At 56.6% G+C, this 115,343-nt stretch carries 102 protein-coding genes and 3 tRNA genes (1 of these 105 running past the window's edge); 70 read left to right on the top strand and 35 right to left on the bottom strand.

The window, feature by feature from the left end:
• Positions 1-165 precede the first annotated feature (165 nt).
• The 12 genes from rppH (at position 166) to recD (ending at position 18,624) form a co-directional block, all read left to right on the top strand.
• Positions 166-696 carry an RNA pyrophosphohydrolase gene (gene rppH, locus L3068_RS18445; protein WP_013098553.1) on the top strand — a complete coding sequence of 177 codons (531 nt, stop codon included), beginning with the start codon at positions 166-168 and terminating at the stop codon, positions 694-696.
• A gap of 12 nt (positions 697-708) precedes the next feature.
• Positions 709-2,955 carry a phosphoenolpyruvate--protein phosphotransferase gene (gene ptsP / locus L3068_RS18440; protein ID WP_014885083.1) on the top strand — a complete coding sequence of 749 codons (2,247 nt, stop codon included), beginning with the start codon at positions 709-711 and terminating at the stop codon, positions 2,953-2,955.
• Between the two features lie 194 nt (positions 2,956-3,149).
• Positions 3,150-4,025, top strand: coding sequence for a prolipoprotein diacylglyceryl transferase (gene lgt / locus L3068_RS18435; RefSeq protein WP_014885082.1), 876 nt, complete (start codon positions 3,150-3,152; stop codon positions 4,023-4,025).
• 6 nt (positions 4,026-4,031) lie between these two features.
• A complete protein-coding gene (gene thyA, locus L3068_RS18430; RefSeq protein WP_014885081.1) occupies positions 4,032-4,826 on the top strand; it encodes a thymidylate synthase in 795 nt (264 codons plus the stop codon).
• 184 nt (positions 4,827-5,010) lie between these two features.
• Positions 5,011-5,472: a prepilin peptidase-dependent protein gene (locus tag L3068_RS18425; protein ID WP_045134120.1), complete on the top strand. Its 462-nt coding sequence runs from the start codon at positions 5,011-5,013 to the stop codon at positions 5,470-5,472.
• The gene (locus L3068_RS18420) at positions 5,466-6,026 is read left to right on the top strand and encodes a prepilin peptidase-dependent protein (protein ID WP_117581025.1); all 561 of its coding nucleotides are present in this window, start codon (positions 5,466-5,468) and stop codon (positions 6,024-6,026) included. The genes L3068_RS18425 and L3068_RS18420 overlap by 7 nt, the downstream gene beginning before the upstream one ends.
• Positions 6,023-6,424, top strand: coding sequence for a DUF2509 family protein (locus L3068_RS18415; RefSeq protein ID WP_117581023.1), 402 nt, complete (start codon positions 6,023-6,025; stop codon positions 6,422-6,424). Before L3068_RS18420 ends, L3068_RS18415 begins: the two co-directional genes overlap by 4 nt.
• Entirely contained in the window at positions 6,409-6,732 is a 324-nt protein-coding gene (locus L3068_RS18410) for a prepilin-type N-terminal cleavage/methylation domain-containing protein (RefSeq protein WP_117581020.1), read from the top strand. Before L3068_RS18415 ends, L3068_RS18410 begins: the two co-directional genes overlap by 16 nt.
• 12 nt (positions 6,733-6,744) lie before the next feature.
• Complete coding sequence (recC, locus tag L3068_RS18405) at positions 6,745-10,119, top strand: exodeoxyribonuclease V subunit gamma (RefSeq protein WP_117581018.1); 3,375 nt, start codon at positions 6,745-6,747, stop codon at positions 10,117-10,119.
• A gap of 266 nt (positions 10,120-10,385) precedes the next feature.
• Positions 10,386-13,268, top strand: a complete 2,883-nt coding sequence (gene ptrA / locus L3068_RS18400; RefSeq protein ID WP_117581016.1) for a pitrilysin — start codon at positions 10,386-10,388, stop codon at positions 13,266-13,268.
• Complete coding sequence (recB, locus tag L3068_RS18395) at positions 13,265-16,807, top strand: exodeoxyribonuclease V subunit beta (RefSeq protein WP_117581014.1); 3,543 nt, start codon at positions 13,265-13,267, stop codon at positions 16,805-16,807. The genes ptrA and recB overlap by 4 nt, the downstream gene beginning before the upstream one ends.
• Positions 16,804-18,624, top strand: a complete 1,821-nt coding sequence (gene recD / locus L3068_RS18390) for an exodeoxyribonuclease V subunit alpha (RefSeq protein WP_047027303.1) — start codon at positions 16,804-16,806, stop codon at positions 18,622-18,624. The genes recB and recD overlap by 4 nt, the downstream gene beginning before the upstream one ends.
• A gap of 54 nt (positions 18,625-18,678) precedes the next feature.
• Here recD and argA read toward each other — a convergent pair whose 3' ends face one another.
• On the bottom strand, positions 18,679-20,010 hold the full coding sequence (gene argA / locus L3068_RS18385; protein ID WP_014885072.1) for an amino-acid N-acetyltransferase: 1,332 nt from the start codon (positions 20,008-20,010) through the stop codon (positions 18,679-18,681).
• A 226-nt stretch (positions 20,011-20,236) separates the two neighbouring features.
• Between argA and amiC the strand changes: the two genes are divergently transcribed.
• Positions 20,237-21,490, top strand: coding sequence for an N-acetylmuramoyl-L-alanine amidase AmiC (gene amiC / locus L3068_RS18380; protein WP_117581012.1), 1,254 nt, complete (start codon positions 20,237-20,239; stop codon positions 21,488-21,490).
• Positions 21,491-21,579: 89 nt separating this feature from the next.
• Here the strand turns inward: amiC and L3068_RS18375 are convergent.
• The 3 genes from L3068_RS18375 to L3068_RS18365 form a co-directional block, all read right to left on the bottom strand.
• Positions 21,580-21,656 (bottom strand) — tRNA-Met (locus tag L3068_RS18375).
• Between the two features lie 44 nt (positions 21,657-21,700).
• Positions 21,701-21,777, bottom strand: a tRNA-Met gene (locus tag L3068_RS18370).
• Between the two features lie 44 nt (positions 21,778-21,821).
• Positions 21,822-21,898 (bottom strand) — tRNA-Met (locus L3068_RS18365).
• Positions 21,899-22,106: 208 nt separating this feature from the next.
• On the opposite strand from L3068_RS18365, the gene mltA reads away from it, so the two are divergent.
• Both mltA and tcdA read left to right on the top strand, forming a co-directional pair.
• Entirely contained in the window at positions 22,107-23,204 is a 1,098-nt protein-coding gene (mltA, locus tag L3068_RS18360) for a murein transglycosylase A (RefSeq protein ID WP_045269137.1), read from the top strand.
• Between the two features lie 77 nt (positions 23,205-23,281).
• The gene (gene tcdA / locus L3068_RS18355) at positions 23,282-24,088 is read left to right on the top strand and encodes a tRNA cyclic N6-threonylcarbamoyladenosine(37) synthase TcdA (protein WP_006811804.1); all 807 of its coding nucleotides are present in this window, start codon (positions 23,282-23,284) and stop codon (positions 24,086-24,088) included.
• On the opposite strand, the gene csdE is transcribed toward tcdA, so the two are convergent.
• Positions 24,079-24,525 carry a cysteine desulfurase sulfur acceptor subunit CsdE gene (csdE, locus tag L3068_RS18350; RefSeq protein ID WP_014885068.1) on the bottom strand — a complete coding sequence of 149 codons (447 nt, stop codon included), beginning with the start codon at positions 24,523-24,525 and terminating at the stop codon, positions 24,079-24,081. The genes tcdA and csdE overlap by 10 nt on opposite strands.
• Positions 24,525-25,730 (bottom strand): cysteine desulfurase CsdA, encoded by a 1,206-nt coding sequence (csdA, locus tag L3068_RS18345; protein ID WP_045134125.1) that lies wholly within the window; start codon positions 25,728-25,730, stop codon positions 24,525-24,527. The genes csdE and csdA overlap by 1 nt, the downstream gene beginning before the upstream one ends.
• A 192-nt stretch (positions 25,731-25,922) precedes the next feature.
• Here csdA and L3068_RS18340 point away from each other — a divergent pair, with 192 nt between their 5' ends.
• The 4 genes from L3068_RS18340 (at position 25,923) to rlmM (ending at position 28,945) form a co-directional block, all read left to right on the top strand.
• Entirely contained in the window at positions 25,923-26,150 is a 228-nt protein-coding gene (locus tag L3068_RS18340) for a YgdI/YgdR family lipoprotein (RefSeq protein WP_008499648.1), read from the top strand.
• Positions 26,151-26,499: 349 nt separating this feature from the next.
• Positions 26,500-27,417, top strand: coding sequence for a glycine cleavage system transcriptional regulator GcvA (gene gcvA, locus L3068_RS18335; protein WP_014885066.1), 918 nt, complete (start codon positions 26,500-26,502; stop codon positions 27,415-27,417).
• Positions 27,418-27,456: 39 nt separating this feature from the next.
• Positions 27,457-27,852 carry a DUF423 domain-containing protein gene (locus L3068_RS18330; protein WP_014885065.1) on the top strand — a complete coding sequence of 132 codons (396 nt, stop codon included), beginning with the start codon at positions 27,457-27,459 and terminating at the stop codon, positions 27,850-27,852.
• Positions 27,845-28,945 carry a 23S rRNA (cytidine(2498)-2'-O)-methyltransferase RlmM gene (gene rlmM, locus L3068_RS18325; protein WP_214602815.1) on the top strand — a complete coding sequence of 367 codons (1,101 nt, stop codon included), beginning with the start codon at positions 27,845-27,847 and terminating at the stop codon, positions 28,943-28,945. Before L3068_RS18330 ends, rlmM begins: the two co-directional genes overlap by 8 nt.
• A 60-nt stretch (positions 28,946-29,005) precedes the next feature.
• Here rlmM and xni read toward each other — a convergent pair whose 3' ends face one another.
• From xni to queF, 5 genes are all read right to left on the bottom strand, one after another.
• Positions 29,006-29,761, bottom strand: a complete 756-nt coding sequence (xni, locus tag L3068_RS18320) for a flap endonuclease Xni (RefSeq protein ID WP_023337708.1) — start codon at positions 29,759-29,761, stop codon at positions 29,006-29,008.
• A gap of 112 nt (positions 29,762-29,873) precedes the next feature.
• Positions 29,874-31,241 (bottom strand): L-serine ammonia-lyase II, encoded by a 1,368-nt coding sequence (gene sdaB, locus L3068_RS18315; protein WP_014885062.1) that lies wholly within the window; start codon positions 31,239-31,241, stop codon positions 29,874-29,876.
• Positions 31,242-31,306: 65 nt separating this feature from the next.
• Positions 31,307-32,602 (bottom strand): HAAAP family serine/threonine permease, encoded by a 1,296-nt coding sequence (locus L3068_RS18310; protein ID WP_014885061.1) that lies wholly within the window; start codon positions 32,600-32,602, stop codon positions 31,307-31,309.
• A gap of 514 nt (positions 32,603-33,116) precedes the next feature.
• A complete protein-coding gene (gene ppnN / locus L3068_RS18305) occupies positions 33,117-34,481 on the bottom strand; it encodes a nucleotide 5'-monophosphate nucleosidase PpnN (protein WP_014885060.1) in 1,365 nt (454 codons plus the stop codon).
• Between the two features lie 115 nt (positions 34,482-34,596).
• On the bottom strand, positions 34,597-35,439 hold the full coding sequence (queF, locus tag L3068_RS18300; protein WP_117581008.1) for an NADPH-dependent 7-cyano-7-deazaguanine reductase QueF: 843 nt from the start codon (positions 35,437-35,439) through the stop codon (positions 34,597-34,599).
• Positions 35,440-35,508: 69 nt separating this feature from the next.
• Between queF and syd the strand changes: the two genes are divergently transcribed.
• The 8 genes from syd to L3068_RS18260 all read left to right on the top strand — a co-directional run bounded on the left by syd (position 35,509) and on the right by L3068_RS18260 (position 43,821).
• Complete coding sequence (gene syd, locus L3068_RS18295; protein WP_047343432.1) at positions 35,509-36,054, top strand: SecY-interacting protein; 546 nt, start codon at positions 35,509-35,511, stop codon at positions 36,052-36,054.
• Positions 36,055-36,685: 631 nt separating this feature from the next.
• Entirely contained in the window at positions 36,686-37,015 is a 330-nt protein-coding gene (locus tag L3068_RS18290) for a YqcC family protein (RefSeq protein WP_023331206.1), read from the top strand.
• A complete protein-coding gene (gene truC, locus L3068_RS18285) occupies positions 37,012-37,788 on the top strand; it encodes a tRNA pseudouridine(65) synthase TruC (RefSeq protein WP_014885056.1) in 777 nt (258 codons plus the stop codon). Before L3068_RS18290 ends, truC begins: the two co-directional genes overlap by 4 nt.
• A 23-nt stretch (positions 37,789-37,811) precedes the next feature.
• Positions 37,812-38,261 carry a flavodoxin gene (locus L3068_RS18280; protein ID WP_023337703.1) on the top strand — a complete coding sequence of 150 codons (450 nt, stop codon included), beginning with the start codon at positions 37,812-37,814 and terminating at the stop codon, positions 38,259-38,261.
• Positions 38,262-38,555: 294 nt separating this feature from the next.
• Positions 38,556-39,911, top strand: coding sequence for an MFS transporter (locus tag L3068_RS18275; RefSeq protein WP_014885054.1), 1,356 nt, complete (start codon positions 38,556-38,558; stop codon positions 39,909-39,911).
• The gene (locus tag L3068_RS18270) at positions 39,911-41,251 is read left to right on the top strand and encodes an enolase C-terminal domain-like protein (protein ID WP_047343431.1); all 1,341 of its coding nucleotides are present in this window, start codon (positions 39,911-39,913) and stop codon (positions 41,249-41,251) included. The genes L3068_RS18275 and L3068_RS18270 overlap by 1 nt, the downstream gene beginning before the upstream one ends.
• 15 nt (positions 41,252-41,266) lie before the next feature.
• Entirely contained in the window at positions 41,267-42,604 is a 1,338-nt protein-coding gene (gudD, locus tag L3068_RS18265) for a glucarate dehydratase (RefSeq protein WP_117581006.1), read from the top strand.
• Between the two features lie 77 nt (positions 42,605-42,681).
• Positions 42,682-43,821, top strand: a complete 1,140-nt coding sequence (locus L3068_RS18260; RefSeq protein ID WP_117581004.1) for a glycerate kinase — start codon at positions 42,682-42,684, stop codon at positions 43,819-43,821.
• 97 nt (positions 43,822-43,918) lie between these two features.
• Here the strand turns inward: L3068_RS18260 and barA are convergent, their stop codons facing one another.
• On the bottom strand, positions 43,919-46,678 hold the full coding sequence (gene barA / locus L3068_RS18255) for a two-component sensor histidine kinase BarA (protein ID WP_071922933.1): 2,760 nt from the start codon (positions 46,676-46,678) through the stop codon (positions 43,919-43,921).
• Positions 46,679-46,735: 57 nt separating this feature from the next.
• Between barA and rlmD the strand changes: the two genes are divergently transcribed.
• From rlmD to eno, 5 genes are all read left to right on the top strand, one after another.
• On the top strand, positions 46,736-48,034 hold the full coding sequence (gene rlmD, locus L3068_RS18250) for a 23S rRNA (uracil(1939)-C(5))-methyltransferase RlmD (protein WP_117581001.1): 1,299 nt from the start codon (positions 46,736-46,738) through the stop codon (positions 48,032-48,034).
• Between the two features lie 51 nt (positions 48,035-48,085).
• Complete coding sequence (gene relA, locus L3068_RS18245) at positions 48,086-50,317, top strand: GTP diphosphokinase (protein WP_014885048.1); 2,232 nt, start codon at positions 48,086-48,088, stop codon at positions 50,315-50,317.
• Between the two features lie 66 nt (positions 50,318-50,383).
• Entirely contained in the window at positions 50,384-51,175 is a 792-nt protein-coding gene (mazG, locus tag L3068_RS18240) for a nucleoside triphosphate pyrophosphohydrolase (RefSeq protein WP_014885047.1), read from the top strand.
• 223 nt (positions 51,176-51,398) lie between these two features.
• On the top strand, positions 51,399-53,036 hold the full coding sequence (gene pyrG, locus L3068_RS18235) for a glutamine hydrolyzing CTP synthase (RefSeq protein WP_014885046.1): 1,638 nt from the start codon (positions 51,399-51,401) through the stop codon (positions 53,034-53,036).
• Between the two features lie 82 nt (positions 53,037-53,118).
• Positions 53,119-54,417 carry a phosphopyruvate hydratase gene (gene eno / locus L3068_RS18230; RefSeq protein ID WP_014885045.1) on the top strand — a complete coding sequence of 433 codons (1,299 nt, stop codon included), beginning with the start codon at positions 53,119-53,121 and terminating at the stop codon, positions 54,415-54,417.
• 51 nt (positions 54,418-54,468) lie between these two features.
• Here eno and L3068_RS18225 read toward each other — a convergent pair whose 3' ends face one another.
• Positions 54,469-55,578: an SDR family oxidoreductase gene (locus tag L3068_RS18225; RefSeq protein ID WP_014885044.1), complete on the bottom strand. Its 1,110-nt coding sequence runs from the start codon at positions 55,576-55,578 to the stop codon at positions 54,469-54,471.
• A gap of 358 nt (positions 55,579-55,936) precedes the next feature.
• Positions 55,937-56,761: a MurR/RpiR family transcriptional regulator gene (locus tag L3068_RS18220; RefSeq protein WP_014885043.1), complete on the bottom strand. Its 825-nt coding sequence runs from the start codon at positions 56,759-56,761 to the stop codon at positions 55,937-55,939.
• A 165-nt stretch (positions 56,762-56,926) separates the two neighbouring features.
• Here L3068_RS18220 and L3068_RS18215 point away from each other — a divergent pair, with 165 nt between their 5' ends.
• The 3 genes from L3068_RS18215 to queE are packed head-to-tail and all read left to right on the top strand — an operon-like array spanning position 56,927 to position 59,919.
• On the top strand, positions 56,927-58,486 hold the full coding sequence (locus tag L3068_RS18215) for a maltose/glucose-specific PTS transporter subunit IIC (protein ID WP_117581000.1): 1,560 nt from the start codon (positions 56,927-56,929) through the stop codon (positions 58,484-58,486).
• A complete protein-coding gene (locus L3068_RS18210) occupies positions 58,486-59,193 on the top strand; it encodes an N-acetylmannosamine-6-phosphate 2-epimerase (RefSeq protein ID WP_023331196.1) in 708 nt (235 codons plus the stop codon). Before L3068_RS18215 ends, L3068_RS18210 begins: the two co-directional genes overlap by 1 nt.
• A gap of 54 nt (positions 59,194-59,247) precedes the next feature.
• Positions 59,248-59,919, top strand: coding sequence for a 7-carboxy-7-deazaguanine synthase QueE (gene queE, locus L3068_RS18205; protein ID WP_014885040.1), 672 nt, complete (start codon positions 59,248-59,250; stop codon positions 59,917-59,919).
• Between the two features lie 29 nt (positions 59,920-59,948).
• Here queE and queD read toward each other — a convergent pair whose 3' ends face one another.
• Positions 59,949-60,311 carry a 6-carboxytetrahydropterin synthase QueD gene (gene queD, locus L3068_RS18200; protein ID WP_117580998.1) on the bottom strand — a complete coding sequence of 121 codons (363 nt, stop codon included), beginning with the start codon at positions 60,309-60,311 and terminating at the stop codon, positions 59,949-59,951.
• Between the two features lie 306 nt (positions 60,312-60,617).
• Between queD and cysJ the strand changes: the two genes are divergently transcribed.
• From cysJ to cysH, 3 genes are read left to right on the top strand one after another with little or no spacing between them, the layout of a single operon-like run.
• Positions 60,618-62,423, top strand: a complete 1,806-nt coding sequence (gene cysJ / locus L3068_RS18195) for an NADPH-dependent assimilatory sulfite reductase flavoprotein subunit (RefSeq protein ID WP_047624233.1) — start codon at positions 60,618-60,620, stop codon at positions 62,421-62,423.
• Positions 62,423-64,135 (top strand): assimilatory sulfite reductase (NADPH) hemoprotein subunit, encoded by a 1,713-nt coding sequence (gene cysI / locus L3068_RS18190; RefSeq protein ID WP_014885037.1) that lies wholly within the window; start codon positions 62,423-62,425, stop codon positions 64,133-64,135. The genes cysJ and cysI overlap by 1 nt, the downstream gene beginning before the upstream one ends.
• Before the next feature lie 15 nt (positions 64,136-64,150).
• Entirely contained in the window at positions 64,151-64,885 is a 735-nt protein-coding gene (gene cysH, locus L3068_RS18185; RefSeq protein ID WP_014885036.1) for a phosphoadenosine phosphosulfate reductase, read from the top strand.
• A 71-nt stretch (positions 64,886-64,956) separates the two neighbouring features.
• Here cysH and L3068_RS18180 read toward each other — a convergent pair whose 3' ends face one another.
• The gene (locus L3068_RS18180) at positions 64,957-66,000 is read right to left on the bottom strand and encodes an aminopeptidase (protein ID WP_014885035.1); all 1,044 of its coding nucleotides are present in this window, start codon (positions 65,998-66,000) and stop codon (positions 64,957-64,959) included.
• Positions 66,001-66,237: 237 nt separating this feature from the next.
• Here L3068_RS18180 and cysG point away from each other — a divergent pair, with 237 nt between their 5' ends.
• The 13 genes from cysG to rpoS all read left to right on the top strand — a co-directional run bounded on the left by cysG (position 66,238) and on the right by rpoS (position 77,239).
• Positions 66,238-67,596 carry a siroheme synthase CysG gene (cysG, locus tag L3068_RS18175; protein WP_014885034.1) on the top strand — a complete coding sequence of 453 codons (1,359 nt, stop codon included), beginning with the start codon at positions 66,238-66,240 and terminating at the stop codon, positions 67,594-67,596.
• Between the two features lie 9 nt (positions 67,597-67,605).
• Positions 67,606-68,514, top strand: coding sequence for a sulfate adenylyltransferase subunit CysD (gene cysD, locus L3068_RS18170; protein WP_008499613.1), 909 nt, complete (start codon positions 67,606-67,608; stop codon positions 68,512-68,514).
• Positions 68,515-68,523: 9 nt separating this feature from the next.
• On the top strand, positions 68,524-69,948 hold the full coding sequence (cysN, locus tag L3068_RS18165; RefSeq protein ID WP_014885033.1) for a sulfate adenylyltransferase subunit CysN: 1,425 nt from the start codon (positions 68,524-68,526) through the stop codon (positions 69,946-69,948).
• Positions 69,948-70,553: an adenylyl-sulfate kinase gene (gene cysC, locus L3068_RS18160; RefSeq protein WP_117580996.1), complete on the top strand. Its 606-nt coding sequence runs from the start codon at positions 69,948-69,950 to the stop codon at positions 70,551-70,553. The genes cysN and cysC overlap by 1 nt, the downstream gene beginning before the upstream one ends.
• Positions 70,554-70,611: 58 nt before the next feature.
• Positions 70,612-70,938, top strand: coding sequence for a DUF3561 family protein (locus L3068_RS18155; protein ID WP_014885031.1), 327 nt, complete (start codon positions 70,612-70,614; stop codon positions 70,936-70,938).
• Positions 70,939-71,017: 79 nt separating this feature from the next.
• A complete protein-coding gene (gene ftsB, locus L3068_RS18150; RefSeq protein ID WP_008499609.1) occupies positions 71,018-71,329 on the top strand; it encodes a cell division protein FtsB in 312 nt (103 codons plus the stop codon).
• A gap of 19 nt (positions 71,330-71,348) precedes the next feature.
• Entirely contained in the window at positions 71,349-72,059 is a 711-nt protein-coding gene (ispD, locus tag L3068_RS18145) for a 2-C-methyl-D-erythritol 4-phosphate cytidylyltransferase (protein WP_117580994.1), read from the top strand.
• Complete coding sequence (ispF, locus tag L3068_RS18140) at positions 72,059-72,538, top strand: 2-C-methyl-D-erythritol 2,4-cyclodiphosphate synthase (protein WP_006811766.1); 480 nt, start codon at positions 72,059-72,061, stop codon at positions 72,536-72,538. The genes ispD and ispF overlap by 1 nt, the downstream gene beginning before the upstream one ends.
• Complete coding sequence (gene truD / locus L3068_RS18135; RefSeq protein ID WP_023338755.1) at positions 72,535-73,584, top strand: tRNA pseudouridine(13) synthase TruD; 1,050 nt, start codon at positions 72,535-72,537, stop codon at positions 73,582-73,584. Before ispF ends, truD begins: the two co-directional genes overlap by 4 nt.
• Entirely contained in the window at positions 73,565-74,326 is a 762-nt protein-coding gene (surE, locus tag L3068_RS18130; protein ID WP_014885028.1) for a 5'/3'-nucleotidase SurE, read from the top strand. The genes truD and surE overlap by 20 nt, the downstream gene beginning before the upstream one ends.
• A complete protein-coding gene (locus L3068_RS18125; protein WP_014885027.1) occupies positions 74,320-74,946 on the top strand; it encodes a protein-L-isoaspartate(D-aspartate) O-methyltransferase in 627 nt (208 codons plus the stop codon). Before surE ends, L3068_RS18125 begins: the two co-directional genes overlap by 7 nt.
• Positions 74,947-75,062: 116 nt before the next feature.
• Complete coding sequence (gene nlpD / locus L3068_RS18120; RefSeq protein ID WP_023338754.1) at positions 75,063-76,187, top strand: murein hydrolase activator NlpD; 1,125 nt, start codon at positions 75,063-75,065, stop codon at positions 76,185-76,187.
• 59 nt (positions 76,188-76,246) lie between these two features.
• Positions 76,247-77,239, top strand: coding sequence for an RNA polymerase sigma factor RpoS (gene rpoS / locus L3068_RS18115; protein WP_008499600.1), 993 nt, complete (start codon positions 76,247-76,249; stop codon positions 77,237-77,239).
• A 52-nt stretch (positions 77,240-77,291) separates the two neighbouring features.
• Here the strand turns inward: rpoS and L3068_RS18110 are convergent, their stop codons facing one another.
• Entirely contained in the window at positions 77,292-77,669 is a 378-nt protein-coding gene (locus tag L3068_RS18110) for a DUF4440 domain-containing protein (protein ID WP_117580992.1), read from the bottom strand.
• Positions 77,666-78,874: an MFS transporter gene (locus tag L3068_RS18105; RefSeq protein ID WP_117580990.1), complete on the bottom strand. Its 1,209-nt coding sequence runs from the start codon at positions 78,872-78,874 to the stop codon at positions 77,666-77,668. The genes L3068_RS18110 and L3068_RS18105 overlap by 4 nt, the downstream gene beginning before the upstream one ends.
• Positions 78,875-78,982: 108 nt before the next feature.
• Between L3068_RS18105 and L3068_RS18100 the strand changes: the two genes are divergently transcribed.
• The gene (locus tag L3068_RS18100; protein WP_117580988.1) at positions 78,983-79,870 is read left to right on the top strand and encodes a LysR family transcriptional regulator; all 888 of its coding nucleotides are present in this window, start codon (positions 78,983-78,985) and stop codon (positions 79,868-79,870) included.
• On the opposite strand, the gene L3068_RS18095 is transcribed toward L3068_RS18100, so the two are convergent.
• Positions 79,867-80,274, bottom strand: coding sequence for a MarR family winged helix-turn-helix transcriptional regulator (locus L3068_RS18095; RefSeq protein WP_023331181.1), 408 nt, complete (start codon positions 80,272-80,274; stop codon positions 79,867-79,869). The genes L3068_RS18100 and L3068_RS18095 overlap by 4 nt on opposite strands.
• A gap of 172 nt (positions 80,275-80,446) precedes the next feature.
• On the opposite strand from L3068_RS18095, the gene L3068_RS18090 reads away from it, so the two are divergent.
• The 3 genes from L3068_RS18090 to L3068_RS18080 are packed head-to-tail and all read left to right on the top strand — an operon-like array spanning position 80,447 to position 82,698.
• A complete protein-coding gene (locus L3068_RS18090; protein ID WP_014885021.1) occupies positions 80,447-81,049 on the top strand; it encodes a non-oxidative hydroxyarylic acid decarboxylases subunit B in 603 nt (200 codons plus the stop codon).
• Positions 81,039-82,466, top strand: a complete 1,428-nt coding sequence (locus L3068_RS18085) for a non-oxidative hydroxyarylic acid decarboxylases subunit C (protein WP_117580986.1) — start codon at positions 81,039-81,041, stop codon at positions 82,464-82,466. The genes L3068_RS18090 and L3068_RS18085 overlap by 11 nt, the downstream gene beginning before the upstream one ends.
• A 10-nt stretch (positions 82,467-82,476) precedes the next feature.
• Positions 82,477-82,698, top strand: coding sequence for a non-oxidative hydroxyarylic acid decarboxylases subunit D (locus L3068_RS18080; protein WP_003862116.1), 222 nt, complete (start codon positions 82,477-82,479; stop codon positions 82,696-82,698).
• Between the two features lie 92 nt (positions 82,699-82,790).
• Here L3068_RS18080 and mutS read toward each other — a convergent pair whose 3' ends face one another.
• Together mutS and L3068_RS18070 are read right to left on the bottom strand one after the other, a co-directional pair.
• Complete coding sequence (gene mutS / locus L3068_RS18075; RefSeq protein WP_023331179.1) at positions 82,791-85,352, bottom strand: DNA mismatch repair protein MutS; 2,562 nt, start codon at positions 85,350-85,352, stop codon at positions 82,791-82,793.
• A 113-nt stretch (positions 85,353-85,465) separates the two neighbouring features.
• Positions 85,466-85,696 (bottom strand): SymE family type I addiction module toxin, encoded by a 231-nt coding sequence (locus L3068_RS18070; protein ID WP_014885018.1) that lies wholly within the window; start codon positions 85,694-85,696, stop codon positions 85,466-85,468.
• 175 nt (positions 85,697-85,871) lie between these two features.
• On the opposite strand from L3068_RS18070, the gene L3068_RS18065 reads away from it, so the two are divergent.
• The gene (locus L3068_RS18065) at positions 85,872-86,216 is read left to right on the top strand and encodes a nitrous oxide-stimulated promoter family protein (RefSeq protein WP_050862110.1); all 345 of its coding nucleotides are present in this window, start codon (positions 85,872-85,874) and stop codon (positions 86,214-86,216) included.
• Between the two features lie 5 nt (positions 86,217-86,221).
• Here the strand turns inward: L3068_RS18065 and L3068_RS18060 are convergent, their stop codons facing one another.
• The 10 genes from L3068_RS18060 to hypA form a co-directional block, all read right to left on the bottom strand.
• Positions 86,222-87,442, bottom strand: a complete 1,221-nt coding sequence (locus L3068_RS18060) for an MDR family MFS transporter (protein ID WP_117580984.1) — start codon at positions 87,440-87,442, stop codon at positions 86,222-86,224.
• 16 nt (positions 87,443-87,458) lie between these two features.
• A complete protein-coding gene (eitC, locus tag L3068_RS18055) occupies positions 87,459-88,220 on the bottom strand; it encodes a siderophore ABC transporter ATP-binding protein EitC (protein ID WP_014885015.1) in 762 nt (253 codons plus the stop codon).
• Positions 88,220-89,257: a FecCD family ABC transporter permease gene (locus L3068_RS18050; protein ID WP_045282199.1), complete on the bottom strand. Its 1,038-nt coding sequence runs from the start codon at positions 89,255-89,257 to the stop codon at positions 88,220-88,222. The genes eitC and L3068_RS18050 overlap by 1 nt, the downstream gene beginning before the upstream one ends.
• Positions 89,257-90,255 (bottom strand): siderophore ABC transporter substrate-binding protein EitA, encoded by a 999-nt coding sequence (gene eitA, locus L3068_RS18045; RefSeq protein WP_023331175.1) that lies wholly within the window; start codon positions 90,253-90,255, stop codon positions 89,257-89,259. Before eitA ends, L3068_RS18050 begins: the two co-directional genes overlap by 1 nt.
• A 154-nt stretch (positions 90,256-90,409) precedes the next feature.
• Entirely contained in the window at positions 90,410-92,482 is a 2,073-nt protein-coding gene (flhA, locus tag L3068_RS18040; protein ID WP_023331174.1) for a formate hydrogenlyase transcriptional activator FlhA, read from the bottom strand.
• A 64-nt stretch (positions 92,483-92,546) separates the two neighbouring features.
• On the bottom strand, positions 92,547-93,557 hold the full coding sequence (hypE, locus tag L3068_RS18035; protein ID WP_023331173.1) for a hydrogenase expression/formation protein HypE: 1,011 nt from the start codon (positions 93,555-93,557) through the stop codon (positions 92,547-92,549).
• Positions 93,554-94,675: a hydrogenase formation protein HypD gene (gene hypD / locus L3068_RS18030; protein WP_023331172.1), complete on the bottom strand. Its 1,122-nt coding sequence runs from the start codon at positions 94,673-94,675 to the stop codon at positions 93,554-93,556. Before hypD ends, hypE begins: the two co-directional genes overlap by 4 nt.
• Positions 94,676-94,678: 3 nt before the next feature.
• On the bottom strand, positions 94,679-94,951 hold the full coding sequence (locus tag L3068_RS18025; RefSeq protein WP_014885010.1) for a HypC/HybG/HupF family hydrogenase formation chaperone: 273 nt from the start codon (positions 94,949-94,951) through the stop codon (positions 94,679-94,681).
• Complete coding sequence (gene hypB, locus L3068_RS18020) at positions 94,942-95,805, bottom strand: hydrogenase nickel incorporation protein HypB (protein ID WP_023331171.1); 864 nt, start codon at positions 95,803-95,805, stop codon at positions 94,942-94,944. The genes L3068_RS18025 and hypB overlap by 10 nt, the downstream gene beginning before the upstream one ends.
• Before the next feature lie 3 nt (positions 95,806-95,808).
• Positions 95,809-96,159, bottom strand: a complete 351-nt coding sequence (gene hypA, locus L3068_RS18015) for a hydrogenase maturation nickel metallochaperone HypA (protein ID WP_032635694.1) — start codon at positions 96,157-96,159, stop codon at positions 95,809-95,811.
• A 210-nt stretch (positions 96,160-96,369) separates the two neighbouring features.
• Between hypA and hycA the strand changes: the two genes are divergently transcribed.
• The 9 genes from hycA (at position 96,370) to hycI (ending at position 104,151) form a co-directional block, all read left to right on the top strand.
• The gene (gene hycA, locus L3068_RS18010) at positions 96,370-96,834 is read left to right on the top strand and encodes a formate hydrogenlyase regulator HycA (RefSeq protein WP_014885007.1); all 465 of its coding nucleotides are present in this window, start codon (positions 96,370-96,372) and stop codon (positions 96,832-96,834) included.
• 73 nt (positions 96,835-96,907) lie between these two features.
• Positions 96,908-97,516 (top strand): 4Fe-4S dicluster domain-containing protein, encoded by a 609-nt coding sequence (locus L3068_RS18005; protein WP_023331169.1) that lies wholly within the window; start codon positions 96,908-96,910, stop codon positions 97,514-97,516.
• Positions 97,513-99,327, top strand: a complete 1,815-nt coding sequence (hycC, locus tag L3068_RS18000) for a formate hydrogenlyase subunit 3 (RefSeq protein WP_045134146.1) — start codon at positions 97,513-97,515, stop codon at positions 99,325-99,327. The genes L3068_RS18005 and hycC overlap by 4 nt, the downstream gene beginning before the upstream one ends.
• Position 99,328: 1 nt before the next feature.
• Complete coding sequence (locus tag L3068_RS17995) at positions 99,329-100,252, top strand: respiratory chain complex I subunit 1 family protein (protein WP_023331167.1); 924 nt, start codon at positions 99,329-99,331, stop codon at positions 100,250-100,252.
• A gap of 15 nt (positions 100,253-100,267) precedes the next feature.
• On the top strand, positions 100,268-101,977 hold the full coding sequence (gene hycE / locus L3068_RS17990) for a formate hydrogenlyase subunit HycE (protein WP_014885003.1): 1,710 nt from the start codon (positions 100,268-100,270) through the stop codon (positions 101,975-101,977).
• A 9-nt stretch (positions 101,978-101,986) separates the two neighbouring features.
• The gene (locus L3068_RS17985; RefSeq protein ID WP_014885002.1) at positions 101,987-102,529 is read left to right on the top strand and encodes a formate hydrogenlyase complex iron-sulfur subunit; all 543 of its coding nucleotides are present in this window, start codon (positions 101,987-101,989) and stop codon (positions 102,527-102,529) included.
• A complete protein-coding gene (locus tag L3068_RS17980) occupies positions 102,529-103,296 on the top strand; it encodes an NADH-quinone oxidoreductase subunit B family protein (protein ID WP_014885001.1) in 768 nt (255 codons plus the stop codon). The genes L3068_RS17985 and L3068_RS17980 overlap by 1 nt, the downstream gene beginning before the upstream one ends.
• Positions 103,293-103,703, top strand: a complete 411-nt coding sequence (locus L3068_RS17975; protein WP_023338751.1) for a formate hydrogenlyase maturation HycH family protein — start codon at positions 103,293-103,295, stop codon at positions 103,701-103,703. The genes L3068_RS17980 and L3068_RS17975 overlap by 4 nt, the downstream gene beginning before the upstream one ends.
• Complete coding sequence (hycI, locus tag L3068_RS17970) at positions 103,696-104,151, top strand: hydrogenase maturation peptidase HycI (protein WP_117580982.1); 456 nt, start codon at positions 103,696-103,698, stop codon at positions 104,149-104,151. The genes L3068_RS17975 and hycI overlap by 8 nt, the downstream gene beginning before the upstream one ends.
• A gap of 87 nt (positions 104,152-104,238) precedes the next feature.
• Here the strand turns inward: hycI and L3068_RS17965 are convergent, their stop codons facing one another.
• Both L3068_RS17965 and ascF read right to left on the bottom strand, forming a co-directional pair.
• The gene (locus tag L3068_RS17965) at positions 104,239-105,663 is read right to left on the bottom strand and encodes a 6-phospho-beta-glucosidase (RefSeq protein WP_023331164.1); all 1,425 of its coding nucleotides are present in this window, start codon (positions 105,661-105,663) and stop codon (positions 104,239-104,241) included.
• Between the two features lie 18 nt (positions 105,664-105,681).
• The gene (gene ascF / locus L3068_RS17960) at positions 105,682-107,133 is read right to left on the bottom strand and encodes a PTS cellobiose/arbutin/salicin transporter subunit IIBC (protein WP_023331163.1); all 1,452 of its coding nucleotides are present in this window, start codon (positions 107,131-107,133) and stop codon (positions 105,682-105,684) included.
• A 214-nt stretch (positions 107,134-107,347) separates the two neighbouring features.
• On the opposite strand from ascF, the gene L3068_RS17955 reads away from it, so the two are divergent.
• The 4 genes from L3068_RS17955 to L3068_RS17940 all read left to right on the top strand — a co-directional run bounded on the left by L3068_RS17955 (position 107,348) and on the right by L3068_RS17940 (position 112,288).
• Positions 107,348-108,361, top strand: coding sequence for a LacI family DNA-binding transcriptional regulator (locus tag L3068_RS17955; RefSeq protein WP_023337691.1), 1,014 nt, complete (start codon positions 107,348-107,350; stop codon positions 108,359-108,361).
• A 134-nt stretch (positions 108,362-108,495) separates the two neighbouring features.
• A complete protein-coding gene (gene hydN / locus L3068_RS17950) occupies positions 108,496-109,041 on the top strand; it encodes an electron transport protein HydN (protein WP_008499565.1) in 546 nt (181 codons plus the stop codon).
• Positions 109,042-109,047: 6 nt separating this feature from the next.
• Positions 109,048-111,264, top strand: a complete 2,217-nt coding sequence (gene hypF, locus L3068_RS17945; RefSeq protein ID WP_047343690.1) for a carbamoyltransferase HypF — start codon at positions 109,048-109,050, stop codon at positions 111,262-111,264.
• Between the two features lies 1 nt (position 111,265).
• The gene (locus tag L3068_RS17940; RefSeq protein WP_023337689.1) at positions 111,266-112,288 is read left to right on the top strand and encodes a HoxN/HupN/NixA family nickel/cobalt transporter; all 1,023 of its coding nucleotides are present in this window, start codon (positions 111,266-111,268) and stop codon (positions 112,286-112,288) included.
• Positions 112,289-112,359: 71 nt separating this feature from the next.
• Here L3068_RS17940 and norW read toward each other — a convergent pair whose 3' ends face one another.
• Both norW and norV read right to left on the bottom strand, forming a co-directional pair.
• A complete protein-coding gene (gene norW / locus L3068_RS17935; RefSeq protein WP_117580980.1) occupies positions 112,360-113,493 on the bottom strand; it encodes an NADH:flavorubredoxin reductase NorW in 1,134 nt (377 codons plus the stop codon).
• Entirely contained in the window at positions 113,490-114,938 is a 1,449-nt protein-coding gene (gene norV, locus L3068_RS17930; RefSeq protein WP_047343688.1) for an anaerobic nitric oxide reductase flavorubredoxin, read from the bottom strand. Before norV ends, norW begins: the two co-directional genes overlap by 4 nt.
• A gap of 186 nt (positions 114,939-115,124) precedes the next feature.
• Between norV and norR the strand changes: the two genes are divergently transcribed.
• Positions 115,125-115,343, top strand: the beginning of a protein-coding gene (gene norR / locus L3068_RS17925) for a nitric oxide reductase transcriptional regulator NorR (RefSeq protein ID WP_117580978.1). The gene runs 1,296 nt beyond the window's last position; the window shows 219 of its 1,515 coding nt (coding positions 1-219); the start codon lies at positions 115,125-115,127; the stop codon falls past the right edge of the window.

Raw genomic sequence — 115,343 nt, 5'->3', positions numbered from 1 at the left:
AGGTGAATAAAATTCCCTTCGCAGCTGCACTTCTGTTTATAACTCTGCCCTTATTTGTGAGTTATTCAAATGTTATTAGGTTGCAGGCCTGTAAGAGAGTGGTTTACCGCCTCCCTGTAGTGTGAAACAATCATTCATATATAAGGTTTAGATTGGGGTAGTCCGGTGATTGATGACGATGGCTACCGCCCGAACGTAGGAATAGTAATTTGTAATCGTCAGGGCCAGGTCATGTGGGCAAGGCGATATGGTCAGCACTCCTGGCAGTTCCCGCAAGGTGGGATCAATCCGGGAGAGTCCCCAGAACAAGCGATGTACCGGGAGCTTTTTGAAGAGGTCGGTTTAAGCCGTAAAGATGTTCGCATCCTGGCCTCGACCCGCAACTGGTTGCGTTACAAGTTACCGAAACGTTTGGTGCGTTGGGACACAAAGCCGGTTTGTATCGGCCAGAAACAGAAGTGGTTTCTTCTGCAGTTGGTGGGCAACGATTCAGACATCAATATGCAAACCAGCAGTACGCCGGAGTTCGATGGCTGGCGCTGGGTAAGCTATTGGTATCCTGTTCGTCAGGTCGTGTCATTTAAACGCGATGTTTACCGTAGGGTGATGAAAGAGTTTGCAAGTGTGGTTATGCAGCTTCAGGAGATCCCGCCTAAGCCGCAAAGCGCACCTGCCTGGCGACGTAAAAGAGGTTAAGCTACGCAAATCATGCTCACCCGCTTGCGAGAAATAGTCGAGAAGGTGGCCAGTGCTCCGCGTCTGAACGAGGCGTTGAATATTCTGGTTACTGACATCTGTCTTGCGATGGAGACCGAGGTCTGTTCGGTGTATCTGGCCGACCACGATCGGCGCTGCTATTACCTGATGGCGACCCGTGGTTTGAAAAAACCACGGGGACGAACCGTAACGCTCGCATTTGATGAAGGGATTGTCGGTCTGGTTGGACGGCTGGCGGAACCCATCAACCTTGCCGATGCGCAAAAACACCCCAGTTTTAAATACATTCCTTCCGTAAAAGAAGAGCGCTTCCGCGCTTTCCTTGGTGTGCCAATTATCCAGCGTCGTCAGCTGCTCGGCGTTCTGGTCGTCCAGCAGCGTGAGCTGCGTCAGTACGATGAAAGCGAAGAGTCATTCCTCGTTACGCTGGCCACACAGATGGCGGCGATCCTCTCACAGTCTCAGCTTGCTGCGCTTTTTGGTCAGTATCGTCATACGCGTATCCGTGCTCTTCCGGCCTCGCCAGGCGTGGCGATTGCTGAAGGCTGGATGGACGCCACGCTGCCGTTAATGGAGCAGGTGTACGAAGCCTCCACGCTTGATGAAGCGCTGGAGCGCGAGCGTCTTACCGCAGCCCTGGAAGAGGCGGCGAATGAATTTCGTCGCTACAGCAAACGCTTTGCGGCGGGTGCGCAAAAAGAGACGGCGGCTATCTTTGACCTCTATTCACACCTGCTCTCAGACGCGCGTTTGCGTCGTGAGCTTTTTGCCGAGGTGGATAAAGGTTCGGTAGCAGAATGGGCCGTTAAAAAGGTTATCGAAAAGTTTGCTGAACAGTTTGCTGTATTAACTGACGGTTATCTGAAGGAGCGCGCCGGAGATTTACGCGCGCTGGGCCAACGTCTGCTGTTCCATCTGGATGACACCATTCAGGGGCCAAATGCCTGGCCAAAACGGTTTGTCCTGGTTGCCGATGAACTCTCGGCAACCACGCTGGCTGAACTGCCTCAGGACCGGCTGGCCGGCGTCGTGGTGCGCGATGGTGCCGCCAACTCACATGCCGCCATTATGGTACGTGCGCTGGGTATTCCTACCGTTATGGGGGCGGATATCCAGCCGTCGGTACTGCACCGACGCACGCTGGTGGTTGATGGTTACCGCGGTGAACTGCTGGTCGATCCTGAGCCGGTTCTGCTTCAGGAATATCAGCGTCTCATCAGCGAAGAGAATGAATTAAGCAAGCTGGCGGAAGATGACGTTAACCTGCCTGCGCAACTCAAAAGCGGAGAGCGGATCAAAGTCATGCTCAACGCGGGCTTAAGCCCGGAACACGAGGAGAAGCTTGGCAGCCGCATCGACGGCATCGGTTTATACCGCACTGAAATCCCGTTTATGTTGCAAAGTGGTTTCCCCTCCGAAGAGGAGCAGGTGGCGCAGTATCAGGGCATGTTGCAGATGTTTAACGACAAGCCCGTCACCCTGCGTACCCTGGATGTCGGGGCGGATAAACAGCTGCCGTATATGCCGATCAGCGAAGAGAACCCATGCCTGGGCTGGCGCGGGATCCGTATTACGCTCGATCAGCCGGAGATCTTTCTGATCCAGGTGCGCGCCATGCTGCGCGCCAACGCGGCGACGGGGAATCTCAGCATCTTACTGCCGATGGTGACCAGTATTGATGAGATCGACGAAGCGCGGCGCCTGATCGAACGTGCTGGCCGGGAAGTGGAAGAGATGATTGGCTATGCGATCCCTAAACCACGGATCGGTGTCATGCTCGAAGTGCCATCGATGGTCTTTATGTTGCCGCAGCTGGCTAACCGCGTTGATTTTATCTCTGTCGGTACGAACGACCTGACGCAATATATTCTGGCCGTCGATCGTAACAACACCCGCGTCGCCAGTATCTACGACAGTCTGCATCCGGCGATCATTCGCGCGTTAGCGATGATTGCCCGTGAGGCGGAGCAGTACGGCATTGATTTACGCCTGTGCGGCGAAATGGCCGGGGATTCAATGTGCGTCGCGATCCTGATTGGTCTGGGGTATCGCCACCTGTCGATGAACGGCCGTGCCGTCGCACGCGTGAAGTATTTGTTGCGACATATCGACATCAATGATGCTCGCGAGCTGGCTGAGCGCAGTCTTGAAGCGCAGCTGTCCGCGGAGGTACGGCACCAGGTGGCGGCGTTTATGGAACGACGCGGTATGGGTGGCCTGATTCGCGGCGGCCGCTAATCCTCTTACTCCCTCTCCCTGTGGTGAGAGGGCACCAGTTCGGATAAAACCCTATACACATCTTTTACATCTCTGGCGCATCCTCCACGCCCGCCTTATGCTATGATTCGCAACTTTGGAGCCTCTGCTTAAGGCAGAATCGCATTTCTACCGCTGTCCACTTTCAGCGGAATAACAACATCTTGTGGTGACAGATGAACAGTGGTTATCTGCATTTTCCGGAATTTGATCCGGTTATTTTCTCAGTAGGACCTGTTTCGCTTCACTGGTACGGTTTGATGTACCTGGTGGGCTTCATTTTTGCCATGTGGCTTGCTGGTCGTCGCGCCAGCCGTCCTGGCAGCGGCTGGACCAAAAACGAAGTGGAAAACCTGCTGTACGCGGGCTTCCTCGGCGTGTTCCTCGGTGGCCGTATTGGGTATGTGCTGTTCTATAACCTCCCGGTATTCCTGAACGATCCCCTCTACCTGTTCCGCGTCTGGGACGGCGGCATGTCCTTCCACGGCGGCCTGATTGGGGTGATCCTGGTGATGGTGATTTTTGCCAAACGCACCAAACGCAACTTCTTCCAGGTATCAGATTTTATCGCACCACTGATCCCATTTGGGCTGGGGGCTGGCCGTCTGGGCAACTTTATCAACGGTGAGCTGTGGGGGCGTGTTGACCCGAGCGTCTCTTTCACCATGCTGTTCCCCGGCTCGCGTGCAGAAGACATGGCGTTGCTGCCGTCGCATCCAGAGTGGCAATCCATTTTCGATACCTACGGCGTGCTGCCGCGTCATATGTCCCAGCTTTATGAGCTGGCGCTGGAAGGCGTCGTGCTGTTCATCATCCTGAACCTGTTTATTCGCAAACCGCGCCCGATGGGGTCTGTCTCCGGCCTGTTCCTGATTGGCTACGGCGCGTTCCGCATCATTGTTGAATTCTTCCGCCAGCCGGATGCACAGTTCACCGGTGAATGGGTACAGTACATCAGCATGGGGCAGATCCTCTCCATTCCGATGATTGTCGCGGGTGCCATTATGATGATTTGGGCGTATCGTCGTCGTCCACAGCAACAACTTTCCTGAGGAACCATGAAACAGTATCTTGAATTGATGAAAAAAGTGCTCGATGAGGGCACGCCGAAAAACGACCGTACCGGCACCGGTACGCTCTCCATTTTTGGCCACCAGATGCGCTTCAATTTACAGGAAGGCTTCCCTCTGGTGACGACCAAGCGCTGCCATCTGCGCTCGATCATTCATGAACTGCTCTGGTTCCTGCAAGGCGATACCAACGTTGCGTATCTGCACGAAAACAACGTCTCCATCTGGGACGAATGGGCAGATGAAAACGGCAACCTGGGCCCGGTTTACGGCAAGCAGTGGCGCGCATGGCCAACGCCTGATGGCCGCCATATTGACCAGATCACCACCGTGATGAACCAGCTGAAAAACGATCCGGACTCGCGCCGAATCATTGTTTCCGCCTGGAACGTGGGCGAGCTGGACAAAATGGCGCTGGCTCCGTGCCACGCGTTCTTCCAGTTCTACGTCGCTGACGGAAAGCTCTCCTGCCAGCTCTACCAGCGTTCCTGTGACGTGTTCCTCGGCCTGCCGTTTAACATTGCCAGCTATGCGCTGTTAGTCCATATGATGGCGCAGCAGTGTGACCTGGAAGTGGGGGATTTTGTCTGGACCGGTGGGGACACCCATCTCTACAGCAACCATATGGAGCAGACCCATCTCCAGCTGACCCGCGAACCGCGCGCGCTGCCGAAGCTCATCATCAAGCGCAAACCGGCGTCAATCTTTGACTACCGCTTCGATGATTTTGAGATTGAGGGCTACGACCCGCACCCTGGCATCAAAGCGCCCGTCGCTATCTGATGCGGTAAAGCGTGACACAACCGGTGCTATTTAGCGCCGGTTTTTTTTCGTCTTTATCCCGTTTCCCGAGGCGTTATCCAGAAAGCGTGCAACGCGCTGCAACTCGCTTAATCCCCTGGATAACGCCTCGTAAAACGTTAATTCGCTGCTCGCCACTTTATCGGCGCATCGCCACACTCCCCGTATGAAAAAAGAGAACGGTTTTACGCTTATTGAAACGCTGGTGGCTGTGTCGCTGGTCGTCATTCTCAGTGCCTCAGGCCTGTACGGCTGGAGCAGTTGGCAGGGGCAGCAGCGGCTGTGGCAAACCGCCAGCCAGGTGCGCGACTACCTGGTGTTTCTGCGCAACCATGCCAACCGGTACAACCGCGAGCACCGCATTACCTTGCAGCAGGTGGGGGAAAGGGCATGCCTGGTGAGTTCTGCCGTAAAAGGCTGTGAGCAGGGCAGCCCCTTTGCACTGATTCCACTCTGGCCAGAAGTCGCGGTCAGCGAGGTAACGCCGTCACTCGGGTTCTATGGATTGAGGGATACGGCATGGGCAGGGCGGATAAGAGTGCAAAGCCGTGCAGGAGCGTGGCTGATTATTGTCTCAGATGGAGGGCGCATCAGGATGTGTCAGGTCTCGCAGGGGGGACAATGTTGAAGCGTCAGCAGGGATTTTCCCTTACTGAAGTTCTGATTGCTACGGCCATCAGCAGCCTGTTATTGATCGGCGCATCGCGCTTTTTACCCGGTTTGCAGCGAGCGGTGTTACTGCAATCCGACCAGCGAGAACAGGAAGAGGAGGTCTGGCAGAGACTGTTTTCCCTCGGCAAACAGCTCCAGCGGGCAGGCTACTGTGCGGGTAACTGCCCGGGACAAGGGTTGTTAACGGGCAGGCAAGGTAGCTGTGTCATTGTGCGATGGGATGCCAACAGTAACGGCAGCTGGGATAACAGTGCATCAGAAAACGACAGCACCGGTTTTCGTCTGGAGTCGGGTGCACTGGAAACCCTGCGTGGTGCAACCTCGTGTGAAGGCAAAGGATGGGAAAAGCTCACGGATCCGGACAGGCTGGTGATCACGCACTTTATGGTGAGTAAAGTTGAACACGCCAGGTTTGCGCCTGAGTTTACTATCGAACTGGCCGCTATCCGCAAGGGCGAGCAGGGGAAGCCTTATCAGGCGGTGTATACGGTCACGGGGTACAACTTGTGAACCGTCAACGTGGAATGTCTTCCCTTGCGCTGGTTCTGCTTTTACTGGTGCTTGGTACTCTGATCCTCACCGGTCTCAACCAGCAACTCACTACGTTTAGTGCGCTCGTTGGCGGAGAAAACCGTTCATTTCAGCAGCAGGCCGCGGTGCAATCTGCGCTTGAGTGGGGACGCGTTCAGCGTTGGTCATCGGAGCCTCTGGCGCAGTGCAAACAGGCATCAGCGTGGCGAGTGTGTTTACGGCGGCTGAGTGAGACGAGTGTGCTGCTGATTGCCGGAGGCAATGACCTGCTGCTCTGGCGCTCAGGAGAGATAATCGACGGTAAAATTCACTTTTCACCCCACGGCTGGAGTGATTTTTGTCCCCTTAAGGAGCGCGCGTTATGCCAGCTACCGTAAACAAAGAGAAAGGATTTAGCATGGTTGAGGTTCTGCTGGCGATGATGCTGCTGGTGATGATCGTAACCGCACTGGCCGGTTATCACAGGGCACTGGCGGCGCGGTTTACCCTGTTTAACCAGTACCGCCAGCTCTGGCATTATGCCTGGAACCAGGCTCAGCTCTCAACGACTGCGCTGCCCGCAGGCTGGCAGGTGAGTCGGGTGCAGACAACGTACTCAGGATGTGTCAGCATCACGGTTACACTTTTTTCGCCTCTGGGGCGGCGCGGTGAGATAACGCGTCTGCATTGCCCTGTTAGCCAGTAGTCGGGAGCGTCTATGTTAAGGGTCTACCACTCAAATCGTCTGGATGTGCTGGAAGCGCTGATGGAATTTATCGTTGAGCGCGAGCGGCTGGACGACCCTTTTGAGCCTGAAATGGTGCTGGTGCAAAGCACCGGTATGGCGCAGTGGCTGCAAATGTCGCTTTCCCGTAAATTTGGCATTGCCGCGAACATTGATTTTCCGCTGCCGGCGAGCTTTATCTGGGAAATGTTTGTTCGCGTATTGCCAGACATTCCCGAGCAGAGCGCCTTCAACAAGCAGAGCATGAGCTGGAAGCTGATGGCGCTGCTGCCGGAAATGCTGCAGCACGATGAATTCGCCATGCTGCGCCACTATCTCAATGACGATACCGATAAGCGCAAGCTGTTCCAGCTGGCGTCCCGTACCGCCGATCTCTACGACCAATATCTGGTTTACCGTGCTGACTGGTTAATTCGCTGGGAAGCGGGTGAGCGGGTTGAAGGGCTACCGGAGGCGCAAATCTGGCAGGCGCCGCTGTGGAAAGCGCTGGTTGAGCATACGGAGAAACTGGGCCAGCCTAAGTGGCACCGTGCCAATTTGTACGATCGGTTTATCTCGATACTCGAAAATGCGTCGGAGCGCCCGGCCCGTCTGCCGTCACGCGTCTTTATCTGTGGGATATCCGCATTACCCCCTGTCTATCTGAAGGCGCTGAATGCGCTGGGTAAACATATTGATATTCATATTTTGTTTACCAACCCCTGCCGGCACTATTGGGGGGATATCCTCGATGAACGCTGGCTTTCACGACTGGTAACCCGCCAAAGAAAGCGCCTTTTTGAAGAGCGATCCGTCCCTTTGTTTAAAGACGGCTCCACCGCCGCGCAGCTTTTCGATGAAGACGGTATTCAGAACCTGCCCAATCCGCTGCTTGCCTCATGGGGGAAGCTGGGACGTGATTACATTCACATGCTCTCTGATATCACTTCATCGGGTGAAGGCGATGTGGATGCTTTTGTCGAGATCGCCCCGGATAACCTGCTGCATAACATTCAGCTCGATATTCTTGATCTGGAAAACCGTGCCGTTATGGGTGTGACGGCGAAAGAGTTTGAACGCAGCGACAGCAAGCGGAATCTGGATGCTGACGATCGTAGTATCACGATCCATGTGTGCCATAGCCCGCAGCGTGAGGTCGAAGTGCTTCACGACCAGTTGCTGGCGATGCTGCAGGACGATCCCGAACTCACGCCGCGTGACATCGTGGTGATGGTGGCAGACATCGATAGCTACAGCCCCTTTATTCAGGCTGTTTTCGGCAGTGCGACAGGGGAGCGATACTTGCCTTACGCTATCTCTGACCGTCGCGCTCGTCAGTCGCATCCCGCCTTGCAGGCCTTTGTTACCCTGCTTTCACTGCCGGATAGCCGCTTCATCTCGGAAGATGTCCTGGCGTTACTGGATGTTCCCGTGCTGGCCGCACGCTTCAACATCAATGAGGAAGGGCTGCGCTACCTTCGCCAGTGGGTGAATGAATCTGGCGTGCGCTGGGGGATTGATGACGACAACGTCCAGGAGTTCGAGCTTCCTCCGACCGGGCAACATACCTGGCGGTTTGGCCTGACGCGTATGCTGCTGGGCTACGCCATGGAAAGCAGCCAGGGCGAGTGGAATGAGGTGCTGCCATACGATGAGTCCAGCGGTTTGATTGCTGAACTGGTGGGGCATTTAGCGTCTCTGCTGATGCAGCTTAACCGCTGGCGTCGTGAGTTAATGCAGCCGCGTCCGCTTGAAGAGTGGCTTCCGGTTTGCAGGGCGTTGCTCAATGATTTCTTCCTGCCAGACAGTGACACCGAAGCGGCGATGGCGCTCATTGAAACGCAGTGGCAGGCTATCGTCGACGAGGGCGTGAATTCCCACTATCACGAGGCGATTCCATTGTCGCTGCTGAGGGATGAATTGACGCAGCGTCTTGACCAGGAGCGAATCAGTCAGCGTTTCCTGGCGGGCCCAATCAATATCTGCACGCTGATGCCAATGCGTTCAATCCCCTTTAAGGTGGTCTGTTTGCTCGGCATGAATGACGGCGTTTATCCTCGCGCCCTGGCGCCGCTGGGGTTCGATTTAATGAGCGCAAATCCAAAGCGGGGTGACCGTAGTCGTCGTGATGATGACCGCTATCTTTTCCTCGAAGCGCTCATCTCTGCCCAGAGTAAGCTCTATATCAGCTATATCGGCCGCTCCATTCAGGATAACAGCGAGCGCTTCCCCTCCGTTCTGGTGCAGGAGTTAGTGGATTATATCGGCCAGAGCCACTATCTGGCGGGTGATGAAGCCCTTAACTGTGATGAAAGCGAACAGCGGGTCAAGGCGCATATCACCTGTGTCCACAGCCGTATGCCGTTTGACCCGATGAACTACGTTGTTAGCGAACAGCAGAGCTATGCCCGCGAGTGGCTACCGGCGGCGAAAAAGGAGGGGAGAGCACATACGGATTTCATTCAGACACTTGACCCGCTGCCCATTAACACCCTGACTTTTGAACAGCTTCAACGCTTTTGGGCGCATCCTGTTCGCGCCTTCTTCCAGCAACGATTGCAGGTCAACTTCCGTTCTGAAGAGAGCGAAATTCCGGATGCAGAGCCTTTTACGCTGGAAGGGCTGGAGCGCTATCAGTTAAATCTGCAACTGCTGAATGCACTGGTTGACGAGGAAGATGCTGACAAGCTTTATCGCCGCTATCGTGCGGCAGGGCAACTGCCTTACGGCGCGTTTGGGGAGATCGTCTGGGAGGCGCAATGCCAGGAGATGAACGCTCTGGCGGAGCGCGTAAGGGAGCACCGTCAGCCCGGACAAAGTCTTGAAATCGATCTCAGCTGCAATGGCATCCAGCTCACCGGCTGGCTCACTCAGGTTCAGCCTGATGGGCTGCTGCGCTGGCGGCCTTCACTGCTCAGCGTTTCACAAGGATTGCAACTCTGGCTGGAACATCTTGTCTACAGTGCGTTGGGCCACAAAGGCGAAAGCCGGATCTTCGTGCGCAAAGAGGGCGAGTGGCGCTTTCCGCCAATGGAGGCAGATCAGGCGTTTCGCTACCTCTCTTTGTACATTGAAGGCTATCTCCAGGGAATGAACAAACCCCTGCTGTTATTGCCTGAAAGTGGTGGTGCGTGGATAAAAGCCTGTTACGACGCACAGAATGATGCGATGTTAACGGATGAGGCTTCTCTGCAGAAAGCGCGCAGTAAATTTATGCAGGCCTATGAAGGGAACATGATGGTGCGCGGCGAGGGGGAAGATGTCTGGTATCAGCGCCTATGGCGCACGCTCGAACCAGAGTACTTTGAGGCTATCACGGAAGAGGCAAAGCGCTACCTGTTACCGTTGTTTAAATTTAATCAGTCCTGAGCGCTGTATAAAAATTGCGCAGTATGGGGTGTTCATTTATGATGCACTTCTTATCACGGACTGATGTACCCCCAATAAAGAGATGTTGGCGTGTCCAGCACGCAGTGTGTTAATGATGTTTACCCTAAATAATTCGAGTTGCAGGAAGGCGGCAAGGGCGTGAATCCCCCCGGAGCTTACATTAGTAAGTAACTGGGGTGAACGCACGTAGCCAACGCACATGCAACTTGAAGTATGACGGGGATAGCCGTGATAAAGAGGTCGTAATGCCAGGCAGCACCGTGTTCAAAGCGTTTGTTTTGTTTATCGCCCTTTGGGCTCCCTTCACTCAGGCAGACTCCGGTTGGCAACCCGTTCAGGACACTATCCGTAAGAGCGAAAAAGACACCCGGCAGTATCAGGCGATCCGGCTTGATAACGGCATGACCGTGCTGCTGGTTTCCGATCCGCAGGCGGTGAAATCCCTCTCGGCATTGGTCGTGCCGATTGGATCGCTGGAAGATCCTGAGGCTCATCCGGGGCTGGCGCATTACCTCGAACACATGACGTTAATGGGGTCAAAGAAGTATCCGCAGCCGGATAGCCTGTCCGAATTTCTAAAAATGCATGGCGGCAGCCACAATGCCAGCACGGCACCTTACCGCACGGCCTTTTATCTCGAAGTCGAAAATGACGCGCTGGACGGGGCGGTTGATCGTCTTGCGGATGCTATCGCCGCGCCGCTGCTGGATAAAAAATACGCCGATCGTGAACGCAATGCGGTGAATGCCGAACTGACGATGGCCCGTACCCGAGACGGTATGCGTATGGCGCAGGTCAGCGCTGAGACGATCAACCCGGCGCACCCGGGTGCACGCTTCTCGGGCGGCAATCTGGAGACGCTCAGCGATAAACCCGGCAGCCCGGTCATTGATGCTCTGCATGCGTTTCGCGACAAATACTACTCAGCCAACCTGATGAAGGCGGTTATTTACAGCAATAAACCACTGCCTGAACTGGCTGGTTTGGCGGCAAAAACGTTTGGCCGGGTGCCAAATAAAAATATCGACCTGCCCAAGATTGACGTGCCGGTTGTCACGGACGCGCAAAAAGGGATTGTCATCCACTATGTTCCTGCCATGCCCCGCAAAGTGCTGCGCGTTGAGTTCCGCATTGATAACAACACCGCACAGTTTCGCAGCAAAACCGACGAGCTGGTGACCTACCTGATTGGTAACCGCAGTCCGGGAACATTATCCGACTGGCTGCAAAAACAGGGGCTGGTGGAAGGGATTCGCGCCGATTCGGATCCTGTTGTAAACGGCAACAGCGGCGTGCTGGCAATTTCCGCTACCCTGACCGATAAAGGGCAGGCGAACCGTGATGAAGTGGTTGCCGCTATCTTCAGCTACCTCTCTTTGCTGCGTGAGAAAGGCGTCGATAAGCGCTATTTTGATGAACTCGCTCATGTGCTGGATCTCGATTTCCGTTACCCGTCCATCACCCGCGACATGGATTATGTGGAGTGGCTGGCGGATACCATGATCCGCGTGCCGGTGGAACACACTCTCGATGCGGTCAATATTGCCGATCGCTATGATGCGGCGGCGTTAAAAGCGCGCCTGGCGATGATGACCCCGCAAAATGCCCGTATCTGGTACATCAGCCCGAACGAACCGCATAACAAAACGGCCTACTTTGTCGATGCACCTTATCAGGTAGACAAGATCGGCGACCAGACCTTCGCTGCCTGGCAAAAGAAGGCTGGAGAGATTGCGTTGACGTTGCCGGAACTGAACCCTTACATTCCGGATGATTTTACGCTTATCAAAACCACTAAGGATTATCCGCACCCCCAGCTCATTGTCGATGAGCCGACGCTGCGCGTGGTGTATACCCCAAGCCGTTATTTCGCGAGCGAGCCAAAGGTGGATGTCAGCGTGGTGCTGCGTAATCCGAAAGCGATGAATAGTGCCAAAAATCAGGTGATGTTCGCGCTTAATGACTATCTCGCGGGTATCGCGCTCGATCAGCTTAGCAACCAGGCAGCCGTTGGCGGGATCAGCTTCTCCACCAATGCCAACAATGGTTTGATGCTGAATGCAAATGGCTATACCCAGCGTTTGCCTCAGCTGTTCCAGGCACTGCTGGAGGGCTATTTTAGCTATACGCCGACGGAAGAGCAGCTTGAGCAGGCCAAGTCCTGGTATGCGCAGATGATGGATTCTGCGGAAAAGGGCAAAGCCTACGATCAGGCGCTGATGCCAGCGCAAATGCTGTCGCAAATCCCGTATTTCCAGCGTGAAGAACGCCGGGCATTGCTGCCATCTATCTCATTAAAAGAGGTGCTGGCTTACCGTGATGCGCTGAAAACTAACACGCGTCCTGAGTTCCTTATCGTCGGTAACATGAGCGAGGATCAGGCTAAAACGCTGGCAGAGAATGTCCGCACTCAGCTGGGTTCGAAAGGCGACGAGTGGTGCCGTAACCAGGACGTGCTGGTTGAGAAAAAACAGAATGTGATTTTTGAAAAAGCGGGGAGCAGTACCGATTCCGCGCTGGCTGCAGTGTTTGTGCCCACGGGCTATGACGAATTCTCCGGGGCCGCACAGAGCGCGGTGCTGGGGCAGATTATTCAGCCGTGGTTCTATAACCAACTGCGCACGGAAGAGCAGCTTGGCTACGCGGTATTTGCTTTCTCGATGAACGTAGGCCGTCAGTGGGGGCTGGGCTTCCTGCTGCAAAGCAGCGATAAACAACCGGCCTATCTCTGGCAGCGCTATCAGGCCTTCTTCCCGCAGGTGGAAGCAAAGCTGCGGGCCATGAAGCCGGAAGAATTTGCCCAGATCCAGCAGGCCGTCATTGCGCAGGTGATGCAGCCGCCGCAGACGCTGGGCGAAGAGGCATCGCAGCTGAGCAAAGATTTTGATCGCGGTAATATGAAATTTGATTCGCGTGATAAAGTAGTGGCCGAGATAAAACAGCTGACGCCGCAGAAGGTTGCGGACTTCTTCCATCAGGCCGTGATTAAGCCGCAGGGCATCACCATTCTGTCTCAGGTTTCCGGTAGCCAGAACGGGAAAACGGAGTACGTGAACCCGCACGGCTGGAAAGTCTGGAAGAGCGTCAGCGCGCTGCAGCAATCAATGCCCTGGAGTAAGAAAGAATGACCGATACCGCTGAGTCCCTTGATCCCTTACGTTTACCTCTACAGGGTGAACGATTGATTGAAGCCTCAGCGGGAACGGGAAAAACGTTTACCATTGCCGCGCTCTATCTGCGCCTGCTGTTAGGGCTTGGCGGTAACGCTGCTTTTCCGCGCCCTTTGAGCGTTGAAGAGCTGTTGGTCGTGACCTTTACCGAGGCCGCCACCGCTGAGTTGCGCGGCCGTATTCGTACCAATATTCACGAACTGCGCATCGCCTGCCTGCGCCAGAGTACGGATAACCCTCTCTACGCGAGCCTTCTGGAAGAAATTGCTGATAAGCAGCAGGCCGCCCAGTGGCTGCTCCTTGCGGAACGACAGATGGACGAAGCGTCCGTCTTCACCATTCACGGGTTTTGCCAGCGCATGCTGAGCCTGAATGCGTTCGAATCCGGCATGCTGTTTGAACAACAACTCATTGAAGATGAATCCGTGCTGCGCTATCAGGCCTGTGCGGATTTCTGGCGTCGCCACTGCTACCCGTTACCGCGCGATATCGCCGAAGCGGTACATGCCTTGTGGAAAGGGCCAGAGGCACTGCTGCGCGCCATCGATCGTTATCTTCAGGGGGAAGCGCCGGTCATCAAATCGCCGCCGCCAGCGGATGAAACCCTGGCCTCACGCCATGAAAAAATCATCGCGCGAATCGCAGACATCAAGCAAAAATGGAATGAATCAGTCGGCGAGATTGAGGCGATCATCGAGAGTTCCGGGATTGACAGACGCAAGTTCAACCGTGGCAACCAGGGAAAATGGATCGAGAAGATCAGCGCATGGGCGAAGGAAGAGACGCGCGGTTATCAGCTTCCGGACGCGCTGGAGAAATTCTCACAGCGTTTCCTGGTTGAGCGGACCAAAGCCGACGGCATTGTGCCTGAACATCCCCTGTTTGTGGCAATTGAAACTCTGCTGGCGGAGCCCCTGACGCTTAACGATCTGATGATCACCCGTGCGATGACGGAAATTCGCGATGCCGTGGCGCGCGAAAAGCGCCGCCGGGGCGAGCTGGGGTTTGATGACATGCTGAGTCGCCTTGATGCGGCGTTGTGCAGCGAAAATGGCGAAGCGCTTGCAGAGGCGATTCGTACTCGCTTCCCGGTCGCAATGATTGACGAGTTTCAGGATACCGACCCTCAGCAGTACCGTATTTTCCGCCGTATCTGGCGCCATCAGCCCGGCACCGCACTGCTGTTAATCGGCGATCCGAAGCAGGCCATTTACGCTTTCCGCGGTGCGGATATTTTCACCTACATGAAGGCCCGCAGTGAGGTTGATGCGCACTATACGCTCGATACCAACTGGCGATCCTCTCCCGGCATGGTGGAAAGCGTTAACGCGCTGTTCAGCCGCATGGATATGGCGTTTATGTTCCGGGAAATCCCGTTTCTGCCGGTCAAATTTGCCCCGAAAAACGATTCGTTGCGCTTCGAATTCAACGGCGAGACGCAGCCCGCCATGCACTTCTGGCTGCTGGACGGCGAAGGCTGTGGCGTCGCCGACTATCAAAATGCCATGGCCCAGTACTGTGCGGCGCAAATAAGGGACTGGCTCAGCGCAGGCGCGCGTGGAGATGCGTTGCTATGGAAGGGCGATAAACCCGCGCCGGTAAAAGCATCCGATATCACGGTGCTGGTGCGAAGCCGCCAGGAGGCCGCGCTTATTCGCGACGCCCTGACGCTACTGAATATTCCGTCCGTCTATCTTTCCAACCGCGACAGCGTTTTTGAAACGCTGGAAGCCCAGGAGATGCTTTGGCTGCTGCAGGCCGTGCTGGCGCCAGAGCGTGAGAGTGCGCTGCGCAGTGCACTGGCGAGTGCGATGCTCGGGCTGAATGCGCGTGATATTGATGTGCTCAACAATGACGAAGCCGCGTGGGATGCCGTGGTAGAAGAGTTTGTTCGCTACCGCGAAAAATGGCAAAAGCGCGGCGTGATGGCGATGGTGCGCGAGCTCATGGCAGAGCGTCACATTGCGGAGAACATGCTCGCAACCGCGGGCGGCGAGCGCCGTCTGACCGATATTCTGCATATCAGCGAACTGCTGCAGGAAGCGGGGACACAGCTGGAGAGCGAGCATGCCCTGGTGCGCTGGCTGGCGCAGCAGATTGCCGACCCGAACAGTAATTCGTCCAGCCAGCAGATGCGCCTTGAGAGTGATAAACACCTGGTGCAAATCGTCACCATTCACAAATCGAAAGGCCTGGAATATCCGCTGGTCTGGCTGCCCTTTATCGCCAATTACCGCGTTCAGGATCAGGCTTTTTACCACGATCGCGAGTCGTTTGAAGCGGTACTCGATCTCAGCAACGCAGAGTCAAGCGTTGAGCTGGCCGAAGCCGAGCGTCTGGCAGAAGATCTGCGTCTGCTTTATGTGGCGCTGACCCGCTCGGTCTGGCACTGCAGCCTGGGCGTTGCGCCGCTGTTTCGTCGCCGGGGCGATAAGAGCGGCGAGAGTGATTTTCATCTGAGTGCGCTGGGAAGGCTTATCCAGCGAGGCGAACCCAAAGATGCTGCCGGTCTGCGCCAGTGCATCGAATCTCTTTGCTCAGAGCATGTTGCCCTGCATATTCCGTCTCAGCCCGACAACAGCCGCTGGCAGACGCCGGAACAGAGAACGTCAGAGCTGCATGCCCGCCAGGTTGCCCGCACGATTGCCGACGACTGGCGCGTTACCAGTTACTCCGGTTTACAGCAGCACGGGCAAAGCGTTGCTCAGGATTTGATGCCTAAACTGGACGTAGATGCCGCAGGCGCAGGAAGCGTGCCCGCTGAACCGGTGCTCACACCGCATCAGTTCCCGCGTGGGGCCTCGCCGGGCACGTTTTTACACAGCCTGTTTGAAGAGCTGGATTTTACCCAGCCGGTCTCTGAAGAATGGGTGCTGAAGATGCTCCAGAGCGGCGGCTACGACGCCCAATGGCAGCCGGTTCTCACCGACTGGCTCCGCGCTGTTTTGCACGCGCCGCTCACGACACAGGGGATTTCCCTCAGCCAGCTGACCGCCAAAGATAAACAGGTCGAAATGGAGTTTTATCTCCCCATCGCCAGCCCGCTCAGGGCCGACGCGCTTGACGCGTTGATCCGTGAGTACGATCCGTTATCCGCCGGGTGCCCACCGCTCAACTTCCGCCAGGTTCAGGGGATGTTAAAAGGGTTCATCGACCTGATTTTCCGCCACGAAGGGCGCTACTACCTGCTGGATTACAAATCGAACTGGCTGGGTGAGAACAGCGAAGCCTATACCCAACAGGCGATGGCCTCAGCGATGCAAATGCATCGCTACGACCTGCAGTATCAGCTCTATACCCTGGCGTTGCACCGGTACCTGCGCCATCGCATGGCCGATTACCGTTACGAAGACCATTTTGGCGGCGTTATTTACCTGTTCCTGCGCGGCGTGGATGCTAACGACCCGCAGTCGGGCGTTTTTAGCACCCGTCCGGATGCGGAGCTGATTGAAAAAATGGATAACCTGTTTGCTGCACGCACAGAGGAGGTGGCATGACGATGCAGGCGCTATTGCTGGAGGCGGTAGAACAACGATTATTGCGCCACCTGGACGTGCAGTTTGCCATGATGGTGGCGGGCGAGGAGCCAGCCGTTATGCTCGCTGCCGCCATTCTGAGTAAAGACGCAGGCGAGGGGCATGTGTGCCTTCCGCTGTCGCGTCTGGCTGTGGATGAGAAAATGCCTCCGGCGCTGCAGTCGTGTTTCGCACTGCTCGGTGAGGCAGTGGACTGGCAGGCGATATTACTCCGCTCGCCTGCCGTCAGCGCGACCGATACCGGGACGCCACTGATTTTGACCGGCGAGCGTTTGTATCTGAACCGACTCTGGCGTAACGAACTGACGGTGGCGCGCTTCTTCAGCGAGACCAACGCCCCGCTTCCCTGCGATGAAGCGCAGCTCCGGCAAGTGCTGGATACGCTGTTTACCTCTGACGACGCGACTGACTGGCAGAAAGTGGCGGCCGCCGTGGCGTTAACGCGGCGGATCTCGGTGATTTCGGGCGGCCCGGGCACCGGGAAAACAACGACGGTGGCAAAACTGCTTGCCGCGCTGATTCAGTTATCCGGTGAGCAAAAGTGTCGTATTCGTCTGGCGGCTCCCACCGGTAAAGCCGCGGCACGTCTGACGGAGTCATTAGGCGGTGCCCTGCAAAAATTGCCGCTCACAGGGGAACAGCTTGCGCTTTTTCCCAATGAAGCCAGCACGTTGCATCGGTTACTTGGCGCGCAGCCGGGTAGCCAGCGTCTGCGCTACCATGCCGGTAACCCGCTACACCTGGATGTGCTGGTGGTGGATGAAGCGTCGATGATTGACCTGACGATGATGTCGCGGCTGATCGATGCTTTGCCGCCTCATGCGCGGGTCATTTTCCTCGGCGACCGTGACCAGCTAGCGTCCGTGGAAGCCGGGGCCGTGCTGGGTGATATCTGCACCTATGCCAGTCTGGGTTATACCGCGGAACGCGCGGAGGAGTTGGCCCGCCTGACAGGGTGTTCCCTTGCGGCGGAACAGCACTCAATCGCGGGCGCGCTGCGCGACAGCTTGTGCCTGCTGCAAAAAAGCTACCGTTTCGGCAGCGACTCCGGCATCGGGCAGCTTGCGTCGGCGGTGAACCGGGGAGACCGGCACACGACCTGTGCGGTGTTTGACGGTACCTTTACCGACATTGAGAAAAAATCGCTGCAAAGTGGGGAAGAGTATCAGGCGATGCTGGATGATGCCCTGCTGGGGTATCAACATTTTCTTACCGGCGTACAACAGCAACGTCCGCCGGAGCAGGTGATTGCCGCGTTTGGCGAATATCAGTTGCTCTGCGCGTTGAGGGAGGGGCCGTTTGGCGTCAGCGGCCTGAATGACAGGCTGGAACAGCTGCTGGCGCAGAAACGTAAAATCAACCGTACCCTGCACTCGCGCTGGTATGAAGGACGCCCGGTGATGATTTCCCGCAACGACAGTGCGCTGGGGTTGTTTAATGGCGATATCGGCATTGCACTCGATCGCGGGCAGGGGTTGCGCGTCTGGTTCCAGATGCCGGATGGTAGCGTGAAGTCCTTCCAGCCCAGCCGTTTGCCCGAGCATGAAACTGCGTGGGCGATGACGGTGCATAAATCGCAGGGCTCTGAGTTTAACCATGCGGCGTTGATCCTGCCGACGCAGCTTTCACCTGTCGTTACCCGCGAGTTGATCTATACCGCCATCACGCGTGCGCGTCAGCGCCTGTCGCTGTATACCGATGAACGCGTGCTGATGCAGGCCATCGCCACCCGCACGGAACGCCGAAGCGGGCTGGGCGCAATCTTTGAGTCTCTCTGAATGGGGGACGAAATGCAGGCCGGGTAAGCGCAGCGCTTCCCGGCAAGTGGCGTATTATCCCAGGTCGGCCATCAGCACTTTTGAACGGCGCTGATAGTTGTACATCTCTTTCTTCGTTTCCGGCAGGGAATCGATATCCACCGGCGTGAACCCGCGTTCCTGGAACCAGTGAATGCTGCGCGTGGTCAGGACGAACAGCTTGCTCAATCCCATCTGGCGCGCCTGCGCCGCCACGCGCTCTAGCAGCATTTCTCCGCGAGAAGAGCTCCGGTAGTCAGGATGCACAGCCACACAGGCCATTTCACCGATCTTCTCTTCCGGGAACGGATAGAGCGCGGCGCAGGCAATGGTCAGGTTATCGCGCTGAATAATGGTGAATTTGTCGATCTCCATCTCCAGCTGTTCACGGGAACGACGCACCAGAATACCCTGCTGTTCCAGCGGGCGGATCAGTTCCAGAATACCGCCGATATCGTTGATGGTCGCGCGGCGTATCTGCTCCGCACTCTCCATGACAATCTGGGTGCCGATGCCATCCCGGGAGAAGAGCTCCTGCAGTAAGGCCCCGTCTTCCTGATAGCTGATCAGGTGGCTACGGCGCACGCCGCTACGGCAGGCCTTCACCGCACCACGCAGAAAACGCACGGTGCCGGAGTGGTAATCTCCTTCGGCCTCCAGCGCTTCCACGCGCGCCTGGGCTTCATTCGGGAAGAGTTCCGGCACAATCACCCCTTCATCGTTAACGACGCCCTGTGAGGAGCAAAACCCAATCATTTTTTCCGCCTTCAGCTTGATAGCCAGCTGGGTGGCAATCTCTTCTGACGTGAGGTTGAAGCTTTCGCCGGTCACGGATACCGCCACCGGGCCCATGAGCACGATGGCACCGCTGTCCAGCTGACGGTGAATGGCCTCTTCATCAATACGACGAATGCGACCGCTGTGGCAGTAATCCACGCCATCGTCCACGCCGAGGGGCTGGGCGATGATAAAGTTGCCGCTCACGACGTTGATATGCGCCCCCTGCAGCGGCGTGTTGTTCAGACTCATCGACAGGCGAGCCGTAATATCCAGCTGCAGCAGCCCCGCCGCCTGTTTCACCAGTTCCAGGGTTTTCGCATCTGTGACGCGGGTATGTTTGTGATAAATCGGCTCGTGGTGGTGAGCGGCCAGGTTGGCATCGATCTGCGGGCGCGCGCCGTAGACCACCACCAGGCGGATTCCGAGACTGTGCAGCAGGCCTATGTCATTGACAATGCTTGAAAAGTTTTCATGTTCAATGGCTTCGCCACCAAGCATGATGACAAACGTTTTTCCCCGGTGGGCGTTGATATAGGGAACAGAATGGCGGAATCCCTGGACCAGTTCGGTTCTACGTTCCTTCACCATGGCACAACCCTTAATGAATGTTTATTCGTAATTTCTGTATTTTTATTCGATTGTGGCCGCGTGTGCAAGTGCAAATTTTCTGCGACCCACAGAAATGAATAAGTAATCCGTGCGTTAGCAGCGAATTGTTTACCCTTTTATAGATGACAGTTTATGCGTCATTCGTTAAAGTTTTCGGTCAATCTGGACTTTTGTATATCAGTTCGTTTTCTTGCTCGGGAGAAGCATGTCGGGATCCAATTCAGCAATAAGCCGCCGCCGTTTGTTAAAAGGGGCCGGGGCAATGTGGTTGCTTAGCGTCAGCCAGGTCGGCCTTGCCGCCACGAGTCAGGTGGTGGCGGTGCGCGTCTGGCCGTCGTCGACGTACACGCGCGTGACGGTCGAATCCAATCGTGTGCTGAAATATAAGCAATTTGCCCTCAGCAATCCTGAACGTGTGGTAGTGGATCTCGAAGGCGTGAACCTTAACTCCGTGCTGAAGGGGATGGCGGCGCAGATCCGCGGTGACGATCCGTTTATTAAATCGGCGCGCGTCGGGCAGTTTGATCCGCAAACCGTGCGTATGGTGTTTGAGCTCAAACAGAACGTGAAGCCGCAGCTGTTCGCTCTCGCCCCTGTGGCGACGTTTAAAGAGCGTCTGGTAATTGATCTCTACCCAGCCAATGCAACGGATATTCAGGATCCGCTTCTGGCCCTGCTGGAGGATTACAACAAAGGCGATCTGCAACGTCAGGTTCCGCCTGCGCAAAGTGGTCCGCAGCCGGGCAAAGCGGGGCGCGATCGCCCGATTGTGATCATGCTCGATCCTGGCCACGGCGGCGAAGACTCCGGTGCGGTGGGGAAATATCATACGCGGGAGAAAGACGTGGTGCTGCAAATTGCCCGTCGTCTGAAGGCGTTGATTGATAAAGAGGGCAATATGCGCGCCTACATGACGCGCAATGAAGATGTCTTTATCCCGCTGAAAGTTCGCGTGGCAAAAGCGCAGAAGCAGCGCGCCGATCTCTTCGTCTCGATCCACGCAGATGCCTTTACCAGCCGTCAGCCGAGTGGATCGTCAGTGTTTGCGCTCTCAACCAAAGGCGCGACCAGTACCGCGGCGCGTTACCTGGCCGACACTCAGAACGCCTCGGATCTGATCGGTGGCGTGAGCAAAAGCGGTGACCGCTACGTCGACCACACGATGTTCGATATGGTGCAGTCCCTGACCATTAACGACAGCCTGAAGTTTGGTAAAGCGGTGCTGGGCAAGCTGGGTAACATCAATAAGCTGCATAAAAACAGCGTTGAACAGGCCGGGTTTGCGGTGCTTAAAGCGCCGGATATTCCCTCCATACTGGTCGAAACGGCGTTTATCAGTAACGTTGAAGAGGAGCGTAAGCTCAAGACGGCAAAATTCCAGCAGGAGGTGGCGGAGTCGATTCTGGCGGGGATTCGGGCGTATTTCTCAGACGGGGCGACGCTGGCGCGACGCGGATAGCGCATTCAGCCGGGTGAAACGCCCGGCACATTCACAAACGACAGATACAAAAAAACACCCTTCAGGGTGTTTATTGTTTTTAGAAGTGTTGGTTGCGGGGGCCGGATTTGAACCGACGACCTTCGGGTTATGAGCCCGACGAGCTACCAGGCTGCTCCACCCCGCGTCCGTCTTTCTACTCTTGTAGAAACTTACTTCTTCAAATTTGATTGGTTGCGGGGGCCGGATTTGAACCGACGACCTTCGGGTTATGAGCCCGACGAGCTACCAGGCTGCTCCACCCCGCGTCCGTCTTTCTACTGTCGTAGAAGATACTTCATCAAATTTTAATTGGTTGCGGGGGCCGGATTTGAACCGACGACCTTCGGGTTATGAGCCCGACGAGCTACCAGGCTGCTCCACCCCGCGTCCGTGGATGCGCACTATACTCGGATAGGTTTGTGATGCAACCCCTTTTTTACATAAATCATGATTTTGTATGCAAATTGAACGACATGGCGCTGTATGGACTATTTTTTGCGCAAAATTTGCCAAAGGGCATGCGAACGCATTTCATTAGCCCTGGCGGTTTGTTATCTTCATCACGCGGAAATGGGCAACTTAAAGACGAGATATAATGAAAGGACGTTGGGCGAAGTATCTGATGGCAGGCGCAATGGTAGCGATTCTTGCGGCCTGCTCTTCCAAACCGACCGATCGCGGTCAACAGTATAAAGACGGGAAGTTATCCCAGCCTTTCTCTTTAGTTAATCAGCCTGATGCTGTCGGTGCTCCGATCAACGCCGGCGATTTCTCCGAGCAGGTTTACCAGATCCGCAATGCGTCGCCGCGTCTGTATGGCACTCAGAGTAGCGTGTACAACGCGGTCCAGGACTGGCTGAAAGCAGGCGGTGATACACGTAACATGCGCCAGTTTGGTATTGACGCCTGGCAGATGGAAGGGGCGGATAACTACGGCAACGTCCAGTTCACAGGGTATTACACGCCCGTGATTCAGGCGCGACACACGCGCCAGGGTGAGTTCCAGTATCCTATCTACCGTATGCCGCCAAAACGCGGTCGTCTGCCTTCTCGTGCAGAGATCTACGCGGGTGCGCTGAGCGAAAACTACGTTCTGGCTTACAGCAACTCCCTGATGGATAACTTCATCATGGACGTTCAGGGCAGTGGCTACATCGATTTTGGCGACGGTTCGCCGCTTAACTTCTTCAGCTATTCCGGTAAAAACGGCCACGCCTATCGCAGTATTGGTAAGGTGCTGATCGACCGCGGTGAAGTGAAGAAGGAAGATATGTCGATGCAGGCGATCCGCGAGTGGGGCGAAAAGCACAGTGAAGCCGAGGTGCGTGAACTGCTGGAGCAGAACCCGTCGTTCGTCTTCTTTAAACCGCAAAACTTCGCGCCGGTGAAGGGGGCGAGTGCAGTTCCGCTGATTGGCCGCGCGTCGGTGGCATCGGATCGTTCTATTATTCCTGCGGGTACTACGCTGCTGGCGGAAGTCCCGCTGCTGGACAACAAGGGTAAATTCAACGGTCAGTATGAGCTGCGTCTGATGGTGGCGCTGGATGTGGGCGGGGCGATTAAAGGCCAGCACTTCGATATTTATCAGGGCATTGGTCCGGATGCTGGCCACCGTGCGGGCTGGTATAACCACTACGGACGCGTGTGGGTGCTGAAGGCCGCACCGGGTACCGGAAACGTATTCAGCGGTTGATTGTGGTATTCTGAGCGCAATACGGATTACTTGTTCAGGGTGAGGAAGAACCTCACCCTTTTTACATCTGAGGTTTTATGTCTGTGGTAATCAGCGATGCCTGGCGTCAGCGTTTTGGCGGCACGGCACGTCTCTATGGTGAAAAAGCCCTGCAGCTGTTTGCGGATGCGCATGTCTGCGTCGTGGGCATTGGTGGTGTGGGGTCGTGGGCGGCAGAGGCGCTGGCGAGAACCGGTATTGGCGCAATCACGCTGATTGATATGGATGACGTTTGCGTCACCAATACCAACCGTCAAATCCATGCCCTTCGTGATAACGTCGGCCTGGCGAAGTCTGAAGTGATGGCGGAACGCATTCGTCTCATTAACCCGGAATGTCGCGTGACGGTGATCGACGACTTTGTCACGGCAGATAACGTCGCGGAGTACATGAGCAAAGGCTATAGCTATGTGATTGACGCTATCGACAGCGTGCGTCCCAAAGCGGCGCTGATCGCCTACTGCCGTCGCTACAAGGTGCCACTGGTCACGACGGGCGGCGCGGGCGGGCAAATCGATCCGACGCAAATCCAGGTCGCCGACCTGGCGAAAACCATTCAGGATCCGCTGGCGGCAAAGCTGCGTGAACGCCTGAAAAGCGACTTTAACGTGGTGAAGAACAGCAAAGGCAAGCTGGGCGTTGACTGCGTGTTCTCGACCGAAGCGCTGGTCTATCCCCAGGCGGACGGGTCGGTCTGCGCAATGAAAAGTACGGCGGAAGGACCCAAACGTATGGATTGCGCCTCAGGGTTTGGGGCGGCCACCATGGTAACCGCTTCCTTTGGCTTTGTGGCGGTTTCTCACGCCCTGAAAAAGATGATGGCGAAGGCGGAACGTCAGGCCTGAGCCTGACGTGCTGCGTCCAGTACCGCGTCGCTGAGCGCGATCAGACCCTGACCGCGTGAGGCGCTGAGCTGCGCGCGCAGCCCGAGCTCATCGAAGAACATTAGCGGCGAATGTGCTAACAATTCTGCCGCGCTTTTCCCTTCCACTGCGGTTAACAGAACCGCCAGCAGTCCGCGCACGATACGGCCTTCGCTGTCGCCGAAGAAGTGAAGCTTCTCCCCGGATACGCTAAACCCGAGCCAGACGCGGTTCTCGCAGCCAGCGATCTCTTTCGCCTGCGCTTTAAGATCGTCTGAAAGCGTGGGGAGCTGCTTGCCCAGCAGGATCAGCTGACGATATTTGTCCTCCCACTGCGTGAGGGGAGCGAAGGTCTGTTTTAAGGTCTCTTCTGTGATGACCGTGCCGAACGGATGTCCGGCTAACGCTGCTTGAGTCATTAATCCACCAGTATTTCAAGGGCGCGGTCAACGGCGCTAATCAGTGCCTCGACATCGCTTTGAGTATTATACGGCGCAAACGAGGCGCGCAGGGTGCCGCTCACGCCGAGCGCTGCCAGAAGCGGCTGGGCGCAGTGCTGTCCTGCCCGCAGGGCAATGCCGTACCCGGCCAGCAGCGTCACCATGTCGCTATGATGAACGCCTGCGAAATCAAAGGCGAGCAGGCTCGAGTCTTGTACGCGGAACGAGCGGAAACCGGGGCGTTTTTTAAGTTCTTCTTCTGCCAGCGTCGCAAGGCCGCGGCTCCAGCTCTCCGCCTGAACAATGTCTGTTTCAGTCAGCCACTCCAGCGCAGCGCTTAAGCCAATCACGCCCGCCACGTTTGGCGTACCGGCTTCCAGACGATAAGGTACATCCTGCGTTTTGAAGCCGTCGAATGTCACCTCGGTAATCATTTTGCCGCCCCCGAGCCACGGCGTCATTTGCGCCAGCCGTTCCGGCTTGCCGTAGAGTGCGCCAATGCCGGTTGGCCCGTAGAGCTTATGTCCGGAGAAGGCATAGAAGTCGATATCAAGCGCCTGCACATCAGCCGGGAAATGCACTACCCCCTGCGCCCCGTCGACCATCACCACCATACCGCTGGCATGGGCAATCTCAATAGCGCGGGCCAGATCCGGGCAGCCACCGGTGACGTTGGACATCTGCCCCAACGCCAGGATGCGGCTGCGTGGGGTAATCAGCTCGGGCAAACGTGCCACATCAGGCAGGAAGTCTGCACCCAACGGAAGTTTGACAATCTGCGCCCCCGTTTGCTCGGCCACCATCAGCCACGGCACCAGGTTAGCGTGGTGTTCCGCCTCGCTGACGATGATTTCATCTCCTGCCTGCAGCCGTGGGCGGGCATAGCACTGAGCCACCATGTTAATGGCTTCGGTCGTGCCGCGCGTCCAGACGATACTTTTTCCGCTTTCAGCATTGATCAGGCGTGCAACCTGATCGCGTGCGGCTTCGTAGCGCGCGGTTAAGCGCTGCGCTTCGGCAAACTGACTGCGATGCACGTTCCCGGCGCTCAGGCTGTAGAACTGCTGCGTCGCGTCAATCACCGCCTGGGGCTTCAAAGCGGTGGCGGCGCTATCAAGGTAAACACCGGCATCGGCCAGCGCCGGGAACTGTGCGCGAAACTGCGCAGGACTGAAAGCGTTCATGGGACTCCTCATATCAATAACGCGATCGTCGCGCAATTTCAGCGGCAGGGCAAGGAGGTTGATATCTATCAGATTCGTCTGCTTATCCTGGCGACCTCGTAAAAGCAGGTTATGCTAAATAGTGTTAGGCGGATGTTTTAGCCTGTTATAAATCGAGGTTTGAATAGCATTAATTGCTAAAGGAGAATAATCATGAATAAGACAGCTGCAATCATTTCTGCCTGTGCGTTTACTTTTGCCCTGAGCGCCTGTTCTGGTAACAACTACGTGATGCATACCAACGATGGTCGTTCCATCGTTTCGGAAGGGAAACCGACAACCGATAACGATACCGGGATGATTTCGTATAAAGATGCGAACGGGAACAAGCAGCAGATCAACCGCACGGACGTGAAAGAGATGAAAGAGATCGAGCATTAACCGATCGCAGGCGAAAAAAAAGCACCGCAAGTTGGCGGTGCTACATTAATCACTATGGACAGACAGGGTAAATGTACAGGAAGTGAAAAATTGGTAGCGTTGCTACCGTGGTCTGAATCGCAGACCAATTGCAAACACAACAACACAACATCACAACCGTAAGCCAAAAGCCCTTCAGAACACGCATTCCGAAAAAAGCTCTTCGTTCCGGCTCAGGAAGTGCCGCCACTATAGGTATTTGCTGGTAGTTCCTCAACGGACAAATTATAATGGCTCAGATAAAAAAAACTAATAGGTTAAACGTTGTTTCCTATTTGTTAAATTCAGTTAACATCTAAGCCAGATAACCATGTCAAAGCGATTGCCACCCCTTAATGCATTACGCGTTTTTGATGCAGCAGCACGTCACCTCAGCTTCACCCGTGCGGCAGATGAGCTTTTTGTGACACAGGCCGCAGTAAGTCACCAAATCAAGTCTCTGGAGGATTTCCTGGGCCTTAAGCTATTTCGTCGACGCAATCGTTCATTGCTGTTGACTGAAGAGGGGCAGAGCTATTTTCAGGATATTAAAGAGATTTTTTCCCAGCTCACGGAAGCCACGCGCAAGCTGCAGGCCCGCAGTGCAAAAGGTGCCCTGACTGTCAGTTTATTGCCCAGTTTTGCCATTCAGTGGCTGGTGCCAAGACTCTCAAGCTTTAACTCAGCTTATCCGGGGATCGACGTTCGAATCCAGGCGGTGGATCGTCAGGAAGACAAGCTGGCCGATGATGTGGATGTCGCCATTTTTTACGGTCGAGGTAACTGGCCGGGCTTGCGTGTCGAGAAATTATACGCAGAATATCTGCTGCCGGTCTGCTCGCCTCTGCTGTTAACGGGCGATAAAGCGCTGAAGACCCCCGCTGACCTGGCGCAGCATACGCTTTTACATGATGCCTCTCGCCGCGACTGGCAAACGTATACCCGTCAATTAGGTCTAAGTCATATAAACGTGCAGCAGGGGCCCATTTTTAGCCACAGTGCGATGGTGCTACAGGCTGCCATTCACGGGCAGGGCGTGGCGTTGGCTAACAACGTGATGGCGCAGTCCGAAATTGAGGCAGGCCGTCTGGTTTGCCCATTTAATGACGTACTGGTCAGCAAAAATGCATTTTATCTGGTTTGTCATGACAGTCAGGCAGAACTGGGTAAAATAGCCGCCTTCCGGCAGTGGATACTGGCAAAGGCGGCAAGCGAGCAAGAGAAATTCCGCTTCAGGTATGAACAATAACGTTTGTGTGCCGGGCACGCATTAATTCAGGACTTAAACATGACCAGCCGATTCATGCTTATTTTTGCCGCGGTGAGTGGCTTTATTTTTGTTGCACTGGGCGCCTTTGGCGCACATGTATTGAGCAAGTCGTTGGGTGCTGTCGAGATGGGCTGGATCCAGACCGGCCTTGAATACCAGGCGTTCCATACGCTGGCTATTTTCGGACTGGCGGTGGCGATGCAGCGTCGGATCAGCATCTGGTTTTACTGGAGCAGCGTTTTTCTGGCGCTGGGTACTGTGCTGTTCAGCGGCAGCCTCTACTGTCTGGCACTTTCACATCTGCGCCTGTGGGCGTTTGTTACACCCGTCGGCGGCGTCAGCTTCCTGGTGGGGTGGGTATTAATGTTTATCGGAGCTATCCGTCTGAAACGCAAGGGCGTTGTTCATGAATAAAGTTGTTTTATATTGTCGCCCGGGGTTTGAGAAAGAGTGCGCCGCGGAAATTACCGATAAAGCGGCGAAGCGCGACGTCTTCGGCTTTGCCCGCGTGAAAGAGAATGCGGGCTATGTGGTCTTTGAATGCTATCAGCCCGAAGATGCGGATAAGCTGGCGCGCGAACTGCCGTTTAGCTCGTTGATCTTCGCTCGTCAGATGTTTGTGGCGGGTGAGCTGTTGAAAGACCTTCCCCCGGAAGACCGCATCACGCCAATTGTCGGCATGCTGCAGGGCGTAGTGGAGAAGGGCGGCGATCTGCGCGTGGAAGTGGCGGATACTAACGAAAGTAAAGAGCTGATGAAGTTCTGCCGCAAATTTACCGTGCCGCTGCGCGCGGCGCTGCGTGATGCGGGCGTGCTGACGAACTACGAAACGCCGAAGCGTCCGGTAGTACACATCTTCTTTATCGCTCCGGGCTGCTGTTATGCCGGCTATTCGTATACCAACAATAATTCGCCATTCTATATGGGGATCCCGCGTCTGAAGTTCCCGTCGGATGCACCGAGCCGCTCAACCCTGAAGCTGGAAGAGGCCTTCCACGTCTTTATCCCGGCCGATGAGTTGGACGAGCGTCTGGCTAACGGTATGTATGCCGTCGATCTTGGCGCGTGCCCGGGCGGCTGGACCTATCAGCTGGTGAAACGCAATATGTGGGTATCGTCTGTTGATAACGGCCCAATGGCGCAAAGCCTGATGGACACCGGGCAGGTAACCTGGCTGCGTGAAGACGGTTTCCGCTATCGTCCGACCCGTAACAACATCTCCTGGATGGTGTGCGACATGGTTGAGAAGCCAGCAAAAGTGGCCGCGCTGATGGCCTCCTGGCTGGTGAACGGCTGGTGCCGCGAGACCATTTTCAACCTCAAGCTGCCGATGAAAAAGCGCTACGAGGAGGTCTCTCAGAACCTGGCCTACATCCAGGCGCAACTGGATGAGCACGGTATTAACGTGGAGATCCAGGCGCGTCAGCTGTATCACGATCGCGAAGAGGTGACGGTACATATTCGTCGCTGGTGGGCGGCCGTAGGCGGGCGTCGCGACGAGCGATAGCGCGCGCTTTGTTTTGCCCGGTGGCGCTGTGCTTGCCGGGCCAACAAAACCGTGAACCGTTTAACGCTCTAACCGCAACTGCTGCAAATTCCCGTCCAGCTGTAAATCCGTCTGTAACGTCGCCACATCCCGACATATAAACGCCATCTCTTTGTGCGCCTCCAGCTTTTTGCGCCATTTTTCCGGCACGTCATCCAGCCTGGCGTATATCCCCTCCAGACTCTGAAAATCTGTCAGCAGCTGGGCGGCGCTCTTCGGCCCGATACCCGCGACCCCCGGTACCTTCGAGCTGCTAATCCCCGCCAGTCCCCAGTAGTCAGGCAGTTGATCTGGTGAGACGCCAAACTCGCTGGCAATAAATGGCGCGTCCAGCCAGCGTTTCTGGAAGTAATCGCGGATGCGGATGGTGGGAGAGAGAAGCTGGCAGTAGCCTTTATCCGTTGAAACGATAGTGGCCTGATGTCCGGCACTCGCTACCTTGACCGCAAGCGTCGCGGCCAGATCGTCAGCTTCGTTGCCGTGTGCGCCCCAGCAGGGAACGCCGCGTTGTTCAAAGGCCGCGCGAATAACGGGCATTTCGGCATGCAGGTCGTCCGGCATCGGCGCGCGTCCGGCCTTGTAGTCAGGGAGACGCTGGTGTCGCCAGCCGCTGTTCCGCGCTTCGTCATCAAACACCGCTACTGCATGGGTAGGTTCGCTATGGCGAATAAGCTGCTCCAGCGCGTGCAGGCAAGTGTCCTTACAGGGCGTGCCCTGTACCGCATGGATACGGCGAATCAGGTTGAGCGCGTCGACGATAAGTAAATGAACAGCCACAGATAATCTCCCTTAAAGCTAATGGGTAAAGGGTATCACTGTCAGCGGGTTGAAACGAATAGCGTGAGGGAAAACATGAAGAAGCCTCGCAAAACGAGGCTTCCTGAGAGGCTTAATCGCAGGTCACGATCTTCATCGCCAGGCCGCCGCGAGAGGTTTCGCGGTATTTGGCGTTCATATCTTTGCCGGTTTCGTACATGGTTTCGATAACTTTATCGAGACAGACGCGCGGTTCGCTGGTGCGGCGCAGGGCCATACGTGCCGCGTTCACCGCCTTCACGGAGGCGATCGCGTTACGCTCGATGCACGGTACCTGTACCTGCCCGGCAACCGGGTCACAGGTCAGACCCAGGTTATGCTCCATGCCGATTTCCGCCGCAATGCACACCTGAGCCGGGCTCGCGCCCAACAGTTCAGCCAGACCCGCCGCTGCCATGGAGCAGGCCACGCCGACTTCACCCTGGCAGCCCACTTCCGCACCGGAAATCGACGCGTTCATCTTATACAGAGAACCAATCGCGCTGGCGACCAGCAGGTAGCGCGCCAGAGAGTTGGCGTTGACCTCACGGATAAACTTGTCGTAGTACGCCAGCACGGCCGGAACGATACCGCATGCGCCGTTGGTCGGCGCGGTGACCACGCGGCCCCCTGCGGCGTTCTCTTCATTCACCGCCAGGGCAAACATGTTAATCCAGTCCACGACGGCCATGGGGTCGGTAGTCGTTTTGTCGGTGCTCACCAGCATACGGCGCAGCGCCGCCGCACGACGCGGTACGCGAAGCTTGCCAGGCAGAACGCCTTCGGTAGTGATCCCGCGCTCAATACCGCCGCGCATCACTTCCCAGACGCTGGTGAAGTGCTGTTCAAGTTCCTCTTTGCTATGAAGGGCCAGCTCGTTTTTCATCATCAGACCAGAGAGGGAAAGCCCCGTCTCCTGGCAGTGACGTTGAAGATCCGCCGCCGTTTTGTACGGATACGGCACTTCAACAGAAGAGGTACTGGTTTGACCAAAGTGGTCTTCGTCGACGATAAAACCGCCGCCGATAGAGTAATACGTCTGGCTGTAAACCGCTTTGTCGCCGGCTAACGCGGTAATGCGCATGCCGTTTTCGTGCAGCGACAGGTTGTCCGCATGGAAATTCATGCAATGGTCAACCGGGAATTCAACCTCATGCTCACCGTTCGCCAGCAGCAAACGACCGTGGGTGTTCACATCCTGGATGAAGCCAGGGATCGCATCAATATCAACGGTATCCGGCAGGTTCCCCGCCAGGCCCATGATAATGGCGATATCGGTATGGTGGCCTTTCCCGGTCAGAGAAAGGGAACCGTAAACATCGACAACCACGCGGGTAACGTCGTGCAAGATGCCGCGTGCAATCAAGTCGTCCGTGAACTGCTTACCGGCTTTCATTGGTCCGACGGTGTGAGAGCTGGAAGGACCAATACCGATTTTGAAGATATCGAATACGCTAATCATGATGCGTCCATTGCTTTCAGTCAGAGAGGGAGGAGTGCGCCGTCCGAAGACGGCGCGGGTGACAATCAGAACATGGTGTACAGGGAGTAGAAGATCGCAGAGATAGCGATAAGACCCATGATAACCACGAAGACATTACTCACATGGCCGCTGTACTTACGCATGGCTGGCACTTTCTGAATCGCATACATCGGCATCAGGAACAGAATCATCGCGATGACCGGGCCACCCAGCGTTTCAATCATACCCAGGATGCTTGGGTTCAGGGTCGCTACCGCCCAGGTGGTGAGCAGCATGAACAGCGCAGTGATTTTATTCAGCTTGCTGATTTCAATGCTCTTGCCTTTACCACGCAGAGATTTAATCACCATACCGTTGAAGCCTTCGCGTGCGCCCAGGTAGTGGCCCAGGAAGGATTTGGTGATGGCGATCATCGCGATGATCGGTGCCATCCACGCAATCAGCGGTGCGTTAAAGTGGTTCGCCAGGTAAGACAGAATAGAGATGTTCTGATCTTTCGCTGCCGCCAGGTCTGCCGGGGAGAGGCTCAGTACGCAGCTGAAGACGAAGAACATCACGGTCAGCACCATCATGATGTGAGCGCGAGCCAAGATGCTGGAGCACTTCTTCTCAGCGCCATTACCGTACTCTTCACGTTTCGCCACCGCGAAAGAGGAGATGATCGGGGAGTGGTTGAAGGAGAAGACCATGACCGGGATTGCCAGCCACAGGGTCATCAGCAGGCCGTTACCGGTTGCAGACGCGCTGCTCAGGGACAGCGTTTCCAGTGCGGCACCGTTCCACTGTGGGATCAGGTAGCAGGCCAGCAGCATCAGTGCAGCGACAAACGGGAATACCAGCACGCTCATGGCTTTCACAATCATCTGCTCACCGAAGCGCACGATGGTCATCATGCCGACAATCAGGATCAGAGACAGGATGGCACGCGGTGGTGGCGTCATGTGCAGCTGGTGCAACATGAAGCTTTCAACGGTGTTGGTGATGGCCACGCTGTAAACCAGCAGGATGGGATAAATCGCGAAGAAGTAGAGCAGGGTAATCAGTTTACCTGCACCCACGCCGAAGTGTTCTTCAACAACTTCGGTGATGTCTTCGCCCGGGTTTTTACCGGACAGCACGAAGCGAGTCAGACCGCGGTGTGCGAAGTAGGTCATCGGGAAGGCGATGATGGCCATGATGATCAGCGGAATCAGACCGCCGACGCCTGCGTTGATAGGAAGAAACAGTACACCAGCGCCGATTGCTGTACCGTAAAGGCCAAGCATCCACATGGTATCCGTTTTGCGCCAACCACTTCGGGATTCAATCGAAGCAACGGTGCTGGTTTGAGTGGTTTCCATCTATATCTCCTGGAGGAAGCAAATTGTCAGGTTTCTAGTCAAATCCGATGAAAAAGTGCCTGACGGTAATATGAAATTCGTTCAGTGACGGTTTTTTAATAATTTTCGCCCGTAACTATTGGCGGGCGGAAAGATACATTCTCGTTATGAATCTATCAGTGATCCTGATCCCAAATGCAATAATCCACTTATGAAGTGGGCATCTTTAGACCATTTATCTGTTAAAAAAACATCAAAGAGAATTTACGCGCGCGCAGGCTATCACCAACGACATGTAAGCTAAAAGGGCGGCCCGCGAGATAGGTGTCTTTTGCTGTAAAGAAATGGCTTTTTAGGATTTTCTGGCGGGTAATTTAGATTAAGGCTGATAATTTGCGGTTGCTAATGCGAGGTAATCGTTTGCGTTTGCGGCGAGTTTGTTAAAGACATAAGTGATATCTATGAATTGATTCGGTAATAAAAAAGCCGGGACGCACAGCAGGGCGTCCCGGCTTTAACGACAACAGACCAACCGTTACGTGCAGATTTCGTAGCACGGAATATAGGCTGAGCCCGGCAACTTCATACGGTGCTGGGCCACAAAGCCCTGAAGCATGTCATCCATGCGACGCATCATCTCCCGGTCACCGTGGATCTTGTACGGACCATACTGCTCAATCGCGCGAATGCCCATCTCTTTCACGTTCCCCGCGACAATCCCGGAGAAGGCGCGACGCAGATCGGCAGCCAGCACTTCCACCGGCTGGTCCGGGTAGAGTTTGAGGTTCGCCATATTTTCATGGGTAGGCTCAAACGGGATCTGTAGATCGGGCGCAATACGAATTGACCAGTTGAAGCTGTAAGCATCGCCGGTATCACGACGATTCTCTTTCACCAGCGGCATCGCTTTTTTCATCTGACGCGCCACTTCCGCCGCGTCATCGATGATGATGCGGTAGTGACGACGCGCGGTTTCTCCCAGCGTATGCACGATAAACTCGTCCAGCACGCGGAAGTAGTCTGCGCTCTCTTTTGGCCCGGTCAGGATCAGCGGCAGAACCTGATCTTTGTTGGCCGGGTTCATCAGAATACCCAGCAGATAGAGCAGCTCTTCCGCCGTGCCCACGCCGCCCGGGAAGATGATAATACCGTGCGCGATACGGACAAACGCCTCCAGGCGTTTCTCGATATCCGGCATGATAATCAGCTCGTTCACCAGTGGGTTAGGCGGCTCAGCGGCAATGATTGACGGCTCGGTCATGCCGATAAACCGACCCTCTTTGTAACGCTGCTGCGCATGACCCACCGCGGCACCTTTCATTGGCGCTTCCATTGCCCCAGGACCACAGCCGGTACAGATATTCAGCTCACGCAGGCCAAGCTGCGTTCCTACCCGGCGGGCATAGAGATATTCGGTTTCGTTAATCGAGTGACCGCCCCAGCAGACCACCATGTTCGGGGCTTCGCCAACGTGCAGGGCACGTGCGTTGCGCAGAATAGAGAATACCAGGTTGGTAATATGGACCGAGCTTTCCAGATCGAGATGCTGGAAACGGCCTGCGTTGTGGATCTGCCCGTTAACAAACAGGATGTCACGCAATACGGCAAACAGGTTGGCCTGAAGGGAACGAATGATACGCCCGTCAACAAAAGCCTCTTCTGGCGGGTTGATCACTTCCAGTTTCACGCCGCGCTCGCGGCGCAGCACGTTGATATCAAAGCTTTCGAAGCGGGACAGCAGTTCTTTACTGTTATCTGTCAGGCTTCCGGAGTTCAGTACGGCAAGTGAACAGTTACGAAACAATTGATACAAATCGCTGCTGGCCGTGCGTTTAAGCATGTCCACTTCCAGCTGCGACAACATATCCATTGAGCCAAGCGGGCTAATATGTGTAATCAAGTGAGCTCCTTATGGGACGATTATCGTCATTCCCTTTGATTACAATAGCCCTGGCGTGTGAGGTTTCACAACACTTCGGGCGGAATACCGCCCGCATATTGTGAAAAAATTTATATTATTGACGTACCAGGCGACCCGTCGCTGGCACAAAATCAGTGTTGGTGCGCCACGGGTTAATGTCCAGCCCACCACGTCGGGTATAGCGCGCGTAAACGCTCAACTTCTCTGGCTGGCAGAAACGCTGGATATCACTAAAAATACGCTCCACGCACTGCTCGTGGAATTCGTTGTGATGGCGGAACGACACCAGATAGCGCAGCAGCTTTTCGCGATCGATTTTCGGGCCGCGATACTGGATCTGTACCGAACCCCAGTCCGGCTGGTGGGTAATCAGACAGTTGGACTTCAGCAGATGGCTGACCAGCGTCTCTTCAACCACCTTGCCGCTCGCCGCGTTTTCGAGGTAATCGGCGCTGAATTCATAATTCTCCACCTCGATATCCTGATCGTCAATGCAGGTTCCGTTGAAGTGGGCGATCGGCTGCCCTTCCAGTTCGTGCAGGCGATATAGCGAAACGCTGACCTGACCCTGAGCACAGGCGGTTAAATCGCGTTCCAGCGTCTGCTGAACCTCATCCCAGTGATTAAATTTGGTCTGGTTGAAACTGTTGAGATAGAGCTTAAAGCTCTTGGATTCCACCAGATTCTGGCTGGCGTAATCCAGCTCAACGTGTCCGACCGCCACCTGCGGCAGGCCGCGCGCGTTGAGCCAGGAGATTTCATACAGCGTCCAGATATCGCCGCCCACGAACGGCAGCGCGTCAGCGTGCAATCCCAGAGGATCGCGGTTCAGGCTGCGCGGCACACCCTGCAGCAGGCTTGCATCGTAGGTATCGCGGTAATTGGTCGATTTACCCAGCGTTAAGCCGGTTAACGCCTGATGATTTTCGTAAGACATGTTTCATAGCCACTTTACAGGTACACTTATGGGCTGAGTTTATCCTGTCTTACAAGAAGAGAGAAATCGGTGGACATCGAAACTGCAAATGCCCTTACTACCTTCACGACCCGCTATTGCGATGCGTGGCATGAAAAGCATGGAACGTGGCCGCAAAGTGCTGAATTATATGGCGTACCGTCACCGTGCATTATCTCTTCTCAGGATGATTATGTTATCTGGCAGCCGAAGCCGAGTACCGCCGGGCAAAATGTAAATGCGGTTGAACGGGCTATGGACATTGTGGTACAACCAGCGGTTCACGCGTTTTACGTCACGCAATTTGCAGGGGATATGCCCGCTCGCTTGGGTGATTTGACGCTGACGCTGTTGCAGACCTGGAGCGAAGACGATCTGCAGCGTGTTCAGGAAAACCTGATTGGTCATCTGGTCACGCAAAAACGCCTTAAGCTTTCTCCGACGCTCTTTATTGCTACGCTCGACAGTGACCTGGATGTGATTTCCGTCTGTAACCTGTCTGGCGAAGTGATTAAAGAGACCATCGGCACCCGCAATCGCGAGACCCTCGCCCCTTCACTTGCGGATTTCCTTACCCGACTTGAGCCTCTTCTGTAATCCATAATGCTACAGCGCGTGTGAGAGATCTCTTACAAGGTTTGTGAGAGATCGCTGGAACATTCAGTATTACCTCATTTAATTAAGATTAATATCACGCTGTTTTTCAATGGATTAGCTGTTTATCGCAGCTTTTATAGGGCTTTCTTACGTCTTACAACGCTCCCCTGGTGGGTTGTAAGACGAAGCGGAATAGCGGATTCTATCTCTGTCGACAGGACGCCGACACGAGAAACGAACATCAGGATGATGGCGTTTCTTACTCAGGACACGTCAGGATGACGCTGCAGGAAGGCTTCAGGATGAAGCAAAGGGATAACGCAGGACGCGTAAGGGACACCTCCAGGAAGGAGAACGAGAGCCGAACAGGACGGTCGGTGGGTCAGGAAGGCCAGGACGTTTCAGGATGAAACAAGCACGTCAGGAAGATGTGTGAAGGATGCGAAAGGTAGACGGATGACCAGCCCTTCGGGCATCAGGAAAAGTTGTCACGGATGAGCAGGGAGCACGAATTGTAGCTGGAATGCTGCGGAACGAACCGGGAGCACTGTTTTTACAGTGCTCCCTTTTTTTATTTCTGCCTCCCGCAATGCTATGCTGCGCGCCGTTCACTTTTTCAGTTGAGGTTACCATGACGCAACACGATAGCATTCGTGCTCAGTTGCACGCCATCGAAGCCCTTTTGCGCCAACATCAGCTGTGGCAAGAGACCGCGCCGCAGCCGGAAGCGTTCGCCAGCACCCAGCCATTTTGTCTGGATACCCTGGCCCCGTTCGAGTGGCTCCAGTGGGTGTTAATTCCGCGCATGCACGCGCTGCTGGAAGGCGGTCATCCGCTGCCGCAGGCGTTTGCGGTGTCTCCCTATTATGAAATGGCCCTTGAGGCGACGCACCCTGCGCGCTCGGTCATGCTGGTTGAGCTGGAAAAACTGGATGCCCTGTTTGCCGGTGAAGATGCATGACGCTTGAGATCCTCTATCAGGACGAGTGGCTGGTGGCGGTGAATAAACCGTCTGGCTGGCTGGTGCACCGCAGCTGGCTGGATCGCGACGAGAAAGTGGTCGTGATGCAGACCGTACGCGACCAGATTGGTCAGCATGTTTTTACCGCCCATCGTCTCGACAGACCGACCTCCGGCGTGCTGCTGATGGGGCTTTCCAGCGAGGCGGGACGTCTGCTGTCTCAGCAGTTCGAACAGCACCAGATCCAGAAACGCTACCACGCGATCGTGCGCGGCTGGCTGACGGACGCCGCCACGCTCGACTATCCGCTGGTAGAGGAGCTGGATAAAATCGCCGATAAATTTGCCCGCGATGACAAAGGCCCGCAGCCTGCCGTGACGGATTATCGCGGCATGGCGACCACGGAAATGCCGGTGGCAACCAGCAAATTCCCCACTACGCGCTACAGCCTGGTTGAGCTTTTGCCCAAAACCGGGCGTAAACACCAGCTGCGACGCCATCTTGCGCACCTGCGCCACCCGATTATTGGCGACAGCAAGCACGGCGATCTGCGCCAGAATCGCAGCGCGGCCGAGCATTTTGGCTGTAACCGACTGATGTTACACGCCAGCGAGCTTAGCCTGACCCACCCGTTTACCGGCGAACCGCTGAATATCCGTGCAGGGCTGGACGATGTCTGGATGCAGGCGCTGTCACAGTTTGGCTGGCTGGGGCAACTCCCCGAAAATGAAAGGGTTGAGTTTGTATCTGTCAACGTTCAGGATGAACAGTAAACGCATTCATAGGGAAAAATATCATGGCTGAAGTAGGCATTTTTGTCGGCACTATGTACGGCAACTCACTGCTGGTAGCGGAAGAGGCTGAGGCGATTCTGGCAAGCCAGGGCCATAAAGCCACGGTCTATGAAGACCCGGAACTGGCAGACTGGGAAAAGTACAAAGATAAATACATTCTGGTGGTGACGTCCACTACCGGGCAGGGCGATCTGCCGGACAGCATCGTGCCACTTTTCCAGGGCATTAAAGACCAGCTTGGCTATCAGCCGGACGTTCACTACGGCATCATTGCCCTGGGCGATAGCTCTTACGCAAACTTCTGCGGCGGCGGCAAGCAGTTTGATGCGCTCCTGCAGGAACAGAGCGCCCAGCGCGTCGGCGAGATGCTGCTGATTGATGCCGGTGAGCATCCTGAACCGGAAAGCGAATCGAACCCGTGGGTCGAGCAGTGGGCTACGCTCCTGAAATAGTTTTCCAGGCCGGGTCAGGCGAAGCCGCCACCCGGCAATACACCCCGCACCAAACCTCAATTCCGTGAACCACCTTCCACTTGCCTGGGCTTATGCCATAAACAACCGCTCGCACACCCTTTAATACTGTGTTTTTGCACGGTGAGAGAACGTGTTACTCCTTCATATACTTTTCCGGTCACTTATAAAACGGCTTCAGGCCGTACCAAAACGACAAAACACATCTCATTCTGATTACCCTACCGGTGCTGTACAGAATGAACCAGGCGAAAGCTATGTTTCAGGAGTGCAACAATGAGTACATTAAGCCACGCAGCGAGCAGCGCTGAGAAGCGCACGAATGCCCGCTACTGGATAGTGGTGATGCTGTTTATCGTCACATCCTTTAACTATGGTGACCGCGCCACGCTGTCGATTGCCGGCTCTGAAATGGCAAAAGATATCGGCCTTGATCCGGTGGGCATGGGTTACGTTTTCTCCGCATTCTCATGGGCCTACGTCATCGGGCAAATTCCAGGCGGCTGGCTTCTGGACCGTTTTGGCTCTAAACGTGTCTATTTCTGGTCCATCTTTATCTGGTCTGCATTTACCCTTTTGCAGGGCTTTGTCGATGTTTTCAACGGTTTTGGCATTATCGTCGCGCTCTTTACGCTGCGCTTCCTCGTAGGTCTGGCAGAAGCGCCTTCCTTCCCGGGCAACAGTCGTATTGTCGCGGCCTGGTTCCCGGCGCAGGAGAGGGGAACGGCGGTGGCGATTTTTAACTCCGCCCAATATTTCGCCACGGTGATCTTCGCACCCATTATGGGCTGGCTGACGCACGAAGTGGGCTGGTCGCACGTCTTCTTCTTTATGGGCGGGCTAGGGATCATCATTAGCTTCGTCTGGCTGAAAGTGATCCACGAACCGAATCAGCATCCGGGCGTAAACAAGAAAGAGCTGGAGTACATTGCGGAAGGTGGTGCGCTGATCAACATGGATCAGAAGTCCGGGAAAGTAAAAGTCCCGTTCAGCCAGAAATGGGCGCAGATCAAACAGCTTGTCGGTACGCGGATGATGATCGGCATCTATCTGGGCCAGTACTGTATCAACGCTCTAACCTACTTTTTCATTACCTGGTTCCCGGTGTACCTGGTGCAGGCGCGAGGGATGTCGATCCTGAAAGCGGGATTTGTTGCTTCGATCCCGGCGATCTGCGGCTTTATCGGTGGCGTGCTCGGCGGGGTGATATCCGACTGGCTGATGCGCCGCACCGGATCGCTGAACATCGCGCGTAAAACGCCGATTGTGCTCGGCATGCTGCTCTCCATGACTATGGTGTTCTGCAACTACGTCAGCGCCGAGTGGATGGTTATCGGCTTTATGGCGATGGCCTTCTTCGGCAAAGGCATTGGCGCGCTGGGCTGGGCGGTGATGGCGGATACCGCGCCAAAAGAGATCAGCGGCCTGAGCGGCGGTCTTTTCAACATGTTCGGCAACATTTCCGGGATTGTTACGCCAATCGCGATTGGCTACATCGTTGGTACGACGGGGTCATTCAACGGTGCACTGATCTACGTCGGCGTGCATGCGCTGGTGGCAGTCCTGAGTTACCTGGTGCTGGTGGGGGATATCAAACGTATTGAACTCAAACCCGTAGTGGAGCGTGGCTGATGACAACGCAATCAAGCCCCATCGTGACTGAAATGAACGTTATTCCCGTGGCCGGGCAGGACAGCATGCTGCTCAATATTGGCGGCGCGCACAATGCGTGGTTTACCCGCAATATCGTGGTGTTGACTGATAGCGCAGGAAATACTGGCGTGGGTGAGGCACCTGGTGGGGAGGTGATCTACCAGACCCTGGTCGATGCAATTCCGCAGGTGGTGGGCCAGGAGGTTGCCCGCCTGAACAAGGTGGTTCAACGGGTGCATAAGGGCAACCAGTCGGCAGATTTTGATACCTTCGGTAAAGGAGCCTGGACGTTTGAGCTGCGCGTCAACGCGGTGGCCGCGCTGGAGGCCGCCCTGCTTGATTTACTGGGTAAGGCGCTGAATGTCCCGGTCTGCGAGCTGCTGGGGCCGGGCAAACAGCGTGATGCGGTCACCGTGCTGGGCTATCTGTTCTACGTGGGTGATCGCACGAAAACCGATCTCCCCTATCTGGCGCAATCACCGGGTAACCACGACTGGTATCAGCTGCGCCACCAGCAAGCCCTTACCCGCGACGCGGTGGTCCGCCTGGCCGAGGCGGCTCAGGATCGCTACGGCTTCAAAGATTTCAAGCTCAAGGGTGGCGTGCTGCCCGGTGAGCAGGAGATTGAAACCGCCCGGGCGTTGAAAAAACGTTTCCCGGAGGCGCGTATCACCGTTGACCCTAACGGCGCCTGGCTGCTGGAGGAAGCCATCAGCCTGTGCAAAGGTCTGGGAGACGTGCTGACCTACGCAGAAGACCCGTGTGGCGCGGAGCAGGGCTTCTCTGGCCGTGAAGTCATGGCCGAATTCCGCCGTGCCACCGGCTTACCGGTCGCCACCAATATGATTGCCACTAACTGGCGCGAAATGGGGCATGCGGTGATGCTGAACGCTGTCGATATTCCGCTGGCGGACCCGCACTTCTGGACGCTCTCCGGCGCGGTGCGTGTGGCGCAGCTGTGCGATGACTGGGGACTGACCTGGGGCTGCCACTCCAACAATCACTTCGACATTTCGCTGGCGATGTTCACCCACGTTGGCGCCGCGGCACCGGGAAATCCGACCGCTATCGACACCCACTGGATTTGGCAGGAAGGCGAAGCCCGCCTGACGAAAAATCCGCTGGAAATCAAAAATGGCAAGATTGCCGTTCCCGATTCGCCGGGCCTGGGCGTGGAACTTGACTGGGACCGTGTCCACAAAGCCCATGAGGCGTATAAAAAGCTACCGGGCGGTGCGCGTAATGACGCAGGCCCGATGCAATACCTTATTCCCGGCTGGACATTTGACCGTAAGCGCCCTGTTTTTGGACGTCACTGATAAAAGGATTACACGATGAGTACTTTTACGACCCCTGTCGTCACTTCCATGCAAATCATTCCGGTCGCGGGTCATGACAGCATGCTGATGAACCTGAGCGGGGCACATGCACCGTTCTTTACCCGCAATATTGTCATTATCAAAGACAATGCCGGCCATACCGGTGTGGGTGAAATTCCGGGCGGGGAGAATATCCGTAAAACGCTGGAGGATGCCATTCCGCTGGTGGTGGACAAAACGCTGGGTGAGTACAAAAATGTCCTCAACACCGTGCGCAACACCTTTGCCGACCGCGATGCGGGTGGCAGGGGGCTGCAAACCTTCGATCTGCGAACCACCATCCACGTGGTGACCGGGATTGAAGCCGCAATGCTGGATTTGCTGGGCCAGCACCTGGGCGTTAACGTCGCCTCGCTGCTGGGGGAGGGGCAGCAGCGTTCAGAAGTAGAAATGCTTGGCTATCTGTTCTTTGTCGGCAATCGCACACTGACGCCGCTGCCGTACCAAAGCCAGACGAAGGAAGCATGCGACTGGTACCGGCTGCGCCATGAAGAGGCGATGACCCCGGATGCGGTGGTGAGGCTGGCGGAAGCGGCATACGAAAAATATGGCTTCAATGATTTCAAACTGAAAGGCGGCGTGCTGGCGGGTGAAGAAGAGGCAGAGGCCATTTCCGCGCTGGCAAAACGTTTCCCACAGGCGCGCGTGACGCTTGATCCAAACGGTGCATGGTCGCTTGATGAAGCGATCAAAATAGGTAAACAGCTCAAAGGTGTGCTGGCGTATGCCGAGGATCCCTGCGGGGCCGAGCAAGGTTTCTCGGGCCGCGAAGTGATGGCGGAATTCCGTCGCGCCACGGGGCTGCCGACCGCGACCAATATGATTGCCACCGACTGGCGTCAGATGGGGCATACCCTGTCATTACAATCCGTCGATATTCCGCTGGCTGACCCGCACTTCTGGACGATGCAGGGCTCGGTCCGCGTGGCGCAGATGTGCCATGAGTTTGGCCTGACCTGGGGATCGCATTCTAATAACCACTTCGACGTGTCGCTGGCAATGTTCACCCACGTTGCCGCCGCCGCACCGGGCACCATTACCGCTATCGATACCCACTGGATCTGGCAGGAGGGGAATCAGCGTCTGACCAAAGCGCCGTTTGAGATAAAAGGTGGCATGGTGCAGGTGCCTTCAACGCCGGGATTGGGCATTGAGCTCGATATGGACCAGGTGATGAAAGCGCACGAGCTTTATCAGAAACACGGTCTGGGCGCGCGGGACGACGCGATGGCGATGCAGTATCTGATCCCCGACTGGACATTCGACAATAAACGTCCGTGCATGGTACGATAAACGCACTGGGACCGCTCCCATTGGCGGTTCTTTACGTGGTGTATGCTTAACGTAACGACTATGCGTAAGGATGGCTTATGAAAATTGTTATCGCACCGGACTCGTATAAGGAAAGTTTGAGTGCGCTTGAGGTTGCGACAGCGATAGAGCGCGGTTTTCGCGAGATCTTTCCCGAGGCGGTTTACGTCAAACTGCCGGTCGCGGATGGAGGAGAAGGCACCGTTGAGGCGATGATCGCGGCAACGCAGGGGCGAAGGGTACATGTCCCGGTGACCGGTCCCCTCGGCGAGCGGGTGGAAGGATTTTACGGGATTTCGGGTGACGAACAGAGCGCCTTTATTGAAATGGCGGCGGCAAGCGGTCTGGAACTGGTTGCGCCTTCGCAGCGCGATCCCCTGAAAACGACCTCCTGGGGCACTGGTGAACTTATCCGTCACGCGCTGGATGCGGGCGTTAAGCATATCATCATCGGTATCGGCGGCAGCGCCACCAATGACGGCGGGGCCGGGATGATGCAGGCGCTGGGGGCGAAGCTGCTCGACGCCAGTGAACAGCCGCTGGGGCAGGGCGGAGGCGAGCTGGGAAAACTCGCGCGTATCGACCTGAGCGGCCTGGACACGCGTCTGGCCGAGTGCCGGATTGAGGTCGCCTGCGACGTGACCAATCCTCTGGTTGGAAAGGATGGCGCGTCAGCCGTATTTGGCCCGCAAAAGGGGGCCACGCCTGAGATGATCATTACCCTGGACAATGCGCTTGCTCATTATGCGCGGATTATTGCCCGGGATCTGGATATGAATGTGCTAAACCTTGCTGGCGGTGGTGCGGCGGGGGGCATGGGCGCGGCGCTGTACGCTTTTTGCGGCGCACAGTTGCGCCAGGGCATTGAGATTGTAACCGATGCGCTGCACCTGGCCGACCAGGTGGCCGATGCAGATTTGGTTATCACCGGCGAAGGCCGCATCGACAGCCAGACGATCCACGGCAAAGTCCCGGTGGGGGTAGCGAAGGTCGCGAAACGCTTTAACAAACCCGTTATCGGGATTGCGGGCAGTCTGACGGCGGATGTTGGCGTGGTTCACGATCACGGCATTGATGCGGTGTTTAGCGTGATTTACACCATCTGCTCGCTGGAAGATGCGCTGGAAAATGCCAGCGCGAATGTACAGATGACCGCCAGAAATATCGCGGCGGTGCTGAAAGTGGGGCAGGGAATGTAGTTCTCCCGCTCCCCGTGGGAGAGGGTTGGGGTGAGGGCATCAGGCCGCACCCGCAATCGTAGGCCCGGTAAGGCGAAGCCGCCACCGGGCTTTTATCTCAGCTCCCCAATACCTTCATCGCTTCACGCGTCACGTTATCCATTTCATCCAGCAGCTCCAGAAACTCAGGTTCCAGCTCCGATTCTGGCGTACCTGCGCGCAGTTGCTGCTCCAGCAGCTGGCAGAGATTTTTAAGCCGCGGTACGCCGCTATAGCCGCAGCTGCCGTGAAGCTTGTGGATGGCTTCCAGCAGTTCATCCGGGTGTTCCCCCACAAGCTGTTCTTCAACTTTATTACGAATCTCCGGCAGAAACGCGACCAGCATTTGCAGCATCTCGCGGGCTAAATCGGGTTTACCTGCCGCCTGACGCAGCGCAAGCTGCCAGTCAAAGGTTGCGTTTTGATTGACGGCGACCTCAACCGGCTCGCTGGAAACCGTGTAGCTTCCGCCAATATGTCCCGGCTTATAGCGTAACAGCAGGTTATGAAGCTTCTCTTCGTCGATAGGTTTCGCCAGATAATCATTCATCCCGGCGCTCAGTAACTTCTCTTTCTGACCGGCCATCGCATGCGCGGTGACCGCAATCACCGGTGTTTGCTGCTGATGTGGCAGCTGGTGGATCAACTCACAGGCCCGAATGCCATCCATGCCCGGCATCTGAATATCCATCAGAATTAAATCGAACTGCATCTGTTTGGCTTGTTCAACGGCCTGCGTGCCGCTGGTGCACAGCTCCACATGCTGAACCTGATCTTCCAGCAACACGCCAATGAGCTTCAGGTTTGCCGGGTTGTCATCAACTGCCATCACGCTCATCGGCAGTTTTTGCTCATCGTTAATCAGCGGAAGGGCATGCTGGCTAAGACGGCAATACTCCGTGAGGGCGGGCAGCAGGCGGGTGGCGGTGAGGGGTTTAAGCAGACACGCGGCTGCCCCGTCGTTTTTCAACTCTTCCGCGTTTATCTGAGCGTGGCAGGGCAGCGCCAGCAGCAGATAGTCAGTCATCGACGCGGCTTTCGCCAGCCGCTCCTGCTGCATGGTCAGTTCGCCGGTGAACGTCACCGGAATGCCCATCAGCAGAATGTCGTAGTGCTCAACGGCAAGCGCCGAGAAGGTAGGGCTGTAGACTACCTCCAGAGGTGTAGTGCTTAAAATATCCAGCGTGCACTGCGCGGCCGCCGCGTTAGGCTCGACGTAGGCCAGACGCTTACCGTTCAGGCAGCTTGTCACCGGACCGTCGGTCAACGCGTTCGGATTGAGATCCAGGTTAATGTGGAACCAGAAGGTTGAACCGCGGTTTGGCTGGCTGTGGAAAGAGATATCGCCGCCCATCTCGTTTACCAGCCTCTGCGTAATCACCAGCCCCAGACCGGTACCGCCATGACGGCGGGAGATACTGGCATCGGCCTGGCGGAACGCCTGGAACAGACGCGACTGATCGCGCTCGGGAATACCAATCCCGGTATCGCGGATCTGAACCTCAATCTGTACCTTGTTATTACTGAGCGCGCGTTTTTCTACCAGAATGTCGATGTTGCCGCTTTCGGTGAATTTAATGGCGTTGCCAACAAGATTGGTAATGACCTGCTGAAGGCGCAGAGGATCGCCGATGACGTTATCCGGCACGTCGTTTTTGATGTTAAGCGTCAGTTCAAGGCCTTTGTCGTGTGACGAGTGGGCGAGCAGCGTGACCACTTCATCGAGCGTACCGCGCAGCGGGAACGGTATGCTCTCCAGAATAAGCTTGCCCGCCTCCAGCTTGGAGAAGTCCAGCACGTCGTTAATGATCGCCAGCAGGTTGTTGGCCGAACGTTCAATGGTGTGCAGATGATCGCGCTGCGTCGGGTTAAGCTCGCTTTTCAGCGTCAGGCGGGTAAAGCCGATCACCCCATTGAGCGGTGTACGCAGCTCGTGCGACATATTGGCAAGGAATTCAGATTTAATCCGCGCCGCTTCCTGGGCGCGCTTTTTCGCCAGATCCAGCTCAACGTTCTGGATCTCCATCTGCTCCAGCGTTTCGCGCAGGTCAGACGTCGCCTGGTCAACGTTATGCTGCATCTCTTCGTGATAGGCCGCCAGCGACATGGCCATCGAGTTGATGCCGTTTTTCAGCATATCCAGCTCGCCCAGCATAAAACCTTCTACGCGGCTGTCGAGCTGTCCCCGGCGGATGCGGTCAACAGTATTGACCATATTGCGGATGGGGCCCGTTACGTCGCGCATCAGGCGCCAGCCGAAGATCAGTGCAATACCAATACAGAACAGCATCATCACGCCAGAGATAAAAATCTCTTTGTACTGCTGTAGCCGGACTGACTTGAGATCCAGCTCCAGCGCCACGTATCCCAGCATGTTATTGCTGGATTTGGCGTCAGATTGCGCAGACTCGTCGGGGGAATAACTTTCCGACACGATCGGCGTGCGCAGGATCATGATATCGCCGCGCCGCAGTACGGTGAGATGGCGCGGGAAAGGTGTACCGTCCGGGATTTTCAGGGCCGCCGGATCGAGATGAAAATTCGAGGTGACAAACAGGCGGTTATGTTCGTCGTAAACGGAAATGGCGCGTACGATGTCCGAGTGGCGTCGGTGAAGCACGCTGATTAACTGCCCAATGGATTCGCGGTTTTGCAGGTTCATCCCGTACTCGCTTGAGACGGCGAGCGGTTCGATGATGCTGGCGCCTGCATCCTCCAGCTGTCGCTGCAAATCGTTATAGCGGTGCACCACAAAGAAGATACTCAGCAGCAAACCGATGAGAACGGTGGGGGCGAGGATCAAAATCATCATGCGCGCGCGCAGGCTGTAGTTGGTCATGGCGTTCCGTTATGGGACAATTAAGATAATTATGTTTATGTGAGAAAAATCTCGGCGATGGCGCAATTCTACTCTGCAAAACGACGCGTGACGACGCGTCAAATCATTACTGTTGAAGCCACAGACCTTGACCCGTTTGGTCAGGGGGTGGCTCATCACAATGGTAAGACTCTGTTTATAACAGGTTTGCTGCCAACAGAACGAGCAGAAATTACGCTGACGGAAGACAAACGCCAGTACGCGCGCGGACAGGTGAAGCGTCGCCTCAACGATAGCCCGGCGCGCGTTGCGCCACGCTGTCCGCATTTTGGCGTTTGCGGAGGCTGCCAGCAACAGCATGCGAGCACAGAATTACAGCAAAAAAGCAAAAGCCGCGCCCTGGCGCGTCTGCTGAAGCACGACGTGAACGAAGTTATTGCCGATGAGCCCTGGGGCTACCGTCGCCGCGCGCGTCTGAGTCTGAATTATCAGCCCAAAACGGCGCGGCTGGAGATGGGTTTTCGCAAAGCGGCCTCCAGCGATATTGTTGATGTGAAGCAGTGCCCTGTTTTGGTGCCCCATCTTGAAGCATTGCTTCCGCACGTGCGCACTTGCCTCTCAGGACTGGACGGCGTTCGCCATCTTGGGCATGTCGAACTGGTCATGGCCAATAATGGCCCGCTGATGGTGTTGCGCCACACCGCGCCATTATCGAAAAAAGATCGCGAAAAACTGGAACGCTTTTCGCATTCCCACGACCTGGCGCTTTTCCTTGCTCCACAAAGCGAGATACTTGAACAGGTTACCGGTGATGCGCCCTGGTATGCGTCAAACGGGCTACGCTTAACGTTTAGCCCGCGGGATTTCATTCAGGTAAATGATGGCGTAAACCAGCAGATGGTTGAGAAAGCGCTGGCGTGGCTTGATATACAGCCCACCGATCGGGTGCTCGATCTGTTCTGCGGCATGGGCAACTTCACGCTGCCGCTGGCGCGAAAAGCAGCAAGCGTCGTTGGCGTGGAAGGTGTTGAAGCGCTGGTGGCTAAAGGGCAGGAGAACGCACAACAGAACGGCTTGCAAAATGTGACATTCTTTCATCAAAATCTTGAGGAAGATGTGACGCAACAGCCGTGGGCACAGCAGGGATTTGACAAAATCCTGCTCGACCCGGCGCGCGCCGGTGCCCCGGGCGTCATGGCGCATGTGATTAAACTTGCCCCGAAGCGTGTGGTCTATGTTTCCTGTAACCCGGCAACGCTTGCCCGTGACAGTGAGGTATTAATCAGCGCGGGTTACCAAATTCAGCGTCTGGCAATGCTGGACATGTTCCCGCACACTGGGCATCTGGAATCGATGGTGTTGTTCGAGCACATCTAATTTGTTTGGCTTGTCGACTTCGACAGGCCCTGGTCCCTAAAGGAGAGGACAATGGTTGCGGTAAGAAGTGCACATCTCAATAAAGCTGGGGAGTTTGACCCACAAAAATGGATCGCAAGTCTGGGAATTTCCAGCCAGCAGTCGTGTGAACGCTTAACCGAAACCTGGGCCTACTGTCTTCGCACCACACAGGGTCATCCGGATGCCGATCTCCTCTTGTGGCGCGGCGTGGAGATGGTTGAAATCTTATCCATGCTGAACATGGATATTGAAACGCTGCAGGCCGCGTTGCTGTTTCCTCTCGCCGATGCGAACGTCGTGACGGAAGACGTGCTGCGTGAGAGCGTCGGAAAATCCGTCGTCGCGCTGATCCACGGCGTGCGCGATATGGCGGCTATCCGCCAGCTTAAAGCCGCGCACACCGATTCCGTCTCCTCTGAGCAGGTCGATAACGTCCGCCGGATGCTGCTGGCCATGGTGGATGATTTCCGCTGTGTGGTCATCAAACTGGCCGAGCGTATTGCCCACCTGCGTGAGGTGAAGGATGCGCCGGAAGACGAGCGCGTGCTGGCCGCCAAAGAGTGTACAAACATCTATGCGCCGCTGGCGAACCGGCTAGGTATCGGTCAGCTCAAATGGGAGCTGGAAGATTACTGCTTCCGTTATCTGCACCCGGCGGAATATAAGCGCATTGCCAAACTTCTGCATGAACGACGCATTGACCGCGAGCACTATATCGAGGAGTTCGTCGGCGGCTTGCGCCAGGCGATGAAAGAAGAGAACGTGCGCGCCGAAGTCTACGGGCGACCTAAGCACATCTACAGCATCTGGCGCAAAATGCAGAAGAAACACCTCGCCTTTGACGAGCTGTTTGACGTGCGTGCCGTGCGTATCGTGGCGGAACGTCTGCAGGACTGCTACGCCGCGCTGGGGATCGTCCACACTCACTTCCGCCATCTGCCGGATGAGTTTGATGACTATGTGGCTAACCCTAAACCTAACGGTTATCAGTCCATTCACACCGTGGTGCTTGGCCCTGGCGGCAAAACGGTCGAAATTCAGATCCGCACCAAACAGATGCACGAAGATGCCGAGCTGGGCGTTGCCGCGCACTGGAAATACAAAGAGGGAACGTCGGGCGGGGCGCGTTCTGGTCACGAGGATCGCATCGCCTGGCTGCGCAAGCTGATTGCGTGGCAGGAAGAGATGGCCGACTCGGGCGAAATGCTCGACGAAGTCCGCAGCCAGGTCTTTGACGACCGGGTCTACGTCTTTACCCCGAAAGGGGATGTGGTCGACCTGCCAGCCGGTTCAACGCCGCTTGATTTTGCCTACCACATCCACAGTGACGTGGGGCACCGCTGTATCGGGGCGAAAATCGGCGGGCGCATCGTCCCGTTCACTTACCAGTTGCAGATGGGCGATCAGATTGAAATCATCACCCAGAAGCAGCCTAACCCGAGCCGGGACTGGCTTAATCCGAACCTGGGGTACGTCACCACCAGCCGCGGACGCTCAAAAATTCACGCCTGGTTCCGCAAGCAGGATCGAGACAAAAATATCCTTGCCGGTCGTCAGATCCTTGACGACGAACTGGAACATATCGGGATCAGCCTGAAAGAGGCCGAGAAATTCCTGCTGCCGCGCTACAACTTCAACGAGCTTGACGAACTGTTAGCGGCAATTGGCGGCGGCGATATTCGTCTCAATCAGATGGTTAACTTCCTGCAGGCGCAGTTCAATAAGCCAAGCGCGGAAGAGCAGGACGCGGCGGCGCTGAAGCAGCTGCAGCAGAAAACCTACGCCCCGCAGCAGCGCAGTAAAGATAATGGCCGCGTAGTGGTCGAGGGAGTGGGCAATCTGATGCACCACATTGCCCGCTGCTGTCAGCCAATTCCGGGCGACGACATCGTCGGTTTTATCACCCAGGGGCGCGGGATCTCGATCCACCGTTCCGACTGTGACCAGCTTGCCGAGCTGCAGTCCCATGCGCCGGAGCGCATCGTGGAAGCGGTCTGGGGAGAGAGCTACTCCGCCGGCTACTCGCTGGTGGTGCGTGTTACCGCCAATGACCGCAGCGGCTTGCTGCGCGATATCACCACCATTCTCGCCAACGAGAAGGTCAACGTGCTGGGTGTTGCCAGCCGCAGCGATACCCGCGAGCAGCTTGCCACCATCGATATGACCATCGAAATCTACAACCTGCAGGTGCTGGGTCGCGTGCTCGGCAAACTGAACCAGGTGCCGGATGTGATTGACGCGCGTCGTCTGCACGGCGGGTAAATACACTCTTCTGTAGGCCGGGTAAGGCTTTGCCGCCACCCGGCTTGTTTTTTAATGGAAAACACTATGACTCAAATCGACCGCCTGCTCGGCATCATGAAACGCCTGCGCGATCCGGAAAACGGCTGCCCGTGGGACAAAGAGCAGACTTTCTCCACCATCGCCCCGTACACGCTTGAAGAGACCTACGAGGTGCTGGACGCCATTTCTCGCGAGGATTTTGACGACCTGCGTGGTGAACTCGGCGACCTGCTGTTCCAGGTGGTGTTCTACGCCCAGATGGCGCAGGAAGAAGGGCGCTTTAACTTTGATGATATCTGCGCCGCTATCAGCGACAAGCTTGAGCGCCGTCACCCGCATATCTTTGGCGATGCCACCGCAGGCAACAGCGCGGAAGTACTGGCCCGCTGGGAGCAGATAAAAAGCGCCGAGCGTGCTGAAAAATCCCAGCATTCGGCGCTGGACGATATTCCTCTGAGTCTGCCTGCGCTGATGCGCGCGCATAAAATTCAAAAGCGTTGTTCCGCCGTCGGTTTTGACTGGGACTCTCTGGGGCCGGTGCTGGATAAAGTGCATGAAGAGATCGACGAGGTTATGCACGAAGCGCAGCAGGCGGTGGTGGATGAAGCAAAGCTTGAGGAAGAGATGGGCGATCTGTTGTTTGCGACCGTCAACCTTTCGCGCCATTTAGGTGTAAAAGCGGAAACCGCATTGCAAAAAGCCAATCTGAAATTCGAACGTCGTTTTCGTGAAGTGGAGCGGATTGTCGCCTCGCGCGGCCTGGAAATGACCGGAATTGACCTCCAGGCGATGGAAGAAGTCTGGCAGGAAGTAAAACGCCAGGAATCTGATCTCTAACGGAATTTTGCGATCAAGCGCAATTTGTGTGATTTTTTAAATGACAAGCGCTTGATTTGCGTCAAAAACATTTACCCAAAAGGGGCTATTTTCTCACTCCTTATGTTTGTCATGGCCTGGAATGGAGACGGAGAATGAAAGTTTGTGGCGCTCGCCGTGTTCGGGTATACTACTTTCCCGTCCTGGTTATTCCATCGTTTCACCCTAACTTCTCAGGTTCAGCATGACAACGAACTATATTTTTGTGACCGGCGGGGTCGTATCCTCTCTGGGTAAAGGCATTGCCGCAGCCTCCCTCGCAGCCATTCTTGAAGCCCGTGGCCTCAATGTGACCATGATGAAACTGGATCCGTACATCAACGTCGATCCTGGCACCATGAGCCCAACCCAACACGGGGAAGTGTTCGTTACTGAAGACGGCGCTGAAACCGATCTGGATCTTGGCCACTACGAGCGTTTCATTCGTACCAAAATGACCCGTCGTAACAACTTTACGACTGGCCGCATCTACTCCGACGTTCTGCGTAAAGAGCGCCGCGGTGACTACCTGGGCGCGACCGTTCAGGTTATCCCACACATCACTAACGCCATCAAAGAGCGTGTCCTTGCCGGTGGCGAAGGGCATGACGTTGTGCTGGTTGAAATCGGCGGTACCGTAGGGGATATCGAATCCCTGCCGTTCCTCGAAGCGATTCGTCAGCTGGCGGTAGATATTGGTCGTGAGCATGCGCTGTTCATGCACCTGACGCTGGTGCCTTACATGGCGGCTGCAGGTGAAGTGAAAACCAAACCGACTCAGCACTCTGTTAAAGAGCTGCTCTCCATCGGTATTCAGCCTGACATCCTGGTTTGCCGTTCCGATCGCGCTATCCCGGCGAACGAACGTGCGAAAATTGCATTGTTCTGTAACGTGCCTGAAAAAGCCGTTATTTCAATGAAAGATGTCGATTCCATTTATAAAATCCCGGGCCTGTTGAAATCGCAGGGCCTGGACGATTATATTTGTAAACGATTCAGCTTGAACTGTCCGGAAGCTAACCTGTCTGAATGGGAACAGGTTATCTATGAAGAAGCCAATCCGGCGGGCGAAGTGACTATCGGTATGGTCGGCAAGTACATTGAACTGCCGGATGCCTATAAGTCAGTTATCGAAGCGCTGAAACACGGTGGTCTGAAGAACCGCGTCTCCGTGAACATCAAGCTGATTGATTCGCAGGATGTTGAAACGCGTGGCGTGGAAATTCTGAAAGATCTGGATGCGATTCTCATCCCTGGCGGCTTTGGCTACCGCGGTGTTGAAGGCAAGATCGCCACTGCACGCTACGCGCGTGAAAACAATATTCCTTACCTCGGCATCTGCCTGGGTATGCAGGTTGCGCTGATCGAATTTGCGCGCAACGTAGCGGGAATGGAAAACGCGAACTCTACGGAATTTGTGCCAGACTGTAAGTACCCTGTAGTGGCGCTGATTACGGAATGGCGCGACGAAGACGGTAACGTCGAAGTCCGTACCGAGAAGAGCGATCTGGGTGGCACAATGCGTCTTGGCGCACAGGCCTGCCAGCTGTCCGACGATAGCGTGGTTCGCAAGCTGTATGGCGAATCGGTCATCACCGAGCGCCATCGTCACCGCTATGAAGTCAACAACATGCTGTTGAAACAAATTGAAGCTGCGGGCCTGCGCGTTGCGGGCCGCTCCGGGGATGATCAGTTAGTCGAGATCATTGAAGTGCCAAACCATCCATGGTTTGTTGCCTGCCAGTTCCACCCGGAATTTACTTCAACGCCGCGTGACGGGCATCCGCTGTTTGCAGGCTTCGTGAAAGCCGCCAGCGAGTACCAGAAGCGTCAGGCGAAGTAAAAAAAGTTAGAACGGCAACGCGTACCTTTGGTACGCGTTGTTTGTCTGGAGTTTTAGTTTAACTTGTACTGAGGAAAATCTAATGTCCAAAATCGTTAAAGTCATCGGTCGTGAAATCATCGACTCCCGTGGTAACCCGACCGTTGAAGCTGAAGTTCATCTGGAAGGTGGTTTCGTCGGTATGGCAGCTGCTCCATCAGGTGCTTCTACGGGTTCCCGCGAAGCGCTGGAACTGCGCGATGGCGACAAATCCCGTTTCATGGGCAAAGGCGTACTGAAAGCGGTTGGCGCTGTAAACGGTCCTATTGCTCAGGCCATCATTGGCAAAGACGCTAAAGACCAGGCTGGCATCGACAAGATCATGATCGATCTGGACGGTACTGAAAACAAATCTAACTTCGGTGCGAACGCAATCCTGGCGGTTTCCCTGGCGAACGCCAAAGCAGCAGCGGCTGCTAAAGGTATGCCACTGTTCGAGCACATCGCTGAACTGAACGGCACCCCAGGCAAATACTCCATGCCTGTACCAATGATGAACATCATCAACGGTGGTGAGCACGCAGACAACAACGTTGATATTCAGGAATTCATGATTCAGCCAGTTGGCGCGAAATCCCTGAAAGAAGCGGTACGTATGGGTTCTGAAGTGTTCCACAACCTGGCTAAAGTTCTGAAAGCTAAAGGTATGAACACGGCTGTAGGTGACGAAGGTGGCTATGCGCCAAACCTGGGTTCTAACGCAGAAGCTCTGGCTGTTATCGCAGAAGCAGTAAAAGCTGCTGGCTACGAGCTGGGCAAAGACATCACCCTGGCGATGGACTGTGCGGCATCTGAATTCTACAAAGACGGTAAATACGTTCTGGCTGGCGAAGGCAACAAAGCGTTCACCTCCGAAGAGTTCACTCACTTCCTGGAAGACCTGACCAAACAGTACCCAATCGTCTCTATCGAAGACGGTCTGGACGAGTCTGACTGGGATGGTTTCGCATACCAGACCAAAGTACTGGGCGACAAAATCCAGCTGGTTGGTGACGATCTGTTCGTAACCAACACCAAGATCCTGAAAGAAGGCATCGAGAAAGGCATCGTTAACTCCATCCTGATCAAATTCAACCAGATCGGTTCTCTGACCGAAACCCTGGCCGCGATCAAAATGGCGAAAGACGCTGGCTACACCGCTGTCATCTCTCACCGTTCTGGTGAAACTGAAGATGCAACCATTGCTGACCTGGCAGTGGGTACCGCTGCAGGCCAGATCAAAACCGGTTCTATGAGCCGTTCTGACCGTGTTGCTAAATACAACCAGCTGATTCGTATCGAAGAAGCACTGGGCGAAAAAGCACCATACAACGGTCGTAAAGAGATCAAAGGCCAGGCATAATTGCTTAAGCCTTAAATGAAAATGCCAGTCGAAAGACTGGCATTTTTTTGGCTATTTAAAATCGACCGCCATTTGCTCCGGGATGGTCAATCCCCGGGTGGTCTGGACGCAGCGGGCGATATAATCCGTAAAACGCGGGGGTTTCGGCATTCCCATGCTGAGCAGCTTATCGTTGCTGAAGCGCACGTTCAGCGTGGCAAAGGCGCCGTATAAGCGCATCGCTCTCAGCATCAGGCGTTCGTTGCATGGACCAAAAATCGTTTTCAGCTCGCGGCGCATTCTGACCAGCGTTTCGTAGCTGACCTGCGCATACTTATCACCGACGGGCGCTTTCTCCAGCGCCTGCGCCATCGCCTGATCGATGTCTGCAAAGCGAACGCTGTTTTCTTCCCCGGCAGAAATATGCACCACCTCACCCGGACGCGCGTTGCTGCCGAGCAGCATTAACAGCGCGTCGGCGCAATAATCCACCGGCACTACGTCGATCCGGTCTTCCATTGAACACATAAACTTTTGCAGCATCAGGCCCATACTAAAGACCCAGAAGATGCTGCTCGACGGCGTGCAGCCGTGACGGGTATGGCCGACGACGATGGAGGGGCGGGCGATAAGCAGCGGCAGGTCCGGGCACGCCTGACGCATCAGCTTTTCAATGGTTGACTTCGAATAAGTGTATTCCACCAGATGTTCAGCATTTTCTCTAAATTCAGCACTTTCCGCGACCAGTGAATCCTGCTCCGGGGTGCATGACATTGCGGTGCCTACGTGCAGGAAACGCTGCAGTCCAGTGACCTGTTCCATGCGGCGTGCCAGCGCAAGGGTACCGTCGACGTTTACCTTCCAGATAAGCGGGTTGTTTCCAAATGAGGCGACAGCCGCGCAGTTAACCACATGCGTGACCTGGTTCAGTCGCGGATCGTTCAGAAAGGCCTCCGGCTGACTGAGGTCGCCAATGATAATATTCTCCACGCTCAGGGAAGCCAGTTTCTCCTCAGAAACGTTGAACTTACGCATGTTCTCCTGCACGCGCTCCAGCCCGCTTTGCGGATCGCCGGCGCGGGCAAGCAAAAGGAGTTTCACGGATTGATCGCTCGTCAGGATTTTTTCAAGTACTGCACCGCCCAGGAAACCGGTCACGCCTGTAATCAATAACATCTTCATTAATACCGTCTCATTATGATTGATGAGGCGGATTGTAGGCGCGCAAAAGTAAACGGCATTTAAATAATAAATCGCCGAAACAGGAAGCGTCTTAAGCTTATTTTAAGGAAAGGAAATCAGGTGGAGATATTGGACATTGCGGAAAGGTGAAAAATTCAATTTATAAATAATTATATTTCAACTTTATGATTTGTATGTATTTTTATGATTCAGGATTAGGGTGGTTACAGCATTGAAAATGTAATAAATAAAATATTTTGTTACACCAAACATTTATCTGGAAAATAAATTAAATTTTGCTTAAGGGAAATTGAGTAACGTAAAAAGCAGGCTAGTTTATGTAGCCTGCGTAATATTTTCAGAGCAGCAAAGGAAGCGTAGCGCTGGCTGTTTGCTGGCTAACATCCGCGTAATGGTTGTCCAGCGCAATAAGAGAGGTGGTCAGCAATTCGACCAGCAGCATGACACCCACCTTTGCATTGAGCGCGCCAGCGCTAAGCGGGCCTTCTGGCTTGGCGGCTACCAGTTGCATATCACTCAGGGAAGCCAGCGGGCTACGTGGCGTGTTGCTGAGCGCCAGAACCTTTACGCCGCGCTTGCGGGCCAGTTTCACCACATGAAGTAAATCCCGCGTAGAACCGGAACTGGAGATAGCCACGACCAGCGTTTCAGCCGAGAGCGTTGCCGCATTCATGGCTGCGCGGTGCATGTCGCTAAATAACTGTGCGGGTTTACCCAGCCTTAATAACTTGTAATGCAGATACTCACCGAGGATTGCGCTGGCCGCGACGCCATAGATCTGCACGGAGTGCGCCTGATGCAGTGCCAGTGCGGCTTTTTCAAGCAGCGCCCGGTCCAGGAGCCTGGCGGTATCCTGCAGAGCCAGGATTGACTCATCCACCACGTTATCAATTTCATCCCCGGCCTCTCGCGCGGGCTGACCCTGCTGAATATCCAGCGCCAGCGCCATTTTGAATTCGTTATAGCCCTTGCAGCCCAGCGTCCGGCAAAGACGCGTCACGCTGGCCTCGCTGGTGTGACTCTCGCGCGCCAGTTCCGTGATCGTCAGGTAGAGCACTCGGGCGGGATCGCTGAGGACAAACTCGCCGAGTTTTTGTTGTGTTGGGCTGTACCCGGAAGCCTCCTGGCGGAGCTTCAGCAGCAGATTTTCATGGTCCGACATGCCAGGTCCTTAATGCGTTTCTCTGTGACTAGTGTGACGGAAAGCGGGGGAAAGATGCCAGTCATTTTGAAAGAGTATGATCGGTCTCCTGGTTTTTGATGATAATTTTCACTATTAAATATTTATATGGTAAAAATTTTCATCGATAAATGAGGGGATGAAAAAATGATGCAAATGTTCAGTGGAGCCTCTTCGGGGGGATGGTTTGAAAAAGCGCAGCGCTTCGGCAAATCGTTTATGTTGCCCATCGCCGTGTTGCCTGCGGCGGGTCTGCTGCTTGGGATAGGCGGCGCGTTGTCGAATCCCAATACGCTGACGGCCTATCCGTTTTTAGATGTGGGCTGGCTGCAGGCGGTTTTCACCATCATGAGCAGTGCAGGTTCCATCGTATTTGCGAACCTCTCTGTGCTGTTTGCGGTTGGGGTGGCCGTTGGGCTGGCAAAAAGTGATAAAGGCACGGCAGGGCTGGCGGCGTTACTGGCGTTTCTGGTGATGAACGCCACCATCAACGCGCTGCTGATCCTCACCGGCAAACTGGCGCAGGAAAACCCGGGGGCCGTGGGGCAGGGGATGACGCTGGGGATTCAGACGCTGGAAACGGGTGTATTTGGCGGCGTAGTGATTGGTCTCGTGACCTGCGCGTTGCATCACCGGTTTAATAAAATTGCCCTTCCGCAGTTCCTGGGCTTCTTTGGCGGCTCGCGCTTTGTCCCGATTATCAGCTCGCTGGCGGCGATACTCGTCGGCGCGCTGATGACCGTGGTCTGGCCGCATTTCCAGAAACTGATCTTTGGTCTGGGCGGGCTGGTAGACGCCACAGGTTATTTGGGCACCCTGCTGTACGGCTTCATTTTACGCATGCTGGGCCCGTTCGGGTTGCACCACATCTTCTATCTTCCGTTCTGGACCACGGCCCTTGGCGGCAGCGAGATCGTCAATGGTCATCTGGTGGAGGGTACGCAGCGTATCTTCTTTGCCCAGCTGGCTGACCCGACGACGCGTCAGTTTTATGAAGGCACGTCGCGCTTCATGTCCGGGCGCTTTATTACGATGATGTTTGGCCTGCTCGGCGCGTGTCTGGCGATGTACCACACGGCAAAACCCGAGAACAAAAAGCGCGTTGCCGGGCTGCTGCTCTCTGCGGCGTTAACCTCTTTCCTGACGGGCATTACCGAGCCCATCGAGTTCTCCTTCCTGTTTATTGCGCCGGTGCTTTACGTCATCCATGCGCTGTTTGACGGGCTGGCGTTCATGCTTGCACACATGCTGCATATCACCATCGGGCAAACCTTCTCCGGCGGTTTTATCGACTTCCTCCTGTTCGGTATTTTGCAGGGGGAGGCCAAAACCAACTGGATGTTCGTTCCGCTGGTCGGCGTGCCGTGGTTCTTCCTTTACTACTTCACCTTCCGCTACCTGATTAACCGTTTTGATTTCGCCACGCCGGGCCGTGAAAAGACGGCGATGGTTGATGAAGTGAGTCTGCCGCAAAGCGAGCGCGCTGCGGCGGTGATCGCCGGATTAGGTGGAAAAGACAATCTGGACGAGGTGGACTGCTGCGCCACGCGCCTTCGCGTCACGGTCAAAGACGGCAGCAAGGTGGATGACGCGGCGCTGAAAGCGACCGGCGCGCGCGGCGTTATCGTGCGCGGTAACGGGGTTCAGGTCATTTATGGCCCGCACGTCACCATTATCAAAAACGAAGTGGAAGAGATTTTATCGTAATGAAAACTGTACTGGATAACCTGAAGGGAAAACTGGTCGTCTCCTGTCAGGCGCTGGAGAATGAACCGCTGCATAGCCCGTTTATTATGTCGCGGATGGCGCTGGCGGCGGCGCAGGGCGGGGCCGCTGCCATTCGTGCCAACAGCGTGGTGGATATCGAGGCCATTAAGCAGCAGGTCTCTTTGCCTGTCATCGGCATCATCAAACGGGATTACCCGGAAAGCGAAGTGTTTATCACCGCCACGATGAAAGAGGTGGATGAGCTCATGGCCGTCTCTCCGGAAATCATAGCCCTTGATGCCACGGCCAGGGAGCGTCCCGGTGGGGAATCCCTGGAAACGCTGGTCATGCGCATCCGCTCGCGCTACCCCTCGGTACTGCTGATGGCGGATATTTCCACCGTGGACGAAGCCGTGACGGCGCAGGCGCTGGGCTTTGACTGCGTCGGCACGACGCTTTACGGCTATACGGCGGAAACGGCAGGCCATTCGCTTCCGGAGAACGACTGCGCGTTCCTGAAGGCCGTGCTGGCGGCCGTGACGGTTCCCGTGGTTGCCGAAGGGAACGTGGATACGCCTGAACGCGCGGCCCGGTGCCTGGCGCTGGGGGCGCACACGGTCGTCGTCGGCGGCGCGATCACCCGTCCACAGCAAATTACCGAACGGTTTATGGCGGCGATTAGCGCGCAAAGCACCGATGGAGCATGACCATCCGGCGGGGATCTGCGATACTTATCGTTTATCCCCTTAACTGAGATGACTATGCAGTACCCGATTAACGAGATGTTCCAGACCCTGCAAGGCGAGGGTTACTTTACCGGTGTTCCCGCTATCTTTATTCGTTTACAGGGATGCCCGGTTGGCTGTGCCTGGTGTGATACCAAACATACGTGGGATAAGCTCGCAGATCGGGAAGTGTCGCTGTTTAGCATTCTGGCGAAAACCAAAGAGAGCGATAAGTGGGGCGCGGGCAGTTCAGAAGATCTGCTGGCGATTATTGGTCGTCAGGGCTGGACGGCGCGCCATGTGGTGATCACCGGCGGTGAACCCTGTATCCACGATCTGACCCCGCTGACCGAGCTGCTCGAAAAGAACGGCTACAGCTGCCAGATTGAAACCAGCGGCACCCACGAAGTGCGCTGCTCTCACTCTACCTGGGTGACGGTTTCGCCAAAAGTGAATATGCGCGGCGGGTATGACGTGCTCTCTCAGGCGCTGGAACGCGCGGATGAGATTAAGCACCCGGTAGGGCGCGTGCGCGATATCGAAGCGCTGGACGAACTGCTGGCGACGCTGACGGATGAAAAGCAGCGGGTGATTGCCCTGCAGCCTATCAGCCAGAAAGAAGATGCGACGCGTCTGTGTATTGAAACCTGTATCGCGCGTAACTGGCGCCTGTCCATGCAGACGCACAAGTACCTGAATATAGCCTAAAAAAAGCCCGGTTTTGCCGGGCTATTTTTTTACTCTCCGCGATACACGCAGCCTGCCGTGCAGGTCTCTTTGATCATCACCGCGCTCAGCAGTGGTACCAGCGGCTTCATCTGATCCCAAATCCATTTTGCCAGCACTTCGCTGGTCGGGTTTTCAAGGCCCGGGATCTCATTCAGATAGTAGTGATCCAGATGGTCGTAGGTCGGTTTAAACGCGGCCTTCAGTTCGGCAAAATCCATGATCCAACCGGTATGCGGATCAACTTCACCGGTGATCTCAAGACGCACCATAAACGAATGCCCGTGCAGACGGCCACATTTATGCCCTTCAGGAACATGCGGAAGGTGGTGGGCGGCTTCGAAGGTGAAATCTTTAAACAGTGTGGTGGACATGATCGCTCTCAGTAATGCGGAAAAAACCGCCGCATAGTACCGGAAAGCACAATTTTTAGCATTAACTAAAACGGCTCTGAAGGCGCAGCCATGGCGGTAAGGTTCTTTTCTGGTTTTTTGCTATTTATTTTCAATGATTTAGTTAACCTGTTTTATCGCTAAGAACGATAACTAAAACAGGTTAGTCCATTTGGTTATTTATTATTTCCATCCCTTCTTTAATTGTTATTATCCTCGCCGTTAACCTTATCTTCAGTTTGGATTTATTCGCTTAAAGTCCGCTTGGCTACTGGAACATAACGACGCATGACAACACAGGCCTCACCATCAAATTTGCTTCCCCTGAACCCGGAGCAACTGGCGCGCCTTCAGGCTGCCACCTCTGATTTTTCGCCCACTCAGCTTGCCTGGGTCTCCGGTTATTTCTGGGGAATGCTCAATCAGCAGCCTGGCGCTGTCGCGGGCGCACCGGCAACGGCTGTGGAAATTCCCGCTATTACGCTGATTTCCGCCTCGCAGACGGGCAACGCCCGCCGCGTGGCCGAAGCGTTGCGTGACGACCTGCTGGCCGCCAAACTGAACGTGAACCTGGTCAACGCCGGCGATTATAAATTTAAGCAAATCGCGTCAGAAAAGCTGCTGGTGGTGGTCGCCTCTACCCAGGGCGAAGGTGAACCCGCTGAAGAAGCGGTAGCGCTGCATAAGTTTCTGTTCTCGAAAAAAGCCCCAAAACTGGATGGCACGGCGTTTGCCGTGTTTGGTCTGGGCGATACCTCCTATGAATTCTTCTGTCAGTCCGGTAAAGACTTCGACAGTAAGCTGGCGGAGCTCGGCGCAGAGCGCCTGCTGGACCGCGTCGACGCGGATGTGGAATACCAGACTGCCGCCGCCGAATGGCGTGCGCGCATCGTTGAGGTGCTGAAAGCGCGCGTGCCGAAAGAGACGCCGGCGCAGGCCGCATTGACCGCCGCGGGCGTCGTCAACGATATCCATACCAGCCCTTACACGAAAGAAGCACCGCTGGCGGCAAGCCTGTCGGTGAACCAGAAAATCACTGGCCGCGACTCGGAAAAAGACGTGCGTCATATCGAAATCGATCTCGGTGACTCAGGCCTGCGTTATCAGCCTGGCGATGCGCTGGGCGTCTGGTATCAGAACGATCCGGCGCTGGTGAAAGAGCTGGTTGAGCTGCTGTGGCTGAAAGGTGATGAGCCTGTCACCGTTGACGGCAAAACCCAGTCGCTTTCTGATGCGCTGCAGTGGCATTTCGAACTGACGGTCAACACTCCGAACATCGTCGAAAATTACGCCACCTTAACGCGCAGTGAATCGCTGCTGCCGCTGGTGGGCGACAAAGCGAAACTGCAGCATTACGCCGCGACGACCCCGATTGTCGATATGGTGCGTTTCTCTCCGGCGCAGCTGGATGCCGATGCAGTGGTCGGGCTGCTGCGTCCATTGACCCCGCGCCTCTACTCCATCGCCTCTTCTCAGGCAGAGGTGGAGAGCGAAGTGCATATCACCGTGGGCGTGGTGCGTTATGACATCGAAGGCCGCGCCCGTGCGGGTGGGGCATCAAGTTTCCTGGCGGACCGCGTGGAAGAAGAGGGCGAAGTGCGCGTCTTTATCGAGCACAACGACAACTTCCGTCTGCCGGCAAACCCGGAAACCCCGGTGATCATGATTGGTCCAGGCACCGGTATTGCGCCGTTCCGCGCCTTTATGCAGCAACGTGCGGCGGACGACGCGCCAGGCAAAAACTGGCTGTTCTTCGGCAACCCGCACTTTACCGAAGATTTCCTCTACCAGGTTGAGTGGCAGCGTTACGTCAAAGAGGGCGTGCTGACCCGTATCGATCTGGCCTGGTCCCGCGACCAGAAAGAAAAAGTCTACGTACAAGACAAACTGCGCGAACAGGGCGCAGAGCTGTGGCGCTGGATCAATGACGGTGCCCACATTTATGTCTGCGGCGACGCCAATCGCATGGCGAAAGACGTTGAGCAGGCACTGCTGGAAGTGATTGCCGAATTCGGCGGTATGGATGCCGAAACGGCGGATGAATTTTTAAGTGAGCTGCGCGTTGAGCGCCGTTATCAGCGAGATGTCTACTAATGAGCGAAAAACATCCAGGGCCACTGGTGGTCGAAGGTAAACTGACAGACGCCGAGCGCATGAAGCTGGAAAGCAACTACCTGCGCGGCACCATTGCTGAAGATTTGAATGACGGTCTCACCGGCGGTTTTAAAGGTGACAACTTCCTGCTGATCCGTTTCCACGGTATGTACCAGCAGGACGACCGCGATATTCGCGCTGAGCGTGCCGAACAGAAGCTGGAGCCGCGTCATGCGATGCTGCTGCGCTGCCGTCTGCCGGGTGGGGTCATCACCACCAAACAGTGGCAGGCGATTGATAAATTCGCTGGCGAAAACACGATCTACGGCAGCATCCGCCTGACCAACCGTCAGACCTTCCAGTTCCACGGTATTCTGAAGAAGAACGTGAAGCCGGTGCACCAGATGCTCCACTCCGTTGGGCTGGACGCACTGGCTACCGCCAACGACATGAACCGTAACGTGCTTTGCACGTCGAACCCGTACGAGTCTGAGCTGCATGCCGAAGCGTATGAGTGGGCGAAGAAGATCTCTGAGCATCTGCTGCCGCGCACCCGCGCCTATGCAGAGATTTGGCTCGATCAGGAGAAAGTCGCGACCACCGATGAAGAACCGATTCTCGGCCAGACCTATCTGCCGCGTAAGTTCAAAACCACGGTCGTGATCCCGCCGCAGAACGATATTGACCTGCACGCCAACGACATGAACTTCGTGGCGATTGCCGAAAACGGCAAGCTGGTCGGCTTTAACCTGCTGGTGGGCGGGGGCCTGTCCATTGAGCACGGTAACAAGAAAACCTACGCCCGCACCGCGAGCGAGTTTGGTTTCCTGCCGCTGGAGCACACGCTGGCGGTGGCGGAAGCCGTGGTCACGACCCAGCGCGACTGGGGTAACCGTACCGACCGTAAAAACGCGAAAACCAAATATACCCTCGAGCGCGTGGGAGTGGAGACGTTCAAAGCGGAAGTGGAGCGTCGCGCGGGGATCAAATTTGAGCCAGTCCGTCCTTACGAATTCACCGGTCGCGGCGATCGTATTGGCTGGGTGAAAGGTATCGACAATAAATGGCATCTGACGCTGTTTATCGAAAATGGTCGAATTCTGGATTATCCGGGCCGTCCGCTGAAAACCGGTCTGCTGGAAATTGCGAAGATCCACAAAGGCGAGTTCCGCATTACCGCTAACCAGAACCTGATCATTGCCGGCGTGCCGGAGAGCCAGAAGGCGAAGATCGAGACGCTGGCGCGCGATCATGGGTTGATGGATGCGGTCAAACCGCAGCGTGAAAACTCCATGGCCTGCGTGTCGTTCCCGACCTGTCCGCTGGCGATGGCCGAAGCGGAACGTTTCCTGCCGTCATTTACTGACAAAGTGGAAGCGATTCTGGAAAAACACGGCATTCCGGACGAGCATATTGTTATGCGTGTGACCGGCTGCCCGAACGGCTGCGGCCGCGCGATGCTGGCCGAGCTGGGGCTGGTGGGGAAAGCGCCGGGTCGCTATAACCTGCATCTGGGCGGTAACCGTATCGGCACACGTATTCCGCGTATGTTCCGCGAGAACATCACCGAGCCGGAAATCCTTGATTCCATCGACGAGCTTGTCGGGCGCTGGGCGAAAGAGCGCGAAGCGGGTGAAGGCTTCGGCGACTTTACGGTGCGTGCGGGCATCATTCGCCCGGTGCTCGATCCCGCAAGGGATTTCTGGGAGTAACCACGAGAGGTAATTATGTCCGTACTCGATCTAAACGCCCTTAACGAACTGCCAAAAGTCGAACGCATTCTGGCACTGGCAGAAACTAACGCCCAACTGGAAAAGCTCGACGCCGAAGGGCGCGTGGCCTGGGCGCTGGAAAACCTGCCGGGAGACTATGTGCTTTCGTCGAGTTTTGGTATTCAGGCGGCGGTGAGTTTGCATCTGGTGAATCAGATCCGTCCGGACATTCCGGTGATCCTCACCGACACCGGCTACCTGTTCCCGGAAACCTACCAGTTTATTGACGAGCTGACGGACAAGCTCAGGCTGAACCTGAAAGTCTACCGCGCGACGGAAAGCGCGGCCTGGCAGGAAGCGCGCTACGGCAAGCTGTGGGAGCAGGGCGTTGAAGGCATTGAGAAATACAATGAGATCAACAAAGTCGAGCCGATGAACCGGGCACTGAAAGAGCTTAACGCGCAGACGTGGTTTGCAGGGTTGCGCCGTGAGCAATCCGGCAGCCGTGCCACGCTGCCGGTGCTGGCAGTCCAGCGCGGAGTCTTTAAGGTGCTGCCGATTATCGACTGGGATAACCGGACGGTGTACCAGTACCTGCAAAAACACGGGCTGAAGTACCATCCGCTGTGGGACCAGGGCTACCTGTCAGTTGGAGACACCCACACCACGCGCAAATGGGAACCGGGAATGGCGGAAGAAGAGACGCGATTCTTTGGGCTGAAGCGCGAGTGCGGGTTGCACGAAGGGTAATTCCTTAACCGCCCTCTCCCTGTGGGAGAGGGTTGGGGTGAGGGCATCAGGCCGCGCTATACTTAAAAACCTCAGCCTTTCCCCGCCTTCGCCAGCTCCTTCACCAGCGGCAGCATCACTTTCACCACGTCCCGGCTGCGGTGTTCAATGCGCTGCGGCAGGGCGCTATCAATATGCTGCTGATTATCCAGCATCACGTTATGCCAGCTTGTCCCGTCCGGGAAGGCTTTCGATTTTCCCCGTTGCTGGTAGCCATCTTTTTTCCCCAGCGCCCAGTTAGTTGCTTCCACGTACAGGACCGGAATGCCCGCTTTATCGAACACTTCGCCGTCGTTGCAGCAGCCCGTTCCTCGCGGATAATTTGGATTGCCGCCCGGGTTGCTGGCGGCATACACCCCGTGGCTGCGGGCAATGGCGAGCGCCCGGTCACGCGTCAGTTTACGCACGCTACCCGGTGTACTCTGCCCGCTGTTGAAATACAGTTTATCGCCGACAATCAGGTTATCGAGGTTAATTACCAGCAGCGTATTTTTCTTCTCTTCAGCGCTCATGCGTTTAAGGAGATTCTCAGCGCCGAGCTTACCCTCCTCTTCACCGCTGGTGGCAACGAAACGAATGCCATATTGCGTCGGAATGTTCTTCATTCGCTCGGCCAGTTCGAGCATCACGCCAAGACCCGCTGCGTTATCGTCCATGCCCTGCAGCGTCAGCCCGCCGAGGTTGTTATCGGTGTCGGCATCGCTGAGCGGTGCGTAAGTATCGAGATGCGCCATGATAATAATCTGTTCCGCCGCGCGACCTTCGTGAGCCGCAATAACCGTACTGCCGGTCACGTTGTGCCAGTTTTGTGTTTTATTGCGCGAGGTATAGATATAGCGGCTGTGAAACGACCGGATATCGCTCTGGTAACCCATATCAGCAAATTGCTGGCGAATATAGTCAGCGGAGAGCATTTCCGCAGGTGAACCGGTCATGCGGCCAGGGAACACGGTGGCAATATGCCGCGCCTGCTGAGTGGCGATTTCACCATAGGGTTGATTTTTTGCCTGAGCCGGAAGAATAAAGCAAACGCCTAGCGCCAGGGCAGCAACACAGTGGCGCGTTGCGGAAAACATAGTGAGTCCTTAAAAACAGAGCAAAATTTTAACTGGCCTAGTATGAAACTGTGATCGTCCATACACAATTTGAATTGCTCTTAAATGCCCGAAAATTCGCGTGTTAAGCACTTTTTGATATTAACTTTTTCACATCGTTATTCCATTGAGTAACTACTCATTCCAATTCGTAATTTCATTCGGTCTAAGCCGCCCCCTATAGTCCCTCTATTCCTCGTTGTTAGTGAGTTGTTGCCTGTGGACTATCTGCCCTTATTTGCCGCGATTAAAGAGAAACCGGTGCTGGTTGTTGGCACGGGTGAAATTGCCGATCGCAAAATCGCGTTTTTGCAACGTGCGGGGGCGCAGGTGCGGGTAGTGGCAGAAGCGGATTTTGACGAATCACAAATCGACAGCGTAGTGCTGGTAATAGCGGCGACCGAAGATCGCGACCTGAACCGTCGTGTTTCCGACGCCGCTCAGGCCCGTTACCGTCTGGTGAACGTGGTGGACGACCAGCCGTTATGCTCGTTTATCTTCCCGTCGATCGTTGACCGTTCGCCGCTTCTGGTGGCGATCTCCTCCGGCGGGACCGCTCCGGTGCTGGCGCGCGTGCTGCGGGAAAAAATCGAAGCACTGCTGCCGACAAGCCTCGGGCGCATGGCGGAGACAGCCAGCTACTGGCGTAACCATCTGAAGACCCGGCTGACCAGCGTGGCGGAACGTCGTCGCTTCTGGGAGCGGGTGTTTCGCGGCCGCTTTGCCAGCCTGATGCAGGCCGGCAATGAGACGGCGGCGCAGAAAATTCTTGAAGACGAACTGGATAACCCTGGCAGTACGAACGGGGAGATCATTCTGGTGGGCGCAGGGCCGGGCGATGCCGGGCTTCTGACGCTGCGTGGCCTTCAGGTGCTGCAGGACGCGGACGTGGTGTTCTACGACCATCTGGTCACCGACGGCGTGCGCGAGCTGATTCGTCGCGACGCGGAGCAAATTTGCGTCGGCAAACGGGCAGGCGAGCACTCTGTGCCGCAGCACGACACCAATCAGATGCTGATTGCTGCCGCCAAAGCGGGCAAAACCGTGGTGCGTCTGAAAGGGGGCGATCCGTTTATCTTCGGACGCGGCGGAGAAGAGTTGCAGGCGGCAGCCGAAGCGGGCGTGCCGTTCCAGGTGGTGCCTGGCATTACGGCGGCATCAGCAGTAACGGCCTATGCCGGTATTCCGCTGACCCATCGCGATTATGCGCAGAGCGTCACTTTTGTGACCGGGCACTACAAGGCCGACAGCACGCCGTTTGACTGGTCGCATCTCGCCCAGAGCCGGCAAACGCTGGCGATATACATGGGCACGATGAAAGCCGCAGACATCAGCGAACAGCTGATTCAGCACGGTCGCGAGGCAGCGACGCCCGTTGCCGTGATTTCTCGCGGCACCCGCGTCGATCAGCATGTTGCTATCGGCACATTACTCGAACTTGCAGACCTGGCGAAAGATGCCCCGATGCCCGCCCTGATCGTGGTGGGGGAAGTGGTACAGCTGCACAGTACGCTCGCCTGGTTTCAACATACTACAGACTCAGAGGGGTTTGGTTCCTCTGTGGTGAATCTGGCTTAAGGAACGGTTATGGACCAAAAACGACTTACTCACCTGCGGCAGCTCGAAGCGGAAAGTATCCATATTATCCGCGAAGTGGCAGCCGAATTTTCTAACCCGGTGATGATGTACTCCATCGGTAAAGATTCCAGCGTCATGCTGCATCTGGCGCGTAAAGCGTTTTATCCGGGTACGCTGCCGTTCCCGCTGCTGCACGTCGATACCGGCTGGAAATTCCGCGAAATGTACGAATTCCGCGACCGTACCGCAAAAGCTTACGGCTGCGAGCTGCTGGTGCATAAAAACCCGGAAGGGGTGGCGATGGGCATTAACCCCTTCGTGCACGGCAGCGCCAAACATACGGATATCATGAAAACCGAAGGGCTGAAGCAGGCGCTGAACAAATACGGCTTTGATGCCGCCTTCGGCGGCGCGCGCCGTGACGAAGAGAAGTCTCGTGCTAAAGAGCGTATCTATTCTTTCCGCGATCGTTTCCACCGCTGGGATCCGAAAAACCAGCGCCCGGAGCTGTGGCACAACTACAACGGCCAGATCAACAAAGGCGAAAGCATCCGCGTTTTCCCGCTCTCCAACTGGACCGAGCTGGATATCTGGCAGTACATCTATCTGGAAAATATCGAGATCGTTCCGCTGTATCTGGCGGCTGAGCGTCCGGTGCTCGAGCGCGACGGCATGCTGATGATGATCGACGACGATCGCATCGACCTGCAGCCGGGCGAAGTCATCAAAAAACAGATGGTGCGTTTCCGTACCCTCGGCTGCTGGCCGCTGACCGGCGCGGTGGAATCCAACGCGCAGACGCTGCCGGAGATCATTGAAGAGATGCTGGTGTCGACCACCAGTGAGCGACAGGGGCGCGTGATTGACCGCGACCAGGCAGGCTCCATGGAGCTGAAGAAACGTCAGGGTTATTTCTAAGGAGCCGCCATGAACACCACTATTGCTCAACAAATTGCCAACGAAGGCGGCGTGGAAGCGTATCTGCACGCGCAACAACACAAAAGTCTGCTGCGTTTTCTGACCTGCGGCAGCGTGGATGACGGGAAAAGTACCCTGATTGGTCGCCTGTTGCACGATACACGCCAGATTTACGAAGATCAGCTCTCTTCTCTGCACAACGACAGCAAACGTCATGGTACCCAGGGTGAAAAACTCGACCTGGCGCTGCTGGTGGATGGTTTGCAGGCGGAGCGCGAGCAGGGCATCACCATTGACGTGGCCTATCGCTATTTCTCAACGGAGAAGCGCAAATTTATTATCGCCGACACCCCGGGGCACGAGCAGTATACCCGTAATATGGCGACCGGCGCGTCGACCTGCGACCTGGCGATCCTGCTGATCGACGCCCGTAAAGGCGTGCTGGATCAAACCCGTCGTCACAGCTTTATCTCCACGCTGTTGGGGATCAAACACCTGGTCGTGGCGGTCAACAAGATGGATCTGGTGAACTTCAGCGAAGAGAAATTTGAGGAGATCCGCCAGAGTTACCTGACCTTTGCCGAACAGCTGCCGGGTAATCTGGATATCCGTTTCGTGCCGCTTTCCGCGCTGGAAGGCGATAACGTCGCCTCCCAGAGTGCGAATATGCCGTGGTACAGCGGCCCGACGCTGCTGGAAGTTCTGGAGACCGTTGAAATTCAGCGCGTGGTTGATACCCAGCCGATGCGCTTCCCGGTGCAGTACGTTAACCGTCCAAATCTCGATTTCCGCGGCTTCTCCGGCACGATTGCCTCCGGCTCCGTGAAGGTGGGACAGCGTGTCAAAGTGCTGCCCTCCGGCGTAGAATCGGCAATCGCGCGCATCGTGACGTTCGACGGCGACCTCCAGGAAGCCGGGGCAGGGGAGGCGGTCACCCTGGTGCTGAAAGACGAGATTGATATCAGCCGGGGCGATCTGCTGGTCGACGCGCAGGAAACGCTGGCAGCAGTGCAGGGCGCGTCTGTGGATGTGGTCTGGATGGCGGAACAGCCGCTGACCGCAGGCCAGAGCTACGACATCAAAATTGCGGGCAAGAAAACGCGCGCCCGCGTGGACGGCATTCAGTTCCAGGTGGACATCAACAATCTCACCCAGCGTGACGTGAGCGAGCTGCCGCTGAACGGTATTGGCCTGGTGGATCTGACTTTCGATGAGCCGCTGGTGCTGGATCCGTATCAGCAGAACCCGGTAACGGGCGGCCTGATCTTTATCGACCGTCTGACTAACGTCACCGTCGGTGCGGGGATGGTTCGTGAGCCAAACGAGCAGGCGACCGTCGCCTCTGAATTCAGCGCCTTCGAACTGGAGCTGAACGCGCTGGTGCGTAAGCACTTCCCGCACTGGGGCGCCCGCGATCTGCTGGGAGGCAAATAATGGCCGCACATGATGAGAACGTCGTCTGGCATCCTCATCCGGTCACCGTCGTGCAGCGTGAGCAACTCCACGGACATCGTGGGGTTGTGCTGTGGTTTACCGGGCTGTCTGGCTCCGGTAAATCCACGGTAGCGGGCGCGCTGGAAGAGGCGCTGCATCAGAGGGGCGTGAGCACCTACCTGCTGGACGGGGATAATGTCCGTCATGGTCTGTGCAGCGATTTAGGCTTCAGCGACGACGACCGCAAAGAGAATATTCGCCGGGTGGGAGAAGTCGCCAGCCTGATGGCGGATGCGGGGCTGGTGGTGTTAACGGCGTTTATCTCGCCGCATCGTGCTGAGCGCCAGATGGTGCGTGAGCGCGTGGGGCCGGATCGCTTTATCGAAGTGTTTGTCGATACGCCACTGGCGGTCTGCGAAGCTCGCGACCCGAAAGGGCTGTACAAAAAAGCGCGTGCCGGCGAACTGCGCAACTTCACCGGAATTGACGCGGTTTACGAAGCGCCTGAATCGCCTGAGATTCACCTGGAAGGTCAACAATTGGTAACAAATTTAGTAAGCCAATTATTAGACCTGCTCAGACGGGACGATATTATCAGATCCTGAGGCGGTATCGTTCGGGAGCTGTCTTTCCGAACGATGAGTCACGGTCACAGGATTAGCTATGCGCAACAGTGAAAACTACATTATCACCACCGGGTCGGAGCCGCTCGCGACCGACGACGAAACGACCTGGTCATTTCCCGGGGCCATTATTGGCTTCGTCTCCTGGTTGCTGGCGCTTGGCATCCCGTTTCTTATGTATGGCGGCAATACGCTGTTCTTCTTCCTCTACACCTGGCCTTTCTTCCTGGCGCTAATGCCCGTCGCGGTTGTCGTCGGCATTGCGTTGCACTCCCTGTTCAATGGCAGGCTCCTGTATAGTGCCGTGTTCACTATCGCCGCCGTAGTCATCATATTTGGGCTGCTATTTTTATGGCTGATGGGTTAACTTGCGGCATAATTAAAACCCCAGAGTAGAGTCCAGCGGAAAGTTATGGGATGATGAAGCCGTTTTTTCAGGGGGCAGGATGGGTAAACTAACGCTGCTGTTGCTGGCTTTGCTGATTTGGCTGCAATACTCGTTGTGGTTCGGTAAGAACGGACTGCACGACTACAGCCGGGTGAGCGATGACGTCGCGGCTCAGCAGGCAACAAACGCCAAACTTAAGGCGCGTAACGATCAACTCTTTGCTGAAATTGATGACCTCAATGGCGGGCAGGAGGCGATTGAGGAACGCGCACGCAATGAACTCAGTATGACTAAGCCGGGCGAAACCTTTTATCGTCTGGTTCCGGATGCGTCTAAACGCAATCAGGGCTCAGCACAAAATAATCGATAATCAGGCCCAGGATTACGACATGGCAGCAACTTTTTCGGACGTCTGTGCCGTGGTGCCGGCCGCAGGTTTTGGCCGGCGCATGCAGACAGAGTGTCCCAAGCAGTACCTTTCAATTGGTGATAAAACGATCCTCGAACATGCCGTGGCGGCGCTGCTGGCGCACCCTCGGGTGACGCGAGCGATCATTGTCATCAGCCCCGGCGATGCGCGTTTTGCGCAGCTACCGCTGGCAAACCATCCACAGATTACCGTTGTTGACGGCGGCGCCGAGCGCGCCGATTCCGTGCTGGCGGGCATTCAGGCTGCCGGAGACGCGCCGTGGGTGCTGGTGCACGACGCCGCACGTCCGTGTCTGCATCAGGACGATCTGGCGCGCCTGCTGGCGCTGAGTGAAACCAGTAAAGTGGGGGGCATCCTGGCCGCTCCGGTGCGTGACACCATGAAGCGCGCCGAGCCTGGCAAGAAGGCTATCGCCCACACCGTTGAGCGCGTCGATCTCTGGCACGCGCTGACGCCACAATTTTTCTCCCGCGAATTACTCCACGACTGCTTAACGCGTGCGCTTAAAGAAGGGGCGACCATCACGGACGAAGCCTCCGCGCTGGAGTATTGCGGTTTTCACCCCGAACTGGTTGAAGGACGCGCTGATAATATAAAAGTGACGCGCCCGGAAGATTTACAGCTCGCGGAATTTTATCTTACCCGTTCGACCCATCAGGAGAAGGCATAATGCGAATTGGACACGGTTTTGATGTACACGCCTTTGGCGGAGAAGGCCCAATTATCATTGGCGGCGTACGTATTCCTTACGAAAAAGGTCTGCTGGCGCATTCTGATGGCGACGTGGCGTTGCATGCGCTGACCGACGCCCTGCTGGGTGCCGCTGCGCTGGGGGATATCGGCAAGCTGTTCCCGGACACCGATCCGGCGTTTAAGGGGGCAGACAGCCGCGAACTGCTGCGCGAAGCCTGGCGCCGCATTCAGGCCAAAGGCTATACGCTGGGCAACGTCGACGTGACGATCATCGCTCAGGCGCCGAAAATGCTGCCGCATATACCGCAGATGCGCGTGTTTATTGCTGAGGATCTGGGCTGTCACATGGACGACGTGAACGTCAAAGCCACCACCACCGAGAAGCTGGGCTTTACCGGTCGCGGCGAGGGCATTGCCTGTGAAGCTGTGGCGCTGCTGGTGAAGGCTGCCAAATGACGGACTTCGATAACCTGACTTATCTGCACGGTAAACCGCTGGGTTCTGGCATGCTGAAGGCCAGCCCTGAAGATTTCGTGGTGGTTGAGGATTTGGGGTTTGAGCCGGACGGTGAAGGCGAACATATCCTGGTACGAATTCTTAAAAACGGCTGCAATACCCGGTTTGTGGCCGATGCGCTGGCAAAATTCCTCAAAATTCATGCCCGCGAGGTGAGCTTCGCCGGACAGAAAGATAAACACGCCGTCACCGAACAGTGGCTGTGTGCGCGCGTTCCCGGCAATACGATGCCTGATTTAAGCCAGTTTGAGCTGGAAGGCTGTAAAGTGCTGGAATACGCCCGTCACAAGCGCAAACTGCGACTGGGGGCGTTGAAAGGCAATGCGTTTACGCTGGTATTGCGTGAAGTGTCCGACCGTTCAGACGTTGAAAAACGCCTCAACGCCATCAATGAACGCGGCGTACCGAACTACTTTGGCGCCCAGCGCTTTGGCATTGGCGGCAGTAACCTGCAGGGCGCGCTGCGCTGGGCACAAAGCGATGCGCCGGTGCGCGACAGGAATAAGCGCAGTTTTTGGTTGTCGGCGGCCCGCAGTGCGTTGTTTAATCAGATTGTGAGCGAAAGGCTGAAAAAACCGGACGCGAATCAAGTTGTTGTTGGCGATGCGCTACAATTAGCGGGACGCGGAAGCTGGTTTGTGGCAACGGCCGACGAAATGGCCGATGTGCAGTCGCGCGTGGACGCGAAATCGCTGATGATTACCGCCGCGTTACCTGGCTCCGGTGAGTGGGGGACGCAGGGCGACGCGCTGAGCGCTGAGCAGACGGCTGTCGCCGATGCGCAGGCATTACAATCTTTGCTGGTGCGGGAAAAAGTCGAAGCAGCACGCCGCGCGATGCTGCTCTACCCGCAGCAGCTAAGCTGGAACTGGTGGGATGACGTCACCGTCGAGTTACGCTTCTGGCTGCCGGCCGGTAGCTTTGCCACCAGCGTTGTCAGGGAACTTATCAACACCTCGGGTGATTATGCGAATATTGCTGAGTAACGATGACGGGATCCACGCGCCAGGCATTCAGACCCTGGCGAAGCACCTCCGTGAATTTGCGGATGTGCAGGTTGTGGCGCCCGATCGTAACCGCAGTGGAGCGTCTAACTCACTGACCCTGGAGTCGTCGCTTCGCACCTTTACCTTTGAAAATGGCGATATTGCCGTACAGATGGGCACACCGACCGACTGCGTCTTTCTGGGCGTGAATGCCCTGATGCGACCGCGTCCGGATATTGTTGTCTCCGGTATTAATGCCGGGCCGAACCTCGGCGACGACGTGATTTACTCCGGTACCGTGGCGGCCGCAATGGAAGGTCGTCATCTGGGGTTCCCGGCGCTGGCGGTTTCGTTAAACGGCCACACGCACTACGACACCGCCGCTGCGGTGACCTGCTCGATCCTGCGGGCGCTCGGCCGCGAGCCGCTGCGTACCGGGCGTATTCTGAACATCAACGTGCCGGATCTCCCGCTGGATGAAATTAAAGGCATTCGCGTCACACGGTGCGGCAGCCGTCATCCTGCCGATCAGGTTATCCCGCAGCAGGATCCTCGCGGCAACACGCTTTACTGGATTGGCCCTCCTGGCGATAAGTGCGATGCGGGTCCGGATACCGACTTTGCCGCCGTGGATGAAGGCTATGTTTCCGTTACGCCACTGCACGTAGATTTAACGGCGTATAGTGCGCAAGATGTGGTGTCGGGCTGGCTGGATCGCGCAGGAGTGAACGCGCAATGGTAAGCAAACGTGTACAAACTCTTCTGGAACAACTTCGCGCACAGGGGATCCGCGACGAGCATGTGCTTGAAGCGCTTGCCCAGGTTCCGCGTGAGAAATTTGTAGACGAGGCGTTTGAACACAAAGCGTGGGAAAACGTGGCGCTGCCTATTGGGCAAGGCCAGACGATTTCGCAGCCTTACATGGTGGCGCGCATGACGGAGCTGCTTGAGCTCACGCCCAATTCGCGCGTGCTGGAGATTGGCACCGGCTCGGGTTATCAGACCGCGATCCTGGCGCATCTGGTGCACCATGTCTGCTCCGTTGAGCGGATTAAAGGTTTACAGTGGCAGGCGCGTCGTCGCCTGAAACAACTTGATTTACACAATGTTTCGACACGACACGGTGATGGATGGCAGGGTTGGCAGGCTCGCGCCCCGTTCGACGCCATCATCGTGACGGCAGCCCCGCCTGAAATTCCTGCAGCCCTGTTGTCGCAGCTGGATGAGGGGGGCATTCTTGTTCTGCCCGTCGGCGATGAGCAGCAGCTCCTGAAGCGCGTTCGTCGACGTGGCGGCGAGTTTATTATCGACACCGTGGAAGCCGTGCGCTTTGTGCCTCTGGTAAAGGGGGAGTTGGCCTGAGACTCGGATTTATCCAGGGTTATTAAGGCAAATTCAGCGTATGGTGTGGCGCGAAAGATTCGTGCCATCACGGTAAATTTTAAGTCACTGGTAGTTAACACATTCCTGGGGGATAAATGAGCGCGGGAAGCCCTAAATTCACCATCAGCCGTGTTGCGGCATTATCACTGGTTTCGCTCTGGCTGGCTGGCTGTACAAGTTCTAACAATGCGCCTGCGCCCGTCAGTTCCGTCGGCGGAAACAGCGGCTCGGGTAACACGTCCAGCGGAATGTTGATCACGCCTCCGCCTAAAATGGGAACTGCCACGGCGCAACAAAATCCGTCAATCCAGCCAGTTCAGCGCCCAATGACGCAGCCAACACAGATTCAGCCAGTTGAACAGCCTGTTCAGACCCAAAATGGCCGCATCGTGTATAACCGTCAGTATGGGAACATTCCGAAAGGCAGCTATACCGGCGGCAGCACCTATACCGTGAAACGCGGCGATACGCTGTTCTATATTGCCTGGATCACCGGGAACGATTTCCGTGACCTCGCACAGCGTAACAACGTCCAGGCCCCGTATGGTCTGGAGGTTGGGCAAACGCTCCAGGTGGGCAACGCAACGGGTACGCCACTGACGCCTGGCAACACGGTTTCAGCGGCCGATGTGACCGCACAAAATAACAGCGTTAAGCCTGCACAAAAATCCACCACGGTGGTTGCTTCACAACCTGTAATTACGTATTCTGAGGATTCAGGTGATCAGACTGCTAACAAAATGTTGCCGAATAATAAAGGGACTGCGACTACTGTCACAGCACCGGTTACGGCACCTGTGGTTAGCTCTACTGAACCGACTGCAAGCAGTCAGAATGCCAGTTCGTCAATCACTACCTGGCGCTGGCCAACTGACGGCAAGATTATCGAAAACTTCGCCACTTCTGAGGGTGGGAACAAAGGGATCGATATCGCAGGCAGTAAAGGACAGGCTATCATCGCGACCGCAGACGGACGCGTTGTGTATGCCGGTAATGCTCTGCGCGGTTACGGTAATCTTATCATCATCAAACACAATGATGATTACCTGAGTGCCTACGCCCATAACGACACAATGCTGGTCCGGGAACAACAAGAAGTTAAGGCGGGGCAAAAAATCGCTACCATGGGTAGCACCGGAACCAGTTCTACACGCTTGCATTTTGAAATTCGTTACAAGGGGAAATCCGTAAACCCGCTGCAGTATTTGCCGCAGCGATAATTTGACGGGGCATGCCAGCCAGGGTGTCTCGTTCAGGGATCACGGGTAGGAGCCACCTTATGAGTCAGAATACGCTGAAAGTTCATGATTTAAATGAAGATGCGGAATTTGATGAGAACGGAGTAGAGGCTTTTGACGAAAAAGCCTTAGTAGAAGAGGAACCCAGTGATAACGATTTGGCTGAAGAAGAGCTGTTATCGCAGGGCGCCACACAGCGTGTACTGGACGCGACTCAGCTTTACCTTGGGGAGATTGGTTACTCCCCACTGCTAACGGCCGAAGAAGAAGTCTATTTCGCACGTCGTGCTTTGCGTGGTGATGTTGCCTCGCGTCGTCGCATGATCGAAAGTAACCTGCGACTGGTCGTGAAAATTGCCCGCCGTTACGGCAATCGTGGTCTGGCTCTGCTGGATCTGATTGAAGAGGGCAACTTAGGTCTCATCCGCGCAGTTGAGAAGTTTGACCCGGAACGCGGGTTCCGTTTCTCAACCTACGCGACCTGGTGGATTCGTCAGACCATCGAACGGGCTATTATGAACCAGACCCGTACGATCCGCCTGCCGATCCACATCGTCAAAGAGTTGAACGTGTATCTGCGCACCGCGCGCGAGTTGTCCCATAAACTGGACCACGAGCCAAGCGCAGAAGAAATTGCCGAACAACTCGATAAACCGGTTGATGACGTAAGCCGTATGCTGCGTCTCAACGAGCGCATTACCTCCGTTGACACCCCGTTGGGTGGCGACTCCGAAAAAGCGCTGCTGGACATCCTGGCCGATGAAAAAGACAACGGTCCGGAAGACACCACGCAGGACGATGACATGAAACAGAGCATCGTCAAATGGCTGTTCGAACTGAACGCCAAACAGCGTGAAGTGCTGGCACGTCGTTTCGGTTTACTGGGGTATGAAGCTGCGACACTGGAAGATGTTGGCCGCGAAATTGGTCTGACTCGTGAACGTGTTCGTCAGATTCAGGTTGAAGGTCTGCGCCGCCTGCGTGAAATCCTGCAGGGGCAAGGTCTGAATATCGAAGCGCTGTTCCGCGAATAAGCAACCTTTCGTCAAAAAAGGCCCGTCGTGAGACGGGCCTTTTTCTTTTGTGCTATGGCAGCGCCGTTTCGTGCAGCAGACGCCATGTGATCCTGCCATCTTCCTGATTCAGCACTGCGGTTGACCAGCGCACGTTGATAGAGTGATCCGGGCGGGTTTGCGTCTCCTGGTAGTGAAGCACCGCGCCATCATCCCAGCTCTGTCGCGTCGATAATTCGTCAATGACGATCTTAAGCCCAGGACGACTTCCGCGCTGGTTATCCAGAAAACGAACAAGCCCGTTGTAGTCTATATGGACCCCACCGGGTGGGATCATCAGAAAATCAGACCGAAAACGGGCGAGCAGGGCGTCGGAATCGCCTTCGCCTTTGCCTAGCCAGTTTTCAAGTGCAATGTGGAGCTCGATAATCTCGTGTTCGAAAGGCGTCATGAATTCTCCTGTCGCAGCTGGGTGAGCACCTGCGTATTGTTAAGACGAAAAACGTACAGTACAGGCAGTAAGGTCATGCCTGCGGCAAAAATAAACATCCCGTGCCACGCGGCGAGCGGGGGGAGCCAGGCCTGCGCAAGGTTGAGGACCTGCGCCAGCAGCAGGGTTCCCACAAAAAAACTCAACTGACGATTAAGATTCCACAGCGCACTGGCATCCGGCATATCTTCCCGGCGCGTTGTCAGAAAAGCGCTGCTTTGAGCCGTGCTGCTGCAAAGACTTCCCCCTGCACCCATCAACACAAAGGCAAGGGTGGGTAACAGCGCTGTGCTGGCCGGACCGACGCTCAGTAAAAGCAGAACGCCCAGCGCCTGGAGCAGACAGCCTGTGACGACAAGGGGACGAGGACCAATACGGTTAAAATAGCGTCCCGTTGCCGTGATAGCGACAAACGATGCCACAGACCACGGCAGCATCAGCATTCCCGTTGCGCCGGGTGTCATATTGGCCTCGCTCTGAAGGTAATACATACCCGTGACGTTCACACCAATAAATATGCCTGGTACACAGACATAGACCAGCATGGAAAAACGCAAAAGCGGGTCCGCAAGTAAAGGCAGGTTTAGCAGCCGGCTTGCTTTCATCGCGGGCTGTTCGTGTTTAAGCCACAAACAGCCCAGAACAAAGGTCACGATGGCAACCGGGAGCGTGGCGAAAAATATCCATCGCCAGCTTAGCGTTTGCACCAGCACGCCTCCCATAGCAGGGGAGCAGGCGGGGGCAAGCAGTGCGACCAGCATAACCGCTGAGGAGAGTCTGGCTCGCTCGTGAGGCTTAAACTGTTGCCAGGTCAACGCCTGTCCAACGGGAATCAATAAGCCTCCTCCCACCCCCTGTAACACTCGCCAGGCAATCAGGCTTTCCAGCGTGGCAGACAAGCCTGCCGCAGCAGAGGCAGCGCTGAACAGAAAAAGCGAGAGCAGGATGACGCGCTTCGGTCCGATTCGGCGCGTGAGCACGCTGCTAAACGGGATCACCAGCGTCAGACCAGCAATGTACCCGTTACTGACCCAGGCAAGTGCTGAAGGCGTGGCGTGAAAGGCGTGAGCCATTGCCGGAAAAGCAACGCTGGCAATAAACATGTTAATCAAATCAAGAAAAAAGCCCAGCAGATAGACAACGGCGACTTTGCTGCGATAGGTCATGGTGGTTCCTCCCGTGAGGAGGCGTATCGTATCGACGCGCCAGGCACGGATAAACCAGACAAAGCGCGATATACTGTCAAAAATATTTTGACGGTAAAAGGCGTGATGATGATTAACTTACAGCGGACGCAGATGTTTGTTGCGGTGGCAGACACCGGCAGTTTCACTGCGGCAGCTGAGGCGATGGGGCTGACAAAAGCCGTGGTCAGCTTCAATATTCGTCAGCTCGAAGCCGAACTGGGCGTTACCCTGTTGCTGCGATCCACCCGCCGCCTGACGTTAACCGACGCGGGTACTCTTTTTCATCAACGCAGCGTCGCGCTTCTGAAGGATGCAGAACAGTTGCAGGATGATGTCCGCGCGAATCATGCCGGGCTCACCGGGGAGTTGCGGATCACGACCACGCCTGAGTATGGCTCACAGGTCGTGGTGCCGATGCTGGCAAGGTTCAGCCAGCAGCACCCGGATCTTCGCGTGCGTCATGTTTCGTCATCACTGCATGCCGACCTTATCTCAGAGCGCTTTGATGTGGCTATCCGACTGGGAACGCTTACCGATTCACGCTATCACGCTGCATTGATCGCGCACTTTTCGATCCTGCCCGTTGCGACACCCAAGTGGCTCGGTACTCATCCGATCGCATCGCTGGCGCAGCTTGCCCATGCGGACTGGATTATCCACGAGCGCTTAACCTCGCCGCTGCGCTGGCAGGTGAAAAATGCCGGTGGTTTGCCCGACACGCTGGAGATAAAAAAAGCGCCGCGCCTGTTTGCCGACAGTGCGCAGGCTCTTATGGCCTTTGCACTCGCCGGAGGTGGAGTGGCATTACTGCCGGAATGGCTGGTGCGCGATGCGCTGGATACGGGAAAACTGGTGCCGGTTTTACCGGAATATACCTTCGCGCGGCAGGGCATTTACGCGGTTTATCCGGATGCCCGGCACGTGCCGGCGAAAGTACGCACCTTTATTGATTTTATGCGCGCCAGCGTGAATTAATCGTGCATCATTTTCTTGATAAGCGCGGAGAACTGCTCCCGCTCGGCCTGACTCAGGCGCCCTAAAAATGCCTCATCTACTTCATTGCTTACCGGCTTGCAGCCTTCAAGCAGGGCTTCGCCTTCTGGTGTCAGGAAGACAAACCGGCGGCGCTTATCGGCGGGGTCATGCTCGCGTTTGACCAGCCCGCGCGCCTCCATGCGGCTCAGCATTTCCGCCAGGGTCGCTTTCGTACTGACTGCCACTTCGGTCAATGCCACCTGTTCAATGCCCGGATGCTCGGCAACAGAGCGCATAACCGCATACTGCGGCTTGGTTAGCTCCGGTAAGGCATGTTGCCACTGCGCGGTATGCTGTTGAAAAAGCTGACGTAACAGGTGGAACGCCTCTTGTCTTAGTTCCATGAACACTCCGACGGAAAATATCTCCCCCTATGATAGCCGCTAAAGCCCGGGATGATAACGCGGCATTTTTTAGCAATTAGTGTGATCGTATGCGAACGATCTTGCCAGAAAAACGATCCGGGAGTAGTTTACCTATAATGTTCGTACACGAACAAATTAATTGAGGTGATGAATGAGATTGATCGTGGGAATGACGGGGGCGACGGGGGCTCCGCTGGGCGTGGCGCTGCTGCAGGCGCTGCGGGAGATGCCTGAGGTGGAAACGCATCTGGTGATGTCGAAGTGGGCTAAAACCACCATCGAGCTGGAAACGCCTTACACCGCGCAGGACGTTGCTGCGCTGGCTGACGTTGTCCACAGCCCGGCTGACCAGGCCGCCACTATCTCCTCCGGGTCGTTTCGTACCGACGGCATGATCGTTATTCCCTGCAGCATGAAAACGCTGGCGGGGATCCGCGCAGGCTACGCCGAAGGGCTGGTGGGCCGTGCGGCGGATGTGGTGTTGAAAGAGGGGCGCAAGCTGGTGCTGGTTCCCCGCGAAACGCCGCTCAGCACCATCCATCTGGAGAACATGCTGGCGCTTTCCCGAATGGGCGTGGCGATGGTGCCGCCCATGCCTGCGTATTACAACCATCCGCAGACCGCCGATGACATCACCCAGCATATCGTGACCCGCGTGCTCGACCAGTTTGGTCTGGAGCATAAAAAGGCACGCCGCTGGAATGGGCTGCGGGAGGCGAAAGATTTTTCACAGGAGAATAAAAATGGCATTTGATGATTTGAGAAGCTTTCTGCATGCACTCGATGAGCAAGGGCAACTGCTGAAAATTGAGGAAGAGGTGAATGCGGAGCCGGATCTGGCGGCGGCAGCCAACGCCACCGGTCGCATTGGCGACGGTGCGCCCGCGCTGTGGTTTGACAATATTCGCGGGTTTACCGATGCCCGCGTGGTGATGAACACCATCGGCTCCTGGCAGAACCACGCCATTTCGATGGGGCTGCCTGCGAATACCCCGGTAAAAAAACAGATCGACGAGTTTATCCGCCGCTGGGATAAATTCCCCATCGCACCGGAGCGCCGCGCCAACCCGGCCTGGGCTGAGAATACGGTGGACGGTGAAGACATCAACCTGTTCGACATCCTGCCGCTGTTTCGCCTGAATGACGGAGACGGTGGTTTTTATCTCGACAAAGCGTGCGTTGTTTCGCGCGATCCGCTTGACCCGGATAATTTCGGCAAGCAGAACGTCGGCATTTATCGCATGGAGGTGAAAGGTAAGCGCAAGCTCGGCCTGCAGCCGGTGCCGATGCACGATATCGCCCTGCATCTGCATAAAGCGGAAGAGCGTGGGGAAGATCTGCCGATTGCAATTACTCTCGGCAACGATCCGATCATCACCCTGATGGGCGCGACGCCGCTGAAATACGATCAGTCAGAATATGAGATGGCGGGTGCCCTGCGCGAAAGCCCATACCCGATTGCCACCGCACCGTTAACCGGCTTCGATGTACCGTGGGGCTCTGAAGTGATCCTGGAAGGGGTGATTGAAGGTCGTAAACGTGAAATCGAAGGGCCGTTTGGAGAGTTTACCGGGCACTATTCCGGTGGCCGTAATATGACGGTGGTACGTATTGATAAAGTTTCTTATCGCACGAAACCGATTTTCGAATCCCTGTACCTCGGTATGCCGTGGACCGAAATTGACTATCTGATGGGCCCAGCCACCTGCGTGCCGTTATACCAGCAGCTGAAAGCCGAATTCCCGGAAGTGCAGGCGGTGAACGCGATGTACACCCACGGTTTGCTGGCGATTATCTCCACCAAAAAGCGTTACGGCGGTTTTGCCCGCGCGGTCGGTTTGCGTGCCATGACTACGCCGCATGGCCTGGGCTACGTGAAGATGGTGATTATGGTGGATGAAGATGTTGACCCGTTCAACCTCCCGCAGGTGATGTGGGCGCTGTCATCGAAGGTCAACCCGGCAGGCGATCTGGTTCAACTGCCGAACATGTCGGTGCTTGAACTCGACCCAGGCTCCAGCCCGGCGGGCATTACCGACAAACTGATTATTGATGCGACGACGCCTGTCGCCCCGGACACCCGAGGCCACTATAGCCAGCCGGTACAGGATCTGCCTGAGACCAAAGCCTGGGCTGAAAAACTGACCGCGATGCTGGCAGCACGTCAATAAGGAGGAAAAGATGATTTGTCCACGTTGTGCCGATGAACATATTGAAGTGATGGCGACATCACCCGTGAAGGGGGTCTGGACGGTTTATCAGTGCCAGCATTGTCTCTATACCTGGCGCGATACCGAGCCGCTGCGCCGCACCAGCCGTGAACATTATCCGGAAGCGTTTCGTATGACGCAGAAGGATATTGACGAGGCACCGCAGGTGCCGACGATCCCGCCGCTGCTGTAAAAAAAGCCGGGTGGCGGCTTCGCCTTACCCGGCCTACAAAACCCGTAGGCCCGGTAAGCGCAGCGCCACCGGGCAATAAAGACCGCAGAGAACTAAACCAGACTCTTCAACCGATAAATCCACTCCAGCGCCTGACGCGGCGTCAGTGAATCCGGGTCGAGATTCTCAAGTGCTTCCACCGCAGGCGACGTCTCTTCCGCAGGCACCAGCAGCGACATCTGCGTGCCATCAATCTGCGTCGCCGCCGCATTCGGTGACAGGCTTTCCAGCTCACGCAGTTTCTGACGCGCGCGCTTAATTACCTCTTTCGGTACGCCAGCCAGCGCCGCGACGGCCAGGCCATAGCTCTTGCTCGCCGCACCGTCCTGCACCGTGTGCATGAAGGCGATGGTATCGCCGTGTTCCAGCGCATCAAGGTGGACGTTAGCCACCCCTTCCATCTTCTCCGGTAGCTGCGTCAGCTCGAAGTAATGGGTGGCGAACAGCGTCATGGCTTTGATTTTGTTCGCGAGGCTTTCAGCGCAGGCCCATGCCAACGACAGGCCATCGTAGGTTGATGTTCCGCGTCCGACTTCGTCCATCAGCACCAGACTGTGTTCCGTCGCGTTGTGCAGAATGTTAGCCGTTTCGGTCATCTCCACCATAAAGGTTGAGCGACCGCTCGCCAGATCGTCTGCCGCCCCGACGCGGGTAAAGATACGGTCGATAGGGCCAATCTCAACGTGTTGCGCCGGGACGTAGCTGCCGATATAGGCGAGCAGCGCAATCAAAGCGGTCTGGCGCATATAGGTACTTTTACCGCCCATGTTTGGCCCGGTAATGATCAGCATTCTTCGCTGCGGCGAGAGGTTCAGCGGGTTGGCGATGAACGGCTCATTCAGTACCTGCTCGACCACCGGGTGACGGCCTTCAGTGATGCGGATACCGGGCTTGTCGGTAAAGGTCGGACAGGTATAGTTCAGCGTTTCCGCGCGTTCAGCCAGGTTCACCAGCACATCCAGCTCCGCCAGCGCGCTGGCGCTAAGCTGCAGATCGGCCAGGTGTGGCATCAGCATGTCAAACAGCTCTTCATACAGCTGTTTTTCCAGCGCCAGCGCTTTACCTTTCGAGGTGAGCACTTTGTCTTCGTACTCTTTCAGCTCGGGAATAATGTAGCGCTCGGCGTTTTTCAACGTCTGACGACGGACGTAGTGAATTGGTGCCAGATGGCTCTGCCCGCGGCTGATCTGAATATAGTAACCGTGTACCGCGTTATACCCCACTTTCAGGGTGTCGAGCCCAAGACGCTCGCGCTCGCGGATTTCCAGTTTATCAAGATAATCCGTTGCACCGTCTGCCAGCGCCCGCCATTCGTCCAGCTCCTCGTTGTAGCCAGGGGCAATGACGCCGCCGTCACGCACCAGAACCGGAGGCGCATCGATAATGGCGCGTTCCAGCAGTTCGCGAAGCTCGGTAAACTCGCCCATCGTTTCACGGAGTTTCTGAACCGGAGCGCTGTCAACGTCGCTCAACTGAGCACGCAGTTCCGGTAACTGCTGGAAAGCATGACGCATACGTGCGAGATCGCGTGGGCGCGCGGTGCGCAATGCCAGACGGGCAAGGATACGCTCGAGATCGCCCACCTGGCGCAGAACGGGCTGCAGCTCGGTGTAACGATCCTGCAATGCGGCAATCGTCTGTTGACGGCAGACAAGCGTATTCGTATCGCGAATGGGCATATGCAGCCAGCGTTTCAGCATACGGCTCCCCATCGGCGTCACCGTGCTGTCGAGGACCGACGCGAGGGTATTTTCTATGCCACCCGCCAGGTTCTGCGTGATCTCCAGGTTGCGGCGCGTGGCGGCATCCATGATGATGCTGTCCTGTTGGCGCTCCATGGTGATAGAACGGATATGCGGCAGGGCGGTGCGTTGGGTGTCTTTCACGTATTGCAGCAGGCAACCTGCTGCACACAACCCGCGCGGCGCATTTTCAACGCCAAAACCGATCAAGTCGCGGGTGCCAAACTGCAGATTCAGCTGCTGGCGCGCGGTATCTATTTCGAATTCCCACAGCGGGCGACGGCGTAAACCTCGGCGACCTTCAATCAGCGCCATCTCGGCGAAATCTTCGGCATAGAGCAGCTCAGCCGGGTTGGTGCGCTGCAATTCGGCAGCCATCGTTTCACGGTCAGCGGGTTCACTCAGACGAAAACGCCCGGAGCTGATGTCCAGTGTGGCATAACCAAACCCTTTGCCGTCCTGCCACAGCGCCGCCAGCAGGTTATCCTGGCGCTCCTGAAGCAGGGCTTCATCACTGATGGTACCTGGCGTGACGATGCGCACGACTTTGCGTTCAACCGGCCCCTTCGACGTCGCCGGATCGCCAATCTGTTCGCAAATGGCGACGGATTCTCCCTGATTGACCAGTTTGGCCAGGTAGTTCTCTACCGCATGGTGCGGGATGCCTGCCATCGGGATGGGCTCACCTGCCGATGCGCCACGTTTGGTCAGCGAAATGTCGAGCAACTGCGATGCACGTTTGGCATCGTCATAAAACAGCTCGTAAAAATCGCCCATACGGTAAAACAGCAGGATTTCCGGATGCTGTGCTTTCAGCTTCAGATACTGCTGCATCATCGGCGTATGTGCGTCGAAATTGTCTATTGTGCTCATGGAGTTATGATGTCCATTTCTTTGAAAAGAAACCGTTTTGAGCGGCTCAGTGGCCGTTAGTTCCTGCTATTGTCGCATGAAAAAAAGCGATGTCGCAGAAAAATGTCGCGGCTTTACGAGGTGCCTTCCGGCATCAACTCGATGACAATTTTGCCATGCTCCACGCCCACCCTGACCTGGGCGTTGGTAGTAAAGCCCGCCTTTTCAAGCCAGTCCCCTTTTAAGCTCAACGCCGCATGTACGCTGTAACGCTTAGGTATCTTAGTTTTTCGATCCTCGTGACGTTTTCTGAAATATCCCACTTTTAAATGGCGGTAGGGTTTGCCAGTCGCGATCTCTTGCATAGAACCTCCAGACAATACGGACAACGGTCACTCCTGATGCCTGTATAAAATACCCGTGATTTTCAGGAGGTGTAGCATTAATGCTGGAATCAGGCTTCAGAAAACGGAATGCAACAACTGAAATTCAGGGTTTAAAAGAGTATTATCGATGCATCTTATTAATCGGTAAGTCGCTATGTCCGGTAAACGCATATCACGAGAAAAAGAGACTATCGCGAAAATGATCGCGTTGTTTGAAAAGCAGTGTCCGCAGGCGTCTCGGGAAGAGGGGCATTATCAGGCGCTGAACGCGTATGCCGATAAGCGCCTGGATAAGTGTGTTTTTGGTGAAGAAAAGCCTGCCTGTAAACAGTGTCCGGTACACTGCTACCAGCCCGCAAAGCGGGAAGAAATGAAGCAGATTATGCGCTGGGCGGGGCCACGCATGTTATGGCGTCATCCTATCCTGACCGTTCGTCATCTGATTGACGATCGTCGTCCGGTGCCGGAATTACCGGAAAAGTATCGCCCGAAAAAGTGAGCCGTTCAGCTTCGCAGCGGGCGGCAAATTACCTGCAGGGCCAGGGCGCTGCATAACGGGAAGAGGGCCAGCAGCAGCCAGGGGTATATTGCCTGAGCCGAAGGCACCAGCGCGCGATCCAGCAGACTGCCAAACAACAAATTTCCCGCCAGTACCGCAATCCCTCCGGCGGTGGCGAGAGCACCATAATGCGCCCCCAACGTTGATTCCTCGGCGAACCGCGGAATGAGATCTTTTGCCGAGGGGACCAGCAGCATTTGTCCCAGCGTCAGTAACGTGACAAATAAGACCGACGGCAGCAACCGCAACCAGCCCTCCGGCGGTTCAGTCGCTGCAAACATCGCTACGCTCGCAAAGGCCGTAGAAAGCAGCAAAAAGCCCACCGGCAGGATCCTCACCGCGCCCACGCGGCGGGCAAAGCGTGCCAGCGGCAGCTGTAAGGTAATGATCAGCACGGAGGCGAGCATAAAAAGCGGACCGAGATCTTTCTCGTTACCACCAGATCGCTGGATCTCCACCGGCAGCGCCAGATAAAGCTGGTTGTAGCTTAACAGCCATGAGCTATAGGCAATGATGAAGGCGACGAAGCGAGGCTGGCGGAAGGTTGTCCACCAGGGCTGTATTTTCAGCGTTTGTGAACGGCGGCCAGAAGCAGGAAGGCAGAAGTAGAGCACCACTAACGCAATAATAAAGACTCCTGCACCCGCCAGCGCCACCTGGCGGAAGCCAAGCCCCGTTAACAGGGCGCCAGCAACCGGGCCCAGTACCGCGCCGAGTTCCCCGCAGACTGCAAACAGTGCAAACCACTCCGCCCGGCTTCGTGTCCCTTTCGCCTCACTGTGCGTGCCCGCTTTGGCCAGCAATGCCTCAATCGAAGGGGAAAATAATGCGCCGCCGATGCCCGTCAGACATGCGCCCACAATAATCGGCGAGAGCGATTCCCCGAAGGCCAGCAGCAGATAACCTGAAACACGAACAATACAGCCGCTGAAGATAACCACTTTCGCGCCAAACCGGTCCGAGAGGGCACCACCAACGATAAACATCCCCTGCTGGGAGAAGGTGCGCAGGCCCAGAATCAGCCCGATCAGTCCGCCGGAGAGCAGCATGTCGTCGCGCAGGAATATCGCCAGGAAAGGAACGACGGCGTAAAAGCCAATGTTGAAAACAAACTGGCTACCCAGTAAGACGGGCGGCCAGAGCGTGGCGGCTGGGCGAAGGAGCATTGTGATTTACGCGCCCCTAAACGATAAAGTGGATGTGCTTTTTGCCATGGAACGGCGAGATCTCAATTTTGGTTTTGACCCGGAAAACATCCCACAGCAATGACTCGGATAAGATGTCCTGAGGTGTCCCCGTCGCCACAATTTGCCCCTTCTGCATCACAATCAGCGAGTCGCAGAACATTGAGGCGTGGTTGAGATCGTGGATAGCGACAATGCTGGTGACCGGTAATTCGCTGATCAACTGCATCAGCTGCATCTGATGATGAATGTCCAGGTGGTTGGTCGGTTCGTCCAGCAGGATTTCCGTTGGGGTCTGGGCCAGCGCGCGGGCAATGTGCACCCGCTGGCGCTCTCCGCCGGAGAGGCTCAGCCAGCCCTGGTCGCTTTTATCCAGCATATCCACGCGTTGCAGTGCCGCCGTGACGGTCTCGTCATCGTGCGTGCTCCAGTTGGAAAAAGCAGAGTGGTGCGGAATTCGTCCAAGTTTCACCACGTCGCGCACGCGCATGTTGGCGTCGGTCATCCCGTGCTGCTCAACGAACGCTACCCGGCGGGCAAGCTGCTTTTTGGCGATGCGGGAGATGTCCTGCCCGTCCAGCGTCACGCGGCCCGCATCCGGGCGACGCAGTCCCGCGAGGATACGCAAAAGAGACGATTTTCCGCAGCCGTTTGGGCCCAGCAGGCCGACGGTTTCCCCCCGGGAGACCTTCAGCGAGACGTCATTGACGATCGCCTTTTTGCCGACCTTCCAGGTAATATTTTCAGCGCAGATACTCATCACTTATTCCTTGAACGGTAAATAATCACGGCAAAGAAGGGAACGCCCACCAGTGCGGTCACTACGCCGACGGGCAGGCTTTGCGGCGCAATCAGCATGCGTGAGGCAATGTCTGCCAGCACCATCAGGATCGCCCCGGCCAGCGCGCTGGCAATGAGCAGCGTGCGATGCAAAGGTCCGAACAGGAAACGCATGACGTGCGGAACCACCAGCCCCACAAAGCCGATGGAGCCTGCCATACTGACGATGGTCGCGGTAATCAGTGCGGTCGTGATAAATAACGCCAGGCGTACCCAGGGAACGGCAATCCCCAGCGATGCGGCAGCGTCGTCACCGAACGTAAAGGCATCCAGCGCCCGGGAATAGAAGAGGCAAACGGCTAACCCCAGCAGGACCACCACCAGTACCAGCTGGAATTCCGGCCAGCGTACGCCGCTGAAGCTGCCCAGCAGCCAGAACATGACATCTCGCGCCTGCTGTGCGCTGGCTGACGTGCTGATGGTGTAGGCGGTAATGGCATTGAACAACTGCGAAGCCGCAACGCCTGCCAGAATAGTGCGTTCATTGCCGCCGCGCGCGCCGTTCGTCAGAAAAGCGACAAATGCAAAGGCGGCGAAGGCACCCGCGAAGGCCCCCGCAGACAGCGAAACGGCTCCCGTTCCCACACCCAGCACCACGACGGAAACCGCTCCGGTTGAGGCCCCCGCAGACACGCCGAGAACATAGGGTTCCGCCAGCGCGTTCTTCAACAGACTTTGCAGGACGGCACCGCAGATGGCTAGCCCGGCGCCACAGCAGGCAGCAACCAGCGCACGGCTCAGACGAAAGTCCCAGATAACGCTCTCATAGATGCGGTTGAGCGGAACCTCGGTGAGCCCCATTTTATTGCTGATAGCATAAAACACGTTATCCAGCGGGATGGACAGTTCACCGACGCTGACGCCAAGGGCGATGACCAGAAACAACAGTACAATGGCAAGCAGAGCAGACGTGGTCAGGAACAGGCCCTGGCGGGCCTGAAGTACAGCGGCTGTCATCAGTTCAGCCCCAGTTTTCTGAGCTGTTCACCCACCTGTTCAGCACCGTAAATTGTACGAATCGTTGGGTTCATCGCCTGGCCGTCCATCACCACGATATGGCCTTTTTTGACGGCATCAAGCTGGCTGACGGCAGGATCGTTTTTCAGGAATTTGATTTTTTCTTCCGCGTTATCCAGCGCCCAGCGGTTACGGTCCAGACTGGAGACCACAATCACATCCGGATTAGCGGCAATAATGCTTTCCCAGCCCACGGTTGGCCATTCGGTTTCAGATGTAATGGCGTTGTGCCCGCCCAGCACGTTGGCAATAAATCCGGAGGCGCTGTTTTTACCGCCGACGTAAGCATCAGCCGAAGGAGAGGAGCTTGAGAACCAGAAAACAAAGGAGAGGTCCTTTTTGTTTTTACCAAACTCCTGGCGCAGGTCAGCCTCACGTTTTTTGAAATCGGCAATGACGGCCTGGCCGCGATCTTCCACGTTAAAGATTTTGGCAAAATCCTCAATCTCCTTATAGAGATAGGTCATGTCCCACAGCTTCTGGCGGCTGCCGTACATATCTCCTGTGGCTTTTTTGGTCGCGCACATGCCCGGTGAGACGTAGCTATTCACACCGACGGTCGCCAAATCTTCACGTTTTGCGACCTTACTCTCAGGCCCAAGTAACAGAGGAAGCTGGGCAGGTACAAAATCAGGATTTTGCGCAAGGATAGATTCAAGCGTAGGGATTTCTACCGTCAGGGTTTTGATTTTTGCGTTCTGTTCAGCCAGCTGCGGCAGCACTTTGGTCGGCCAGAAGGCGCTGGCCTTCACCTTATCCTGCAGGCCGAGCAGGAGCAAAATTTCGACGGTATTCTGACCCAGGGCCACGACGCGTTCCGGCGCTTTGGTGAAGGTCTCTTTATAACCACAGTTTTCAATGGTCAGAGGATATGTGGTTGCCAGAGCAGAACTGACCGACGCAATCGCCAGGCCCAACGCGCAGATGACCTTTTTCATTAAACGCTACCCTTCATTAAAATTATTTTTTGATGCAAATGAAACTCATTATTAAGGCGGAATTTTATACAGAGGAAACGATTTTGTGTCAATGAGGGACAATTGCGCAGGGTGACAAAAGGCGGTGCCAGAATAACACCGCCAGATTGCGGACTTACAGCAGGTTCTCTTTATCAATCCCGAGGCGCTTCATGCGCGACAGCAGGGTCGTGCGTTTTAAGCCTAAACGCTGGGCAGCCCCTTTCGGGCCGGCAACCACGCCGTTCGTCTCTTTCAGCACGCGCATAATGAGCTGATATTCATCTTCTCCCTCTTTTGCGATCTCGGCTGCGGTCACGGTCGTTTCAGGCAGAGAAACCTCCGGCAGGGAGAGTTGCAGCACATTGCCACGCGTGAGCAGCACCGCACGCTCAATGACGTTTTCCAGTTCGCGGACGTTACCCGGCCACTCCATCGACGAGAGGGTGCGTAGCGTTTCGGCAGGAATACTGTCAATATTTCGCCCCATTCGGCGGGCGATCTTCGCGGTAAAGGCTTTTACCAGCAGGGGGATATCTTCCGGACGTTCGCGCAGCGGGGGCAGGCAGATCGGGAAGACGTTCAGGCGATAGTAGAGATCGCTTCTGAATTCGCGGTCGGCGACCATTTTTTTCAGGTCGCGGTTGGTGGCGGCAATCAGCCGCACGTCAGTCTGGATAAGCTTGTTGCTGCCAAGGCGCTCAAACTCCTGCTCCTGCAAGACGCGCAGCAGTTTAGGCTGCAACTCCAGCGGCATATCGCCCACTTCGTCGAGGAACAGCGAGCTTTTATCGGCCAGTTCAAAACGCCCCAGGCGCTGGCTGCTGGCCCCGGTAAATGCGCCGCGCTCGTGGCCGAAGAGGTCACTTTCCAGCAGGCCCGCAGGCATCGCCGCGCAGTTCATCTTCACCATCCGGCGGCTGTTGCGATTGCTCAGGTTGTGGATGGCTCTGGCAATCAGCTCTTTACCCGTGCCGGTTTCACCCAAAATCAGCACCGTGCTGTCGCTCTGCGCCACCATTTCCACCTGCTTGAGGACGCTGTACATCGCATCGCTGCGCCCGATGATTTCGCCAAACTCGCTGTCCACATTATTAAGCTGCTCGGTCAGGGCCAGGTTCTCGTCCACCAGCCGCTCTTTCAGGCGATGGATCTCCTGATAGGCGAGGGCGTTATCCAGCGCGATGGAGATACGCTCGGCAATCTGACGCAGCAGCTTCAGGTTGGCGGTGGTAAACACGGCTTCATCACACTGCGCCAGTTTCAGCACGCCAAGCATGGTGTTGCCGGACATCAGCGGTAGCAGGCACAGGGTCTGGATCTTATTGCCCCAGGTGTTAAACAGCATTCGCTCATACGGCGCCACCGGATCCTGTTCGCTCAGGTTAAGCAGGAGGATCTCTTTGCTTTTGAATACCCGTTCAGAAAGGGTGCCCGCTTCATCCACTTCACTTTGCTCATGCGCCGGGTTGGCTTCATCGAGATAGTGCGTGGAATAGATATTCAGCTTGCCCTTGCGATGCCCCCGCAGCGCAATACTGATAGCGTCGATTTTGAAATAGTGGTGGATCTCTTTTGAGACTTCGCTGACCAGCTCATCCATATCGAGACGTGACAGCACGGCGTTAGTGATTGCCACCAGGATGCGGAAGTTATCGCGCTCGCGGCTCAACAGGTCGTAATCCACGTTATTGGTGACGCGACTTTGGATCTGCTCTGCCACCACGGCCACAATCTGGGTAAAGGTGTGCAGACGCTCGTACTCCGCTTCGCTCCAGGGCCGGTCGGTCGTGCGGATGAACTCGCAGCCGCCAAAGATATGGCCCTCCGCCGCCAGCGGCAGCATGCTGTAGTGGCCAAAAGGCTGATAGAGGTTGCTCCCGGCAAGCCGCGGCCACGCCATCCTGAACTCCTCAAAATTGCAGTGCAGGGCTTCCGGACGGGAGAGAATGCGGCGCACCGGACCATGCGCCAGATACGTTTCATCTTCGTATTCAAACGTTTTGCCATTATCACGCGTTGAGTAGTAGCTCGCGCGTTGCGTTCCGCTATGCCAGAGCACAATTGCGGCGCTGTCTGCCAGGGCTGATTGCCTGACCAGTCGCGTCAAAGCATCGCTTAGCGCGCTGAGATCGGGCTGCTGTAAAAGTGTGCGCGTGATATCAAACAGGCCCTGCTGTCCAAGATCGCTCATCGGTGTATACGGCATTATTGCTTTCCAATTGAAACTGGCAGAAAAGAGACATTCAGTGCTGACCGCTTATGGCGCGGTTCTAGCAAATTCGGGGTAACGGTTCAGCGTGCGGCAGATCCAGTGTGCGCTTCACGCCGTAAAGCCCGGTCAGGCGCACCCCTTTGCGCTCAACCACTTCCCCAATGATGGCGGCATCTTTCCCTAATGGATGCGACCGCAGCCCGGCCAGGACAGATTCCGCCGCTGCGCGTTCAACGCCGATCACCAGCTTGCCTTCGTTCGCAAAGTTGAGGGGATCAAGCCCTAGCATCTCGCACAGCCCGCGTACGGCGGGTTTGACAGGCAGACCACGCTCGGTCAGTTCAATCCCGCACCCGCAGCTTACGGCGAACTCGTGGACGACGGCATTCACGCCGCCACGGGTGGCGTCGCGCAGGGCTTTCACACCAGGAATGGCGCGCAGCGTCTGAATAAGCGGGGTAAGCACTGCACAGTCGCTACGCAGTTCGCCGTCCAGCCCTAACCCTTCACGCAGATTAAGAATCGTCGCGCCATGGCATCCCAGGGTGCCGCTCACCAGCAGAACGTCGCCCACGCTAAGTTGCTGTGCGCCCCAGTGGATGTCGGCGGGGATCGCGCCCATCCCGGCGGTGTTGATAAACAGTTTGTCGGCGGCGCCGCGCTGAACCACTTTGGTATCGCCGGTGACGACAGCGATCCCCGCCTCGCGCGCCGTCTGTGCCATGCTGTTGACCACCGCCGTGAGCGTCTCCATCGGCAGCCCCTCTTCAAGGATAAACCCGCAGGAGAGGTAGCGCGGAATGGCGCCGCTGACGGCAACGTCGTTGGCCGTGCCGCAGATGGCGAGCTTGCCGATATCACCGCCCGGGAAAAACAGCGGGTCAATGACGTAGCTGTCGGTGGAGAACGCCAGCCTGTCGCCCTGGGCAGTGAGTGTCGAGAGCGCGATGCGCGCCTGGTCTTCCTGCTCGGCGAGCCAGGGGTTGTTAAAAGCCTCCATAAACAGCCGGTTAATCAACTGCTGCATCGCCTGTCCACCGCTTCCGTGCGCCATTTCCACCGTGTTCATGCTTCACACTCCTGGTTGCGATATTGATACCACGCGGCGCATGCCCCTTCGGAGGAGACCATCAGCGCGCCAAACGCGGTTTGCGGGTTACAGGTGTTGCCAAATAACGGGCATTGATGAGGTTTACACTTACCGGTGAGCACGTCGCCACAGCGAGAACGGGGATCGTCGCACACCTGCTGCGGCTGCGGGCGGAAATGTGTTTCTGCATCAAACGCGCGATAGGCTGGCGTGAGGCGCACGCCGGATTCGGCAATCAGCCCCAGACCGCGCCACTCGCTGTCGCCTTCAACGCTAAACACGTCGGCAATGGCCTGCTGGGCCCGTTCATTTCCCGCATCGGGCACCACGCGGCGGTACTGGTTTTCGACCGCACTCAGGGCCGCTATTTTCTGCTCAACCAGCATGGTCACACCTTGCAGTAGATCAAGTGGCTCGAAACCAGCGACCACTAACGGACGATTGTACTGTTCAGAGATGAAACCGTAGGCGTCTGTGCCAATCACCATGCTGACGTGTCCCGGGGCCAGAAAGGCGTCGATACCGTTATCCGGCTCCTCCAGCAGGCTGCGCAGCGTGGGAATGAGCGTGATGTGCTGACAGAAAAAGAAAAAATTAGTGACGTTGCGGGCTTTGGCCTGCTGCAGCGTAATGGCCGTCGCGGGCATAGTGGTTTCAAAACCCAGCCCAAAAAAGACGACGTTGCGCTCAGGGTTATCCCTCGCCAGCGTCAGGGCATCCATTGGCGAGTAGACGATCCGCACGTCCGCACCGCGCGCTTTCGCCTGCAGCAGCGAGCCATTTTTCCCCGGCACGCGCATCGCATCGCCAAAGGTACAGAAAATGACGTCAGGCTGGCTGGCAATTTCAATACAGCTGTCGATGCGGCCCATTGGCAACACGCAGACCGGGCAGCCGGGGCCGTGGATAAACTCGATGTTATCTGGCAGTAGCTGGTCGAGGCCAAATTTGAAGATGGCGTGCGTGTGTCCGCCGCACACCTCCATGATCCGCAGCGGCCTTTCTTTCGTGTTGTTCAGCAGCGCCGCCCGTGTTTTCAGGTGCCCGATAAGCTGCAGTACCTGTTCTGGCGCGCGGTATTCATCAACGTAACGCATGTGCTACCGCTCCTCGCCGTACAGCAGGGCGCCCACGTCAGGCTCCACGTCAAACATGTTTTGCAGCGCATCCAGCGTGTCGCGGGCTTCCGCTTCGTTAATCACGCTCATTGCAAAGCCCACATGGACCAGCACCCACTGGCCGAGACGTGACGCGCCGGTTTCATCGGTACTGCCCACCAGCGTCAGATCCACATCGCGCAATATACCGCAGACCTCCACCCTGGCCTGGTTACCGTCGATTGCCTGAATTTGTCCGGGTACGCCTATGCACATCGTTCGCTCTCCAGCCAGTTTAGCCATGCGTCCATGCCGTCGCCGCGCGTGGCGGAGACCAGCACGATCGCAATCTCCGGATTCACTTCGCGGGCATACGCCAGGCATTTCTCCACGTCGAAATTCAGGTACGGCAGCAGGTCGACTTTGTTCAGCAACATCAGGGAGGCGGCGGCAAACATATGCGGGTACTTCAGCGGCTTGTCTTCCCCTTCGGTGACGGAGAGTACCGCGACTTTGTGGCGCTCGCCGAGGTCAAAGCTCGCCGGGCACACGAGGTTACCGACGTTTTCAATAAACAGGATGCCGCTCTCTTCAAGCGGCAAACGCGGTGCGGCATCAGCAATCATCTGCGCATCCAGATGGCAGCCTTTGCCCGTGTTGACCTGAATCGCCGGGGTGCCGGTTTCACGAATGCGCGCGGCATCGTTTACGGTCTGCTGATCGCCCTCGATCACCGCGCAAGAGACGCGTTTGTTCAGGCGCTTGAGTGTTTCTGTTAACAGCGTGGTTTTGCCTGAACCCGGGCTGGAGACCAGGTTCAGCACCAGCTGTTTGCGGGCGGCAAAGCGCGCGCGATTGCGGGCCGCGAGCTGGTTATTTTTGTCCAGCACGTTGATCTCGACGTCCAGCATCTGCCGCTGGCTCATGCCCGGCGCATGAGTGCCCGCTTCGCCGTGGCCGTAGTGCAGGTCGCCCGCGTCAGAGCGTTGCGGCGCAAAGGTAATGCCGGTCAGAACTGCCGCAGGACGCGGGGCAGGGGAAAAGGGCGCGGAGCGAAACGCGGAGTGGGGGCGGTGTTCGTCCCCTTCTATATACAGGTTGCCTTCGGCGCAACCGCAGGTACTACACATACATTACTCCTTCTCGATTTCGAGGCGTTGGATCTGCATACCGTCATCCGCCACGATCCGCAGCCCGGTACGCTGGCACTGCGGACAGCGCTGAACCTTTGAGGAGAGCAGCGTGACGTACTGCTGACACTGCTCGCACCAGCACTCCGCCTGCTGCTCGTCGATATGCAGCTCGCAGCCTTCCGCCAGCGTGCCGCGGCATACCAGCTCAAAACAGAAGGTCAGGGCGCTGGTCTCGACGCAGGAAAATGCCCCGATCTTCAGCCAGACGCCGGTGACGCGTTTCGCGTGGTTTTGCACTGCCTGCTGTTCGATAAGTTCAAGCGCTCGCTGGCAGAGGGTGATTTCGTGCATGACGCCTCCTCAATGAATTGCCCCAGTAATGCAATAACAGTGCCAGCCTGTATTTTGTCAGGGCGTGACGATGTCAATGCTGTCGAAATGACACGTCGACACCGCCGCGTTGACAGCAGTTTTGAAATTAAAGGCCAATAAAATCAGTTAATTAAAAACTGGCACGGAATCTGCTTAACAGCCGCTATCTCCATTAACCGGATACCTTTTATGACTATTTGGGAAATCAGCGAAAAAGCGGATTACATCGCGCAGCGCCACCAGCAGCTACAGGAGCAGTGGCACCTCTACTGCAACTCTCTGGTTCAGGGGATCACCCTGTCAAAAGCGCGTCTGCATCATGCGATGAGTTGTGCGGCGCAAGGCGATATGCGCTTTGTCCTCTTCGGCCACTTCACGGTCTTTGTCACCCTGGCAGACAGCTTTAACAGCCACACCATTGAGTACTACGTCGAGAACAAAGAGGGTGAAAAACAGTGTATTGCGCAAGCGCAACTGATGGCTGACGGCATGGTCGATGGCTACGTCAGCAACCGCGATCGCCAGCAGGTGCTTGAACACTATCTGGAGAAAATCGCGCCGGTTTACAACGGGCTTTATCACGCGGTTGAACACGACTTACCGGTCGACCTGAAACAGCTGATCGCCGGAAACCCTTCCGCAAACGTTGCCTGAGAACCGAGTGTCGAAAAGTGTCGAGAAGACAGCTTTTCGTCGTCAAAAATGACCATCACCTGAGGATTGCCCGGTGAACCGTTTTGTAATTGCTGACTCGACGGTCTGTATTGGCTGTCGAACCTGTGAGGCGGCGTGTTCGGAAACCCACCGCCTGCACGGGCTGCAGTCCATGCCGCGCCTTCGCGTCATGCGTAATGAAAAAGAGTCTGCTCCGCAGCTCTGCCACCACTGTGAAGATGCCCCCTGCGCGGGTGTTTGTCCGGTGAATGCCATCACCCGTGTTGATGGCGCGGTCCAGCTGAACGAAAGCCTGTGCGTCAGCTGCAAGCTGTGCGGCATTGCCTGCCCGTTCGGCGCCATTGAATTTTCCGGCAGCCGTCCGCTGCACATTCCGGCCAATGCCAACTCCCCGAAAGCGCCGCCCGCGCCACCGGCTCCGGCTCGCGTAAGTACGCTACTGGACTGGGTTCCCGGCATCCGCGCCGTGGCGGTGAAGTGTGACCTGTGCAGCTTTGATGAACAGGGACCGGCCTGCGTGCGGACCTGTCCGACCAAGGCGCTCATTCTGGTTAACATCCGCGATATCGCCCGTACCAGCAAACGCAAGCGCGAGCTGACCATTAATACCGACGTCGGCGATCTTTCACTTCTGCAGGCGCTTAACGAGGGGGCGAAATGAACGCGATAGACATGATTAACAGCGCCGTAGCGTACTTTGCGGCCGCCGCCGTGCTGGCGCTGCTCTTCTCTTTCCATAAAATCCTGAGCGGCTGGATAGCCGGTATCGGCGGGGCGCTCGGCAGCCTGATGACGCTCGCGGCAGGCGGTGTCGTTTTGCTGGGGGGGCAATCCACAGAGGCCGTGATGCCGCTGATTCGTCACAGCGTTGAGATTACGCCGCTGAATGCCATCTGGCTGGTGACGTTCGGTCTGTGCGGGCTGTTTGTCAGCCTGTTCAATATCGACTGGCACCGCCACCAGCACACCAGAGCTAATGGTCTGCTGGTAAACCTGCTCATGGCGACGGCGGTCTGCACCGTTATCGCCAGCAATCTTGGCGCGCTGGTGGTGATGGCCGAAATTATGGCCCTGTGCGGCGTGTTCCTGACGGGCTGTAGCGCCTCCGGCAAGCTATGGTTTGCTCTCGGTCGCCTCGGCACGCTGCTGCTGGCGCTGGCCAGTTGGCTGGTGTGGCAACGCTTTGGCACGCTGGATTTCTCTGCGCTCAACGGCCATCCGCTGGGGAATGACGTCTGGCTGCTGGGCGTTGTGGGCTTTGGCCTGCTCGCCGGGATCATCCCGCTGCACGGCTGGGTGCCGCAGGCGCATGCCAATGCCTCCGCGCCCGCCGCCGCGCTGTTCTCTGTGGTGGTGATGAAAGTGGGTTTATTCGGGATTTTGGTACTCACGCTGACCAGCGGGCAACCGCCGCTGTGGTGGGGTGTCGTTCTGCTGCTGGCCGGGATGATCACCGCGTTCGTGGGTGGCCTGTACGCGCTGATGGAGCACAACATCCAGCGTTTGCTGGCGTACCACACGCTCGAAAATATCGGCATTATCCTGCTCGGTCTTGGCGCGGGCGTCACCGGTCTGGCGCTGAATCAGCCCGCGTTGATTGCCGCCGGGTTTATCGGTGGTCTGTATCACCTCGTCAACCACAGCCTGTTTAAAAGCACCCTGTTCCTCGGCGCGGGCAGCGTCTGGTTCCGCACCGGTCATCGGGATATCGAAAAGCTCGGCGGCATTGGCAAAAAGATGCCGGTGATTTCCCTGGCGATGCTGGTGGGGCTGATGGCGATGGCCGCGCTGCCGCCACTGAACGGTTTTGCCGGCGAGTGGGTGATCTACCAGTCTTTCTTCGCGCTCGGTCAGAGCGATGCGTTTATCGGCCGTTTGCTGGGCCCTATGTTGGCGGTCGGCCTGGCGATTACCGGGGCGCTGGCGGTGATGTGTATGGCGAAAGTCTACGGCGTTACCTTCCTTGGCGCACCGCGCACGCGTGAGGCTGAAAATGCCTGCTGTGCACCGGTATTGATGGCCACCAGCGTGGTTGCGCTGGCGCTGTGCTGCATTGCGGGTGGGGTTGCCGCGCCGTGGCTGCTGCCGCTGCTCGGAAACGCTATTCCGTTGCCGCTTGAGACGGCACAAACCACCGTTTCCCAACCGATGATAGCCCTGCTGCTGATTGCCTCTCCGCTGCTGCCGTTCGTGCTGATGCTGTTCTTTAAACGCGATCGACTCGCCTCCCGTGCGCGCGGCGCAGCCTGGGCCTGCGGCTACGAACACGAGCAGTCAATGGTCATCACCGCCCACGGTTTCGCCATGCCGGTAAAAGAGAACTTCGCCGCCGTGCTGAAGCTGCGCCACTGGCTCAACCCGCAGGGTTGGGTTCCGGGCTGGCAGAGTGCTGCCGCGCCCGCACTGTTCCGCCGTCTGGCGCTGATTGAGCTGTCGGTGCTGGTGGTCATTGTGATTTCACGAGGAGCCTGACATGAGTCTGTTACTGGCAATTCTTCAGGCGCTGGTGCTGTTTGCCGTTGCGCCGCTGCTCTCGGGCATCACGCGCGTGGCGCGCGCCCGGATGCACAACCGTCGCGGGCCTGGCGTGCTCCAGGAGTACCGCGATCTCTTCAAGCTGCTCTCTCGCCAGAGCGTGGCGCCCGATGCCGCAGGCTGGGTCTTTCGCCTGACGCCGTTTGTGATGGTTGGCGTGATGCTCACCATCGCCACCGCGCTGCCCGTCGTCACGGTGGGCTCACCGCTGCCTGCGCTCGGCGATCTGATCACGCTTATCTACCTCTTCGCCATCGCCCGTTTCTTCTTTGCGATTGCGGGTCTGGACACCGGGAGTCCGTTTACCGGCCTCGGTGCCAGCCGCGAGGCGATGCTGGGTGTGCTGGTTGAGCCGATCCTGCTGCTGGGGCTGTGGGTCGCCGCGCAGGTCGCAGGCTCCACCCATATCAGCTTTATCACCCATACCGTTTATCACTGGCCGGTAAGCCGCTCCATTCCGCTGGTGCTGGCACTCTGCGCCTGCGCGTTCGCCACGTTTATTGAGATGGGCAAACTGCCGTTCGATCTCGCGGAAGCCGAGCAGGAATTACAGGAGGGGCCACTCACCGAATACAGCGGCTACGGCTTTGCGGTACTGAAGTGGGGGATCAGCCTCAAGCAGCTGGTGGTGTTGCAGATGTTTGTCGGCGTCTTCTTCCCGTGGGGGCAGATGACGCACTTTTCCGCGGGCGGCCTGGTGCTGGCCGTCGTGGTTGCTGCAATCAAGCTGCTTATCGGCGTGCTGGTGATTGCGCTGTTCGAGAACAGCATGGCGCGTCTGCGTTTTGTGGCGACCTCGCGCATCACCTGGGCCGGTTTTGGCTTTGCATTTTTAGCGTTCGTCTCCTTGCTGGTGGCGTGATTAAAGAGAGTGTTTATGTCTGAAGAAAAGAAAGGTCAGCAGTATCTCGCCGCGTTGCACCAGGCTTTCCCCGGCGTGGTGCTGGAAGAGTCCTGGCAAACCAAAGACCAGATCACCGTCACCATAAAGGTGAACTACCTGCCGGAGGTGGTGGAGTTTCTTTACTACCAGCAGGGCGGCTGGCTGTCGGTGCTGTTCGGTAACGACGAGCGCCAGCTATGTGGCAATTACGCCGTGTACTACGTGATGTCGATGGAGCAGGGCGAGAAGTGCTGGCTGACCGTGCGCGTCGAAGTCGATCCGAATAAGCCGGAATATCCGTCCGTTACGCCGCGGGTGCCTGCTGCCGTCTGGGGCGAACGCGAAGTGCGCGACATGTACGGCCTGGTGCCGGTCGGCCTGCCGGACGAGCGCCGTCTGGTGCTGCCGGACGACTGGCCGGATGAACTCTATCCGCTGCGTAAAGACAGCATGGACTACCGCCAGCGCCCGGCGCCGACCACCGACAGCGAAACCTACGAGTTCATTAACGAGCTGGGCAGTAAAAAGAACAACGTGGTGCCGATTGGCCCGCTGCACGTCACCTCCGACGAACCGGGCCATTTTCGCCTGTTCGTCGACGGCGAAAACATTATCGACGCCGACTACCGCCTCTTCTACGTCCATCGCGGCATGGAAAAGCTGGCGGAAACCCGCATGGGCTACAACGAAGTGACTTTCCTTTCTGACCGCGTGTGCGGCATCTGCGGCTTTGCCCACAGCACCGCGTACACCACGTCGGTAGAGAACGGCATGGGGATCGTGGTGCCGGAACGTGCGCAGATGATCCGCGCCATTCTGCTGGAGGTGGAACGTCTGCACTCGCACCTGCTAAACCTCGGCCTGGCCTGCCACTTCGTCGGTTTTGACTCCGGGTTTATGCAGTTCTTCCGCGTGCGTGAAGCCTCGATGAAGATGGCGGAGATCCTCACCGGGGCGCGTAAAACCTACGGGCTGAACCTGATCGGCGGGATCCGCCGCGACCTGCTGAAAGATGACATGATCCAGACCCGTCAGCTGGCGCAGCAGATGCGCCGGGACGTGCAGGAGCTGGTGGATATGCTGCTCAGCACGCCAAACATCGAGCAGCGCACCGTAGGGATTGGCCGTCTTGATCCGGAAATTGCCCGCGACTTCAGCAACGTCGGCCCGATGGTGCGCGCCAGCGGCCACGCCCGCGACACCCGCGCCGATCACCCGTTCGTCGGCTACGGCCTGCTGCCCATGACCGTGCACAGCGAGCAGGGCTGCGACGTCATCTCACGTCTGAAAGTCCGCATTAACGAGGTGTTCACTGCCCTGAACATGATCGACTTCGGCCTCGATAACCTGCCGGGCGGTCCGCTGATGGTAGAGGGCTTCACCTACATCCCGAACCGCTTCGCGCTCGGCTTTGCAGAAGCGCCGCGCGGGGACGATATCCACTGGAGCATGACTGGCGACAACCAGAAGCTCTACCGCTGGCGCTGCCGTGCGGCGACCTACGCCAACTGGCCAACGCTGCGCTACATGCTGCGCGGCAATACGGTCTCCGATGCGCCGCTGATCATCGGTAGCCTCGACCCGTGCTACTCCTGCACCGACCGCATGACCGTGGTGGACGTGCGCAAGAAGAAAAGCCAGGTGGTGCCGTACAAAGAGCTTGAGCGCTACAGCATCGAGCGTAAGAACTCGCCGCTGAAATAAGGACTCGCCATGTTTACCTTTATCAAAAAAGTGATCAAAACCGGCACGCAGACCAGCCGTTATCCGCTGGAGCCGATGCCGGTCGATAAAAACTTTCGCGGCAAGCCGGAGCACAATCCGCAGCAGTGCATAGGCTGCGCGGCCTGCGTCAATGCCTGCCCGTCGAATGCCCTGACGGTGGAAACGGATCTCAAAACCGGCGAACTGGCCTGGCAGTTTAACCTCGGACGCTGCATTTTCTGCGGCCGCTGCGAGGAAGTTTGCCCGACGGTCGCCATTCGCCTGTCGCAGGAGTACGAGCTGGCAGTGTGGAAGAAAGCCGATTTCCTCCAGCAGTCGCGTTTCGCGCTGTGTCACTGCCGCGTCTGCAAGCGTCCGTTCGCCGTGCAAAAAGAGATCGACTACGCCATCGCGCTGCTGCAGCACAACGGTGACGTCCGGGCGGAACATCACCGTGAAAGTTTTGAAACCTGCCCGGAGTGTAAGCGTCAGAAATGCCTGCTGCCGTCCGACCGGATTGATATCACCCGCCATATGAGAGAGGCCAGCTGATGGAACACTTACTCGGCCCGCGCGACGACAATGGCATGCCGGTGCCAATGACGGTGGAGGAATCCATTGCCAGCATGAAGGCGTCGCTGCTGAAAAAAATCAAACGTTCGGCCTACGTCTACCGCGTGGACTGCGGCGGCTGTAACGGCTGCGAGATCGAGATCTTCGCTACGCTGTCGCCGCTGTTTGACGCTGAACGCTTCGGTATCAAAGTGGTGCCGTCTCCGCGCCATGCGGATATTCTGCTGTTTACCGGGGCGGTCACCCGTGCCATGCGCTCGCCCGCGCTGCGTGCCTGGCAGTCTGCGCCAGACCCGAAAATCTGCATCTCCTACGGTGCCTGCGGCAACAGCGGCGGCATCTTCCACGATCTCTACTGCGTCTGGGGCGGCACCGACAAAATCGTACCGGTGGATGTTTACATTCCGGGCTGCCCGCCGACGCCTGCCGCCACGCTGTACGGCTTTGCGATGGCGCTTGGCCTGCTGGAGCAGAAAATCCACGCCCGTGAACCGGGCGAGCTCGACAACCAGCCCGCGATGCTCCTCCATCCGGATATGGTGCAGCCGCTGCGGGTGAAGGTCGACCGCACGGCGCGCAGGCTGGCGGGTTACCGTTATGGTCGTCAGATTGCCGACGATTATCTGCGTTTGCTGAGTCAGGGCGAGCAGCAGGTAGCCCGCTGGCTGGAGGCGGAAAACGATCCGCGTCTGAATGAGATTGTGGCGAACCTGAACAGCATTGTGGACGAGGCGCGTATCCGATGAGTGAAACGGTGGTGTTCAGTCAACTGAGCCGTAAGTTTATTGATGAGAACGATGCCACGCCGGATGCGGCGCAGCAGGTGGTCTATTACAGCCTGGCGATTGGGCATCACCTCGGGGTGATTGACTGTCTGGAGGCCGCGCTGAGCTGCCCCTGGCCTGAGTACCTGGCGTGGATCGCCACGCTGGAGGAGGGCAGCACGGCACGGCGTAAAATGGAAGGCGTGCCAAAGTACGGTGAGATCGTCATCGATGCCAACCACATTGCGATACTCGCCAACGCCTTTGATGCGGCGCTGAGCAGGCAATCCGCCGAACAGCAGGCGTGGAGCAAAACGTTGCTCGGCATGCTGCATGATATTCATCAGGAGAGTGCCATCTACCTGATGGTGAGGAGATTACGTGACTGACGTTTTACTGTGTGTCGGCAACAGCATGATGGGCGACGACGGCGCGGGCCCGCTGCTGGCAGAGATGTGCGCCGCGAACCCTCATGGCAACTGGGTGGTGATTGACGGCGGTAGCGCGCCAGAAAATGACGTGGTCGCCATCCGCGAGCTGCGCCCGGAGAGGCTGCTGATTGTCGATGCTACCGATATGGGGCTCAACCCCGGAGAGATCCGACTCATTGACCCGGACGACATTGCCGGGATGTTTATGATGACGACCCACAATATGCCGCTGAATTACCTCGTGGATCAGATCAAGGACGACGTGGGCGAGGTGATGTTCCTTGGGATTCAGCCGGACATTGTTGGGTTTTATTACCCGATGACGCCGCCGGTAAAAGAGGCGGTGGAAGTGGTTTATTCACGGCTTGAAGGGTGGGTTGGAGACGGGGGGTTTTCTCCGCTCTGAGCAGTGCCGGGTGGCGGCTTCGCCTTACCCGGCCTACCAAACCCGTTCCCTCTCCCTGTGGAAGAGGGCCGGGGTGAGGGCAACAGGCTACTCGAGATCGCCCCCGTTACTCGCAATCACCTTCTTATACCACCAGAACGATTTCTTGCGCTTCCGGTCCAGCGTGCCGTTCCCCGCATCGTCGCGGTCAACGTACACGAACCCGTAGCGTTTGCTCATTTCGCCGGTAGACGCTGAAACCAGGTCGATACAGCCCCAGGTGGTGTAGCCCATCAGCGGCACGCCGTCCTCAATCGCATCACCCATCGCGCGGATATGCTCGCGCAGATAGCTGATGCGGTAGTCGTCGTTAATCTCGCCGTTTTCATCAATGACATCTTTCGCACCCAGGCCGTTTTCCACCAGGAACAGCGGCTTTTGGTAGCGGTCGTACATCATGTTCATGGTGATGCGCAGGCCAAGCGGGTCAATGCCCCAGCCCCATTCGCTCACCTGAATGTGCGGGTTACGCAGGGACTTCACGATGTTTGCCGCGCTGGTGTTGCCCGCGTTCATATCCGCCGACGCGCAGCGCGAGGCGTAATAGCTGAACGAGACAAAATCGACGGTGTTTTTCAGCAGCTCGTCATCGCCAGGGTCTTTGACAATGACCACGCCTTTCTCACGGAACACGCGAGCGGAGTAGGCCGGATAGCGGCCGCGTGCCTGCACGTCGATAAAGAACAGGTTCTCGCGGTCTTTCTCCAGCGCCATCCACACGTCTTCCGGTTTGCAGGAGTACGGATAGAAGTTACCGCCCGCCAGCATGCAGCCCACCTGATTTTCCGGGTTCACCTCGTGAGCGATTTTGGTTGCCAGCGCGCTCGCCACCAGCTCGTGGTGCGCGGCCTGATATTTTACCTGATCTTCGTTTTCACCTTCCTCAAACACCAGCCCGGCACCGGAGAACGGGCTGTGCAGCATGATGTTGATTTCGTTGAAAGTCAGCCAGTATTTTACCAGCCCGTTAAATGCCTCAAAGCAGGTGCGGGCGTAGCGGGCGAAGAAGTCGACCATCTTGCGGTTGCGCCAGGAGCCGTATTCCGTCACCAGGTGCATCGGCACGTCGAAGTGGCAGAGCGTCACCAGCGGCTCGATGTTGTACTTTTTGCACTCCTCAAATACCGCGCGGTAAAAGGCTATGCCCTCTTTGTTCGGCAGCGGTTCGTCACCGTTCGGGTAGAGGCGGCTCCAGGCAATCGAGGTGCGGAATACCGTAAATCCCATCTCCGCCATCAGGGCAATGTCTTCTTTATAGCGATGGTAAAAATCAATCGCCTCGTGGCTCGGGTAAAACTCGTCGTCACGCAGCGAAAAACGCTTTTCCTTGCCGAGCTTCACCGCCAGACGATTGGCGCCGTGGGGGATCATATCGACCGTCGTCAGTCCTTTGCCGCCTTCACGGTAAGCACCTTCACTCTGGTTAGCGGCAAGCGCGCCGCCCCATAAAAATCCTTGTGGAAAAACAGACATTCTTACCTCGCTTTCAATTTATGCTTTTGCTGCGTTGTTCTGTACCGCCGCGGTCTGCAGAGCGCGCGCTTTTTCGGCCTCGTCTTCGACCGGGATATCCTCAAACCCTAACAGCAGGGTCAGAACAAACGACAGCACAACTGCCAGCGCCATCACGCCGAATACCCAGACGATGGTCATCGGGTTGGCCGGGTCGAAGAATTGCACGCTGGTAAACAGCCCCGGCGCCGCCATGGAGTGGCTGGCAAGACCCGCGATGCCAGCCACCGCGCCGCAGATAAAGCCGCTGATCAGGCTTGCAATCAGCGGACGCTTGAGACGTACCGCCACACCGTACAGTGCCGGTTCAGAGATCCCCGCCATGATGGCAGAAGCCGCCGCAGCCAGCGCCGTCTGGCGCAGTTCCGGGTTTTTGGTTTTCCATGCCACCGCTAAAGACGAACCGCCGAGCGACAGGTTGGCGCCGATTTCTGACGGCATGACCATCCCTTCTTTACCCGTTTCGGCAATGGTCTGAATGATGGTTGGCGTAAAGACGCGGTGCATCCCCGTCATGACCAGCAGCGGCCAGAGTGCGCCCATGATGGCGACGGAGAGCCAGCCCAGATAGCCGTGAATGGTGTAAACCAGTGCGGAGATAGCGCTCCCGATCCAGATCCCGAGCGGCCCAATCAGCACGATGGCGAGCGGGGCGGCAATCAGGACGATCAGCATCGGCTTGAGGAAGTTTTTCGTCACCGCCGGGGTAATGCGATCGACCCAGCGTTCGATGTAAGACAGGCACCAGGTCATCACCAGCGCGGGGATAACGGTGTAGGTGTATTTCACCGCCGTCACCGGGATAAAGGCGAACTCAACATGCTCGCCCTGCGCGGCTTTCGCCATCAGCTCGATAAAGCTCGGGTGCACCAGCACGCCCGCAATGGCGATCGCCAGCGACATATTGGTTTTGAATTTCACTGCCGCCGAGGCGGCCACCATCAGCGGCAGGAAGAAGAATGCCCCGTCGCCAATCACCGTCAGAATGGTAAGCGTTGGCGCACCCTTTGGCAGCACGCCGGTCATCTCAAGGATCATCGCCAGCAGCTTGACCATCGAACCGCCGATGATCGCGGGGATCAGCGGCGACATGGTGCCGATCAGCGCGTCGAGGATCCCGGCGCCAATGCGGCGTAACGTCAGCTTCTGCGGGCCTTCCGGCACCGCGGGCTGCAGGTCAACGGGCAGCAGGCTTACCACTTCGCGGTAGGCCTGAGAAACCGTGTTGCCAATGATCACCTGGCACTGGTTGTCGTTACGCACTACGCCAAGCACGCCGCTGATGCTTTTCAGGCGCGCGGCGTCGGTGAGGGTTTCGTCTTTCAGAACGAAACGCAGTCGCGTCATGCAGTGGGTGACGGCGACGATGTTCTCTTTGCCGCCCAGCGCGCTGATAACGTCGTTCGCCAGCGCAGCGTAATTTTTGGCCATCGGATGTGATCCTGTTATCGTTGTGTGAAATGTAGGAAACCGGTTCCACATAATCATCATGAGTTTCTTTGAGTGAAACAAGATCGCTTTTTGGTCATTTTTTCAATTCGTGATGATGATCACTGGTCGTTAGCGAAAGCGTGATTTCGCCGCTGCGACAATTTTTCTGCAGTGCAGTACACTGCGCTTCATCAGATTCAGATGGAATAACAACATGACCACGATGCTTGAAGTGGCGAAGCGGGCAGGCGTTTCGAAAGCGACGGTATCCCGCGTGCTGTCGGGAAATGGCTATGTCAGCCAGGAGACCAAAGACCGGGTTTTTCAGGCCATTGAAGAGAGCGGTTATCGCCCGAATTTACTGGCGCGAAACCTGGCGACCAAACGTACCCAGACCCTGGGGCTGGTGGTGACGAACACCCTTTATCACGGCGTCTACTTTAGCGAACTGCTGTTTCATGCCGCACGAATGACGGAAGAGAAAGGGCGGCAGTTGATCCTCGCGGACGGCAAGCACAGCGCGGATGAAGAGCGCGAGGCGATCCAGTATCTGCTCGATATGCGCTGCGACGCGGTGATCATCTACCCGCGCTTTTTGAACGTGGATGAACTGGATGCGATCGTTGAGAAGTGTGAGCAGCCGATTATGGTGCTCAACCGCCGCCTGCGGAAAAACAGCAGCCACAGCGTCTGGTCCGATCATAAAGCTTCCTGTCAGGACGCGGTGTCGCAGCTGATTGCAAAAGGGCACCGGGAGATTGCGTTTATCACCGGTTCGCTGGATTCCCCGACCGGCGTTGAGCGACTGTCCGGTTACAAAGATGCGCTGACGCAGCACGGTATTGCCTTGCGCGACGAGCTTATCGCCGAAGGGAAGTGGAACCCGGCCAGCGGCGCGGCGGCGGTATCCGAACTGCTCGCACGCGGCGAACGCTTTACGGCGCTGGTGGCGAGCAATGACGACATGGCGATTGGCGCCATTAAACAGCTGCACGAGAGCGGCGTTGCCACGCCGGACGCGGTGTCAGTCATCGGCTTCGACGACGTGGCGATAGCGCCGTACATTGTGCCTTCGCTCTCCAGCGTGCGTATTCCGGTCACGGAGATGATCCAGGAAACCATCAGTCGTCTGATTTTCATGCTCGACGGCGGTGAATTCAAATATCAGCAAACGTTCTCCGGCGAGCTTATCCTGCGCGACTCCGTGACTGACGGCCCCCACTGCTGATGTCGACAGCTGTCATCGTCATAAGTGACGATGACAGCGCGACTGTGATTTTTAAAGTCGTTTAAAATCAATTTGTTAATAATTGGCACGGTTTATGAATAGCTCCGCGCATAACTGTAATGCTGGAGAAGCAGATGAACCGTTTTATTATGGCCGATGCCAGTAAGTGCATTGGTTGCCGTACCTGTGAAGTGGCGTGCGTGGTTTCCCATCAGGCGGAGCAGGATTGCGCATCACTTACCCCCGACACGTTTTTGCCACGCATCCACGTCATTAAAGGCGTGAATATTTCCACCGCCGCTATTTGTCGCCAGTGCGAAGACGCACCGTGCGCGAACGTCTGCCCGAACGGGGCGATTAAACGCGAGAAGGGCTTTGTGCATGTGATGCAGGAGCGCTGCATTGGCTGTAAAACCTGCGTGGTCGCCTGCCCGTATGGCGCGATGGAAGTGGTTGTCCGTCCGGTAGTACGCAACAGCGGTATGGGCCTGAGCGTGCGGGCGGAGAAAGCCGAGGCCAACAAATGCGACCTTTGCTACCACCGCGAAGCTGGCCCGGCCTGTATGGAAGCCTGCCCGACACACGCGCTGGTCTGCGTGGATCGCGACAAGCTCGAGCAGATGAGCGCAGAAAAACGCCGTCGCGCAGCGTTTGACACCTCGTCATCGCTGCTGTTTTAAGTCGCAATGCGCGTTAACGGCGTACAGCTTCGGGTGCGTGGCAAAGTGCAGGGCGTGGGGTTTCGTCCCTTTGTCTGGCAGCTGGCGCACCAGATGATGCTGACGGGCGACGTCTGTAACGACGGAGAGGGTGTCCTGGTGCGTCTCGCGGGTAATGGGGGGGACTTTACTGCGAGGCTGCGCCAGGACTGCCCACCGCTGGCTCGGATTGACGACGTAGACACGCAGCCCTTTAGCTGGTCCGCTCTGCCGACGGATTTTACCATCCGCCAGAGCGAGAGCGGAGCGATGGACACGCAAATCGTGCCGGATGCCGCCACCTGTCCGGCGTGCCTGGCGGAGATGCGCGATCCCCGCGAGCGCCGTTATCGTTACCCGTTTATCAACTGTACCCATTGCGGCCCGCGCTTCACCATCATCCGCGCCATGCCCTACGATCGCCCGGCCACGTCAATGGCCGACTTCCCGCTGTGCGTACCGTGTGAAGCCGAGTATCGCAACCCGGCCGATCGGCGTTTTCACGCTCAGCCGGTGGCCTGCCCGGACTGCGGGCCAGCGCTGATGTGGCGAGCCGGGGACAGCGTCGCCACGCGCGAACCGGCATTACGCGCCGCAGTGGAGAAGCTAAAAAGCGGCGGGATTGTCGCCATCAAGGGGCTGGGAGGCTTTCACCTCGCCTGCGACGCGCTTAACCCGCAGGCGGTGGCGACGCTACGGGCACGCAAACAGCGCCCGACGAAGCCGCTGGCGGTGATGATCCCCGATGCGGATGACCTGCCGGAGGCGATGCAGACCCTGCTACGCTCTCCTGCTGCGCCCATTGTGTTGACGCCCAAAGCCTCGCTTCCCGCACTGCCTGAGGCCATTGCGCCGGGGCTAGATTGTGTCGGCGTGATGCTGCCTGCGAATCCGATTCAGCATTTACTGATGATGGACTGCCAGCGTCCGCTGGTGATGACCTCCGGTAACCTCAGCGGCCGCCCGCCTGCGATGACGAATCAGGAAGCGCTGGATGCGCTCCGCGACATGGCTGACGGCTTCCTGCTGCACAACCGCGATATTCTGCAACGGATGGATGATTCGGTGGTGGATCGGGATGGTACGATGCTGCGTCGCGCGCGCGGTTTTGTGCCGGATGCCATCACGTTACCCGCCGGGTTTGACGATATCCCTGCCATATTGTCAACCGGGGCAGAGATGAAAAATACCTTCTGCCTGGTGCGCGGAAATCAGGCTGTGTTGAGCCCACATTTTGGCGATCTCAGTGACGAGGGGGTCGACGCACAGTGGCGTTCGGCGCTGGCAATGATGCAACAGGTTTATGCCTTTAAGCCCGCGCGTGTCGTGTGCGATGCCCATCCGGCGTATCACGCCAGTCAGTGGGCGCTGGAGCAGGCGCTGCCCGTTGAAACCGTGCTGCATCATCATGCCCATGCGGCGGCGTGTCTGGCTGAAAATGGCTGGCCGCTCGGCGGTGGGGACGTTATCGCCCTGACGCTGGACGGGATCGGCATGGGCGAGAACGGCGCGCTGTGGGGCGGAGAGTGCCTGCGGGTGAACTATGTCGACTGCGAACATTTGGGTGGCCTGCCTGCCGTTGCGCTGCCGGGGGGCGATCTGGCAGCGAAGCAGCCGTGGCGCAATTTGCTCGCCCACTGCCTGGCCTTTGTGCCTGACTGGCAGCAGTTTCCGGAAACGCGGGCAGTGCAGGGCCAGAACTGGCCGCTACTGGCGACGGCGATCCAGCGTGGCATCAACGCGCCGCGGGCCTCGTCCTGTGGACGCCTGTTTGATGCGGTTGCCTGTGCGCTGGGCATCGATACGCAGCGCTACGAAGGCGAAGCGGCCTGCAGGCTGGAGGCGCTGGCGGCACGGTGCAACGGTGTGAAACACCCGGTTACGCTGTCGGTGGAAGACCTTGCACTTTTCTGGCAACAGTGGCTTGCCTGGCAGGCGGAGCCCTGCGAGCGCGCGTGGGCGTTTCACGATGCGCTGGCCAGAGGGCTGTCGGAGCATGCCGCATCCCATGCCCGACGCTTATCGCTTTCAACAATCTGCCTCAGTGGCGGTGTGTTACATAACCGCCTGCTGCGCGCGCGCCTGCGGCATTATCTTTCTGACTTTACGCTTCTTTTTCCTTCGCGCCTGCCTGCAGGTGACGGAGCGATCTCCTTCGGGCAGGCGGTGGTCGCCGCTGCCCGGTCATGTTCACAAAGGATTTAAAATGTTACGACTGTTACGCAATGAACCTCGCGCCGCGCTTCTGCTGCTGGCACTGGTAATGGCAAACCTGCTGGCCTGGGGCTGGGCATGGCACACCTTCAGCGGCAGTACGGCGCTGATGGCGGCAAGCCTGCTGGCCTGGTGTTACGGGCTGCGTCATGCGGTGGATGCCGACCACATTGCTGCCATTGATACCGTGACGCGTAAGATGATGCAGCAGGGCAAACGCCCGTCCGGCGTGGGGGCGTGGTTCTCGCTGGGGCACTCCACCATCGTGGTGCTGGCTTCCATCGCTATCGCCGCCACCGCCACGGCGTTTCAGAAAAATATGGCATGGTTCCACGAGACCGGGAGCCTGATTGGCACCGCCGTTTCCGCCACCTTCCTGCTGGCGATGGCGCTGGTGAATATGGTGATTTTGCGCGGCGTATGGTGCAGTTTCCAGGCGCTGAAAAAGGGGCATGCGGCCCGCAGCGACGTGGAGCTTCCCGCCCAGGGTGGGGTGATGAGCTGGCTGTTTGGCAAAACCTTCCGCCTCGTCAATAAAAGCTGGCAGATGTACCTGGTGGGCTTCCTGTTTGGTCTCGGGTTTGATACCGCCACTGAAATTGGCGTGCTGGGGATTTCTGCCGCCAGCGCCTCCAGCGGGATGTCGGTGTGGTCAATCATGATCTTCCCGGCGCTCTTCGCCAGCGGTATGGCGCTGGTGGATACCCTCGACAATTTGCTGATGGTCGGTGCCTACGGCTGGGCGTTTAACAAACCGCAGCGCAAGCTCTACTACAACATGACCATTACGGGTACCTCCGTGGTGGTGGCGCTGTTCATTGGTGGGCTGGAAGCGCTGGGTCTGCTGATGGATAAATTTGCCCTTAGCGGCGGCATCTGGGATGCGGTGGGCGCGGTGAACGATAACCTCGGCAACGCCGGGTTTGTGGTGGTCGGGCTGTTTGTTGCCTGCTGGCTGATCTCCATGGCCAACTACCGCTGGCGCGGCTACGATGCGCTGGTGGTGCGCTCCTGAATTTTTGCCTCAACTCTCTTTTTGTTGTTTTGTAGGCCGGGTAAGCGCAGCGCCACCCGGCAATACGACGGTTAAGCAGGTAGCGATTTCAGCAGCGCGAACGCCTCCTTCATTCTCTCTTCGCTCACCACAAAGGCGCGCAGTTGTTCATCTGCGTCGATGCCGCGCGCCACCATCCCCTGTGATTCAATGGCGATTTGCCAGCTCAGATCCTGTCGCTGCGTTTCTCCCGCAAGGTGCAGCGGCAGGTCCGGCGTTTTCACCTTCACCAGTATCGGCGGAAGCTTTAGCGGCGCGCTGACGCCGATCAGGTTTTTCGCCAGGATCATGGCGCTCAACTGGATCGGTTGCAGGAACGGCAGCACCCGGCCGTTAATTTCCGCGCAGTCGCCCAGGGCATAAATGTCCGGCTGTGAGGTTTGCAGGTAGCTGTCGACCTTTACGCCGCGGTCTGTTTCGGCGCCTGCGCGATGTGCCAGCGCGGTTTCCGGGCGCAGACCCGTCGCGGCAACCACCGCATCCATTTCAACGCTGCGGTTGCGGTCGAGTGCCCCACGAATGCCGCCTGCGGTTTTGCTCAGACTCTGTAACTGCGATTTGAGCAGCAGATGGACGCCCATGTCGGTCAGTCGATGCTGTAAGCGGCTGCTTACTTCTGCGGGCATCAGCGCCGACAGAATGCTCGCCGCGTGGTCAACCAGGGTAACGGTTTTACCCGCGCGGCAGAAATCCATCGCCAGCTCGGTACCAATCAGCCCACCGCCGACGATCATCACGCGTTGCGCATCGCGAAGCCCCGTTTCGCTTGCCTGATACTCCTGCTGGCTGTTTAGGGTGATCATCAGCTCTCGCCCTTCAACGGGCGGCACAAAGGCAGAGGCCCCCGTGGCCAGCACCAGCTTGTCGTACTGCCAGATTTTGTCTTTCGCCTTCACGACGTGCGCGGCGGCGTCGATATCGGTAACCCAGGTGTAGGGAAACAGGCGCAGGTTAAACTGTTCCGCGAACTCCCCCGCCGACTGGCGGGTGAGGTCTTCGGCGCGCAGATTCTGGCTGATGACATGGCTTAAATCAGGTTTGTTGTACTCATCCATGCTGTCGGCGGCGATCACCGTCACCGGCACGTTAGCGTCCTGTTTGCGGATATTTTTCACCAGCTGGCGGGCGGCGAAGCCCGAACCGATGATGACGATTCCGTGATTCATTTTGCCTCCGTACCCAGTTCGTCAAAGACGTCTTTACCGAGGGAACATTCCGGGCAGAGGAAGGTATCCGGCACGTCGCACCACGGTGTGCCCGGGGCAACGTCCTGAAGGGGTTCACCCCGTTCCGGGTCGTAGATCCACTGGCAAACACTGCACTGCATGCGTGGGCCGAGGTGTGCAGCAGCGGCAGCTGCACAGGCACAGGCTTCCTGCTGTTCGGTAGATTTTGCAGACGCCTCAGGAAGCGGTGCGAGCGCCCACTGACGGGCAATGTCGCGGCCATGCTGACGGCAAATTTCCAGCGCGTCGATATCCGGGCGCCATTTCGCTTTCAGACTCAGGGACATCTCAAAACCTGCATCCTGCAGACGGGTAGAGAGGCGATCTACCGCGCCGCCGCTCCAGCCGTGAGAGCCAAACGCGCTGGCGCGTTTGTTGCGAAAACGCAGGCCGGTCATCTCTTCCACCAGGCCAGCAATTTTCGGCATCATCACGTTGTTCATCGTGGAGGTGCCCACCAGCACGCCTTTTGAGCGGAAGACATTGGTGAGGATCTCGTTTTTATCGCTGCGCGCCACGTTGAAGATTTTCACCGCCACGTTCGGATCCACTTCGTTGATGCCCTGGGCTATGGCGTCCGCCATCATGCGGGTGTTATTGGACATGGTGTCGTAGAAAATCGTGATGCGGTCTTCCTGATAATCCGCCGCCCATTTCAGGTACAGTTCAACGATCTGGGTGGGGTTTTCACGCCACACCACGCCGTGGGAGGTGGCAATCATGTCCACCGGCAGGTTAAAGCCGATGATCTCGGTGATTTTTGGCGTCACCAGACGGCTGAACGGGGTCAGAATGTTGGCGTAGTATCGCTGGCACTGCTCAAACAGTTCGGTCTGATCCACTTCATCATTGAACAGGCGTTCGTCACAGTAGTGCTGGCCAAAGGCGTCGTTGCTGAACAATACCGCGTCGCCGGTCATGTAGGTCATCATGCTGTCCGGCCAGTGCAGCATCGGGGTTTCAACGAAGATCAGCTGTTTGCCGTTGCCGATATCCAGCGAGTCGCCGGTTTTCACGGTGTGGAAATTCCACTCCGGATGATGGTGATGACCGTTGATCGAGTCGATGGCGTTGGTGGTGCAGTAGATCGGTGTATTCGGAATGTAAGACATCAGCTCGGTCAACGCACCGGCGTGATCCTCTTCCGCGTGGTTGATGATGATGTAGTCGATTGCGTCGAGATCGATTTCGCTGCGCAGGTTCTGCACGAACTCGCGGCTGAATTTGTGATCGACGGTATCGATCAGTACGTTTTTGCCTTCACGGATAAGATAGCTGTTGTAGCTGCTGCCGCGCAGCGTTTTGTATTCCGTCCCGTGGAAATCACGCACCTCCCAGTCACGTTGACCCACCCAATGAATGTTATTTTTAACCAGAATAGACATAGCAACCTCAACGTAATACAGCGTTTTTGAATAAGATGATTTGCCTATATCACATTGCGTGCCAACTTTTATTTTATTGATTTTAATGGATTATTATGTATATACCTCGTGATGAGTAGTCATTATGACTATCCTGATGACGGTCAATATGACACTATTTATTGTCAAAATGACAGCGAGGCAGCCATGAGTTTTTCCGTAGATGTGCTGGCGAAGATCGCCATTGAACTGCAAACCGGTATCGGTCATCAGGACCGTTTTCAGCGGCTTATCTCCACGCTGCGTCACGTGCTGGCGTGCGATGCCTCGGCGCTGTTGCGCTACGAGGGGAGACAATTTATTCCGCTGGCTATCGACGGGCTCGCGAAAGATGTTCTCGGGCGGCGGTTTACTCTTGAAGGGCAT

This window comes from Enterobacter cloacae complex sp. ECL414 (assembly GCF_021869685.1).
Classification (GTDB): Bacteria; Pseudomonadota; Gammaproteobacteria; order Enterobacterales; family Enterobacteriaceae; genus Enterobacter; species Enterobacter kobei.
The sequence above is the reverse complement of the archived record's forward strand: the minus strand, read 5'-3'. Positions and strand labels throughout refer to the sequence as shown.

Excerpts from the sequence above, each read along its gene's own strand:
- hypB (WP_023331171.1), bottom strand. The coding sequence starts at position 95,805 with ATGTGTAGTACCTGCGGTTGCGCCGAAGGCAACCTGTATATAGAAGGG.
- gcvA (WP_014885066.1), top strand. The coding sequence starts at position 26,500 with ATGTCAAAGCGATTGCCACCCCTTAATGCATTACGCGTTTTTGATGCA.
- L3068_RS18225 (WP_014885044.1), bottom strand. The coding sequence starts at position 55,578 with ATGAAGATGTTATTGATTACAGGCGTGACCGGTTTCCTGGGCGGTGCA.
- L3068_RS17980 (WP_014885001.1), top strand. The coding sequence starts at position 102,529 with ATGGAACACTTACTCGGCCCGCGCGACGACAATGGCATGCCGGTGCCA.
- thyA (WP_014885081.1), top strand. The coding sequence starts at position 4,032 with ATGAAACAGTATCTTGAATTGATGAAAAAAGTGCTCGATGAGGGCACG.
- queF (WP_117581008.1), bottom strand. The coding sequence starts at position 35,439 with ATGTCTTACGAAAATCATCAGGCGTTAACCGGCTTAACGCTGGGTAAA.
- L3068_RS18155 (WP_014885031.1), top strand. The coding sequence starts at position 70,612 with ATGCGCAACAGTGAAAACTACATTATCACCACCGGGTCGGAGCCGCTC.
- queE (WP_014885040.1), top strand. The coding sequence starts at position 59,248 with ATGCAGTACCCGATTAACGAGATGTTCCAGACCCTGCAAGGCGAGGGT.
- rpoS (WP_008499600.1), top strand. The coding sequence starts at position 76,247 with ATGAGTCAGAATACGCTGAAAGTTCATGATTTAAATGAAGATGCGGAA.
- norV (WP_047343688.1), bottom strand. The coding sequence starts at position 114,938 with ATGTCTATTCTGGTTAAAAATAACATTCATTGGGTGGGTCAACGTGAC.
- ptrA (WP_117581016.1), top strand. The coding sequence starts at position 10,386 with ATGCCAGGCAGCACCGTGTTCAAAGCGTTTGTTTTGTTTATCGCCCTT.
- L3068_RS18065 (WP_050862110.1), top strand. The coding sequence starts at position 85,872 with ATGTCCGGTAAACGCATATCACGAGAAAAAGAGACTATCGCGAAAATG.
- truD (WP_023338755.1), top strand. The coding sequence starts at position 72,535 with ATGACGGACTTCGATAACCTGACTTATCTGCACGGTAAACCGCTGGGT.
- L3068_RS17995 (WP_023331167.1), top strand. The coding sequence starts at position 99,329 with ATGAGTCTGTTACTGGCAATTCTTCAGGCGCTGGTGCTGTTTGCCGTT.
- gudD (WP_117581006.1), top strand. The coding sequence starts at position 41,267 with ATGAGTACTTTTACGACCCCTGTCGTCACTTCCATGCAAATCATTCCG.
- L3068_RS18050 (WP_045282199.1), bottom strand. The coding sequence starts at position 89,257 with ATGACAGCCGCTGTACTTCAGGCCCGCCAGGGCCTGTTCCTGACCACG.
- hypF (WP_047343690.1), top strand. The coding sequence starts at position 109,048 with ATGCGCGTTAACGGCGTACAGCTTCGGGTGCGTGGCAAAGTGCAGGGC.
- argA (WP_014885072.1), bottom strand. The coding sequence starts at position 20,010 with ATGGTGAAGGAACGTAGAACCGAACTGGTCCAGGGATTCCGCCATTCT.
- barA (WP_071922933.1), bottom strand. The coding sequence starts at position 46,678 with ATGACCAACTACAGCCTGCGCGCGCGCATGATGATTTTGATCCTCGCC.
- queD (WP_117580998.1), bottom strand. The coding sequence starts at position 60,311 with ATGTCCACCACACTGTTTAAAGATTTCACCTTCGAAGCCGCCCACCAC.
- L3068_RS18275 (WP_014885054.1), top strand. The coding sequence starts at position 38,556 with ATGAGTACATTAAGCCACGCAGCGAGCAGCGCTGAGAAGCGCACGAAT.
- L3068_RS18280 (WP_023337703.1), top strand. The coding sequence starts at position 37,812 with ATGGCTGAAGTAGGCATTTTTGTCGGCACTATGTACGGCAACTCACTG.
- csdA (WP_045134125.1), bottom strand. The coding sequence starts at position 25,730 with ATGAACGCTTTCAGTCCTGCGCAGTTTCGCGCACAGTTCCCGGCGCTG.
- L3068_RS18310 (WP_014885061.1), bottom strand. The coding sequence starts at position 32,602 with ATGGAAACCACTCAAACCAGCACCGTTGCTTCGATTGAATCCCGAAGT.
- L3068_RS18060 (WP_117580984.1), bottom strand. The coding sequence starts at position 87,442 with ATGCTCCTTCGCCCAGCCGCCACGCTCTGGCCGCCCGTCTTACTGGGT.
- eitC (WP_014885015.1), bottom strand. The coding sequence starts at position 88,220 with ATGAGTATCTGCGCTGAAAATATTACCTGGAAGGTCGGCAAAAAGGCG.
- cysJ (WP_047624233.1), top strand. The coding sequence starts at position 60,618 with ATGACAACACAGGCCTCACCATCAAATTTGCTTCCCCTGAACCCGGAG.
- hypA (WP_032635694.1), bottom strand. The coding sequence starts at position 96,159 with ATGCACGAAATCACCCTCTGCCAGCGAGCGCTTGAACTTATCGAACAG.
- norW (WP_117580980.1), bottom strand. The coding sequence starts at position 113,493 with ATGAATCACGGAATCGTCATCATCGGTTCGGGCTTCGCCGCCCGCCAG.
- L3068_RS18215 (WP_117581000.1), top strand. The coding sequence starts at position 56,927 with ATGATGCAAATGTTCAGTGGAGCCTCTTCGGGGGGATGGTTTGAAAAA.
- cysI (WP_014885037.1), top strand. The coding sequence starts at position 62,423 with ATGAGCGAAAAACATCCAGGGCCACTGGTGGTCGAAGGTAAACTGACA.
- hypE (WP_023331173.1), bottom strand. The coding sequence starts at position 93,557 with ATGAACACGGTGGAAATGGCGCACGGAAGCGGTGGACAGGCGATGCAG.
- L3068_RS18260 (WP_117581004.1), top strand. The coding sequence starts at position 42,682 with ATGAAAATTGTTATCGCACCGGACTCGTATAAGGAAAGTTTGAGTGCG.
- eno (WP_014885045.1), top strand. The coding sequence starts at position 53,119 with ATGTCCAAAATCGTTAAAGTCATCGGTCGTGAAATCATCGACTCCCGT.
- L3068_RS18090 (WP_014885021.1), top strand. The coding sequence starts at position 80,447 with ATGAGATTGATCGTGGGAATGACGGGGGCGACGGGGGCTCCGCTGGGC.
- nlpD (WP_023338754.1), top strand. The coding sequence starts at position 75,063 with ATGAGCGCGGGAAGCCCTAAATTCACCATCAGCCGTGTTGCGGCATTA.
- hycE (WP_014885003.1), top strand. The coding sequence starts at position 100,268 with ATGTCTGAAGAAAAGAAAGGTCAGCAGTATCTCGCCGCGTTGCACCAG.
- cysH (WP_014885036.1), top strand. The coding sequence starts at position 64,151 with ATGTCCGTACTCGATCTAAACGCCCTTAACGAACTGCCAAAAGTCGAA.
- L3068_RS17940 (WP_023337689.1), top strand. The coding sequence starts at position 111,266 with ATGTTACGACTGTTACGCAATGAACCTCGCGCCGCGCTTCTGCTGCTG.
- L3068_RS18105 (WP_117580990.1), bottom strand. The coding sequence starts at position 78,874 with ATGACCTATCGCAGCAAAGTCGCCGTTGTCTATCTGCTGGGCTTTTTT.
- L3068_RS18100 (WP_117580988.1), top strand. The coding sequence starts at position 78,983 with ATGATTAACTTACAGCGGACGCAGATGTTTGTTGCGGTGGCAGACACC.
- L3068_RS18085 (WP_117580986.1), top strand. The coding sequence starts at position 81,039 with ATGGCATTTGATGATTTGAGAAGCTTTCTGCATGCACTCGATGAGCAA.
- L3068_RS18180 (WP_014885035.1), bottom strand. The coding sequence starts at position 66,000 with ATGTTTTCCGCAACGCGCCACTGTGTTGCTGCCCTGGCGCTAGGCGTT.
- L3068_RS18110 (WP_117580992.1), bottom strand. The coding sequence starts at position 77,669 with ATGACGCCTTTCGAACACGAGATTATCGAGCTCCACATTGCACTTGAA.
- ptsP (WP_014885083.1), top strand. The coding sequence starts at position 709 with ATGCTCACCCGCTTGCGAGAAATAGTCGAGAAGGTGGCCAGTGCTCCG.
- L3068_RS18290 (WP_023331206.1), top strand. The coding sequence starts at position 36,686 with ATGACGCAACACGATAGCATTCGTGCTCAGTTGCACGCCATCGAAGCC.
- recB (WP_117581014.1), top strand. The coding sequence starts at position 13,265 with ATGACCGATACCGCTGAGTCCCTTGATCCCTTACGTTTACCTCTACAG.
- flhA (WP_023331174.1), bottom strand. The coding sequence starts at position 92,482 with ATGCCGTATACACCGATGAGCGATCTTGGACAGCAGGGCCTGTTTGAT.
- L3068_RS18095 (WP_023331181.1), bottom strand. The coding sequence starts at position 80,274 with ATGGAACTAAGACAAGAGGCGTTCCACCTGTTACGTCAGCTTTTTCAA.
- hycC (WP_045134146.1), top strand. The coding sequence starts at position 97,513 with ATGAACGCGATAGACATGATTAACAGCGCCGTAGCGTACTTTGCGGCC.
- mazG (WP_014885047.1), top strand. The coding sequence starts at position 50,384 with ATGACTCAAATCGACCGCCTGCTCGGCATCATGAAACGCCTGCGCGAT.
- L3068_RS18425 (WP_045134120.1), top strand. The coding sequence starts at position 5,011 with ATGAAAAAAGAGAACGGTTTTACGCTTATTGAAACGCTGGTGGCTGTG.
- rlmM (WP_214602815.1), top strand. The coding sequence starts at position 27,845 with ATGAATAAAGTTGTTTTATATTGTCGCCCGGGGTTTGAGAAAGAGTGC.
- L3068_RS17955 (WP_023337691.1), top strand. The coding sequence starts at position 107,348 with ATGACCACGATGCTTGAAGTGGCGAAGCGGGCAGGCGTTTCGAAAGCG.
- hycA (WP_014885007.1), top strand. The coding sequence starts at position 96,370 with ATGACTATTTGGGAAATCAGCGAAAAAGCGGATTACATCGCGCAGCGC.
- L3068_RS18330 (WP_014885065.1), top strand. The coding sequence starts at position 27,457 with ATGACCAGCCGATTCATGCTTATTTTTGCCGCGGTGAGTGGCTTTATT.
- L3068_RS18080 (WP_003862116.1), top strand. The coding sequence starts at position 82,477 with ATGATTTGTCCACGTTGTGCCGATGAACATATTGAAGTGATGGCGACA.
- L3068_RS18210 (WP_023331196.1), top strand. The coding sequence starts at position 58,486 with ATGAAAACTGTACTGGATAACCTGAAGGGAAAACTGGTCGTCTCCTGT.
- L3068_RS18125 (WP_014885027.1), top strand. The coding sequence starts at position 74,320 with ATGGTAAGCAAACGTGTACAAACTCTTCTGGAACAACTTCGCGCACAG.
- cysC (WP_117580996.1), top strand. The coding sequence starts at position 69,948 with ATGGCCGCACATGATGAGAACGTCGTCTGGCATCCTCATCCGGTCACC.
- surE (WP_014885028.1), top strand. The coding sequence starts at position 73,565 with ATGCGAATATTGCTGAGTAACGATGACGGGATCCACGCGCCAGGCATT.
- amiC (WP_117581012.1), top strand. The coding sequence starts at position 20,237 with ATGTCGGGATCCAATTCAGCAATAAGCCGCCGCCGTTTGTTAAAAGGG.
- mltA (WP_045269137.1), top strand. The coding sequence starts at position 22,107 with ATGAAAGGACGTTGGGCGAAGTATCTGATGGCAGGCGCAATGGTAGCG.
- L3068_RS17985 (WP_014885002.1), top strand. The coding sequence starts at position 101,987 with ATGTTTACCTTTATCAAAAAAGTGATCAAAACCGGCACGCAGACCAGC.
- L3068_RS18070 (WP_014885018.1), bottom strand. The coding sequence starts at position 85,696 with ATGCAAGAGATCGCGACTGGCAAACCCTACCGCCATTTAAAAGTGGGA.
- eitA (WP_023331175.1), bottom strand. The coding sequence starts at position 90,255 with ATGAAAAAGGTCATCTGCGCGTTGGGCCTGGCGATTGCGTCGGTCAGT.
- csdE (WP_014885068.1), bottom strand. The coding sequence starts at position 24,525 with ATGACTCAAGCAGCGTTAGCCGGACATCCGTTCGGCACGGTCATCACA.
- hypD (WP_023331172.1), bottom strand. The coding sequence starts at position 94,675 with ATGCGTTACGTTGATGAATACCGCGCGCCAGAACAGGTACTGCAGCTT.
- tcdA (WP_006811804.1), top strand. The coding sequence starts at position 23,282 with ATGTCTGTGGTAATCAGCGATGCCTGGCGTCAGCGTTTTGGCGGCACG.
- ispF (WP_006811766.1), top strand. The coding sequence starts at position 72,059 with ATGCGAATTGGACACGGTTTTGATGTACACGCCTTTGGCGGAGAAGGC.
- cysD (WP_008499613.1), top strand. The coding sequence starts at position 67,606 with ATGGACCAAAAACGACTTACTCACCTGCGGCAGCTCGAAGCGGAAAGT.
- L3068_RS18410 (WP_117581020.1), top strand. The coding sequence starts at position 6,409 with ATGCCAGCTACCGTAAACAAAGAGAAAGGATTTAGCATGGTTGAGGTT.
- truC (WP_014885056.1), top strand. The coding sequence starts at position 37,012 with ATGACGCTTGAGATCCTCTATCAGGACGAGTGGCTGGTGGCGGTGAAT.
- ftsB (WP_008499609.1), top strand. The coding sequence starts at position 71,018 with ATGGGTAAACTAACGCTGCTGTTGCTGGCTTTGCTGATTTGGCTGCAA.
- hydN (WP_008499565.1), top strand. The coding sequence starts at position 108,496 with ATGAACCGTTTTATTATGGCCGATGCCAGTAAGTGCATTGGTTGCCGT.
- mutS (WP_023331179.1), bottom strand. The coding sequence starts at position 85,352 with ATGAGCACAATAGACAATTTCGACGCACATACGCCGATGATGCAGCAG.
- L3068_RS17975 (WP_023338751.1), top strand. The coding sequence starts at position 103,293 with ATGAGTGAAACGGTGGTGTTCAGTCAACTGAGCCGTAAGTTTATTGAT.
- L3068_RS17965 (WP_023331164.1), bottom strand. The coding sequence starts at position 105,663 with ATGTCTGTTTTTCCACAAGGATTTTTATGGGGCGGCGCGCTTGCCGCT.
- L3068_RS18420 (WP_117581025.1), top strand. The coding sequence starts at position 5,466 with ATGTTGAAGCGTCAGCAGGGATTTTCCCTTACTGAAGTTCTGATTGCT.
- cysN (WP_014885033.1), top strand. The coding sequence starts at position 68,524 with ATGAACACCACTATTGCTCAACAAATTGCCAACGAAGGCGGCGTGGAA.
- ascF (WP_023331163.1), bottom strand. The coding sequence starts at position 107,133 with ATGGCCAAAAATTACGCTGCGCTGGCGAACGACGTTATCAGCGCGCTG.
- lgt (WP_014885082.1), top strand. The coding sequence starts at position 3,150 with ATGAACAGTGGTTATCTGCATTTTCCGGAATTTGATCCGGTTATTTTC.
- pyrG (WP_014885046.1), top strand. The coding sequence starts at position 51,399 with ATGACAACGAACTATATTTTTGTGACCGGCGGGGTCGTATCCTCTCTG.
- L3068_RS18270 (WP_047343431.1), top strand. The coding sequence starts at position 39,911 with ATGACAACGCAATCAAGCCCCATCGTGACTGAAATGAACGTTATTCCC.
- L3068_RS18025 (WP_014885010.1), bottom strand. The coding sequence starts at position 94,951 with ATGTGCATAGGCGTACCCGGACAAATTCAGGCAATCGACGGTAACCAG.
- sdaB (WP_014885062.1), bottom strand. The coding sequence starts at position 31,241 with ATGATTAGCGTATTCGATATCTTCAAAATCGGTATTGGTCCTTCCAGC.
- relA (WP_014885048.1), top strand. The coding sequence starts at position 48,086 with ATGGTTGCGGTAAGAAGTGCACATCTCAATAAAGCTGGGGAGTTTGAC.
- L3068_RS18340 (WP_008499648.1), top strand. The coding sequence starts at position 25,923 with ATGAATAAGACAGCTGCAATCATTTCTGCCTGTGCGTTTACTTTTGCC.
- L3068_RS18220 (WP_014885043.1), bottom strand. The coding sequence starts at position 56,761 with ATGTCGGACCATGAAAATCTGCTGCTGAAGCTCCGCCAGGAGGCTTCC.
- recD (WP_047027303.1), top strand. The coding sequence starts at position 16,804 with ATGACGATGCAGGCGCTATTGCTGGAGGCGGTAGAACAACGATTATTG.
- recC (WP_117581018.1), top strand. The coding sequence starts at position 6,745 with ATGTTAAGGGTCTACCACTCAAATCGTCTGGATGTGCTGGAAGCGCTG.
- ispD (WP_117580994.1), top strand. The coding sequence starts at position 71,349 with ATGGCAGCAACTTTTTCGGACGTCTGTGCCGTGGTGCCGGCCGCAGGT.
- rlmD (WP_117581001.1), top strand. The coding sequence starts at position 46,736 with ATGGCGCAATTCTACTCTGCAAAACGACGCGTGACGACGCGTCAAATC.